General features: G+C 72.4%; 112 protein-coding genes and 1 riboswitch (2 of these 113 cut by a window edge). Of the genes, 64 read left to right on the forward strand and 48 right to left on the reverse strand.

All coding sequences use genetic code 11. From position 1 onward, the window contains the following. Both ACQP2Y_RS23690 and ACQP2Y_RS23695 read left to right on the forward strand, forming a co-directional pair. Positions 1-768 carry the 3' portion of a S66 peptidase family protein gene (locus ACQP2Y_RS23690; protein ID WP_433732043.1) on the forward strand. Its footprint begins 141 nt before the window's first position, so only the last 768 of its 909 coding nucleotides appear in the window; the start codon falls outside the window, past its left edge; its stop codon occupies positions 766-768. An 81-nt stretch (positions 769-849) separates the two neighbouring features. Further along, positions 850-1,287: a DUF6069 family protein gene (locus ACQP2Y_RS23695; RefSeq protein ID WP_433716932.1), complete on the forward strand. Its 438-nt coding sequence runs from the start codon at positions 850-852 to the stop codon at positions 1,285-1,287. Here the strand turns inward: ACQP2Y_RS23695 and ACQP2Y_RS23700 are convergent. Beyond that, complete coding sequence (locus ACQP2Y_RS23700; RefSeq protein ID WP_433716934.1) at positions 1,259-1,687, reverse strand: MarR family winged helix-turn-helix transcriptional regulator; 429 nt, start codon at positions 1,685-1,687, stop codon at positions 1,259-1,261. The two genes, ACQP2Y_RS23695 and ACQP2Y_RS23700, sit on opposite strands and share 29 nt — an antisense overlap. A gap of 68 nt (positions 1,688-1,755) precedes the next feature. On the opposite strand from ACQP2Y_RS23700, the gene ACQP2Y_RS23705 reads away from it, so the two are divergent. The 3 genes from ACQP2Y_RS23705 to ACQP2Y_RS23715 all read left to right on the forward strand — a co-directional run bounded on the left by ACQP2Y_RS23705 (position 1,756) and on the right by ACQP2Y_RS23715 (position 3,731). After that, the gene (locus ACQP2Y_RS23705) at positions 1,756-2,520 is read left to right on the forward strand and encodes an alpha/beta fold hydrolase (RefSeq protein ID WP_433716936.1); all 765 of its coding nucleotides are present in this window, start codon (positions 1,756-1,758) and stop codon (positions 2,518-2,520) included. Between the two features lie 34 nt (positions 2,521-2,554). Further along, complete coding sequence (locus tag ACQP2Y_RS23710) at positions 2,555-2,977, forward strand: nitroreductase/quinone reductase family protein (protein ID WP_433716938.1); 423 nt, start codon at positions 2,555-2,557, stop codon at positions 2,975-2,977. A gap of 175 nt (positions 2,978-3,152) precedes the next feature. Then, positions 3,153-3,731 carry an RNA polymerase sigma factor gene (locus ACQP2Y_RS23715; protein WP_360831299.1) on the forward strand — a complete coding sequence of 193 codons (579 nt, stop codon included), beginning with the start codon at positions 3,153-3,155 and terminating at the stop codon, positions 3,729-3,731. Here the strand turns inward: ACQP2Y_RS23715 and ACQP2Y_RS23720 are convergent. Beyond that, the gene (locus tag ACQP2Y_RS23720) at positions 3,728-6,454 is read right to left on the reverse strand and encodes an AAA family ATPase (protein WP_433716941.1); all 2,727 of its coding nucleotides are present in this window, start codon (positions 6,452-6,454) and stop codon (positions 3,728-3,730) included. The two genes, ACQP2Y_RS23715 and ACQP2Y_RS23720, sit on opposite strands and share 4 nt — an antisense overlap. A gap of 93 nt (positions 6,455-6,547) precedes the next feature. Between ACQP2Y_RS23720 and ACQP2Y_RS23725 the strand changes: the two genes are divergently transcribed. Both ACQP2Y_RS23725 and ACQP2Y_RS23730 read left to right on the forward strand, forming a co-directional pair. Beyond that, positions 6,548-7,153 (forward strand): hypothetical protein, encoded by a 606-nt coding sequence (locus ACQP2Y_RS23725; protein ID WP_433716943.1) that lies wholly within the window; start codon positions 6,548-6,550, stop codon positions 7,151-7,153. Next, positions 7,150-9,003 (forward strand): hypothetical protein, encoded by a 1,854-nt coding sequence (locus ACQP2Y_RS23730; protein WP_433716945.1) that lies wholly within the window; start codon positions 7,150-7,152, stop codon positions 9,001-9,003. The genes ACQP2Y_RS23725 and ACQP2Y_RS23730 overlap by 4 nt, the downstream gene beginning before the upstream one ends. A 1-nt stretch (position 9,004) precedes the next feature. Here ACQP2Y_RS23730 and ACQP2Y_RS23735 read toward each other — a convergent pair whose 3' ends face one another. After that, positions 9,005-9,295: a peptidoglycan-binding protein gene (locus ACQP2Y_RS23735; protein ID WP_433716947.1), complete on the reverse strand. Its 291-nt coding sequence runs from the start codon at positions 9,293-9,295 to the stop codon at positions 9,005-9,007. 188 nt (positions 9,296-9,483) lie between these two features. Between ACQP2Y_RS23735 and ACQP2Y_RS23740 the strand changes: the two genes are divergently transcribed. Then, a complete protein-coding gene (locus ACQP2Y_RS23740; RefSeq protein ID WP_433716949.1) occupies positions 9,484-10,281 on the forward strand; it encodes an SAM-dependent methyltransferase in 798 nt (265 codons plus the stop codon). Between the two features lie 7 nt (positions 10,282-10,288). Here the strand turns inward: ACQP2Y_RS23740 and ACQP2Y_RS23745 are convergent, their stop codons facing one another. Next, positions 10,289-10,759, reverse strand: coding sequence for a DUF732 domain-containing protein (locus ACQP2Y_RS23745; protein WP_433716951.1), 471 nt, complete (start codon positions 10,757-10,759; stop codon positions 10,289-10,291). An 80-nt stretch (positions 10,760-10,839) separates the two neighbouring features. Here ACQP2Y_RS23745 and ACQP2Y_RS23750 point away from each other — a divergent pair, with 80 nt between their 5' ends. The 5 genes from ACQP2Y_RS23750 (at position 10,840) to ACQP2Y_RS23770 (ending at position 14,235) form a co-directional block, all read left to right on the forward strand. Then, on the forward strand, positions 10,840-10,986 hold the full coding sequence (locus tag ACQP2Y_RS23750; protein ID WP_433716953.1) for a hypothetical protein: 147 nt from the start codon (positions 10,840-10,842) through the stop codon (positions 10,984-10,986). Between the two features lie 113 nt (positions 10,987-11,099). Then, positions 11,100-11,378: a hypothetical protein gene (locus tag ACQP2Y_RS23755; RefSeq protein ID WP_433716955.1), complete on the forward strand. Its 279-nt coding sequence runs from the start codon at positions 11,100-11,102 to the stop codon at positions 11,376-11,378. Between the two features lie 47 nt (positions 11,379-11,425). Then, the gene (locus ACQP2Y_RS23760) at positions 11,426-12,835 is read left to right on the forward strand and encodes a DUF4331 domain-containing protein (RefSeq protein ID WP_360827548.1); all 1,410 of its coding nucleotides are present in this window, start codon (positions 11,426-11,428) and stop codon (positions 12,833-12,835) included. 8 nt (positions 12,836-12,843) lie between these two features. Then, positions 12,844-13,173, forward strand: coding sequence for a phospholipase (locus ACQP2Y_RS23765; protein WP_433716957.1), 330 nt, complete (start codon positions 12,844-12,846; stop codon positions 13,171-13,173). Positions 13,174-13,209: 36 nt separating this feature from the next. After that, positions 13,210-14,235: an AraC family transcriptional regulator gene (locus ACQP2Y_RS23770; RefSeq protein WP_433716959.1), complete on the forward strand. Its 1,026-nt coding sequence runs from the start codon at positions 13,210-13,212 to the stop codon at positions 14,233-14,235. A 26-nt stretch (positions 14,236-14,261) separates the two neighbouring features. Here the strand turns inward: ACQP2Y_RS23770 and glgC are convergent, their stop codons facing one another. Continuing rightward, positions 14,262-15,494: a glucose-1-phosphate adenylyltransferase gene (glgC, locus tag ACQP2Y_RS23775; protein ID WP_360827557.1), complete on the reverse strand. Its 1,233-nt coding sequence runs from the start codon at positions 15,492-15,494 to the stop codon at positions 14,262-14,264. 140 nt (positions 15,495-15,634) lie between these two features. Here glgC and ACQP2Y_RS23780 point away from each other — a divergent pair, with 140 nt between their 5' ends. The 5 genes from ACQP2Y_RS23780 to glgA all read left to right on the forward strand — a co-directional run bounded on the left by ACQP2Y_RS23780 (position 15,635) and on the right by glgA (position 19,803). Next, entirely contained in the window at positions 15,635-16,162 is a 528-nt protein-coding gene (locus ACQP2Y_RS23780; RefSeq protein ID WP_433716961.1) for a SigE family RNA polymerase sigma factor, read from the forward strand. Further along, positions 16,159-17,151 (forward strand): hypothetical protein, encoded by a 993-nt coding sequence (locus tag ACQP2Y_RS23785; protein ID WP_433716963.1) that lies wholly within the window; start codon positions 16,159-16,161, stop codon positions 17,149-17,151. Before ACQP2Y_RS23780 ends, ACQP2Y_RS23785 begins: the two co-directional genes overlap by 4 nt. Positions 17,152-17,243: 92 nt before the next feature. Continuing rightward, a complete protein-coding gene (locus ACQP2Y_RS23790; RefSeq protein ID WP_433716965.1) occupies positions 17,244-17,900 on the forward strand; it encodes a DUF4142 domain-containing protein in 657 nt (218 codons plus the stop codon). Further along, positions 17,897-18,538 (forward strand): class F sortase, encoded by a 642-nt coding sequence (locus ACQP2Y_RS23795; RefSeq protein WP_433716967.1) that lies wholly within the window; start codon positions 17,897-17,899, stop codon positions 18,536-18,538. The genes ACQP2Y_RS23790 and ACQP2Y_RS23795 overlap by 4 nt, the downstream gene beginning before the upstream one ends. Positions 18,539-18,579: 41 nt before the next feature. Continuing rightward, entirely contained in the window at positions 18,580-19,803 is a 1,224-nt protein-coding gene (gene glgA, locus ACQP2Y_RS23800) for a glycogen synthase (RefSeq protein WP_433716969.1), read from the forward strand. Here glgA and ACQP2Y_RS23805 read toward each other — a convergent pair. After that, entirely contained in the window at positions 19,785-20,687 is a 903-nt protein-coding gene (locus ACQP2Y_RS23805) for an NAD(P)/FAD-dependent oxidoreductase (protein ID WP_433716971.1), read from the reverse strand. The two genes, glgA and ACQP2Y_RS23805, sit on opposite strands and share 19 nt — an antisense overlap. 32 nt (positions 20,688-20,719) lie before the next feature. Here ACQP2Y_RS23805 and ACQP2Y_RS23810 point away from each other — a divergent pair, with 32 nt between their 5' ends. Next, complete coding sequence (locus ACQP2Y_RS23810) at positions 20,720-22,348, forward strand: family 10 glycosylhydrolase (protein WP_433716973.1); 1,629 nt, start codon at positions 20,720-20,722, stop codon at positions 22,346-22,348. Here the strand turns inward: ACQP2Y_RS23810 and ACQP2Y_RS23815 are convergent. Further along, positions 22,341-23,975, reverse strand: coding sequence for an ABC-F family ATP-binding cassette domain-containing protein (locus ACQP2Y_RS23815; protein WP_433716975.1), 1,635 nt, complete (start codon positions 23,973-23,975; stop codon positions 22,341-22,343). The two genes, ACQP2Y_RS23810 and ACQP2Y_RS23815, sit on opposite strands and share 8 nt — an antisense overlap. Positions 23,976-23,998: 23 nt before the next feature. Then, the gene (locus tag ACQP2Y_RS23820) at positions 23,999-24,829 is read right to left on the reverse strand and encodes a PhzF family phenazine biosynthesis protein (RefSeq protein WP_433732045.1); all 831 of its coding nucleotides are present in this window, start codon (positions 24,827-24,829) and stop codon (positions 23,999-24,001) included. A 112-nt stretch (positions 24,830-24,941) separates the two neighbouring features. On the opposite strand from ACQP2Y_RS23820, the gene ACQP2Y_RS23825 reads away from it, so the two are divergent. The 13 genes from ACQP2Y_RS23825 to ACQP2Y_RS23885 all read left to right on the forward strand — a co-directional run bounded on the left by ACQP2Y_RS23825 (position 24,942) and on the right by ACQP2Y_RS23885 (position 37,250). Beyond that, positions 24,942-26,366, forward strand: coding sequence for a sigma 54-interacting transcriptional regulator (locus tag ACQP2Y_RS23825; protein WP_433716977.1), 1,425 nt, complete (start codon positions 24,942-24,944; stop codon positions 26,364-26,366). Positions 26,367-26,398: 32 nt separating this feature from the next. Then, a complete protein-coding gene (locus ACQP2Y_RS23830; protein WP_433716979.1) occupies positions 26,399-28,360 on the forward strand; it encodes a hypothetical protein in 1,962 nt (653 codons plus the stop codon). A 238-nt stretch (positions 28,361-28,598) separates the two neighbouring features. After that, positions 28,599-29,258, forward strand: a complete 660-nt coding sequence (locus ACQP2Y_RS23835) for a CDP-alcohol phosphatidyltransferase family protein (protein WP_433716981.1) — start codon at positions 28,599-28,601, stop codon at positions 29,256-29,258. Next, entirely contained in the window at positions 29,255-30,142 is an 888-nt protein-coding gene (locus ACQP2Y_RS23840) for a DUF881 domain-containing protein (protein ID WP_433716983.1), read from the forward strand. The genes ACQP2Y_RS23835 and ACQP2Y_RS23840 overlap by 4 nt, the downstream gene beginning before the upstream one ends. After that, entirely contained in the window at positions 30,142-30,474 is a 333-nt protein-coding gene (locus ACQP2Y_RS23845) for a small basic family protein (protein WP_360552264.1), read from the forward strand. The genes ACQP2Y_RS23840 and ACQP2Y_RS23845 overlap by 1 nt, the downstream gene beginning before the upstream one ends. Positions 30,475-30,482: 8 nt before the next feature. Further along, positions 30,483-32,522, forward strand: a complete 2,040-nt coding sequence (locus tag ACQP2Y_RS23850; RefSeq protein ID WP_433716985.1) for a DUF881 domain-containing protein — start codon at positions 30,483-30,485, stop codon at positions 32,520-32,522. A gap of 28 nt (positions 32,523-32,550) precedes the next feature. After that, positions 32,551-32,931 carry a glycine cleavage system protein GcvH gene (gene gcvH / locus ACQP2Y_RS23855; protein ID WP_360552260.1) on the forward strand — a complete coding sequence of 127 codons (381 nt, stop codon included), beginning with the start codon at positions 32,551-32,553 and terminating at the stop codon, positions 32,929-32,931. Positions 32,932-33,137: 206 nt separating this feature from the next. Continuing rightward, positions 33,138-33,590, forward strand: a complete 453-nt coding sequence (odhI, locus tag ACQP2Y_RS23860; RefSeq protein WP_023362861.1) for an oxoglutarate dehydrogenase inhibitor Odhl — start codon at positions 33,138-33,140, stop codon at positions 33,588-33,590. Positions 33,591-33,655: 65 nt separating this feature from the next. Beyond that, positions 33,656-34,336, forward strand: a complete 681-nt coding sequence (gene ftsR / locus ACQP2Y_RS23865) for a transcriptional regulator FtsR (RefSeq protein ID WP_433716988.1) — start codon at positions 33,656-33,658, stop codon at positions 34,334-34,336. A gap of 187 nt (positions 34,337-34,523) precedes the next feature. Beyond that, on the forward strand, positions 34,524-34,988 hold the full coding sequence (locus ACQP2Y_RS23870; RefSeq protein WP_433716990.1) for a bifunctional nuclease family protein: 465 nt from the start codon (positions 34,524-34,526) through the stop codon (positions 34,986-34,988). Positions 34,989-35,127: 139 nt separating this feature from the next. After that, a complete protein-coding gene (locus tag ACQP2Y_RS23875) occupies positions 35,128-35,685 on the forward strand; it encodes a MerR family transcriptional regulator (RefSeq protein ID WP_433716992.1) in 558 nt (185 codons plus the stop codon). 63 nt (positions 35,686-35,748) lie between these two features. Then, positions 35,749-36,690, forward strand: a complete 942-nt coding sequence (locus ACQP2Y_RS23880) for a hypothetical protein (protein ID WP_433716994.1) — start codon at positions 35,749-35,751, stop codon at positions 36,688-36,690. Then, positions 36,609-37,250 carry a PP2C family protein-serine/threonine phosphatase gene (locus ACQP2Y_RS23885; RefSeq protein ID WP_433716996.1) on the forward strand — a complete coding sequence of 214 codons (642 nt, stop codon included), beginning with the start codon at positions 36,609-36,611 and terminating at the stop codon, positions 37,248-37,250. The genes ACQP2Y_RS23880 and ACQP2Y_RS23885 overlap by 82 nt, the downstream gene beginning before the upstream one ends. On the opposite strand, the gene ACQP2Y_RS23890 is transcribed toward ACQP2Y_RS23885, so the two are convergent. Further along, on the reverse strand, positions 37,251-38,114 hold the full coding sequence (locus tag ACQP2Y_RS23890) for a LysR family transcriptional regulator (protein WP_433716998.1): 864 nt from the start codon (positions 38,112-38,114) through the stop codon (positions 37,251-37,253). A gap of 84 nt (positions 38,115-38,198) precedes the next feature. Between ACQP2Y_RS23890 and ACQP2Y_RS23895 the strand changes: the two genes are divergently transcribed. Both ACQP2Y_RS23895 and ACQP2Y_RS23900 read left to right on the forward strand, forming a co-directional pair. Continuing rightward, entirely contained in the window at positions 38,199-39,086 is an 888-nt protein-coding gene (locus ACQP2Y_RS23895; protein WP_433717000.1) for an EamA family transporter, read from the forward strand. A gap of 182 nt (positions 39,087-39,268) precedes the next feature. Then, positions 39,269-40,018: a DUF3152 domain-containing protein gene (locus ACQP2Y_RS23900; protein WP_433717002.1), complete on the forward strand. Its 750-nt coding sequence runs from the start codon at positions 39,269-39,271 to the stop codon at positions 40,016-40,018. A 244-nt stretch (positions 40,019-40,262) separates the two neighbouring features. On the opposite strand, the gene ACQP2Y_RS23905 is transcribed toward ACQP2Y_RS23900, so the two are convergent. Continuing rightward, a complete protein-coding gene (locus tag ACQP2Y_RS23905; RefSeq protein WP_433732047.1) occupies positions 40,263-41,006 on the reverse strand; it encodes a DUF3152 domain-containing protein in 744 nt (247 codons plus the stop codon). Between the two features lie 53 nt (positions 41,007-41,059). Beyond that, complete coding sequence (gene asnB / locus ACQP2Y_RS23910) at positions 41,060-42,988, reverse strand: asparagine synthase (glutamine-hydrolyzing) (RefSeq protein WP_433717004.1); 1,929 nt, start codon at positions 42,986-42,988, stop codon at positions 41,060-41,062. A gap of 156 nt (positions 42,989-43,144) precedes the next feature. Between asnB and ACQP2Y_RS23915 the strand changes: the two genes are divergently transcribed. Next, on the forward strand, positions 43,145-43,840 hold the full coding sequence (locus tag ACQP2Y_RS23915; protein WP_433732049.1) for a response regulator transcription factor: 696 nt from the start codon (positions 43,145-43,147) through the stop codon (positions 43,838-43,840). Continuing rightward, positions 43,837-45,630, forward strand: coding sequence for a sensor histidine kinase (locus tag ACQP2Y_RS23920; protein WP_433717006.1), 1,794 nt, complete (start codon positions 43,837-43,839; stop codon positions 45,628-45,630). Before ACQP2Y_RS23915 ends, ACQP2Y_RS23920 begins: the two co-directional genes overlap by 4 nt. On the opposite strand, the gene ACQP2Y_RS23925 is transcribed toward ACQP2Y_RS23920, so the two are convergent. After that, on the reverse strand, positions 45,608-48,106 hold the full coding sequence (locus ACQP2Y_RS23925; protein WP_433717008.1) for a DEAD/DEAH box helicase: 2,499 nt from the start codon (positions 48,104-48,106) through the stop codon (positions 45,608-45,610). The two genes, ACQP2Y_RS23920 and ACQP2Y_RS23925, sit on opposite strands and share 23 nt — an antisense overlap. A gap of 373 nt (positions 48,107-48,479) precedes the next feature. Between ACQP2Y_RS23925 and ACQP2Y_RS23930 the strand changes: the two genes are divergently transcribed. Continuing rightward, positions 48,480-49,022, forward strand: a complete 543-nt coding sequence (locus tag ACQP2Y_RS23930) for a hypothetical protein (protein WP_433717010.1) — start codon at positions 48,480-48,482, stop codon at positions 49,020-49,022. Here the strand turns inward: ACQP2Y_RS23930 and ACQP2Y_RS23935 are convergent. Next, positions 49,000-49,470, reverse strand: a complete 471-nt coding sequence (locus ACQP2Y_RS23935; RefSeq protein ID WP_433717012.1) for a DUF1203 domain-containing protein — start codon at positions 49,468-49,470, stop codon at positions 49,000-49,002. The two genes, ACQP2Y_RS23930 and ACQP2Y_RS23935, sit on opposite strands and share 23 nt — an antisense overlap. On the opposite strand from ACQP2Y_RS23935, the gene ACQP2Y_RS23940 reads away from it, so the two are divergent. Further along, positions 49,469-50,140 (forward strand): GNAT family N-acetyltransferase, encoded by a 672-nt coding sequence (locus tag ACQP2Y_RS23940; RefSeq protein WP_433717014.1) that lies wholly within the window; start codon positions 49,469-49,471, stop codon positions 50,138-50,140. The two genes, ACQP2Y_RS23935 and ACQP2Y_RS23940, sit on opposite strands and share 2 nt — an antisense overlap. On the opposite strand, the gene ACQP2Y_RS23945 is transcribed toward ACQP2Y_RS23940, so the two are convergent. Continuing rightward, positions 50,085-50,729 carry a nucleotidyl transferase AbiEii/AbiGii toxin family protein gene (locus ACQP2Y_RS23945; protein WP_433717016.1) on the reverse strand — a complete coding sequence of 215 codons (645 nt, stop codon included), beginning with the start codon at positions 50,727-50,729 and terminating at the stop codon, positions 50,085-50,087. The genes ACQP2Y_RS23940 and ACQP2Y_RS23945 overlap by 56 nt on opposite strands. Positions 50,730-50,885: 156 nt before the next feature. Between ACQP2Y_RS23945 and ACQP2Y_RS23950 the strand changes: the two genes are divergently transcribed. Further along, positions 50,886-51,815, forward strand: coding sequence for a hypothetical protein (locus ACQP2Y_RS23950; RefSeq protein WP_433717018.1), 930 nt, complete (start codon positions 50,886-50,888; stop codon positions 51,813-51,815). A gap of 27 nt (positions 51,816-51,842) precedes the next feature. On the opposite strand, the gene ACQP2Y_RS23955 is transcribed toward ACQP2Y_RS23950, so the two are convergent. From ACQP2Y_RS23955 to mgrA, 4 genes are all read right to left on the reverse strand, one after another. Next, a complete protein-coding gene (locus ACQP2Y_RS23955) occupies positions 51,843-52,190 on the reverse strand; it encodes a hypothetical protein (RefSeq protein WP_433717020.1) in 348 nt (115 codons plus the stop codon). Between the two features lie 120 nt (positions 52,191-52,310). Next, positions 52,311-53,057: a nucleotidyltransferase domain-containing protein gene (locus ACQP2Y_RS23960; protein WP_433717022.1), complete on the reverse strand. Its 747-nt coding sequence runs from the start codon at positions 53,055-53,057 to the stop codon at positions 52,311-52,313. Beyond that, positions 53,054-53,728, reverse strand: coding sequence for a nucleotidyltransferase domain-containing protein (locus tag ACQP2Y_RS23965; protein WP_433717024.1), 675 nt, complete (start codon positions 53,726-53,728; stop codon positions 53,054-53,056). Before ACQP2Y_RS23965 ends, ACQP2Y_RS23960 begins: the two co-directional genes overlap by 4 nt. After that, a complete protein-coding gene (mgrA, locus tag ACQP2Y_RS23970) occupies positions 53,725-54,684 on the reverse strand; it encodes an L-glyceraldehyde 3-phosphate reductase (RefSeq protein ID WP_433732051.1) in 960 nt (319 codons plus the stop codon). The genes ACQP2Y_RS23965 and mgrA overlap by 4 nt, the downstream gene beginning before the upstream one ends. Before the next feature lie 94 nt (positions 54,685-54,778). After that, positions 54,779-54,866: riboswitch (glycine riboswitch) on the forward strand. A 77-nt stretch (positions 54,867-54,943) separates the two neighbouring features. Here mgrA and gcvP point away from each other — a divergent pair. After that, the gene (gcvP, locus tag ACQP2Y_RS23975) at positions 54,944-57,751 is read left to right on the forward strand and encodes an aminomethyl-transferring glycine dehydrogenase (RefSeq protein WP_433717026.1); all 2,808 of its coding nucleotides are present in this window, start codon (positions 54,944-54,946) and stop codon (positions 57,749-57,751) included. Positions 57,752-57,819: 68 nt separating this feature from the next. Here gcvP and ACQP2Y_RS23980 read toward each other — a convergent pair whose 3' ends face one another. After that, the gene (locus ACQP2Y_RS23980) at positions 57,820-58,020 is read right to left on the reverse strand and encodes a DUF5999 family protein (RefSeq protein WP_212986528.1); all 201 of its coding nucleotides are present in this window, start codon (positions 58,018-58,020) and stop codon (positions 57,820-57,822) included. A gap of 121 nt (positions 58,021-58,141) precedes the next feature. On the opposite strand from ACQP2Y_RS23980, the gene ACQP2Y_RS23985 reads away from it, so the two are divergent. Genes ACQP2Y_RS23985 through ACQP2Y_RS23995 form a run of 3 tightly spaced genes read left to right on the forward strand, consistent with a single transcriptional unit; the run spans position 58,142 to position 60,592 of the window. Further along, on the forward strand, positions 58,142-59,398 hold the full coding sequence (locus tag ACQP2Y_RS23985; RefSeq protein ID WP_433717029.1) for a chorismate-binding protein: 1,257 nt from the start codon (positions 58,142-58,144) through the stop codon (positions 59,396-59,398). 31 nt (positions 59,399-59,429) lie between these two features. Then, on the forward strand, positions 59,430-59,927 hold the full coding sequence (locus tag ACQP2Y_RS23990) for a peptide deformylase (protein WP_433717031.1): 498 nt from the start codon (positions 59,430-59,432) through the stop codon (positions 59,925-59,927). Continuing rightward, positions 59,924-60,592 carry a class I SAM-dependent methyltransferase gene (locus ACQP2Y_RS23995; protein WP_433717033.1) on the forward strand — a complete coding sequence of 223 codons (669 nt, stop codon included), beginning with the start codon at positions 59,924-59,926 and terminating at the stop codon, positions 60,590-60,592. Before ACQP2Y_RS23990 ends, ACQP2Y_RS23995 begins: the two co-directional genes overlap by 4 nt. Here the strand turns inward: ACQP2Y_RS23995 and ACQP2Y_RS24000 are convergent. The 5 genes from ACQP2Y_RS24000 to ACQP2Y_RS24020 all read right to left on the reverse strand — a co-directional run bounded on the left by ACQP2Y_RS24000 (position 60,558) and on the right by ACQP2Y_RS24020 (position 66,705). Further along, a complete protein-coding gene (locus tag ACQP2Y_RS24000) occupies positions 60,558-61,016 on the reverse strand; it encodes an NUDIX hydrolase (RefSeq protein WP_433717035.1) in 459 nt (152 codons plus the stop codon). The genes ACQP2Y_RS23995 and ACQP2Y_RS24000 overlap by 35 nt on opposite strands. Position 61,017: 1 nt before the next feature. Then, the gene (locus ACQP2Y_RS24005; RefSeq protein WP_433717037.1) at positions 61,018-62,175 is read right to left on the reverse strand and encodes an alanine racemase; all 1,158 of its coding nucleotides are present in this window, start codon (positions 62,173-62,175) and stop codon (positions 61,018-61,020) included. After that, positions 62,162-63,781, reverse strand: a complete 1,620-nt coding sequence (locus tag ACQP2Y_RS24010) for an IucA/IucC family protein (protein WP_433717039.1) — start codon at positions 63,779-63,781, stop codon at positions 62,162-62,164. Before ACQP2Y_RS24010 ends, ACQP2Y_RS24005 begins: the two co-directional genes overlap by 14 nt. Next, complete coding sequence (locus tag ACQP2Y_RS24015; protein WP_433717041.1) at positions 63,778-65,358, reverse strand: IucA/IucC family protein; 1,581 nt, start codon at positions 65,356-65,358, stop codon at positions 63,778-63,780. Before ACQP2Y_RS24015 ends, ACQP2Y_RS24010 begins: the two co-directional genes overlap by 4 nt. A gap of 351 nt (positions 65,359-65,709) precedes the next feature. Continuing rightward, positions 65,710-66,705, reverse strand: coding sequence for an NAD-dependent epimerase/dehydratase family protein (locus ACQP2Y_RS24020; RefSeq protein ID WP_433717043.1), 996 nt, complete (start codon positions 66,703-66,705; stop codon positions 65,710-65,712). A gap of 72 nt (positions 66,706-66,777) precedes the next feature. On the opposite strand from ACQP2Y_RS24020, the gene ACQP2Y_RS24025 reads away from it, so the two are divergent. Then, a complete protein-coding gene (locus ACQP2Y_RS24025) occupies positions 66,778-67,200 on the forward strand; it encodes a VOC family protein (RefSeq protein WP_433717045.1) in 423 nt (140 codons plus the stop codon). 21 nt (positions 67,201-67,221) lie between these two features. Here ACQP2Y_RS24025 and ACQP2Y_RS24030 read toward each other — a convergent pair whose 3' ends face one another. The 5 genes from ACQP2Y_RS24030 to ACQP2Y_RS24050 all read right to left on the reverse strand — a co-directional run bounded on the left by ACQP2Y_RS24030 (position 67,222) and on the right by ACQP2Y_RS24050 (position 71,877). After that, positions 67,222-67,770: a 2'-5' RNA ligase family protein gene (locus ACQP2Y_RS24030; RefSeq protein ID WP_433717047.1), complete on the reverse strand. Its 549-nt coding sequence runs from the start codon at positions 67,768-67,770 to the stop codon at positions 67,222-67,224. A gap of 550 nt (positions 67,771-68,320) precedes the next feature. Then, the gene (locus tag ACQP2Y_RS24035) at positions 68,321-69,262 is read right to left on the reverse strand and encodes an NADP-dependent oxidoreductase (RefSeq protein ID WP_433717049.1); all 942 of its coding nucleotides are present in this window, start codon (positions 69,260-69,262) and stop codon (positions 68,321-68,323) included. An 84-nt stretch (positions 69,263-69,346) separates the two neighbouring features. After that, on the reverse strand, positions 69,347-69,823 hold the full coding sequence (locus tag ACQP2Y_RS24040) for a hypothetical protein (protein ID WP_433717051.1): 477 nt from the start codon (positions 69,821-69,823) through the stop codon (positions 69,347-69,349). A gap of 94 nt (positions 69,824-69,917) precedes the next feature. Beyond that, positions 69,918-70,742 (reverse strand): helix-turn-helix domain-containing protein, encoded by an 825-nt coding sequence (locus ACQP2Y_RS24045; RefSeq protein WP_433717053.1) that lies wholly within the window; start codon positions 70,740-70,742, stop codon positions 69,918-69,920. A gap of 175 nt (positions 70,743-70,917) precedes the next feature. Next, on the reverse strand, positions 70,918-71,877 hold the full coding sequence (locus ACQP2Y_RS24050) for a hypothetical protein (protein ID WP_433717055.1): 960 nt from the start codon (positions 71,875-71,877) through the stop codon (positions 70,918-70,920). 158 nt (positions 71,878-72,035) lie between these two features. Between ACQP2Y_RS24050 and ACQP2Y_RS24055 the strand changes: the two genes are divergently transcribed. The 10 genes from ACQP2Y_RS24055 (at position 72,036) to ACQP2Y_RS24100 (ending at position 81,951) form a co-directional block, all read left to right on the forward strand. Beyond that, the gene (locus tag ACQP2Y_RS24055) at positions 72,036-72,995 is read left to right on the forward strand and encodes an ABC transporter ATP-binding protein (protein ID WP_433717057.1); all 960 of its coding nucleotides are present in this window, start codon (positions 72,036-72,038) and stop codon (positions 72,993-72,995) included. Beyond that, complete coding sequence (locus tag ACQP2Y_RS24060) at positions 72,992-73,768, forward strand: ABC transporter permease (protein ID WP_433717059.1); 777 nt, start codon at positions 72,992-72,994, stop codon at positions 73,766-73,768. The genes ACQP2Y_RS24055 and ACQP2Y_RS24060 overlap by 4 nt, the downstream gene beginning before the upstream one ends. Positions 73,769-73,789: 21 nt before the next feature. Then, positions 73,790-74,914 (forward strand): sensor histidine kinase, encoded by a 1,125-nt coding sequence (locus tag ACQP2Y_RS24065; protein ID WP_433717062.1) that lies wholly within the window; start codon positions 73,790-73,792, stop codon positions 74,912-74,914. Beyond that, a complete protein-coding gene (locus ACQP2Y_RS24070; protein ID WP_360552176.1) occupies positions 74,911-75,522 on the forward strand; it encodes a response regulator transcription factor in 612 nt (203 codons plus the stop codon). The genes ACQP2Y_RS24065 and ACQP2Y_RS24070 overlap by 4 nt, the downstream gene beginning before the upstream one ends. Before the next feature lie 169 nt (positions 75,523-75,691). After that, positions 75,692-76,555, forward strand: coding sequence for a sigma-70 family RNA polymerase sigma factor (locus ACQP2Y_RS24075; protein ID WP_433717065.1), 864 nt, complete (start codon positions 75,692-75,694; stop codon positions 76,553-76,555). A 179-nt stretch (positions 76,556-76,734) separates the two neighbouring features. Then, entirely contained in the window at positions 76,735-78,324 is a 1,590-nt protein-coding gene (locus ACQP2Y_RS24080) for an ABC-F family ATP-binding cassette domain-containing protein (protein WP_433717068.1), read from the forward strand. A gap of 13 nt (positions 78,325-78,337) precedes the next feature. Continuing rightward, complete coding sequence (locus ACQP2Y_RS24085; RefSeq protein WP_433717070.1) at positions 78,338-79,309, forward strand: tyrosine-type recombinase/integrase; 972 nt, start codon at positions 78,338-78,340, stop codon at positions 79,307-79,309. 53 nt (positions 79,310-79,362) lie between these two features. Beyond that, positions 79,363-80,208, forward strand: coding sequence for an undecaprenyl-diphosphate phosphatase (locus tag ACQP2Y_RS24090; protein WP_433717072.1), 846 nt, complete (start codon positions 79,363-79,365; stop codon positions 80,206-80,208). Next, positions 80,205-81,128, forward strand: a complete 924-nt coding sequence (locus ACQP2Y_RS24095) for a DUF3626 domain-containing protein (RefSeq protein WP_433717074.1) — start codon at positions 80,205-80,207, stop codon at positions 81,126-81,128. Before ACQP2Y_RS24090 ends, ACQP2Y_RS24095 begins: the two co-directional genes overlap by 4 nt. 46 nt (positions 81,129-81,174) lie before the next feature. Next, positions 81,175-81,951, forward strand: a complete 777-nt coding sequence (locus ACQP2Y_RS24100; protein ID WP_433717076.1) for a maleylpyruvate isomerase family mycothiol-dependent enzyme — start codon at positions 81,175-81,177, stop codon at positions 81,949-81,951. 24 nt (positions 81,952-81,975) lie between these two features. Here the strand turns inward: ACQP2Y_RS24100 and ACQP2Y_RS24105 are convergent, their stop codons facing one another. The 6 genes from ACQP2Y_RS24105 to ACQP2Y_RS24130 form a co-directional block, all read right to left on the reverse strand. After that, positions 81,976-82,749, reverse strand: a complete 774-nt coding sequence (locus ACQP2Y_RS24105; protein ID WP_433717078.1) for a maleylpyruvate isomerase family mycothiol-dependent enzyme — start codon at positions 82,747-82,749, stop codon at positions 81,976-81,978. Positions 82,750-82,802: 53 nt separating this feature from the next. After that, complete coding sequence (locus ACQP2Y_RS24110) at positions 82,803-83,165, reverse strand: GntR family transcriptional regulator (protein ID WP_433717080.1); 363 nt, start codon at positions 83,163-83,165, stop codon at positions 82,803-82,805. A gap of 19 nt (positions 83,166-83,184) precedes the next feature. Continuing rightward, positions 83,185-84,552 carry an MFS transporter gene (locus ACQP2Y_RS24115; RefSeq protein WP_433717082.1) on the reverse strand — a complete coding sequence of 456 codons (1,368 nt, stop codon included), beginning with the start codon at positions 84,550-84,552 and terminating at the stop codon, positions 83,185-83,187. A gap of 86 nt (positions 84,553-84,638) precedes the next feature. Further along, on the reverse strand, positions 84,639-85,262 hold the full coding sequence (locus ACQP2Y_RS24120) for a hypothetical protein (RefSeq protein WP_433717084.1): 624 nt from the start codon (positions 85,260-85,262) through the stop codon (positions 84,639-84,641). After that, positions 85,259-87,091, reverse strand: a complete 1,833-nt coding sequence (locus tag ACQP2Y_RS24125; RefSeq protein WP_433717086.1) for a dynamin family protein — start codon at positions 87,089-87,091, stop codon at positions 85,259-85,261. The genes ACQP2Y_RS24120 and ACQP2Y_RS24125 overlap by 4 nt, the downstream gene beginning before the upstream one ends. Then, positions 87,088-88,701, reverse strand: a complete 1,614-nt coding sequence (locus ACQP2Y_RS24130; RefSeq protein WP_433717088.1) for a dynamin family protein — start codon at positions 88,699-88,701, stop codon at positions 87,088-87,090. Before ACQP2Y_RS24130 ends, ACQP2Y_RS24125 begins: the two co-directional genes overlap by 4 nt. A gap of 195 nt (positions 88,702-88,896) precedes the next feature. On the opposite strand from ACQP2Y_RS24130, the gene ACQP2Y_RS24135 reads away from it, so the two are divergent. The 3 genes from ACQP2Y_RS24135 (at position 88,897) to ACQP2Y_RS24145 (ending at position 93,314) form a co-directional block, all read left to right on the forward strand. Beyond that, positions 88,897-91,812 carry a LuxR C-terminal-related transcriptional regulator gene (locus tag ACQP2Y_RS24135; RefSeq protein WP_433717090.1) on the forward strand — a complete coding sequence of 972 codons (2,916 nt, stop codon included), beginning with the start codon at positions 88,897-88,899 and terminating at the stop codon, positions 91,810-91,812. Next, positions 91,809-92,354: a LuxR family transcriptional regulator gene (locus ACQP2Y_RS24140; RefSeq protein ID WP_433717092.1), complete on the forward strand. Its 546-nt coding sequence runs from the start codon at positions 91,809-91,811 to the stop codon at positions 92,352-92,354. Before ACQP2Y_RS24135 ends, ACQP2Y_RS24140 begins: the two co-directional genes overlap by 4 nt. A gap of 132 nt (positions 92,355-92,486) precedes the next feature. Then, positions 92,487-93,314 carry a M55 family metallopeptidase gene (locus ACQP2Y_RS24145; protein ID WP_433717095.1) on the forward strand — a complete coding sequence of 276 codons (828 nt, stop codon included), beginning with the start codon at positions 92,487-92,489 and terminating at the stop codon, positions 93,312-93,314. A gap of 75 nt (positions 93,315-93,389) precedes the next feature. Here the strand turns inward: ACQP2Y_RS24145 and ACQP2Y_RS24150 are convergent, their stop codons facing one another. Both ACQP2Y_RS24150 and ACQP2Y_RS24155 read right to left on the reverse strand, forming a co-directional pair. Next, on the reverse strand, positions 93,390-94,169 hold the full coding sequence (locus ACQP2Y_RS24150) for a lysophospholipid acyltransferase family protein (protein ID WP_433717097.1): 780 nt from the start codon (positions 94,167-94,169) through the stop codon (positions 93,390-93,392). A gap of 24 nt (positions 94,170-94,193) precedes the next feature. After that, positions 94,194-94,907 carry a hypothetical protein gene (locus ACQP2Y_RS24155; RefSeq protein ID WP_433717099.1) on the reverse strand — a complete coding sequence of 238 codons (714 nt, stop codon included), beginning with the start codon at positions 94,905-94,907 and terminating at the stop codon, positions 94,194-94,196. A 206-nt stretch (positions 94,908-95,113) separates the two neighbouring features. Here ACQP2Y_RS24155 and ACQP2Y_RS24160 point away from each other — a divergent pair, with 206 nt between their 5' ends. Both ACQP2Y_RS24160 and ACQP2Y_RS24165 read left to right on the forward strand, forming a co-directional pair. Next, entirely contained in the window at positions 95,114-95,707 is a 594-nt protein-coding gene (locus ACQP2Y_RS24160) for a permease-like cell division protein FtsX (RefSeq protein ID WP_433717101.1), read from the forward strand. Next, positions 95,704-96,225: a SigE family RNA polymerase sigma factor gene (locus ACQP2Y_RS24165; protein WP_433717103.1), complete on the forward strand. Its 522-nt coding sequence runs from the start codon at positions 95,704-95,706 to the stop codon at positions 96,223-96,225. Before ACQP2Y_RS24160 ends, ACQP2Y_RS24165 begins: the two co-directional genes overlap by 4 nt. Positions 96,226-96,248: 23 nt before the next feature. Here the strand turns inward: ACQP2Y_RS24165 and ACQP2Y_RS24170 are convergent, their stop codons facing one another. The 4 genes from ACQP2Y_RS24170 to ACQP2Y_RS24185 are packed head-to-tail and all read right to left on the reverse strand — an operon-like array spanning position 96,249 to position 100,474. Continuing rightward, positions 96,249-96,929, reverse strand: coding sequence for a VOC family protein (locus ACQP2Y_RS24170; protein WP_433717105.1), 681 nt, complete (start codon positions 96,927-96,929; stop codon positions 96,249-96,251). A 14-nt stretch (positions 96,930-96,943) separates the two neighbouring features. Next, the gene (locus ACQP2Y_RS24175; protein WP_433717107.1) at positions 96,944-99,283 is read right to left on the reverse strand and encodes an ATP-binding protein; all 2,340 of its coding nucleotides are present in this window, start codon (positions 99,281-99,283) and stop codon (positions 96,944-96,946) included. Positions 99,284-99,316: 33 nt separating this feature from the next. Continuing rightward, entirely contained in the window at positions 99,317-99,739 is a 423-nt protein-coding gene (locus tag ACQP2Y_RS24180; protein WP_433717109.1) for a MarR family winged helix-turn-helix transcriptional regulator, read from the reverse strand. A gap of 9 nt (positions 99,740-99,748) precedes the next feature. Then, positions 99,749-100,474, reverse strand: a complete 726-nt coding sequence (locus ACQP2Y_RS24185) for a phosphotransferase (RefSeq protein ID WP_433717111.1) — start codon at positions 100,472-100,474, stop codon at positions 99,749-99,751. A gap of 61 nt (positions 100,475-100,535) precedes the next feature. Between ACQP2Y_RS24185 and ACQP2Y_RS24190 the strand changes: the two genes are divergently transcribed. Genes ACQP2Y_RS24190 through ACQP2Y_RS24200 form a run of 3 tightly spaced genes read left to right on the forward strand, consistent with a single transcriptional unit; the run spans position 100,536 to position 103,808 of the window. Continuing rightward, positions 100,536-100,985, forward strand: a complete 450-nt coding sequence (locus ACQP2Y_RS24190; RefSeq protein ID WP_433717113.1) for a helix-turn-helix transcriptional regulator — start codon at positions 100,536-100,538, stop codon at positions 100,983-100,985. A 5-nt stretch (positions 100,986-100,990) separates the two neighbouring features. Next, on the forward strand, positions 100,991-101,401 hold the full coding sequence (locus ACQP2Y_RS24195) for a VOC family protein (RefSeq protein WP_433717115.1): 411 nt from the start codon (positions 100,991-100,993) through the stop codon (positions 101,399-101,401). Positions 101,402-101,450: 49 nt separating this feature from the next. Continuing rightward, positions 101,451-103,808: an ATP-binding cassette domain-containing protein gene (locus tag ACQP2Y_RS24200; RefSeq protein ID WP_433717117.1), complete on the forward strand. Its 2,358-nt coding sequence runs from the start codon at positions 101,451-101,453 to the stop codon at positions 103,806-103,808. Positions 103,809-103,833: 25 nt separating this feature from the next. Here ACQP2Y_RS24200 and ACQP2Y_RS24205 read toward each other — a convergent pair whose 3' ends face one another. Continuing rightward, positions 103,834-104,262, reverse strand: a complete 429-nt coding sequence (locus tag ACQP2Y_RS24205; protein WP_433717119.1) for a GNAT family N-acetyltransferase — start codon at positions 104,260-104,262, stop codon at positions 103,834-103,836. Positions 104,263-105,006: 744 nt separating this feature from the next. Between ACQP2Y_RS24205 and ACQP2Y_RS24210 the strand changes: the two genes are divergently transcribed. Then, a complete protein-coding gene (locus ACQP2Y_RS24210) occupies positions 105,007-105,129 on the forward strand; it encodes a hypothetical protein (RefSeq protein ID WP_433717121.1) in 123 nt (40 codons plus the stop codon). Between the two features lie 55 nt (positions 105,130-105,184). Further along, complete coding sequence (locus tag ACQP2Y_RS24215) at positions 105,185-106,141, forward strand: tyrosine-type recombinase/integrase (protein WP_433717123.1); 957 nt, start codon at positions 105,185-105,187, stop codon at positions 106,139-106,141. Here the strand turns inward: ACQP2Y_RS24215 and ACQP2Y_RS24220 are convergent. From ACQP2Y_RS24220 to ACQP2Y_RS24245, 6 genes are all read right to left on the reverse strand, one after another. Continuing rightward, positions 106,138-106,959, reverse strand: coding sequence for an alpha/beta fold hydrolase (locus tag ACQP2Y_RS24220; protein WP_433717125.1), 822 nt, complete (start codon positions 106,957-106,959; stop codon positions 106,138-106,140). The genes ACQP2Y_RS24215 and ACQP2Y_RS24220 overlap by 4 nt on opposite strands. A gap of 1 nt (position 106,960) precedes the next feature. Then, the gene (locus ACQP2Y_RS24225; RefSeq protein ID WP_433717127.1) at positions 106,961-107,380 is read right to left on the reverse strand and encodes an organic hydroperoxide resistance protein; all 420 of its coding nucleotides are present in this window, start codon (positions 107,378-107,380) and stop codon (positions 106,961-106,963) included. A 17-nt stretch (positions 107,381-107,397) separates the two neighbouring features. After that, positions 107,398-107,847 carry a MarR family winged helix-turn-helix transcriptional regulator gene (locus ACQP2Y_RS24230; protein ID WP_433717129.1) on the reverse strand — a complete coding sequence of 150 codons (450 nt, stop codon included), beginning with the start codon at positions 107,845-107,847 and terminating at the stop codon, positions 107,398-107,400. Positions 107,848-107,884: 37 nt separating this feature from the next. After that, the gene (locus ACQP2Y_RS24235) at positions 107,885-108,769 is read right to left on the reverse strand and encodes an RNA polymerase sigma-70 factor (RefSeq protein ID WP_433717131.1); all 885 of its coding nucleotides are present in this window, start codon (positions 108,767-108,769) and stop codon (positions 107,885-107,887) included. Further along, positions 108,766-109,920, reverse strand: coding sequence for an NAD(P)/FAD-dependent oxidoreductase (locus ACQP2Y_RS24240; protein ID WP_433717133.1), 1,155 nt, complete (start codon positions 109,918-109,920; stop codon positions 108,766-108,768). Before ACQP2Y_RS24240 ends, ACQP2Y_RS24235 begins: the two co-directional genes overlap by 4 nt. A gap of 82 nt (positions 109,921-110,002) precedes the next feature. Then, on the reverse strand, positions 110,003-110,193 hold the end of the coding sequence (locus ACQP2Y_RS24245) for an endonuclease/exonuclease/phosphatase family protein (RefSeq protein WP_433717135.1). It continues 601 nt past the right edge of the window; 191 of the gene's 792 nt are visible here — the last part of the coding sequence; its start codon lies beyond the right edge, outside the window; it ends in the stop codon at positions 110,003-110,005.

Genomic DNA, 110,193 nt, shown 5'->3' on the forward strand with positions numbered 1-110,193 from the left:
CTGGCCGGCACCGACGAGGCGCGCCTGGCCGACCTGAACGCGGCCTTCCGCGACCCCGGCGTCCGGGGCGTCTTCGCCGCCCGCGGCGGCTACGGCACCCAGCGCATCGTGGACGGGCTGGACCTGGCCGCCGTCCGCCGCGACCCCCGCGTCCTGGTCGGCTTCAGCGACCTGACCGCGCTGATCGGCCGGCTGTGGCGCGGCGCCCGGCTGGTCAGCTTCTACGGCCCGATGGTCAACTGGACCGACTCCCGCACCGGCCCGGTGGAGATCGAGTCGCTGCGCAAGGCGATCATGACGACCGACCCGGTGGTGCTGACCCGGGACCCGGCCGAACCGAGCGCGGCGGTGCACGTGCCGGGCACGGCGACGGGCACGCTGCTGGGCGGCAACCTGACGATCCTGCAGACCGGCTACGGCACCCGCGACTTCCCCGACCTGACCGGGGCGATCCTGATGTTCGAGGACGTCGACGAGGCGCCGTACAGCTACGACCGGATGCTGACCCAGCTGCGCCGGGCGGGCGCGCTGCGCGGGATCAGGGGCATCGCGATCGGCCAGTTCACCAACGCCCCGGTGACCGAGGGCCAGTGGACGGCGGCGCAGGCGGTCCAGGACCGGGTCGGCGACCTGGGCGTGCCGGTGCTGGGCGGGCTGCGCATCGGGCACGGCAACGGGCAGCTGACCGTGCCGCTGGGCACGAAGGCCACGATCGACACCGCGGCCGGCACTCTCCGGATCGCCCCGGGCGTGACGGCCAGATCCTGATCCCGCCGGGTCTCAGGTCGAGACCGGGCGGTCGGCTCCGACTCCAGGGTGGAAGTCGTTGCTCGACCCAGGGAGATGACCATGACCGCTGTCACCGCACCGTCTGCTGCTGCCCGTACCCTCCGTCCGGTCTGGCTGGTCAGCGTGCTGGCCGGGATCGCCGCGGCCGTCGCCACCGAGCTCTACGGCCTGGCCGCCGGCGCGGCCGGGGTGCCGATGGCCGCCGGCAGCATCGGCGCCTCGACCGCCGGGTCGATCGGGGCCGGTCTGTTCGCCTTCGGCGTGGCGGTCTCCGTCTTCTGGGGCACGATTCTGGCCGTGCTGCTCCACCGGTACGCCCGCGGCCCGGCCCGCACCTACCTGTGGACGACCATCGCCCTGACCGCGGTGTCGTTCGCCGGTCCGGCCTTCGCGGGCGCCACCGCCACCTCGACCAAGCTGATGCTGACCGGCGCCCACGTGCTCGCCGCGGTCATCGTCATCCCCGTGGTCACCCGGCGTCTGGCGGTCCGTCGGTGAGGGCGAGTTCCAGCAGCCCGCCGAGCTGATCGAGCTGTCCGGCGGTCAGCCGGCCCAGAGATCGGGCGAGCACCTCGGCAGCCCGGCGCCCGCCCTCGACCCGGATGTGCTCGCCCTTGGCGGTGATGCGATGGCGGATGGCCCGGCCGGGTCCCGGCTCGCGTTCGATGAGGCCGCGGTCGGCCATCCGGGTGGCCAGGGTGCCGAAGGCCTGGTCGGTCTGGAACGTCAGCCGGGCCAGGTCGTGCAGCGACGCGCCGGGGTTCTCGTGCAGGTGGCGCAGCGTGTCCCACTGGACGAGGGAGACGCCGAGATCGGTGAGGGCGGTGGTCATCGCGCGGTGGTGGCGGTGCTGGAGGCGTTTGACCAGCAGGCCGACCTCTTGAACGTTTCTGGCCATGGTGAGCAGCATAACAACATCCTTAACTAAGGTTGCTTATATAAGGATGCTGGCCTAGCGTCGTGGGCATGACGATCAACACTTATCCGGTGGCGTCGGCCGCCGTCACCGTGGCCGAGGCCGGCTCCGGCCGCCCGTTCCTGCTGCTGCACGGCGGGGCCGGGCCGTTCTCGTTCCTGTCGTTCGGCGAGCTGCTGGCCCGCGAGCGGCCCGCCCGGGTCCTCACGCCGACGCACCCGGGCTGGAACGGCACGCCGCGCCCCGACGACCTCACCACCGTGCGCGGGCTGGCCGAGCTCTACGCCGCCCTGCTCGACGAGCTGGATCTCACCGACGTCACCGTCGTCGGCAACTCCATCGGCGGCTGGATCGCCGCCGAGCTCGCGCTGCTGGGCAGCCCCCGGGTGAGCCGGGTCGTGATCCTCAACGGCGTCGGCCTCGCCGTGCCCGGCCACCCGGTCGCGGACTTCTTCTCGCTCACCCCGGCCGAGCTGACCCGGCTGTCCTACGCCGACCCGGACCGGTTCCGCTTCGACCCCGATTCCCTGCCGGACGCGCAGAAGGCCGTGCTGGCGGCCAACCGGCAGGCCATCGCGCTCTTCGCCGGCACCACCATGGCCGACCCGACGCTGGCGGCCCGGCTGGCCGCGGTGACCGTGCCCACCTGCGTGCTGTGGGGCGAGAGCGACGGGATCGTCGACTTCGAGTACGGCAAGGCGTACGCCGCGGCCATCCCGGGCGCCGTCCACGTGCCGTTGGCCGGCGCCGGTCACCTGCCGCAGCTGGAGACCCCGCAGCAGACGCTCGAGGCGATCTGGGACTTCGCGGTGTGAGGCAGGACCGTCCATCGACGGCTAGCCTCTGCTCATGGCTTCGTTCAACGACACCATCATCGACCGGTTCCGCGCCAACGACGGTGTGGTCGGCATGCACTGGGAGGGCAAGACCCTCGTGCTGCTGCACCACGTCGGCCGCCGGTCCGGCCAGGAGTACGTCACCCCGCTGGTCGCGGCGCCGGACGCCGACGCGTACGTGATCTGCGCGAGTCTCGGCGGCGCCCCGGAGGACCCGCAGTGGGTCGCCAACCTCGAGGCGGCCACCGGCCCCACCACGATCGAGCTCGGCGCGGCCACCATCAGCGTCGATTACGAGGTCATCCGGCCGGGCGACCCCCGCTGGGAGAGCGTGTACGGCATCTGGCGCGACTACTGGCCCGACGCCCGCGAGTACGAGAAGAAGACCGACCGCAAGTTCCCGGTCGTCCGCCTGCTGGTCCCGCCCTCCGCCTGACGTTGCGCCGCCGTGCGCGCCGCCACGGTCCCTGATGCAGTCGGATCACCGACTGGCCGGCCGGTATCAACCCCAGGGTGGGTGCCGGCCAACCCCAGGGTGGCGCCCGGATCTCAACCGGCCCGCCGCTCCCTAGCGTCATCCAGGTCCCGTTCGGACCAGGAGAGGCGCGGTCATGACGATCGACCAGTACGACGGCACCCGGGAAATCATCTACGCGGCGCAGTCCGGCGCGACCGGCGCGGCCGACAGATTCGTGCACGAGTTCGAGCGCCTGGTCTGGTGGACCGTGCGCTCGTTCCGGCTACCCGAGTCCGATGCCGAGGACGTCGTGCAGAACACCTGGCTGCGCGCGTTCGAGCATCTCGGCGAGGTCCGTGACCCGGAGCGGGTCAGCTCCTGGCTGGTGACCATCGCCCGCCGGGAGTGCCTCAAGCTCATGCGCAGCGGCAAGCGTGAGGTCCCCGGCCTGGAGCAGCAGGCCGAGCAGCGCGACGAGCGGTCCCCGCACCCGGAGAAGGCCGCCGTCGACGCCCGGATGAACGACCTGCTGTGGCAGCACGTCAACTCGTTGCCGGACTCCTCGCGCGCCCTGGTCGTGGCGCTGAGCAGCAACGACGCCCCGGCGTACGCCGATCTGGCCCGGTGCCAGGGCATCCCGATCGGCAGCATCGGGCCGACCCGGATGCGCTCGCTGCGCAAGCTGCGCACCTCGCTGGAGCGGGCCGGGCTCGGGGCGCACGCATGGCACTAGGCCTGGGCGGCGCTCGCGATGCCGGCGAGGTCGGCGCGGGAGCGGATGTGAGTCTTGCGGTAGATGTTGCTCAGGTGGTACTCGATCGTCTTCTGCGACAGGAACAGGGTGGCCGCCGCCTCATGGTTGGTGGCCCCCCTGGCCACCACCAGCGCCACCTGCAGCTCCTGCGGGGTGAGCCGGGGCAGCGCATCGGGGGACCGGCCGACCGTGGAGCCGGTGGCGCGCAGCTCGGTGCGGACCCGTTCCGCCCAGGGCTGCGCGCCGAGCCGGGTGAACGTCTCCAGCGCGTCGTGCAGGTGCCGGCGCGCATCGGCCCGCCGGCGGACCCGGCGCAGCCGCTCGCCGTAACAGAGCTGGGTGCGGGCCCGCTCGAACGGCATCACGGCACACCCTGGGGTCTGCAACGCCACCCGGAACGCCTCGTCCATCTCCTCCGGGGCGGCCAGCAGCGCCCGGCACCGGGCCGCGGCGGCCTCGGCCCACTGCCCGCCCGGGTGCGACTCCTGCTGGGCGAGCAGCTCACCGGCGGCGTCCGCCCGGCCGTCCCTGATGTACGCCTCCACGAGGTCGAACACCCACGGCACCACGGCCGGCTCGTGGATGTGCGCCACCACGGGCAGCTCCCGGACGGCCTCGAGCCGGGTGATCGCCTCGCTCGCGTCACCGTGGCTCAGCGCCAGCAGGCCCAGCTCGTGACCGGTGTAGAGGGCCATGCAGGCGACGCCGAGGCGCTCGGCCACCTCCATCGTGCGGCTGACCTGGCGCCGGCACTCGTCGTCGCGCCCCTGGACCGCGTCGAGGCGGCCGGCGAAGAACAGCCCGTACAGGTTGGCCTGGCGGGTCTCGCTGGCCAGGCGCAGGCTTTCCGCCGCGCTGACCCGCGCGTCGTGCCAGCGCCCGACCCGGAAGTGCAGCTCCGACTCGATGCCCAGCGCCTGCGGCAGCACGCCCAGGGCGCCGGCCGACCGGGCCGCGGCGACCACCCGGCCGAGCAGCTCGCCGGCCTGCTCGTAGCCCTCCAGCCAGATCCAGGTCAGCGAGGCATGGCACAGATCCTGGGCCCGGACCAGGGGATCGGCCGCCAGCAGCTCGGCGTGGCAGTCGCGCAGCAGCGCGCTCGCCTGCTCGCGCTCCCCGGCCAGGGTGAGCCCGCCGGCCAGCGCCACCGCGGCGACCAGCTGGGCCACCCCGCCGACCCGCTCGGCCAGCTCGTAACCGCGGCGGACCGCGGCCTGCAACTGCTCGACGTCACCGACCATGAAGTACGGGATGCAGGCGTCGGAATACATCAGCGCGGCCCGGGCCGGATCGATCTCCTGCACGGCTTCGGCACTGCGGACCAGGAACGGCAGCACACCGTCGGGACGCTCGCGCCACATCCGTACGTACGCGTCCATGTGCTGGATCAGGGCGCGCCGGGCGGGGTCGGTGGTCAGCGGCAGCGCGTCGTCGAGCAGCGTCAGCACCTGGTCGTTGCGCCCGGCAAGCTGCCAGCAGCGCGCCGCCCGCAGCAGCCGCCGCGCCCGTTCCGGACCGCGGCTGAGCCGGGCGGCCTGCCCGAACGCCCGCGCCGCGGCCACGTAACCGGCGCGCCGGCTGGCCCGCAGCGCGGCCTGCTCCAGCTCCGCGGCGATCTGCTCGTCCGGGGCCAGGGTGGCCGCGGCCAGATGCCAGGCCCGGGCGTCGGCCGCGGCGTCACCGGCGGCGCCGGCCAGGGCGGTGGCCAGCGCGGTGTGCGCGGCGACGCGGTCGTCGGTGGAGGCGCCGTGGTAGACCACCGAGCGCAGCAGCGGATGCCGGAACTCGATGCGCTGCTCGTCGACGGTGATCAGGTCGTGTTTCTCCGCCGGCGCGAAGTGACGCAGATGCAGCCCGCTGGCCCGGGCGGCGGCCAGCAGCGTGGCGATGTCGCCGCCGACGGCCGCCGCGGCCAGCACCAGGGCCCGGCGGGTGTCGTCGTCGAGCTCTTCCAGCCGGCCGCGCAGCGCCCGCTCGATGCGCGAGCCCGGCGCCACGAACGGCGCGGTGACCCCGTCCTCGACGATCTCCGGCCGTTCCCGGCACAGCTCGATGACACCGAGCGGGTTGCCGGCCGTCGCGGCGTGCAGCCGCTCCCCGGTGCCCGCCGGCGCGACCGTCAGCGTCACCCGGCACAGCTCGTCGACGTCCTCGACCGACAGTCCGGACAGCGCCACCTGCGGGTAGCGCAGCCCGGCGGCGTCGGCCGGATCCCGGGTCGCGAGCAGCAGGGCGATGCCGTCGGCGTGCAGCCGGCGGCCGGCGAACAGCACGGCCTCGCGCGAGGACGCGTCCAGCCACTGCAGGTCGTCCACCACGATCAGCACCGGCGAGCTCTCGGCCGCCGCGGCCAGGATGCCGACGGTGGCGGCGCACACGGTGAAGCGGTCCCCGGCCACCGGCGGGCCCAGGGCCAGGGCGCTGCGCAGGGCGGCGGCCTGCGGCGCGGGCAGCTCGTCGAGCACCCCGAGCACGGGGCGCAGCAGGTCGGCCAGGCCGGCGAACGGTATCTCCGACTCGTCCTCGTAGCCGCGCGCGGACAGCACCTGCATGCCCTCGGCCTGGCTTACGGCGTACTGGATCAGGGTCGTCTTGCCGATGCCGGGCTCGCCGGTGAGCACCAGGGCGTCACTGCGGCCCGCCCGCGCGCCTGTCAGAAGACCGTCGATCAATGCACGTTCGGCGGTCCGTCCGAGCATCATCGGCCGAGTGTATTCCCGTCGCAACCGGGCGAGGGTACCCGTACCGTGTCAGCGGGAGCCGACGCGGTTGATCTTTCGTGAAGGATCATCACCATGATCGAGACAACGGATCCACCGGGCGAGGAGTCGCGGGACGGCTCCTATCTGTCCTCGTTGGCCGGTCGCGGCACCCCGCTGACCGTGCTCACCCCGATGCCCCGGCGCTGGGTGCCGCTGCTGCGGGGCTTCCTGTTCCTGCGGCACCTGCTCGGCGCGCCCGAGGACCTCAAGCGGATGTCGTTCATCCACTTCGCGCACTGGTCGGTGCTGCCCCGCTTCCCCGGCCAGAGCCGCCGCTCCCGGTACGCGTACCTGCTGTTCCGCAGCGACTTCAACGGCGCCTGGGGCAAGTACATCGACGCCTTCTCGCTGGAGATCCCGGCCCGGATGGCGCTCATCTGGGGCTGGTCCTTCGGCTTTCCCGGGGCGCTGCCGCCGGAGCCGTTCCGGCGCTACATCCGGGCGAACGATCTCGACGTCGACCACTACTACGCCGCCTACCCGGACGCCGGGGTGACCGAGATCGCATCCGCGCTGCGCGTACGGGAGGCGTACGACCGGCATCTGGGCACCGCCGACCCGGCCGAGTTCGGCGAGGCCTGGCAGCGGTTCGTCGACGAGGTCCAGGGTGACCTCTACAGCTGGGAGGCGCAGTCATGAGCCGCACCAAGACCGGCACCCGGTCGGTGACCGTGTTCGCGCGCATCGCCGACGGTCGCGCCGCCGGGCTGCGTGAGCGGATCCGTTCCTTCGAGCGCAGCCCGTTCGCCACGGTGGCCGGCGTCCACTTCGCCCGCCTCGTCGTGCTCGAGCACGCGGTGCCCCAGCGACGGCCGGAAGGGATGAGCCGCAAGGCGCGGCTGCTCGACCTGCTCGCGCACGGCGGCCGGCCGCCGCGCCCGGACGATCTGCCGCACCCGTACCTGATGATGACCGCGACCGTCGACGGCGACCCGGCCGATTTCTTCCGGCGGCTGCGGCTGCTCGGCCCGGACGCCGACGCCGTCTGGGGCGACTGCACCGGCTATCCCGGCCACGACCGGGAGGCGCCCTTCGTCGCGTTCTTCACCGAGCGCAGTGTGCGCGCCGAGTACACGTTCTCCGGCAGCCCGGAGGGTTCGGTCGCGCAGCTCACCGACGCGCTGCGTCTGCGCCGCAAGGTGGCCGCGTTCGCCGCGACCGCGCCGGGCAACGCCGACGGCATGCTGCGCAGCCGCTTCCGGATCGCCGTCGACCTGGACGAGGACCGCGTCCCCGAGCCGGGTCCGGTGGCGCCGCTGGAGCTGCCCGACATCCAGGGCATCGTGCTGCGCGGCTTCGCCGACCACAGTGTGGCCGCTCACCTGTTCCTCCGGATCACCTCCGGGCCGCAGGCGCGGCGCTGGATGCGTACCGTCGCACCGGAGGTCACCTCGGCCGCCGAGGTGGGTGACCGGCCCGCCCAGGCCCTGCACCTGGGTATCAGCCACACCGGCCTGAAGCGCCTCGGGGTGCCCGCCGCCGAGCTGGACGACTTCCCCGAGGAGTTCCGCGAGGGCATGCACGCCCGGGAGGACGTGCTGTCGCCCGGCCGGGGCGCCGGGCCCTGGCAGGAGCCCTTCACCGAGCCGGGCGCGGTCGACGTCGTGCTGCTGCTGACCGCGACCGACTCCGCTGAGCTCGACCCGTGGCTCGACCGGCTGCGGGCCGGCATCGCCGACAGCGAAGGACTGCGGGTCGTCGGCGAGCAGCGCGGTGGGCGGCTGTCCGATCCCCGCGGCGACGGCCGTACGTTCGTCGAGCACTTCGGCTTCGCCGACGGCATCTCCCAGCCCCGGGTGGCCGGTTACGGCCGCCCCGACGCCCCCGGCGAGGTGCTGCCGCCCGGCGAGTTCGTGCTGGGCATGCCCGATGTGGACGGTGACGTGGCCGGGCGGTTCCTGCCGCCGGGTCTGAGCCGCAACGGCAGCTACCTGGTCTACCGCAAGCTGGAGCAGGACGTGCCGGCGTTCCGGGAGATGACCGGGGCCGCCGCCGCAGGGTTCGAAGGGGGAGCCGACGACGTCGCCGCCGGGCTCGTCGGGCGCCGCCGCGACGGTGAGCTGCTGGCGCCGTGCCCGGCCGCGGCCCACGTACGGCGGGCCAACCCGCGCGGGGCGTTGCCCGGGGGCAGCAAGCTCACCCGCCGGCACCTGATGCTGCGCCGGGGCATCCCGTACGGGCCGTACCTGCCGCCCGGCGCGGAGGACGACGGCGCCGAACGGGGGCTGCTCTTCCTGGCCGTGGTCGCCGATCCGGGCCGGCAGTTCGAGTTCGTGCAGACCGAGTGGATGGCCGACGGCAACGCCTTCGGGCGCGGCCGCGAGGAGGACATCTTCACCACGGCCGGCGGACCGGGCGCCCGGATCCTGCTGCAGGGCTCGCCACCGGCGTACGTCGACGTGCCGCGGCCGCTGGTGACGTGCCGGGGCGGGGAGTACTTCCTGCTGCCGGGGCTGGACGCGTTGCGGGCGCTGGGAAAGCCGGAGTGAGTCAGGCGGCTGCGGCGCGTTCGAAGCGGTGCAGCTCGCGGGCTTCCTTGGCGTAACGGGCCAGCAGGTGCACCGTACGGGGACCGGCGACGCCGTCCGCCGCCAGGCCGACCCGGGCCTGGAAGCCGCGGACGGCGGTGGTCAGGTCCTCCTCGGTGCGCCCGACGGCCAGGCCGAGGTCGGCGAACAGGCCGCGCAGGGCCGCCGGGTCCGCGGCCGGGACCTCCTCGCCCCAGCCGATCAGTCCACCGACGGCGGTGCCGACCAGACCGAGCATTCCGCGTGCCGACATGATGACCTCCTGGGTGGGTGACGGGCACTTCCCAGCATCCGCAGTCAACCTGTGCGTGGCATCGGACCAGGGGCGCGACCTGCTGTGCATCGGCTGCGACTTTCGGCTGACCCGCGCCGGGCTGTAGTTATTGCAGGAATGGTGCAAAGATGTGCGCCCACCCCCACACCGGACAGGGAGCCACCGTCATGCCGGAACCGGCCGGGGACGCCCGGATCAACACGAACGTGCCGCACTCGGCCCGGCTGTGGAACTACTGGCTCGGTGGGAAGGACAACTTCGCGTCCGACCGGGCCGCGGGGGACGAGATCGCCCGGCAGCTGCCCTCGATCATCGACCTGGCGGTGGCCGACCGGGCCTTCCTGGGCCGGATGGTGCGTCACCTCGTCGGGGAGCAGGGCGTCAGGCAGATCCTGGACATCGGCACCGGCCTGCCCACCGCGGACAACACCCACCAGGTGGCCCAGTCGATCGCGCCGGACGCCCGGATCGTCTACGTCGACAACGACCCGCTGGTGCTCGTGCACGCCCGCGCTCTGCTGACCAGCACCTCCGCGGGCGCCACCGAATACATCGAGGCCGACCTCAACGACCCGGAGGCCATCATCGCGGCGGCCGGGCGGACCCTCGACTTCTCCCGGCCGGTGGCCGTCACCCTGCTGGGCATCCTGCACTTCATCCTCGACGACGACGCGGCCCGCGCTGTGGTGGCTTGCCTCGTCGACGCCCTGCCCTCGGGCAGCTATCTGGCGATCGCGCACGGCTGCAACGACATCAACCGGGAAGCCGCGGACAGCATCGTGTCGTTCTGGAACGAGCACGGCACACCCAAGATCGTCTATCGCAGCTCGGCGGAGATCACCCGCTTCTTCGACGGCCTGGAGCTGCTCGAGCCCGGCGTCGTGTCGTGCTCGCGCTGGCGGCCCGGGCCCGGTGACCCCGACATCGACGTCAACCAGTACTGCGGAGTGGCCCGCAAGCCCTGACAGCCGGTCAGAATTCCCCGGCCCGGCGATCCTGCTCCGGGCACACGGTGCCGACCGCCAGCTTGATCAGCTGCCGGGCGCCGGCCCGATCGGTGCCGAAGGTCCGGACCTCGGTCACCACGGCGGCGGCGGCCCGGCCGGCGGCCAGCGCCGCGCACGCCTGCTGGGCGAGCGCGGCGATCTCCTCATCCCGGCGGTCCACGGCCAGGCCGGGCATCGTGCGCTGCACCACGGCGACGAACTCCGCCGGGTCGGCCCGGTCCCGCCCGACAGCCTTCGGCGTCGTCCGCGGCGTCGTCCGGGCCGGGGAGACCGCGACGGCGACCCGGCTGGCGATCACGCTCGGCGACGCCGGTACGGGCGCCTCACGGGTCGTCACCGGCACGGGTACGGTCGCCGGCTCGGCCTCCGGTTCGTCTCCGCACCCGCCCAGCGTGAGCAGCAGCACCGCCGCGACCAGCCATCGTCTCGCCATCATCCACCCCGCTCGTCCGTGTTCGTGCACGCCAGATCCTCAACGACCCAGATCCTCACGGGTCACCGTCCCAAGATCACCCCATGCAGTCGCGGAGAAACGGTGAGTGGCCGATTCCGATCGCTCCGGAAACGCTCCCGGTAAACGGCCTTTCCCCCGTTGAGCTGCGCATTCATCGATTCCGTGGCAACGGCAACCTGAAGGAAACCTTTGCTGGGAAATTGCTTTGAACCACTGCGGTGGTGGCTTCGTACTGATGGACGTCGACGACGTAAGTCCCGGGCAATAACCCCGATTCGCGCGACGGCGGGAGACCGCCGCAGCGTTTGACGAAAGGCCGAGCATGAGTCGTGTCCACTACGGCACGCGGGCGGTTAACCGCCTGTCGCGCCGTCGGGTTCTTGCCATCGCCGCCACGGTGGGAGTCGGCGCCGCCGGCGCCAGCGTGGCCGGGCTCAGCCTCGCCGGTGAGAAGGCCGGATCGAGCGACAGCGAGCCGCTGGTGATTTCCCTGCGCGACGCGAAGAAGGGCACGTTCGACGTGTTCTCCGGCGGCTCCAAGGTCACGCTGACCGACAAGGACCTCGCCGAGAAGCTGCTCAAGGCCGTCAAGCGCGCCTGAATCGCTTCCTCACCCAGCCCCCCGATTCCTGAGTAAGGAAGTCCTCCATGTCATCGCACCGTGAAGCGCCGGAGATCAGCAAGGACCCGGTCGCCGACAGCGCCGACCTGTACGCGTTCGTGAGCCCGGACCACCCGGACACCGTGACGCTGATCGCCAACTACGTGCCGTTGCAGCTGCCGGCCAGTGGCCCGAACTTCTTCGAGTTCGGCGACGACGTGCTGTACGAGATCCACGTCGACTCCAACGGTGACGGCCGCCCGGATCTGACGTACCAGTTCCGGTTCCGGACCGAACTGCGCAACGACCGGACGTTCCTGTACAACACCGGGCCGATCGAGTCGCTCGACAGCGAGAACTGGAACCGCCGGCAGTTCTACTCGGTCACCAAGGTGGACGCGCACGGCAAGCACACGGTGCTGGCCGAGAAGCTGCCCTGCCCGCCGTGCAACGTCGGCCCGCTGTCCATCCCGGACTACGACAAGCTCGCCGAGGACGCGGTGCACAAGCTGAAGACCGGCGAGAAGGTATTCGCCGGCCAGCGTGCCGACCCGTTCTTCGTCGACCTGGGCGCGATCTTCGACCTCGGCACGCTGCGGCCGTTCCAGGACAAGCACCTGGTCGGGCAGAAGCTGTTCAACTACGCCGGCAAGGCCGTCAACGCCACCGACAAGATGAACGTGCACAGCATCGCCATCCAGCTGCCGCTGCACTACGTGCGCAAGGACGGCAAGAAGAAGGTCCGCGGCCGCGACCCGGGCGCCGTCATCGGCGTCTGGACCTCGGCGAGCCGCCGCCAGGTGCAGGTCCGGCACGGCAAGAAGGACAACGACGACGTGTACGTGGGCCCGCAGGTCCAGGTGTCGCGGCTCGGCAACCCGCTGTTCAACGAGGTCATCGTGCCGATGGCGCAGAAGGATCTGTGGAACAGCCTGCCGCCGAGCGAGGACAAGCGCTTCGCCGAGTTCGTCGAGCAGCCGGAGCTCGGTGCGCTGCTGCCGGTGCTCTACCCGGGCCTGTTCGACAACCTGGCCGAGCTCAACAAGGCCAAGACCGCCCGGGCCGACCTGGTGGCGATCCTGCTCACCGGCATCCCGGACGGGCTGATCGACGACTTCCAGAACAACACCGGTGACGTGCAGGCCGACATGCTGCGGCTGAACACGGCCGTCCCGCCGACCAAGGAGGACCCGAACGCGTTCGGCATCCTCGGTGGTGACCTGGCCGGCTTCCCGAACGGGCGCCGCGTCGCCGACGACGTCGTGTCGATCTCGCTGCGGGCCATCGCCGGCGTCACCGTGCCGCTGGTGGACGAGAAGTTCAAGCCGGACGCCGCGGCCGCGCTGGTCGAGCAGGGTCTGTCGGCCAAGGACGCCAGCTCCAAGCTGCTCAAGAAGTTCCCGTACCTCGGGGTGCCGTTCGACGGCTTCAACAACCCCGAGCCGGCGGACAAGTGAGCGCGGGCGTGCACCATCACCACACCCTCGACCCGTCCGGGCAGGGCACCGTGGTCCTCAACATCGGGGCGGGCATCGGTGCGCTGGTCATCCACACCCCGGGCAGCCTGCACGGCCACGAGATCGAGGTGAGCCCGATGGGGGACGCGGCGACGCGTACCCACGCCGCGGTCCGCGCCCGGTACGTGCGCGACGGCGTGCTGTTCAGCGTCGTCATCGACAACCTGGCCGAGGGCCGCTACGTCGTCTGGCGCGACGCGGTCACCCCGTTGGCCGAGGTCGACGTGCGCAGCGGCTCGGTCACCGAGTACGAGTGGCCGGTACCCGCCAAAGTGTGACGCGCGGTGACGCCTCTGTCGGTCTAGGGTGAGCGGATGGACACGGCAGGGGCGGCCGGTCCGGAGCCCGGTACGGGCACTCCGGACGGGGACGTGGCGGTTTCCGCCAGCCTCCGGACGACCGATGTGGAACAGGCGAGCTCGTTCTGCCGGCGGATGTACTACGGTCCGCTGGAGATCAAACCGGCCGGCAGCGCGGACGAGGTGACCTTCTCCGGCGAGGTGGCGCAGATCGGGCCGATCACCATCGGCGAGATCAGCTACGGCGTCGAGATGTGCCTCGAGAGCGGCAACCTGGAGACGGCGTACCACGTGCTGGCCCCGCTGACCGGTGCGGTGCAGGTGCTGCACCGGGGGGCGGCGACCACGGCCGACCCCAGCCAGGCCGCGGTGTTCCGCCCGGTCGGGGACATCTCGCTGCGCTGGTCGGCCGACTGCCGGCTGATCAGCTTCAAGGTGGACCGGCTGGCCCTGGAACGTGAGCTCGACGCGACCCTGGACCGCAAGGTCGGCTCACCGCTGCCGCTGGGGGCGACCTTCGGCCTCGCGGGCGGGCCGGGCCGCAGCTGGCTGGCGCTGGTCCGGCTGTTGCTGGCCGAGACCCGTCAGACGGACGGTCTGAACCTGCTGCCGCAGCTGCTGCGCCGGTGGCGTGAGCTGGCGATCAGCGGGCTGGCCCAGGCGGTCGAGCACCCGTTCTCGGAGGGCCTGGCGGGTCAGCCGACCGCCCGGCGGCCCCGGACGGTGAAACGGACCCTGGACGCGATGCACGCCGAGCCGGGCCGTTCCTTCACGGCGGCCGAGCTGGCCGGCATCGCGGGCGTCGGCATCCGGGTGCTGCAGGAGTCCTTCCGCCAGCACGTCGGCGTGCCCCCGCTGACCTACCTGCGCCGGCTGCGGCTGGAGGGCGTGCACGCGGAACTCACCCGCGCCGGCCCGGGCCAGGTCAGCGTGAGCGAGGTGGCGACCCGCTGGGGCTTCACCCATCTGGGCCGCTTCGCGGGCGCCTACCGTGAGCGTTACGGCGTCTCGCCGAGCCAGACGCTGCGCGACCGCCTCTGACGCAGAGACGGTCGCGGTGGCGACTGCTACGGCTCGATGCGCTGGCCCTTGCCGATGACGACGATGCCGCTGTCGGAGACCGTGTAGCGCTTGCGGTCGCGCTCCAGGTCGACGCCGATCTGGGCGTCCTCCGGGATCAGCACGTTCTTGTCGATGATCGCGTTGCGGACCACGGCGCGCCGGCCCACCTGCACGCCCTCCATCAGCACCGAGCCCTCCACGTGCGCCCAGGAGTTCACCCGGACGTTGGGGGAGACCACCGAGCGCTCGACCAGGGAACCGGAGACGACCACACCGGGCGAGATCATCGAGTCGACGGCCCGGCCCTGCCGGTCGTCGTAGCCGTGCACGAACTTCGCCGGCGGCCAGGAGCCGTAGTTGGTGAAGATCGGCCAGTCCATGTTGTAGAGGTTGAAGACCGGCAGCGTCGCGATCAGATCCAGGTGCGCGTCGTAGAACGAGTCGAGCGTGCCCACGTCGCGCCAGTAGCCGCGGTCGCGTTCGGTGCTGCCCGGCACGTCGTTGTCGCGGAAGTCGTAGACGTTGGCCTCGCCCCGCTCCACCAGCATGGGGATGATGTTGCCGCCCATGTCGTGCTTGCTGTCCGGGTCCTGGGCGTCGGCGGTGACCGCCTCGCACAGCGCCCGGGTGGTGAAGACGTAGTTGCCCATCGACGCGTAGATCTCGTCCGGGGCGTCCGGCAGGCCCTCGACGTCGACCGGCTTCTCCCGGAAGGCCCGGATCTTCTTGCCGTCCTCACCCACGTCGATGACGCCGAACTGGTCGGACATCGACTTGGGCTGGCGGATCCCGGCGACGGTCACGGCCGCGCCCGAGGCGATGTGGTCGTCGACCATCTGCTTGGGGTCCATGCGGTAGATGTGGTCCGCGCCGAAGACGATGACGTAGTCGGGATTCTCGTCGTTGATCAGGTTGAGGCTCTGGTAGATCGCGTCCGCCGAGCCGGCGAACCAGCGCGGGCCCAGCCGCTGCTGCGCCGGCACCGGGGTCACGTAGTTGCCCAGCAGCGTCGACATCCGCCAGGTCTTGGTGATGTGCCGGTCGAGCGAGTGCGACTTGTACTGGGTCAACACCACGATCTTGAGGAACCCGCCGTTGGCGAGGTTGGACAGGACAAAATCGATCATGCGGTATATGCCGCCGAAGGGCACACCGGGCTTGGCCCGGTCCGCGGTGAGGGGCATCAGGCGCTTGCCTTCGCCACCTGCCAGAACGATCGCGAGCACCTTGACAGCCATGCCCGTGACGCTAACTTTCCCGGTGCTCCAGCGCCAGTCGAAGCGGCGATTCCCGGGATTTTACGGTTTCCGGTAAGCAGAACCGCGCCGCCACGGCGTCCTGGAGGCAGACATCACGACCGCAGCGGGGGAGCGAGGCAGTGCGCCATGGTTTCGAGGAGTACGTCAGAGCACGGGGAGACGCGTTACGCCGGTTCGCCTATCTGCTCTGCGGGGACCGGCACCTGGGTGAGGACCTCGTGCAGGAGGTGCTGATCAAGGCGTACCGGCGGTGGTCGCGGATCGAGGCGGACGATCCGGACGGCTACCTGCGTACGGCGCTGGTGCGGTCGCACGTGTCCTGGCTGCGGCGGCGCTCCAGCGGGGAACGGCCGGGCCGGCGGGAGACCGGTCCGGAGACCACCGCGGCGCCGGGGCGCTCGGTGCCCGACTTCGCCGACCAGCACGCCGCGCGTGACGACCTGTGGGCCCGGCTCGACCGGCTGACCCGCGCCCAGCGGGCCGTGCTGGTGCTGCGCTACTACGAGGACCTCGACGACCGGCAGATCGCCGAGGTGCTGCGCTGCGCCGCGTCGACCGTACGGGTGCACGCCGCCCGGGGGCTCGCGCGGCTGCGCGCCGACCTGAGCCCGGCCCCGTCCACCACCCTTTCCGGAGGTTCGCGATGATGCTCGAAGACGACCTGCGGGCGACCCTGCGCGAGCGCGCCGACGAGCCGGCGCCGGCGCCGGACCTGCTCGACGCGGTGCGCGGGGGAGTCCGGCGGGCCGACCGGCGGAGGGCGGCGGTGCTGGGGGCGGCGGCGGTGCTGGTGGCCGTGGTGGCCGTACCGGTTGCGATCGCCGGTGGCCGGTCGCCCGCGCCCGCCCCGCCGGGTCCGGCGCCGGCCGATTCGGCGGCGGCCGGTTGGCAGCGACCCCGGTTCGACCTGCCCGTCTTTCCCTTGACGCCCGGCTGGACGCCGCCGGGTGCGGGCACCGCCCGGATCGGCCGGGTGGGACCGAACGTGCTGCTCACCTACGACGACTCACCTGATCGGGCCCTGGAGCTGTCGGTGGGGCCGGAGCCGGGGGACTGGTGGGTCGAGGGCGACGACCGGCCGACCACCGTGAACGGCCGCCCGGCGCTGATCCGGACGCTGGACCCGGAGGTCTACGTCGGCGACCGTCCGGGCGACCGGTACGTGGGGGTGCGCTGGCAGTTGGCCGACGGGCGATGGGCCCAGCTCGGCAGCGGCAGCCGCAACACCGAGGCCGAGGTACTGCGGTTCGCCGGCGGCCTGCGCCCGCAGGCCATGGCGCCCACGCCGCTGCCGTTCACCGTCGCCACGGCGCCGCCGGGGCTGGTCGCGCAGGTGATCGCCAAGGACAACCTGTGCCTGGCGCCGCCACCGGCGCTCACCGACGGCGAGAGCGGCCGCGGGATCTGCCTGCAGCTGGACCCCCTCTCCGCGCGGATCGAGCCGGCGCCGGAGGACGAGCGGCTCACCGTCGGGGGGCGGCAGGCCACCCTCGAGACCTCCGATCAGGGCCCGGACGCGCTCCACGTGCGGCTCGACGCGCGGCGTCTGCTGTCGATCACCGTCGAGCAGGAGGACGTCCCTCTCACCCGTGACCAGCTGATTCGCTTCGCGGAGGGCGTCACCGTGCCCGAGTGAGACAAGTTGCGTCGATTTCCGCGTCGATTCTTCGCATAGTGGCCCGGCGGCCGGGTAGTCGCCCCGTCACCACGACGAAGGGATCGATGATCATGTTCATCCGACGTGCGGCAGCGGTGGCCGGGGTGGCCGCCCTCCTGCTCCTGCCGGCGACCGCCGCGGCGGCGGCGCCGTCCGACCAGGACACCGCGTTCCTGCGGGCCGCCCACCAGTCCAACCTGGCCGAGATCGCCACCGGCAAGCTGGCTCAGCAGAAGGCGGCCAGCGAGCAGGTGAAGGACCTCGGGGCCCGCTGGGTGGCGGACCACACCAAGCTCGACGCGACGCTGCAGGACACCGCCGAGGCGCTCGGGGTCGACCTGCCCGACGCGCCGAACGCGGAGCAGCGGGCGCTGGCACAGCGCTACCAGGCGGCATCCGGCAGCGACTTCGACGCGCTGTGGATCCCCACCCAGATGGACGCGCACATGAAGGCGATGCGTCTCGGCGAGCAGGAAATCGCCAAGGGCAGTGACGCACAGGCCAAGAAGGTGGCGCAGAGCTCCGCGCCCGTGGTCGCCGCGCATCACGGCCTGCTGGAGGACGCCGCGAGCGACCTCGGCGTGCCGAGCAGCATCGGCACGGGCACCGGTGGGCAGGCCGCCGCGTCGAACGCCCCCGCGGCGCTCGGCTTCGGCGCTCTGGGCCTGCTGCTGGTCGCGGCGGCCCTGGTGCTGCTGCGGCGTCGTTCCCCGGCCGCCACGCGATGAGCCGCCACGGCCGGCGCGCCGCGGGCTGGGCCACCCTGGTGGCCGGCCTGGGCGCGCTGGCCGTCGGCGTCGTCCTGGTGCTGCGCCCGCCCTCGGCCCCGGCCGACGCGGGCGTGCTGCCCCCGCCGGTCGTCGTGTCGGCACCGACGACGGCGACCGCCACGAGGGCGCCGGCTCCCGCCCTGTGGACGCCGACTCCCGCCCTGTGGACGCCGACGAAGGTGACCATCGACCGGCTGGACGTCGGGGCCCCGGTCGATCCGGTCGGGGTCACCCGCGACGGGGCGCTCGACGTGCCGGACGACCCGGACCGGCTCGGCTGGTGGATCGGCTCGGTGCTCCCCGGCGAGCGGCGTGGCACCGTTCTGATCGCCGGTCACGTCGACACGGCGGAGGACGGCCAGGGTGCGCTCTACCGCCTGGAGAAGCTGGCGGTCGGGTCCCGGATCGAGGTCCGCGCCGGCGACCGCAGCATCGCGTACCGGGTGACGGCCCGGCGCAGCTACGCCAAGAGCCGGCTGCCGAAGGCTTTGTTCCGCCGGGACACCAGCCCGCAACTGGCCCTGGTCACCTGTGGGGGAGCGTTCCGCGACGGCACCTACGACCACAATGTCGTCGTCTACGCCACCCCGATGTGACAACCGGGCCAGCCGGCCGGGATGAGACTATTCTGCGACACGTGACCGACTCACGTTCGACCTCCAGCGGTAGGGATCTGCGCGTCGACCTGCTCACCCGGGAGTATCCGCCGGAGGTGTACGGCGGCGCCGGGGTGCACGTGGAATACCTGGCCCGTGACCTGCGCCCGCTCACCGACGTCCGGGTGCACTGCTTCGGTGCCACCCGCGACGAGCCGGGCGTGACGGCGTACCCGGAGCCCGCCGAGCTGGCCGGGGCCAACGCCGCGCTGCGCACCATGGGTGTCGACCTGGAGATGGCCGCGGGTTGCGAAGGCACCGACATCGTGCACAGCCACACCTGGTACGCGAACTTCGCCGGCCACACCGCCAAACTGCTGTACGGCGTCCCGCACGTGGTCACCACGCACAGCCTGGAGCCGCTGCGCCCGTGGAAGGCCGAGCAGCTCGGCGGCGGTTACGCGCTCTCCTCGTTCTGCGAGCGGACCGCCATCGAGGGCGCCGACGCGATCATCGCCGTCTCCGGGGGCATGAAGCGGGACGTGCTCACCGCGTACCCGAGTGTCGACCCGGACAAGATCCGGGTGGTCTACAACGGCATCGACACCGAGCAGTACGCCCCGAACCGCGGCACCGACGTCATCGAGCGGCTCGGCATCGACCTGAACCGCCCGAGCGTGGTCTTCGTCGGCCGGATCACCCGGCAGAAGGGCCTGCCGTACCTGATGCGGGCCTGTCACGACCTGCCGCCGGAGACCCAGATCGTGCTGCTGGCCGGCGCGCCGGACACCCCGGAGATCGCCGCCGAGGTCGAGGGCCTGGCGATCCAGCTGCGCAACGCCCGGGACGCGGCCGGGGTGATCTGGGTGCAGGAGATGCTGCCCAAGCACGAGGTCGTCCAGGTGCTCACGCACGCGACGGTCTTCGTCTGCCCGTCGGTCTACGAGCCCATGGGCATCGTCAACCTGGAGGCGATGGCCTGCGAGACGGCCGTGGTCGCCACCGCCACCGGCGGCATCCCGGAGGTCGTGGCCGACGGCGAGACCGGCCTGCTGGTGCCGATCGAGCAGGTCACCGACGGCACCGGCACCCCGGTCGACCCGGAACGCTTCATCGCCGACCTGGCCGCCGCGATGACCAAGCTGATCAAGGACCCGGCCCGGGCCGCCGAGATGGGCCTGGCCGGGCGCCGCCGCGCGGTGGAGCACTTCAGCTGGTCCCGGATCGCCGTGGACACCCTGGAGGTCTACCGCTCGGTGCTCTGAGCCAGGATCGCCCGGGCCACGGCCCGTCCGGAGAGCCAGGCCGTCTGCACCCGCGGCTTGCCGAAGGCGTCACCGGCCAGCCACACCCGCCCGTCGGTGGCGAACGACGGCTTGCCTGCTCCGGGCTGGGCATAGGTCCAGCGGTGCACGTGGACCTCTGGCTGGTCGGTCAGACCCAGCACGTCGTTGACCGCCGCGGCCAGTTCCCCGGCCGCGGCGCCCGGGTCGGCCAGCCGGAGCCGGGCGAAGGCGGGCGTCGAGTGGGCCACCAGCACCGGCGCGGCGTCGCCGCGCCGGTCACCGTCGTCGAAGATCGTGGCCAGCACCGGGTGGTCGTTGACGAACGCGCCGTGCAGCTCGGGCCAGGACCGCTTCTCGTACGTGCAGACGGCCGCCAGCACCGGCTCCCACACCTGCGCCCGGGCCGCCTCCGCCACGGCCGCCGGCGGGTCCAGGCGCAGCGCCTGCGGTCCCGGCATGGCCAGCACCACGGCGTCGGCGTCGTCCGGCAGCTCACTCAGCTCACTGCTCAGCGTGACGTCCAGCCCGTCGGCCAGATCGGCGGCCAGCGAGCGCAGCCCGCCCGGCGCCGCCCAGCGCATCGGCCCGGTCGTCGGCTCGCCGGGGAACACCGCCAGCGTGTCGGTCCAGGGCCGGGCCAGTCCCCGCGCGCGCCACGACTCGGCCAGAGCGGCGAAATCCGGGTCGTCAGCCACGAAATAGGCTGCGCCAAGATCGGCGTACCGGCCGTTCAGGCGCTTGCTGGCCAGCCGTCCGCCGACGACCCGGCCGCGCTCGTGCACCCGGACGGCAGCACCGCCCGCGACCAGCTCCCTTGCACAGGCCAGCCCGGCGATTCCCGCACCCACCACGACCACGTTCATGGATCGAGGGTAGGACCAGGCACACTGGTCCGATGCGCCGTCCCCCCGTCCGGCTCGTTCTGATCGTCGCCGCCGCAATTCTGGCGGTGTCGGTCCTCGGCATCGGGCTGCTCCGGGCGGCCACCTACGACCCGCCCGGCGCCGGCAAACAGGGGCCGCCGGGCGCGGCCCAGGTGGGTCCGGCCGCCGGCACCCCGGGCCGGTGCGCGGGCGTGCCGGTCAGCGCCACCCGGGAGCTGCGCGGCATGTGGCTGACCACGGTGATGAACATCGACTGGCCCAGCCGGCCCGGTCTGAGCAAGGAGAAGGTGCAGGCCGAGTACCGCGCCTGGCTGGACCTGGCCGTGTCGATGCGGCACAACGCGATCTTCGTGCACGTCCGGCCCAGCGGCGACGCGTTCTGGGAGTCGGCGTACGCGCCCTGGTCGGAGTGGCTGACCGGCAAGCGGGACGGCCGGTCGCCCGGCTGGGACCCGATGGAGTTCATGATCAGCGAGGCGCACGCCCGCAACCTCGAGTTCCACGCCTGGTTCAACCCGTACCGCGGGACCCAGCCGGCCCCGTCCGGGCCCGGCGCCGACTTCAAGAAGCTGGCGCCGAACCATCCCCTGATCAAGCACCGCGACTGGGCGATCTCCTACCCCGACGGCAAGAACGCGCGGCTGTACTTCGACCCGGGCATCCTGGCGGCCCGCAAGTTCGTCGAGGACGCGATGCTGGAGGCCGTCCAGAAGTACGACGTGGACGGCGTGCACTTCGACGACTTCTTCTACCCGTACCCCGAGGGTGGTGGCAACGAGTTCAAGGACGACGCCAGCTTCGCCCGTCGCGCCGACAAGTCGCAGAGCCGCGGGGACTGGCGCCGGGCCAACGTCGACACCCTGGTCCGCGAGATGAACCAGCGGATCAAGCAGCTCAAGCCCTGGGTCAAGTTCGGCATCAGCCCGTTCGGCATCTGGCGCAACCAGGAGACCGACAAGACCGGCTCGGACACCCACGGGCTGCAGAGCTACGACGCCATCTACGCCGACACCCGCAAGTGGGTCCGCGAGGGCTGGGTGGACTACATCGTGCCGCAGCTGTACTGGGCGATCGGCTTCGACAAGGCCGACTACACCAAGGCCCTGCCCTGGTGGTCGGAGCTGGTCAAGGGCACCCGGGTGCAGCTCTACATCGGGCAGGGCGACTACCGCGTCGGCGAGAAGGGCCCGTGGCGCCAGCCGGACCAGATCGACCGCCAGCTCACCCTCAACGACAAGTACGGCGTGCTGGGCAGCGTGCACTTCAGCGCGAAGCAGATCCGCGAGGACCGGCTGGGCTCGGTCACCCGCTACCGCAAGAACCACTACGCCGCCCCGGCCCTGCTGCCCACGATGGCGCAGCTGCCCGCTCAGCCACCCGGCGCGCCCCGGCTCGTCGGCGCCCGCCGTACCGCCGCCGGCCCGGTGGAGCTCGACTGGCAGGCGGGCTCCGGTGCCGAGCCGGCGAGCTGGGCGCTCTACCGGGTCGACGGCGCAGCCGCGAAGCTGGTCGCCACCGGCCGCAGCGGCACCAAGGTCCAGGACCCGACCCCGCCGCCGGCCGCCGCGCGGTACTGCCTCAGCGGCCTGGACCGGTCCGGCAACGAGAGCCCGATCAGCGACCCGCGCGGCGTCAACTAGTGACTGTGCCGTCCGCGACCTGGAACGTGCGGGTGGTGTGCACCGCTTCGAGCATCCGGCGGTCGTGGGTGACCAGCAGCAGCGTGCCCGGATAGCCGGCCAGTGCGGCCTCCAGCTGCTCGATCGCGGCCAGGTCGAGATGGTTGGTCGGCTCGTCCAGCACCAGCAGGTTCACCCCGCGGGCCTGCAACAACGCCAGCGCCGCCCGGGTCCGTTCCCCGGGTGACAGAGTGTCCGCCGGGCGCAGCACGTGCGCCGCCCGCAGGCCGAACTTGGCCAGCAGCGTGCGGACCTCGGCGTCGGGCATCTCCGGCACGGCCGCGCCGAAGGCCGCCATCAGCGGCTCGTCACCGAGGAACAACCCGCGGGCCTGGTCCACCTCGCCGACGACCACGCCCGGCCCCAGCGCCGCCGAGCCGGCCTCCAGCGGCAGCCGGCCGAGCATGGCGGCGAGCAGCGTCGACTTCCCGGCCCCGTTGGCCCCGGTGATGGCCACCCGGTCGGCCCAGTCGATCTGCAGGGTCACCGGGCCCAGGACGAAGTCGCCGCGGCGCACGACGGCGTCGCGCAGGGTCGCCACGACCGCCCCGGCGCGGGGGGCGGCGGCGATCTCCATCCGCAGCTCCCACTCCTTGCGCGGCTCCTCCACGACCTCCAGCCGCTCGATCATGCGCTGGGTCTGCCGGGCCTTCGCGGCCTGCTTCTCGGTCGACTCGGCGCGCACGTTGCGGCCGATCTTGTCGTTGTCCTTGGCCTTACGGCGCGCGTTGCGCACGCCGTGCTCCATCCAGCCGCGCTGCATCTGCGCCCGCTCCTGCAGCGCGCCCTTCTTGTCGGCGAACTCGTCGTAGTCCTCGCGCGCGTGCCGCCGGGCCCGTTCGCGTTCCTCCAGGTAGGCGCCGTACCCGCCGCCGTACCGGCGGACCTGTTGCTGGGCCAGGTCCAGCTCCAGCACCGCGGTGACCGTGCGGGTGAGGAACTCGCGGTCGTGGCTGACCAGCAGCGTGCCGGCGCGCAGCGAGGTGACGAACTCCTCCAGCCGGGCCAGCCCGGCCAGGTCGAGGTCGTTGGTCGGCTCGTCGAGCAGGAACACGTCGTACCGGCTGAGCAGCAGCGACGCCATCCCGGCCCGGGCCGCCTGGCCGCCGGAGAGCGCGGTCATCGGATGCTCCAGCGCGACGCCCAGCCCCAGCTCCGCGGCGACGGCCGCGGCCCGTTCGTCCAGGTCGGCGCCGCCCAGGTCGAGCCAGCGCTCCAGCGCGGTCGCGTAGGTCTCGTCGGCGCCGGGCGCGCCCTCGGCCAGGGCCTCGGCGGCGGCGTCCATGGCGAGCTGGGCCGGCCCGACGCCGGTGCGCCGGGCCAGGAAGTCCCGCACGGTCTCGCCGGCGCGCCGCTCCCGCTCCTGCGGCAGATAGCCGACGTTCGCGGTGGGCGGGCTCAGTGACACCGCGCCGGCCTCGACCGGCAGGAGCCCGGCCAGGGTACGCAGCAGCGTGGTCTTGCCGGCCCCGTTGACGCCGACCAGCCCGATCACGTCCCCGGGGGCGACCACCAGGTCGAGGGAGCTGAACAGGGTGCGGTCGCCGTGCCCCGCGGCGAGGTCCTTGACGATCATCGTGGCGCTCATCGGGACCCGACTCTATCGGCGCGCTACCCCGGGATGGGCACCGCCGTGCCGCTGACCCGTACGCCGTCCTCGCCGGGCGTCAGCGTCACGGTGAGCCGGCCCGGGCGCCCGAGGTCGTCACCCTGCGACAGCTGCACCACCGCGTCGCCGGGCACCAGCCACTCGTCGCGCAGGTACCCGCCGAACGCGGCCGCGGCGGCGCCGGTGGCCGGGTCCTCGTAGACGCCGCCGACCGGGAACGGGTCGCGCACGTCGAACCGGTCCTCGGCCGCGCGCCACACGAGCTGCACGGTGGTCCAGCCCCTGGCCTCCATCAGCGCTTTGAGGACCGGCACGTCGTAGTCCAGCTCGGCGAGCCGCTGCCGGGTCGCGGCCGCGATCACCGGGTGGTACGCGCCGGCGTACGCGACCCGGGGCGGCAGGGCGGGGTCGAGGTCGCCCGCGTCCCAGCGCAGCGCGGCCAGCAGGGCGGACAGGTCCTCGGGGGCCAGCCCGGCCACCCGGGCGCCGACGCTGGTCAGGGTGGCCCGCCGCTGGTCGTCGACGACCACCGGCACCTCGCCGACGTTGGTGACGAACACGTAGGTGCCCGGTCCGTGCCGGTCGGCCAGCGCGACCGCCGTGCCCACGGTCGCGTGCCCGCAGAAGGGCACCTCGGCCAGCGGGCTGAAGTAGCGCACCCGGTACACCCCGGAGCCCCGGTCCTCGGTGAGGAAGGCGGTCTCCGAATAGCCGACCTCCGCCGCGATCGCCAGCATCTCGGCGTCGGACAGGGTGCCCGCCGCCAGGACCACGCCGGCCGGGTTGCCGCCCGCGGGGTCCGCGCTGAACGCGGCGTACCTGAGAATGTCGATGTCGCTCATGCCCTCAGCGTCCCGTCCTCTGGCCCGCCGCGGCCAGAGCCAATTCGGCGGGCCTGGCCGCGGTCTTGGTCACTTGTCACAGGTCCGGAGTAGCGTTTCCGAAGTGACTGAAGCTTCCACACAGCTCGTCCCCACACCTCCGACCGATCTTCCCCGCACACTGGGCGAGCTCCGCGCCTCCGGCCACGAGTTCCGCACGGTCAAAGAGGAGCTGCGCGACAACCTGCTGGACCGGCTGCGCCGCGGCGCGCCACGCTTCCCCGGCATCGTCGGCTACGACGACACCGTGCTGCCCGAGGTCGAGCGGGCGCTGCTCGCCGGCCACGACATGGTGCTGCTCGGCGAGCGGGGCCAGGGCAAGACCCGGCTCATCCGCGGGCTCGTCGACCTGCTCGACGAGTGGACGCCCTTCATCACGGGCTCCGAGCTGCGCGAACACCCGTACCAGCCGCTCGTTCCGGCCACCCGGCGGCTGGCCGCCGAGACCGGCGACCTGCTGCCGATCTCCTGGCTGCACCGCTCCGAGCGGTACGGCGAGAAGCTCGCCACCCCGGACACCAGCGTCGGCGACCTGATCGGCGACGTCGACCCGATCAAGGTGGCCGAGGGCCGGGCCCTGGGCGACCCCGACACGATTCACTTCGGCCTGGTGCCGCGGACCAACCGGGGCATCTTCGCCGTCAACGAGCTGCCCGACCTCGCCGAACGCATCCAGGTGTCGCTGCTCAACGTGCTCGAGGAGCGCGACATCCAGGTCCGCGGCTACCAGCTGCGCCTGCCGCTGGACCTGCTGCTGGTGGCCTCGGCCAACCCCGAGGACTACACCAACCGGGGCCGGATCATCACCCCGCTCAAGGACCGCTTCGGCGCCGAGATCCGCACCCACTATCCGCTCGAGATCGAGCTGGAGACGGCGCTGATCCGGCAGGAGGCGGCCCTGGCGGCAGCGGTGCCGGACCACCTCATCGACGTGCTGGCCCGCTACACCCGCGCGGTCCGCGACTCGCCGGCCGTCGACTCCCGCTCCGGCATCTCGGCCCGCTTCGCCATCGCCGCGGCCGAGACCGTCGCCGCGTCCGCGCTGCGCCGGGCCGGGCTCAAGAACGAGCGGGAGGCCGTCGCCCGGATCTGCGACACCGTCTCGGTGACCAGCACCCTGCGGGGCAAGGTCGAGTTCGAGAGCGGCGAAGAGGGACGCGAGACCGAGATCCTCGCCCACCTGCTGCGCCTGGCCACCGCCGAGACGTTCCGGGCCCGGCTGGCCGGCCTCGACCTGTCCGGCTTCACCGACCTGGTCGCCGAGGGCGCCATCATCGAGACCGGTGACCTGGTCTCGGCCGACGAGCTGCTGGGCCAGATCGGCACCGTGCCGGGCCTGGCCAAGGTCCTCGACCGGCTCGGCCTGGGTGACGCGCCCAGCCCTGGGCAGGCGGCGTCCGGCGTCGAGTTCGTCCTGGAAGGGCTGCACCTCACCCGCCGGCTGGCCAAGGAGCTGACCGACGACGGCCGCACCCTGTACGGGAGCTGACATGAGCCTCTTCCCCGAGAACGGGCCCGGCCATGGCCGGTAACCGTTTCCGGTACGGCGTGTGGCGGGACGGGCCTGACCCGCTCGCGCCGCCGTACGACGTGCGGGCGGCCGTGGACGAGGTCGGCGAGCGGGTGCTCGGCGGCGACAATCTGCGTGACGCCCTGCGTGATCTGCTGCGCCGTGGTCCCCGCGACGGCCGGGGCCTCGACGACCTGGAGGCCCGGGCCCGGCGGATGCGGCGCGAGGCGTTGCGGCGGGGCAACCTCGACGGCGCTGTCACGCGGGCTCAGCAGCTGCTCGACCAGGCCGTCGCCGCCGAACGCGACGAGCTGCGCGGGCGGGAGGGCGACGACGCCCGCTTCCAGGAGGCAGTGCTCGACAACCTGCCGCGCTCCACGGCCCAGGCTGTGCAGGAGCTGTCCGACTACGACTGGGCCAGTGACGAGGCCCGGGCGACGTACCAGCAGATCCTCGACGGTCTGCGGCGCGAGGTGGTCGAGCAGCGCTTCGCCGGCATGAAGGACGCGTTGCAGGGCCGCGACCCGGCCACCGACGCCCGGGTCGCCGAGATGGTCGGCGATCTCAACGACCTGCTCGGCAAGCACGCCCGCGGCGAGGACACCGACGACGCGTTCCAGCAGTTCATGGCCAAGCACGGCGAGTTCTTCCCGGAGAACCCCTCGACCATCGACGAGCTCGTCGACTCCCTGGCCCGCCGGGCGGCGGCGGCCGAGCGGCTGATGCGCTCGCTGAGCCCGCAGCAGCGCGAGGAGCTGGCCCAGCTCATGGACCAGGCGCTCGGCGACGGGCCGCTGCGCGGTCAGGTGGGCGAGCTGACCGACAATCTGCGCGCCCTGCGGCCGGAGCTGAACTGGAACCGCGGCGAGCGGATGCGCGGCAACGAGGACCTCGGCTACGGCGACGCCACCGCGGCGCTGGGCGAGCTGGGTGAGCTCGACGACCTGCTGGAGCAGCTCGGCCAGGAGCATCCCGGGGCGACGCTGGACGACGTCGACGTCGAGGCGGTCGAGCGCCAGCTCGGCCGCAGTGCCGCCGACGACGTGCGCCGGCTGCGCGAGCTCGAACGTGAGCTGCGCCGCCAGGGCTGGGTCACCCGCGACGAGGACGGCCTCACCCTGTCACCCAAGGCGCTGCGCCGGCTCGGCCGCACCGCGCTGGCGCAGGTCTTCTCCGACCTGTCCAGCAAGAAGCGCGGCTCGCACGACCTGCGGGACGCGGGCGCGGCCGGGGACCTGATCGGGTCGTCGCGGCGCTGGCAGTTCGGTGACGAGCAGCCGCTCGACGTGGTCCGCACCATCGGCAACGCGGTCCGCCGCCGCGCCGGCGGGGGAGTGGGCACGCTGCCGGTGCGCCTGGAGCCGGAGGACTTCGAGGTCGCCGAGACCGAGCGTCGGGCGTCGGCGGTGGTCGCTCTGTGCGTCGACCTGTCGTACTCGATGTTCGCCGACGGCCGCTGGGGCCCGATGAAGCAGACCGCGCTGGCCCTGTCGCACCTGGTCGCGACGCAGTTCCCGCAGGACTCGCTGCAGATCATCGGCTTCGGCCGGTATGCGATGAGCCTGTCGCAGGGCGAGCTGGCGGCGATCGAGCCGGACATGGTGCAGGGCACCAACCTGCAGCACGCGCTCAAACTGGCCGGCCGGCATCTGCGCCGGCACCCGGGCGCCGAGCCCGTGGTGCTGGTGGTGACCGACGGTGAGCCGACGGCCCACCTGGAGGACGACGGCCAGGCGTACTTCAACTGGCCGACGCTGCCGGAGACGGTGCAGCTGACCGTACGCGAGGTGGACCTGCTCACCCGCTACGGCGCCACGCTGAACCTCTTCATGCTGGGTGAGGACCCGGGCCTGCGCCGCTTCGTCGACGCGGTGGCCAAGCGCAGCGGTGGCCGGGTCTTCAGCCCGGACGTCTCGGAGCTGGGCCGCTACGTGGTCGACGACTACGTGCGCAGCCGCCGCGGCAAACGCTGAGAAGTGCGGGACCATCCTTCCTAGGACGGTTTAGGGGGTGTGTCCCGCACAACGGCCCGCGCACGGTCCGGCCCGGGGTGAACCGGGACAACGACGGGGCTGGTTATAGTGGCTCGCGAGTGACCGGCCCGGCGTGTCCGGCGTGCCGACCGGGGGGTCGGCAGCGGACGATCCCACCGAGGCGGCGCACGACGTCCGCGGGTGGGGTCCCGCGGCCGGCAGGGGGAGAGGGGGCGCGATGTCGCAGCAGCCTGCGCAGGTGACGCCCGGCTCCCCGGCGCCTGGACGCACCCCGCCGATCACCGCCTCCGACCGGATCTGGACGATTCCCAACGTCATCAGCTTCATCCGGCTGCTCGGCGTGCCGCTCTTCCTCTACCTGCTGCTCGGCCCCCAGCACGACGTCGCCGCGGTGATCGTGCTGACCCTGGGCGGCACCACCGACTGGGTCGACGGCTACGTGGCCCGCCGGATGAACTCGGTCAGCCGCCTCGGCGAACTGCTCGACCCGTTCGCCGACCGGCTCTACATCCTGGCCACCCTGATCGGCTTCACCGTGCGCGAGGTCGTGCCCTGGTGGCTGACCGCGGCCCTGCTGCTGCGCGAGGCCGTGCTGGCCGTCGCGCTGCTGGTGCTGCGCCGCCACGGGTACGGGCCGCCGCCGGTCCACTACGTCGGCAAGACCGGCACGTTCGTGCTGCTCGGTGCGCTCCCGCTGCTGCTGCTCGCCGAGGCCGTACCGTCGATCCACGCGGTCGTCGCGCCGATCGGCTGGGGCCTGGCCTGGTGGGCGCTCGGCCTGTACTGGGCCGCCGCCGTGCTCTACCTGGCCCAGACCCGCGCGCTGCTGCGCGCCGACCGGGCCGAACAGGCCCGGAGCGGAGCAGTCGCCGGATGACCTCGCCCGACGGCGGCGACGGCCAGCGCCGGTTCGCCCCGGACTTCCTGACCGAGCTGTTCCAGAACCCCCTCGACCCCGGCTACGCCGACGCGGCCGCCCGCAAGGCCCGCGGGGAAGGCCGCACCGGCACCCCGAAACGGATCGTCAGCGCGGTCAGCGCCCTGACCCTGGTGGGGCTCGGCTTCCTGCTGGTCGTGGCCTACCAGGAGACAACCGCCGCCGAACCGGCCCGCAGCCAGGCCCGCGACACCCTCGTCGACCAGGTGCAGAGCCGCCGCACCGACACCGCCGAACTGCAGGCCCGCGCCGACCGGCTCCGCGCCGAGGTCGCCGAGCTGCGCGAGAAACAGCTCGGCGGGGCGGCTGTGGCCCGGCTGCGTGACCTCGAGGCCGAGACCGGGCTGGCCCCCGTACGCGGCCCCGGCGCCCGGGTCACCGTCGGCGACGGCCCGATGCCGGTCGACCCGCTGACCGGTGAACGCAAGAGCGAGGCCCGGGTCCGCGACACAGACCTGCAGGTGGCGACGAACGCGCTGTGGGCCGCCGGTGCGGAAGCCGTCGCGGTGAACGGCCAGCGCCTCACCGCCACCTCCACGATCCGGCAGGCGGGCGAGGCGATCCTGGTCGACTTCCGGCCGGTGACCACGCCGTACCAGGTGATCGCGATCGGGCCGGACAACCTGGCCGGCAAGTTCGGCGACGGCCCGGCGGGACGCTTCTTCCGCGCGCTCAACACCAAGTTCGGCATCTCGTACGACGTGGCCGAGCTCAGCGACGTCACCCTGGACGCGGCCACCGAGCCGAACCTGCGGCAGGCCTCGCCGTCTGTACCGCCGTCCAGTGTCCCGACCCCGTCCAGCAAACAGTCGAAAGGCGGCTGATGATCGCCGTACTCGCCCTGATCGCCGGCGTCGTGCTCGGCATCGTGTTCCATCCGACGGTGCCGATCGCACTGCAGCCGTACCTGCCCATCGCGGTCGTGGCCGCGCTGGACGCGGTGTTCGGCGGCGTGCGCGCGAAACTCGACGGGATCTTCGACGACAAGCAGTTCGTGGTCTCCTTCATCTCGAACGTGCTGGTCGCGGGCATCATCGTCTACCTGGGCGACCAGCTGGGCGTAGGCGGCCAGCTCTCGATCGGCGTCGTGGTGGTGCTCGGCGTCCGGATCTTCGGCAACGTGGCCGCGATCCGCCGGCACCTCTTCCGGGCATAGGGGCGGCGATGACCGACGACCAGCAGCCCGACCGGCGTGATGACCGGCCCGACCGGCCCGCGACCGAGCCCGCCTCCGGCGAGCGGCCGGAGCCCGCGGCCCCGCGGCCCGGCCGGCCCGCGGGTGACCCGGTGAGCGGCGACCGACCCCCGTCCGCGACTGCGCAGGGCGACCGGTCTTCGTTCGGCGGTGCCGCGGCTGAGCGGGAGGCTGGTGAGCGGCGTGGCGCCGGCCGGCCGGCGGCTCTCGGAGATCCGGGGATGCCTGCTGCCGGTAGGCAGCCGGCGGCCGAGGCGACTGCGCCGGACGTGGAGAATGCTCCGCATCCCTACGCGACGGCGGACCCGCACGTGCCCTTGTCCGCTGACGGTCCGACGGTTCGCCTCTCCAAGGCGATGCTGCCGCCGCCCGCCGCGGACTCGGACGGGCCGCCGGAAAAGCTCGGAAGCGCGCCGGCTGACAGCGTCGCTGCGGCTGGCGACGAGAGCACTGTGGTGTCCCGGCCGGTCCGGCCCGATGACGAGGCCACGACCCTGCTGACGCCGCCGCCCGCGGCGGTCGACGACGAGCCGACGGTGCAGGTCGAGCCGAAGTCCCTGGATGCGGGCCCGGCTGACGGCGAGCCGGCGCGGAGGCGGTCGTTCGACGGCGGGTCCACCATGCGGCTGCAACCGCCGTTCTTCGCGCCGGGGACGACCAGGACGCCGCGAGCGACCCCGGTCACCGACGACGCCACGACTTCCCAGGGCAACCCGTCCTGGCCCGATTCGTCCGCCGGGCCGTCCACGGAGGACGGCGACCGGTCCCAACCCCATGCCGTCGATGAGCCGCCGGCAGATCACGATGACGCGTCGTGGGTCAACGCCGCAGGTGGGCAAGGCGATGACCAGGCCTGGACCGATCACGCCGGACCACCGCCCACCCGGCACGACGAGAGCTGGCCCGACACCGACGACGCGCTGCCGGCACCCCAGGATGGGCAATCCTGGGGTGCGGAGGCCGCCGACGGCGACGAAGGCCGCGAGCCGACCGCCGACGCCTCCCGAGACCCGGCTATGGAAACGCGGGAGCGGCGGCAGAGCTCCCCGGCCGATCCGGACCGGTGGTCGGACCGCCCGTCGTGGCCTGCTGATGACGCGTCCGGACACAACGACGCACCCGATCTCCCCGGCGGAAGCGTGTCGGCGACCAAGAGCGCCGAGCGCGACACGCCCGGGCGGTGGCAGGAAAGCATGGCCCGCGCCGCGGCAGCCGCCGACGACCAGAATTCGCCGGACGCCACGCCGGAGGACTCACCCGAACCGGTGACAGGCGCTCCCGCCGTACCGGATAAGGAGAAGCCCTCTGCCGGGCGGCGGCTGTCGTCGGCCGGCGCGCTGATCTGGTTGTTGCTCGCTCTGCTCGGCTTCACCCTGGCCGTGCAGCTACGCAGCAACGACCAGGACGCCGGCCTGGCCACCGCGCGCCAGGAGGACCTGGTCGGCATCCTCAGTGACCTCGAGGCGCGCGATCAGCGCCTGCAGCAGGAGATCAACGGCCTGGAGGAGAGTCAGCGGCAGCTGACCTCCGGGGTCGCCGGGCGGCAGGCCGCGCTCGCCGAGGCCGGGAAGCGGGCCGACGAGCTCGGGCTGCTCTCCGGCACGCTGCCCGCGCGCGGGCCCGGTTTGAAGATTTCCATCGACCCCAAGGGCCAGCCGATCAAGGCTTCCGCCATTCTGAACGCCGTGCAGGAGTTGCGCGGCGCCGGCGGTGAGGTGATGGAGATCATCGGCGACAACGGTGTCGCCGTACGGATCGTGGCCTCGTCCTATTTTGTCGATGGTGACGGCGGTCAGGTGATCGTCGACGGCAAGCAGCTCAGCGGCCCGTACACGCTGTGGGTGATCGGCGTGCCGTCGACGATGCAGACGGCGTTGCAGATCCCCGGTGGGGTGGTCGCTTCGGTGAGCCAGGCCGGCGGTAACGTGACCATGGAGCAACGCACGGCGGTCGAGGTGACCGCGGTGCGTCAGCCCACCAGCCTGCAGTACGCGCGTCCGGTCTCGTGAGCGGGCGCGCTTGTCAACGGAGGAATGCGTGATTCCTGAGGACCTGCGGTACACGGCCGAGCACGAGTGGGTGTCCGGTGACGGCACCGCGCCCGTGCGGGTGGGCATCACCCACTTCGCGCAGGACGCGCTCGGCGACATCGTCTTCGTGCAGCTGCCCGACGAGGGTACGGCTGTGCAGGCCGGCGACCAGCTCGGCGAGATCGAGTCGACGAAGAGCGTCTCGGAGATCTACGCGCCGATCGCCGGCACCGTGGTCGCCCGCAACGGCAGTCTCGCCGACGAGCCGGAGCTGATCAACGCCGAGCCGTACGCGGCCGGCTGGCTCGTGGAGATCGCCCCGGACGACCCGGCGGCGCTCGCCGGACTGCTGGACGCCGACGCCTACAAGGCGCTGACCGACAGCTGATCGCCCGCGCGTCTGGTTGCCCGCCATTTCGGCGCTGACTAGGCTCGCGGGGCACATGGAGAAATCTGCAATTCCTTTCTCATACCGATAGTCGTGCCGTCCGGACCTCCGGGCAGCGGCGGGGGGCGCTGCGCTCCGGACCCGGGTCCGGCTCGCTCACCCCGTGTCGTCGGGCGGCGACCGAAACAGATCCGTGAGGTGGTCCGATGACGCGCCCAGACGACGAGTTCCCCCCGCTCGACGTCACGTCCACGCTGAACCTCGGTGCGCTCGACGAGGTGCTCGAGGGCCCCGAGACCGACGTGGTACCGAGCCGGATGTCCGGTTCGCTGCCCCCGGGGATGGCGCTGCTGGTCGTGCGCCGCGGCCCCAACGCGGGTGCGCGGTTCCTGCTGGACCATGACGTGACCACGAGTGGCCGCCACCCCGACAGCGACATCTTCCTCGACGACGTGACGGTCTCGCGCCGGCACGCCGAGTTCCACCGCGACGGGGGCACCTTCACGGTGCGCGACGTGGGTTCGCTCAACGGCACCTACGTCAACCGTGAGCGGGTCGAGTCGGCCACCCTGAGCAACGGGGACGAGGTCCAGATCGGCAAGTTCCGGCTGGTCTTCATCGCCGGTCCCCGGCCGGAGGGCGAGGGAAGCGGGGCGTGAACCCGTCGGGGGCGGCCGCGCACGACCCCGGGTCTCGGGCCCGGGGTCAACGTGACGCTGCGCTGATGAGCATCGGGGAGGTGCTGGCCCAGCTGCGTACCGAGTTCCCGGACACCACGATCTCCAAGCTCCGGTTCCTGGAGGCGGAGGGGCTGGTGGACCCGCAGCGCACCGCCTCCGGCTACCGCAAGTACTCGTGGAACGACGTGGCGCGGCTGCGTTTCGTCCTGACCGCGCAGCGGGACCAGTACCTCCCGCTGCGCGTCATCCGCGAGCAGCTCGAGGCGCAGGAGCGCGGGGACGACACGTTGTCGCACCGGCGTCCTTCGCTGGTGGCGGTCGGCTCGGAGGCCGAGGTGCCGGCGGACGCCGCCGACACCCGGGTGTCGCGGGCCGACCTGGTCGAGCGCACCGGCATCGCCGAGCAGATGCTCACCGAGCTGGAGCAGCTGGGCCTGGTGCTGTCCCGGCCGCCGGGCTGGTACGACGGCGACGCCGTGGTGATCGTCGAGGCCGTGGTGGGCCTGGTCCGGCACGGTTTGGAGCTGCGGCACCTGCGCGCGTTCCGGACCGGGGCGGACCGCGAGGTCGGGCTCTTCGCCCAGTTGCTGACGCCGCTGATGCGCCAGCACGACCCGGCGGCGCGGGCCCGGGCCGCCGAGACGGCGCGCGAGTTGCAGGCGCTGTCCCAGCGGCTGCACGCGGCGCTGGTGCGGGCGGGCCTGCGGGACACTCTCGGACGGTGAGGCACGGGGTTGCCGGTTCGGCCGGGGTGGCCGGGGTAACCCCACAGACACGGGCATCGTGTGGCGCTCGGTCCCGAGCGTCCGTGTACCGTGCAGGATAGGCGGGAAACAGCCTGATGGTCGCGTTGCCCTGCGGGGCGGCGGTGGCCTTACGGGGCGGCACGACGAAGCGACACGGAGGCGGGCGGTGCGCGAGCTGAGCGTGGTCGGGGTTCGGGTGGAGCTGCCCAGTAACCAGCCGATCGTCCTGCTCAGGGAGGTCGACGGCGATCGGTACCTGCCGATCTGGATCGGCGCGGTGGAGGCAACTGCCATCGCGTACGAGCAGCAGGGCGTCAAGCCCGCCCGGCCGTTGACCCATGATCTGCTACGGGACATCCTCGCGGCGCTCGAGGCGCCGCTGAAGGCCGTCGAGATCACGGAACTCAAGGAGAACGTGTTCTACGCGGATCTGCTGATCGGTGACGACCTGCGGGTGTCCGCGCGGCCGAGCGACTCGATCGCCCTGGCCCTGCGGGTGGGTGCGCCGATCCGGTGCGCCGATGAGGTGCTGACCGAGGCCGGGATCGTCATCCCGGACGAGCAGGAGGACGAGGTCGAGAAGTTCCGCGAGTTCCTCGACCAGGTCCGGCCGGAGGACTTCGCGGGCTGATCCGCGCATCGACGATCACCACAGGTCCGGTCGTCCGTACGCGGCGTGTCGCAGCATTACCTCCCTGTTTCGTGGCTCGCTGGGTTATACGCTCGTGAAGTCCAGGTGAAGCGGCACCGCGCAGCGGGGAGGTAGTCGCGTGCACGAGTCAGACTCTGAAGAGGGTCCGCTTGTCGGCGAGGACGGCGATACCGGGTATCGCGGAGTGACGGCTTGTCAGGCGGTCGGCATCAGCTACCGCCAGCTCGACTACTGGGCGCGGACGACGCTCGTGGTGCCCAGCATCCGCGACGCCTCCGGCTCCGGCACGCAGCGGCTCTACTCGTTCCGTGACCTGGTCGTCCTCAAGGTGGTCAAGCGCCTGCTGGACGCGGGCGTCTCCCTGCAGAACATCCGCAAGGCGATCGAGACGCTGCGTTCGCGCGGCGTCGACGACCTGGCCGGCATCACGCTGATCTCCGACGGCACCACGGTGTACGAGTGCCGGTCGCCGGAGGAGGTCGTGGATCTGCTCCAGGGCGGTCAGGGTGTCTTCGGCATCGCCATCGGCGGGGCCTTCAAGGAGATCCAGGGCTCGCTGTCGCACCTGCCCGCTGAGCCCGCCGCCGGCCCGCAGCCGGTCGGCACCGGCGTGGACGCCGAGCCGGCTGCCGGTGACGAGCTCGCGGCCCGCCGGGCCCGCCGCCGCGCGGGCTGACCGGCCGCGATCACCAGGCCTGCCTGCCGCGGTGAGTGATCGCGGTCAAGCTACATTCTCCGAGTGACCGATCCCGTCGCTGCTGCCGGGACGCTGCGGGACGCGTACCGGCGCGTCGATTGGGCGACCACCTCCCTCGGGCCGGTCACGTCGTGGAGCCCGGCTCTGCTGGCGGCCCTGGATCTGACTCTGCACACCCGGGCGCCGGTGACGTTGTTCTGGGGTCCGGACCACGTCCTCGTCTACAACGAGGCGTACGTGCCGATGATCGGTGACAAGCACCCAGCCGCGCTGGGCGCACCGGCCGCGAAGGTCTTCGCCGAGATCTGGTCGACCATCGACCCGATGCTCGAGTCGGTGCTGGCCGGGCGGGGCGCGACGTGGGTCGAGGATCTGCGCCTGCTGATGGACCGCCGCGGGTTCCTCGAGGAGACCTACTTCACCTTCTCGTACTCGGCCGTGCACGACAGTGCCGGCCGGATCGCCGGGGCCATCGACATCGCCGCCGAGACCACCGGGCAGGTGCTCGGCGCTCGCCGGCTGGCGTTGCTGGGCCGGCTCAACGATCAGCTCGCCGACGCCGAGGACGTGGGGCAGCAGCTCGACCACGCCCTGCCCGTGCTGCGCTCGGCGCCCGATGACCTGCCCGAGGTGGACATCGTGCTGCCGGAGGCGCAGGTGCCGACGGCGGCCTGGCCCGCGCCGCTGGACCGCGACGTGGCGGTCGAGATCACCGAGCAGGACCGGATCGCCCGGATCCGGCTCACCGGGGCGGACCGGGACCGTCCCTGGCCCAGGGGCTGCACCGGGCCCGGGTCCGGCAGGCCGAGCGCCGCGCCACGGCCATGGAACGCGAGCTGGCCGAAGCCCTGCAGCGCAGTCTGCTCGCCGCGCCGGTGCAGCCCGAGCACACCGAGGTGGCGGTGCGGTACCAGCCGGCCGGCGAGGGCGCGCACATCGGCGGCGACTGGTACGACGCGTTCACCCTGCCCGACGGCCGGGTGACGGTGGTGGTCGGCGACGTCACCGGGCACGACCGGCGGGCCGCGGCGGCGATGAGCGAGATCCGCAACCTGCTCCGGGGCATCTCGTACGCGCTGCTCAAACCGCCGGCGCTGGTACTGACCGGGTTGCAGGACGCGATGCAGGGCTTCGCCGTCGACGCGTTCGCCACGGTGGTGGCGGCCCAGATCGAACGGGAGGACCACGGCACCCGCACGCTGCGCTGGTCCAACGCGGGTCATCCGCCGCCGGTGCTGGTCGCCCCGGACGGTGCCGTACGGCTGCTGGAGACCCGCCCCGAGACGCTGCTGGGCACCCGGGCCCGCACCGTGCGGACCGACCACCGGGTGCAGCTGCTGCCCGGCACCAGCGTGATCTTCTACACCGACGGCCTGATCGAGCGCCGCGGCGCCGCGCTCGACGACGGCCTGGCGGAGCTGACGCAGGTGTTGCGGGGCTGCGCCGCGATGAACGCCGAGCAGATCTGCGACCACCTGCTCGGGCACTTCATGGGCGGCACCGACGACGACGTGGTGCTCGCCGTCGTCCGGGCCCGCGACTGATCAGCTGCCGGACAGCATCCGCAGCACCAGGGCCAGCGGCGGCCAGGTCGCCCGGCCGCGCCGGGTCACGGCGTAACAGCGCAGCCGGGCCTCGACCCCGGTCAGGGCGATCAGCCGTACGCCGGGCAGCGTGGCGGTCCCCATCGGCAGCAGCCCGACCCCGAGCCCGGCGACGATCATGTCCTGCACCAGGTCGAGGCTGTCCGCGCGGTGCACGATCCGGGGTGTGAAGCCGACCAGGGACGCCATCGTGCGGACCACGTCCTCGTCGGCGGTGTTGCGGGAGTTGACGATCCAGTCGTGGCCGGCGAACCCGGCGAAGTCGGTGCCCGGGTCGTCCCGGGGCACCGCCAGACCCCACGGCATCTCCCACAGCGGCACCGACTCCAGCGCGGCGTCGAAGGCGGCCGGGGCCAGGTTGTAGTCGTAGGTCAGGGCCAGGTCCACGGCGTCCAGGGCGAGCAGCTCGAACGCCTCGAACGGCTCGTGCTCGTGGATCAGCAGACGGACCCGCGGATGGGTCGCGGCGAGCGTGGCGGCGACGGGCAGCAGCGACCGCCGTACGGCGGTGGCGAAGCCCGCGACCCGCAGCGCGCCGGCCGGCTCGGCCTGCGGGTCCAGGTCGAGCCGGGCCGCCTCGACCGCGGCCAGGATGGTGACCGCGTGCCCGGCCAGGCGCTGTCCGGCCGGGGTGAGCCGGACCCGCCGGCCGTCCGGCTCGATCAGCACGGCACCGGCCTCGCGGGCCAGCACGGCGAGCTGCTGCGACACGGTCGAGGTGGTGATGTGCAACTCGTCGGCGACCGCGCGCATCGAGCCCAGCCGCGACAGTTCCACCAATAACCGCAGGCGGCGGGTGTCCATCCCACCATTGTCAGTCAGTCCTGAACGGTATGTCCATCATCGGCACGTGGACATGAACGGTGCCTCGGGGTTGTACTGGTCGGCATGCGTTCACAAGCACGGACCGGAGCGTCGATGGCGCTCGCGTCGATGGTCCTCGTCCAGCTCGGTCTCGCCGTCTCCGTCGGTCTGCTCGACCGGATCGGCGCGGAGGGCGCGGCCTGGTTGCGGCTGGCCTGGGCCGGCGTGATCCTGCTGGTGCTCGTCCGGCCCCGGCTGCGCTCGTTCACCCGGGCCAGCCTGCTGAACACCGTCGCCCTGGGCGTGGTCACGGCCGGCGTGACCATGCTGTTCATGGCGGCCATCGCCCGGCTGCCGCTGGGCACCGCCAGCGCGCTGGAGTTCCTCGGCCCGCTCGGCGTGGCCGTGGTGCGGGGCCGGCGCGGCACCAAGCTGTGGCCGGCGCTGGCGGCGGTCGGCGTGGTGCTGCTGACCGAGCCCTGGCACGGCGGCATCGACCTCGTCGGGGTCGGCTTCGCGCTGGCCGCGGCGGTGTGCTGGGCCGCGTACATCCTGCTCACCCAGCGCGTCGGGGACGACGTGGCCGGGTTGCAGGGCCTGGCGGTGTCGATGCCGGTCGCCGCGCTGGTGGCCACCGTGGTGGCCGGCCCGGCCGTGCTGGGGGAGATGACCTGGCAGCTGCTGCTGGCCGGCTTCGGCCTGGCCATCATGCTGCCGGTGGTGCCGTTCGCGCTCGAGATGCTGGCGCTGCGCCGGCTCACGACGGCCGCTTTCGGCACGCTGATGAGCCTGGAACCGGCCCTCGCACTGCTGATCGGCCTGCTGGTGCTGGGTCAGGTGCCGGGTTGGGCGCCGGTGGCGGGCATCGCCTTCGTGGTCGCGGCCGGCATCGGCGCCGAGCGCACGGGCGCCCGCGCGGCCAAGGAGCACAGCGACGACGAGGCCCGCGAGCCTGTCCCGGCCCCGGTGTAAATCATCGCGAAGCCGCCGCCGGAGAGCGGCCTGGCCCCGTTCGCCGTGCACACCGTCCGGCACGCCCCCGCCTGAGACGAGTGACGGCCCGAAAAGGTTGACGGCCCGGTAGATCAACCTTCCGCGGCCCCCGGCAGTCCTTCCCTTCGCACAACACCTGTTGCCTGCCGAAGGGAAGTCCCATGTCGCGCGCCGGTGGCCGTACCGCGGTGCTGGTCCTGACGTTGCTGCTCGCCGGTTGCGGCCCGGTGGGGGATCCCACCGTGGCGGCGCCGGCGGCCGCACCGGTGAGCCCGTCGGCGTCGCCCGAGGTGTCCAAGGCGCCGCTGCGCACGGCACCGCGGATCCGGTATCCGGAGCGCGGCGGCGGCCGGTTCCGCACGGCCGACGCCCAGCGCCCCGAGCCGCCGCACGGCACGGTGCTGCGTTACCGGGTGCTGGTCGAGAAAGACATCTCCGGAGTGTCGACCGCCGGGTTCGCCGCCGCGGTGCAGCGGACCCTGGAGGACCCACGCGGCTGGTCGGGCGGCGGGGTCCGGCAGCTGCGCCGGGTCGGCCCCGGCGACCGGTACGACTTCACGATCTCCCTGGTCACCCCGACTACCCGGGACGAGCTGTGTCAGGACGTCCCGGACGGCTACACGTCGTGCCGCAACGGTGCACGGGTGGTCCTCAACGTGGCCCGCTGGGCGCACGGCGTGCCGCACTACGGCGCCCCGCTCGCGGTCTATCGCCAGTACATGGTCAACCACGAGGTCGGGCATCGCCTCGGGCACGGTCACGAACGCTGCCCCGGCAAGGGCGAGCCGGCCCCGGTCATGCAGCAGCAGACGCTCGGCCTGCACGGGTGCACGGCCAACGCGTGGCCGTACCGCGACGGCGAGCGGTACGCGGGCCCCTCGGGCAGCTATGACGACGAGGTGCCGTCGTAGCGTCAGGAGATCAGGTGGGTGCCGCCGGCGATGGCCGCGGCGGCGAGAGTGAGGACGAAAGCCCAGCGGCGGTGGGTCGCAGCGGCGCTGAGGCGGTGGCTGTGCATGGTTCTCCTGACAGAAGACTCTTGTGGGGTCAGGACCTAACCTACGGTGGCAAAACCGGACGATCCACGCTTTTGCCGTCGTTCTGCCGCGTCGGCCGGCACGATGATCCATCCGGTGCGCGAGGGCCGCGTTCGGCCTAACCCGGACGGCGGACCCCGCGGTCCGGCGCCGGCACCGGATCGGCGTACGCGCCGGAGCGTCCCGCATACCGCTTGCCGCCGCGGTACGGCCACGCGTTCGCCCGGCACCCGTGCAGTCCCAGGGTCTGCTGCTGCATGACCGGCGCCGGCCCACCCTTGCCCGGGCAGCGCTCGTGGCCGTGCCCCAGGCGATGCCCGACCTCGTGGTTGACCATGTACTGGCGGTAGACCGCGAGCGAGGAGCCGTAGCGCGGCACGCCCTTGACCCAGCGGGCCACGTTGAGCACGACGCGGTCACCGTTGCGGCAGGACGTGTAGCCGTCGGAGCTGCTGCCGCAGAGCCGGTCGCGGGTGCGGGGTGTGGCCAGGTAGATCGTGAAGTCGTACCGCTGACCCGGCCCGACCCGCCGCAGCCGCAGCGAGCCGCCGGCCGTCCAGCCGCGCGGATCCGCGAGGGTCCTGGTGACCGCGCCGGCGAAACCGGCGGTGGAGACGCCGGTGATGTCCTTCTCGACCAGCACCCGGTAGCGCAGCAGCGGGCCGCTGCGGCCGGCGGTCCGCGCCGATCCGCCGGCCACCCGCCAGTCGCCATGCCCACGCGCCGGGTAGCTGATCACGACGGGCTTCGCGGCCGGTGCCTTCAGCCGCGCCGGCGCGGACGGCCGAGCGGTCGCGGGCACCCCGGACGGCGCCGGCGCGCACCCGGCCGCCGGGCCGAGCGCGAGCGCCGCCGCGAGCATCCACCCCAGCCGTCCCACACCTGACCTTCGGACAGGCCGGCACGTTGCTGAGCTCACGCGGCCGCGGTCGCCGCCGGCCGGGTCATCGGCGGGGCCGGGTTCAAGGATCGTTCCACCGTGATCGCGTGCCACAGGCAGAACATCGCCACCGTCCAGACCTTGCGGGAGTTGTCGGCCACGCCGGCCCGGTGCTCGGCCAGCAGCCGCTGGGCGTAGCCGAGGTCGAGCAGGTGCCCGGTCTGCGAGCCGGCCATCAGCTCGGCGATCCAGTCGCCGATGGCGCCCTTGAGCCACAGCCGGGTCGGGGTGGGGAAGCCCAGCTTGCGGCGGTCGCGTACCGACTCGGGCACGATGCCGCGCATGGCCTCGCGCAGCGCGTACTTGGTCGTGCGGCTGCCGGCCGGGAGTTTCATCTCGGTGGGCAGTCCCGCCGCGGCCGCGTACACCGCCTGGTCCAGGAACGGCACGCGCAGCTCCAGCGAGTGTGCCATCGACATCCGGTCGGCTTTGGTCAGGATGTCGCCGGGCAGCCAGGTGTGCAGGTCCACGTACTGCATCGAGGCGACGTCGTCGACGTCGGCGGTCTCCGCGTACAGCTTGCTGGTGATGACCGTGTGCGGGTCGGCGGTGAAGCGCATCAGCTCCGCCTTCTCCGCGGGGGAGAAGATGCGGGCGTTGCCGTAGTAGCGTTCCTCGATCGGGGTGGTGCCGCGCTCCAGGAAGCTGTGGCCCTTCACGCCCTCCGGGATCACCTTCGACAGGCTGCGCAGCCCGCGCTTCATGCCGGCCGGCAGGCGCTCGATGCCGGCCAGCGACATCGGCTCGCGGTAGATCGTGTAGCCGCCGAACAGCTCGTCGGAGCCCTCCCCGGACAGCACCACTTTGACGTGCCGGGACGCCGTACGGGCCAGGAAGTAGAGCGGCACCAGCGACGGGTCCGCGACCGGGTCGTCGAGCAGCTGCACGATCCGCGGCAGCTCCCGGATGACGTCGTCCTCGGTGACCACCGTCGGGGTCAGCCGTACCCCGAGCTGGTCCGCCGTGTGCTGGGCGATCTCGATCTCCGAGTAGCCCTCCTGGGCGAAACCGGCGGTGAACGCGTGCAGGTCCGGCTTGACCTCGGCGGCCAGCGCGACGATGGCCGACGAGTCCACCCCGCTGGACAGGAACGCCCCCACCGGCACCTCGGCGTGCAGGTGCTTGCGGACGCTGTCGCGCAGCGCGTCACGGATGGCGTGGATCGCCACGTCCGGCCGTACGTGCAGCGGCCGCAGCGACGGCCGGAACCAGCGGTCCAGGCGCAGGCCGCCGCCGGGCGTCCAGGTCATCCGGTGCCCCGGCGGCAGCCGCCGCACGTGCCGGTGCAGCGTCATGGGATCCGGAACGTACTGCAAGGTCAGGTAGTGGGCCAGAGCGTCGGTGTCCAGCGCCGCCCCGGAGTCGCCGCTGAACGGCAGCAGCGCCTTGCGCTCGCTGGCCAGGAACAGCCCGTCCGAGGTCTCCAGCAGGTACAGCGGCTTGATCCCGAACGGGTCGCGGGCGGCGTGCACGGTGCCGGTCCAGTGGTCGTACGCCACGAACGCGAACATCCCCCGCAGCCGCGACAACGCCGCCGCACCCCAGTAGTGGAACGCCGCGGCCAGCACCTCGGTGTCGCCCTGGGTGGCGAACGTGGCATCGTGCTCGCGGATCAGGTCCGCCCGCAGTTCCCGGTAGTTGTAGATCTCGCCGTTGAACACCACGGTCCAGCGTCCGGCCTGCGGACCGTCGAACGGGTAGTGCGCCGGCTGCCGGCTCTCCGCCACGTCCACGATCGCCAGCCGCTGGAAGCCGAAGGCCAGGCCGTCGCCGTACTCGATCTGGGTGTCGTCGGGCCCCCGATGGTGCATCGTGGCCAGCGCCTCGGCGAAGGCGGCGGCCGACGCGGGGTCGGGGACACCGGCGTGCGCCCGGCTGCTCACGAACACGCTCAGACCACACATCGTGGCACTCCTTCGGTTGACGGTGGGTCTGCACCGTAGGAAGCCGGTTATGAAGGACCTGTGAGGAAGTGGCCGGGAATCGTGGACGCACCGGAACCGGACCGGATCTTCACCGGAATCTGACATTCACCGTGGGGGTTGACCGCCTGGGTGAGAATCGCGACCGTGACCGCCCGGATCCTGGTAGCCGACGACGACCCGAAGCACGCCCAGCTCATCCGCCTGTACCTGGAGCGTGAGGGCCACCACGTGCTCACCGTCGGCGACGGGCGGGCCGCCCTGGAGCAGGCCCGGGCCCGCCGGCCGGACCTGCTGATCCTGGACGTCATGATGCCGCTGGTCGACGGGCTCGACGTGTGCCGGATCCTGCGGGCCGAGTCGTCGTCGATCGCCATCCTGCTGGTGACCGCCCGCTCGTCGGAGAACGACATGCTGCTGGGCCTGGACATCGGCGCCGACGACTACCTGGCCAAGCCGGTCAGCCCGCGGGAACTGACCGCCCGGGTCCGGGCCCTGCTGCGCCGGATCGGCACGGCCGACGGGCAGTCCGCGACCCTGCGCGTCGGTGATCTCGAGGTGGACGCCGGCCGTTTCGAAGTCCGGGTCGGCGGGGCCACGGTGCACCTGACCGCCAAGGAGTTCGGCATCGTCGAGCTGCTGGCCCGCGAGCCCGGCCGGGTCTTCACCCGGGGGCAGATCATCGACCGGACCTTCGGCTTCGAGCAGGACGTCTCCGAGCGCACGGTCGACGCCCACGTGGTCAACCTGCGCCGCAAGATCGAGAACGACCCGGCCGAGCCCCGCTACGTGCAGACCGTGTACGGCCGCGGTTACCGGATGGCCGAGCGATGAGCTTCCGGCTGCGGATCTTCCTGCTGGTCATGGTGGTGGCCGTGACGGCGATCGGGGCGACCGCGTGGCTGACGCTGAGCCTGACCTCCCGGGCGTTCAACGAGGCCCAGGACAGCGCGGACCGGCACCGCTACGAGATCGCCGACCAGGTGGCCCGCTACGGCCTGCTGCACGGGCGGTGGCCCGGCGTGGACGCTCTCGCCGCCGATCTGTCCCGGCAGACCGGCCTGCACATCCGGCTGATCACCCTGGACCAGACGGTGCTGGTCGACACGGACAACCTCGCCGGCCGCGCCGCCGGCCCGGTCCGGCCGGGTCCCATGCTGATCGATCCGCGCCCCCAACTGGAGTCGTGGTCCGCCTACAGCGACAGCCGGCCGGCGCGGTCCGCCGCCCTGATCGCCAAGGGCGTCGCCGGCACCGCGATGCTGGCCGGCCCCCTGTTCGAGCCGCCCCCGGACGACGTGCTGGCCCGGACCCCGGTCGCGGGAACGCTCCGCCAGCTCGCCCAGTACCGGGCGGCGCTGGTCGCCGTGCGGTGCATCGCCGACGAGAAGCCCGGCACCGAGGCGGTCCTGCTGACCGACCGGGCGCCGTATCTGACCGGGCGGCAGCTCGCCGAGCACTCCGGGTGCGTGCGCAAGGCGTCGGAGCTGGTGCTGGAGAACCGCAGGCGCATCGACATCGACCTGCTGACGTATCGGCAGTGCAGCGCGCCGGAGGCGCCCGACGAGGACCGCAACTGCGCGGCGACCACCTTCAACGACCGGGCCGGGGTGTCGGCCGCGTTGCCGCTGCAGCTCTATCTCGGCGCGTCCGGCGAGACCGACGTCGGGCAGCTCGGCCGGCCCGCCGCCTTCGGCGTCGCCGGCCTGATCGTGGTGGCGCTGATCGGCACGGCCTGGATCGCCCGCCTGGTCAGCCATCCGGTACGCCGGCTCACCGAGGCCTCGCGGCTGCTCGCCGGCGGCCGGCTGAACGTGCGGGTGCCCACCTCCGGCCGCGGTGAGCTGGCCCGGCTGTCGCAGACGTTCAACGCCATGGCCGAGGCGGTGCAGCGCAGCGAGGAACGCCAGCGGCGGCTGGTGGCCGACGTCGCGCACGAGATGCGTACGCCGTTGTCGAACCTGCGCGGCTACCTCGAGGGACTCTCCGACGGGGTGGTCGAGCCCAGCCGGGAGCTGTTCGTCTCGCTCCACGAGGAGACCATGCTCCAGCGGCGCATCCTGGACGACCTGCAGGTGCTGGCCCTGGCCGAGGTCGGCGACCTGCGCTACGCCAAGGGCCCGATCGACCTCTCCGACCTGGTGCAGGTCGGCGCGACCGTGCACCGGGCGGTCGCGGCCGAGGCGGGCATCGCGCTGACCGTGGACGTGCCGGCCCCGGTGTGGGTCGAGGCGGACCCGGACCGGCTGCGCCAGGTCCTGGGCAATCTGCTGACCAACGCGGTGCGCTACACCGACACCGGCGGCCACGTCCTGGTACGCGTCCGTGAGCGCGGCGCGGAGGCCCTGCTGACCGTGCGCGACACCGGCGTCGGCATGACCCCGGAGGACCTGTTGCGCGTCTTCGACCGCTTCTGGCGGGCCGATCCGGCCCGGCAGCGAGCGACCGGCGGCACCGGGCTCGGCCTGACCATCGCCCAGCGAATCGTCCGCGACCACGACGGCTACATCGAGGTCACCAGCGAACCCGGGGCCGGCACCACCTTCACCGTGTGCCTGCCGCTGCGCCTGACCGCAGGGGCCGGCGCCGACCCGCCGTCGCTCAGTGCGGGCCCACCGCCGTGATCCGGATCGCCGCGGCGCCGAGCTCGTCGCTGGCCGCCAAGTCGACCTCGGCCTCGATGCCCCAGTCGTGGTCACCCTCGGGGTCCTCGAAGACCTGCCGCACCTTCCACACCGTCGGCGTGGTCTCGATGTGCAGCAGCGCCGGCCCGCGCGCCGAGGGCCCGGTGCCGACCACCGGATACTCGGCGTAGTAGTCCTCCAAGGCCTCGATCCAGCGATCGGTGTTCCAGCCCGACTCGGCGTCCAGCTCGCCCAGGTCCTCGGCGCGGCGCAGGGCGAACAGCTCGACCCGGCGGAACATCGCGTTGCGCACCAGCACCCGGAACGCCCGCACGTTGCGGGTGACCGCCGGCGGCTTGTCGTCCAGCGGCGACACCTCGACGATCTCGGCGCCCGGGTTGCGCAGCCGCTCCCACTCGTCGAGCAGGCTGGAGTCGACCTGGCGGACCAGCTCGCCCAGCCACTCGATCAGGTCGGTGAGCTCCTCGGTGCGGGCGTCCTCGGGCACGGTCTGGCGCAGCGCCCGGAACGCGTCCGCGAGATACCGCAGGACCAGGCCCTCGGAACGGGACAGGCCGTAGTACGAGACGTACTCGGTGAAGGTCATCGCGCGTTCGTACATGTCGCGGACGACGGCCTTGGGCTTGATCTCGTAGTCGGCGACCCACGGGTGCCCGCCCCGGTACGTCTCGTACGCGCCCTCCAGCAGCGGCAGCAGCGGCTTGGGGTAGGTGACCTCCTCGAGCAGCTCCATCCGCTGGTCGTACTCGATGCCCTCGGCCTTCATCGCGTTGACGGCCTCACCCTTGGCCTTGAACTGCTGCGCGGACAGCACCTGGCGCGGGTCCTCCAGGGTCGCCTCGATGACCGAGACCACGTCCAGCGGATACTCCGGCGACTCCCGGTCGAGCAGCTCCAGGCAGGCCAGCGCGAACGGCGACAGCGCCTGGTTGAGCGCGAAGTCGATCTGCAGGTCCTCGGTGAGGCGGTAGCGGATGCCGTCGTCGGTCTCGACCCGCTCGATGACCCCACCGGCCAGCAGCGCCCGGGCGATCGCCAGGGCCCGGCGGATGTGCCGGCGCTGCGCGGCCGGCTCCTCGTGGTTGTCGGTGAGCAGGTGCCGCATCGCCGTGAACGGGTCGCCGCCGCGGACCAGCACGTTGAGCAGCATCGCGTGCGACACCTGGAACGACGAGGTCAGCGGCTCCGGGTCGGCGGCCATCAGCCGGTCGAAGGTCGGCTGGCCCCAGCCGATGGTGCCCTCCGGCGGCTTCTTGCGGACCACCTTGCGGCGCTTCTTCGGGTCGTCGCCGGCCTTGGCCAGCATCCGTTCGTTGTCGATGACGTGCTCGGGCGCCTGCACGATGACCGTGCCGAGGGTGTCGTAGCCGGCCCGCCCGGCCCGCCCGGCGATCTGGTGGAACTCGCGGGCCTTGAGCAGCCGGGTACGGACCCCGTCGTACTTGCTCAGGCCGGTGAACAGCACGGTCCGGATGGGCACGTTGATGCCGACGCCGAGGGTGTCCGTACCGCAGATGACCTTGAGCAGGCCCGCCTGCGCGAGGGTCTCGACCAGCCGGCGGTACTTGGGCAGCATGCCGGCGTGGTGCACGCCGATGCCGTGGCGCACCAGCCGGGTCAGGGTGCGCCCGAAGCCGGCGGTGAACCGGAAACTGCCCAGGGCCGCAGCGATCGCGTCCTTCTCGGCGCGGGTGCACATGTTGATGCTCATCAGTGACTGGGCGCGTTCCAGGGCGGCGGCCTGGGTGAAGTGCACGATGTAGACCGGTGCCTGCCGGGTGGTCAGCAACTCCTCGATGGTCTCGTGCAGCGGGGTCACCGCGTACTGGAAGACCAGCGGGACCGGCCGCTCGGTGTTGCTGACCACGGCCGTGGGCCGGCCGGTGCGCCGGCTCAGGTCGTCGACGAAGCGGGTGGTGTCGCCCAGGGTCGCCGACATCAGGATGAACTGGGCCTGCGGCAGCTCGATCAGCGGCACCTGCCAGGCCCAGCCCCGGTCGGGCTCGGCGTAGAAGTGGAACTCGTCCATGACGACCTGGCCGACGTCGGCGTCGGCACCCTCGCGCAGCGCCAGGTTGGCCAGGATCTCCGCGGTGCAGCAGATGATCGGGGCGTCCGCGTTGACGCTGGCGTCGCCGGTGAGCATGCCGACGTTGTGCGCGCCGAAGGTCTTGCACAGGGCGAAGAACTTCTCGCTGACCAGCGCCTTGATCGGCGCGGTGTAGAAGGTGGTGCGCTTGTCGGCCAGGGCGGCGAAGTGCGCGCCGGTGGCGACCAGGCTCTTGCCCGAGCCGGTGGGGGTGTTGAGGATGACGTTCGCCCCGGTGGCGATCTCGATGAGCGCCTCCTCCTGGTGCGGGTAGAGCGTCAGTCCCTGCTCGCTCACCCAGCTCTGGAAGGCGTCGAAGACGGCGTCGGGTTCGGCGGTGCCGGGCAGGCGGTCGGTGAGCGTCATGATGTCCCCACCCTATCCGTCGCGCATTTCCCAGCACCGTGGCCGGGCGCGACGCGCGCCCGGCCACGGAAGGGGACCCTGCTGTGGAGTTGCGGCCGATCCGCTAGACGCCGAACGCCGAGTAGATCGGGCCGGCGACGCTGCCCGCGAGGCCGATGACGGCGGCGACGACGGCGATGGTGGAACCGATTCGAAGGCGCATTCCGGGAGCTCTCTGTTGGTCTTGGATTTTTTCAGGGCTTTCAGGAGGTGCGGTGGTGGCCTCGCACGACCGAGATTGCGCCCCGCCGGGTGCGGAACGGGACACACCGGGTTGCCGATCGGTTGCAGAATGTATCGACACCGTTCAATGCCCCTGATCTTCGGAGGTCCCGTGAAAGTCCTCGTCGTCCTCGCCGCCGCCCTCGTGGTCACCACCGGCGGCGCCCAGGCCCCGGTCGCGCCGGCCCCCTGCACTGCGCAGGTGCAGGTCAACCCCAGCTTCGAACGTGGGACGGTGGGCTGGACCGCCGGCCCCCGCATGGTGGTGCTGGGCACGCCGGAGCGCCCGGCGCACACCGGCCGGGCGTACGCGACCTTCGCCGGCCTCGACGTCACCCGTACCGACCTGCTGCGCTCCACGGTGACGATCCCGGCCGGCTGCGGCCTCGACGTGAAGTTCTTCGCCCGGGCCAGCTCCACCGAGACCAGCCGTAGCGACTACCTCAACATGGGCCTCGGCGTGTCCGGCGAGCCGCCCAAGACCCGCTTCTCGTTCGCCTTCGACATGCGGACCGACTGGCAGCAGTACGGCGCCGTGGCCTCCGTCGCGGCCACCGAGCGCACCGCGACCATCACCTTCGTCAGCAGCGAGTCCGCGGGCGGCGGCGTGACCACCTTCGACGTGGACGACATCACCGCGACGCTGCACCCATAGGCAGCACGCTGAACATGTAGCAGCCGTAGGCCACGTTGCGGCTGTGCACCAGCACCACGCCCGGCTCGGCCAGCACGGCGGTGAGCGCCGCCACCGGATCACCACCGTCGTGCTGCCGGCTGGCCGGATGGATCCGCCCGGCGCTGTCGTAGGCCCGCAGCACCTGCGGACGGCCGTACCAGTCGCCCGGATAGGGCAGGTCGTCCGCCGGCCCGCCGCAGGGTGCGGCGTGGGCGAACACCGCACCCTTCTCCAGGTACGGCGACACGGGCAGCGGCGGCTCGTAATTGAACAGCAGAAGTCCCTCACCGGCAGCCGCGTCCCGCAGGCAGCACCGCAGCGGCTCACCCCCGCCCGCACAGTGCCGTTCGGCCGCTCTCCCGGCCCGGGCCTCGTCGAGCACGGCGGGGGAGAGGGCGCTGATCCGGTACGCAATGGTCGTCGTCATGACCTCATCCTGCTGCGCCGCCCGGCCGCTGGTCTGGCGGTATTCGGACGCCCGCCTCGCGCGCACACTGGAGGCCATGGACGTCGTGCTGGCCCCGTTCACCCGGGAGTTGCTGCCCGCCGTACAGCCCTGGTTCGAACACCCGGAGGTGGTCCGGCGGCTGGGCGGCCCGCAGTGGCCGGTCCGGAACCTGGAGCTGGCCGGCACGGGCCTGGGCGAGACGTTCCGGGGCCGCCGGGTGCTGCGCGACCACTCCTGGGTGGCGTACGACTCGTCCGGGGCGGTGGTCGCGAACATCGGCGGGGAGGTGTACGACCGCTGGTGCCGGTATTCGGAGGGCCCGGACGGCGCGGTGATCGAGGCGGTGGAGCCGGGCCTGAGCATGGGCCTGGCATACGTCGTCGATCCGCGGCGGTGGGGGCAAGGCTTCGGGACGGCGGCGCTGCTGGCGGTCATGGCCGCGCCGGAGGTGGCTGACGTGGTGCTGTTCGCGGCCGGTGTCGAGCCGGACAATGCGGCCAGTGTGCGGTGCGCGGCCGCGGCGGGCATGCGCCCGGACCGCTCGGAGCCGGACCGGGAAGGCTTCGTCTACTACCTCCGCCGACGTTATCTCTTCACCGGGGCCAGGACGCAAGCCGCTCCCGCACCGCCTGGACCTGCTCCGGGGTGAGCCCGTAGACGGCGAACCGAGCGTCGTCGAGCCGGTCCAGATACCGTCCCGCGTCGGCCACCTCGTCGTCGTCCAGGCCGGGGTCCAGCGCCCGGGCCAGCTCCAGCACCCGCGCGAGCGAATACCGCTCCAGCGCGGCCGCCACGTCGATGTAGTCGCGCACCTCGCGCCGGTTGACCAGCGCCGCGACCTTGGACGCGACCAGGTCGTCCAGGTGCATGACCGGGCCCACGTCCATCACCACCGGGGCCCGGCTGCGGTCCAGCCGGGTCAGGGTCAGCCGCAGCGCGCGGGTGCCGTCGGCCACGTGGTATTCGCGCAGGTCGTCGTCCATGCCCTCGAAGAGCTCGTCGGCGACCTCACGGAACACCTGGTAGCCGGCGTCGGTGAGGGCGGCGGTGACCTGCCCGGCGGCGGCCTCGACGGCGCCGGCGGTGTCGGTGAACAGGTCGATGTCCTCGGTCGGGCGTTGCACCAGGCCGTTGACCAGCCAGGCGACACCGCCACCGAGCACGAAGCCGTGCTTCTCCCCGACGGTCAGGGCGATGGTGGCGACGTCACGGTAGAAGTCGTCGATGTTCCCGCTCACCCCGGGGAGGCTAGCGGACCGGCACGCCGGGGCCGGGCTCGGCGCGCTGCCGACGCGGGATGAGGCGACCGGCCGCGCGGTCCGTCATTTAGCGGCTTGTGCGAATGTTGGTTCACCGGCCGACCGTCGCGGCACTGCCTCCGCCACCATGCCAGCATGACGCCCATGTCCGTGTTCCGACGGGCCGCCGCATCTATCCGCGCCCTTGCGACGACCGCTCCGCTGGTCCGGCATATCGGTCGCCCTCGGACCCCTTGGACCAAGAGTGACGTCGTTGCCGTGGTGAGCGTCGTTGTCGCTGCCACGGCGATTGTCGTGCCCACGGTGCTGAGCCGGCAAAGCAACGAGGTTGCCTCGTCCGCCTTGGACCAGGCGCGCCGGGCCAACGACATCGCCGCCTCCGCGCAGGTGTTACGGCCGGGCCTCCAGATATCGGCGAAGGCTGCCTACATCACAGACGGCATCAGCGGCACGAGCACCGGCGGCGTCAGCGAGAGTGGCGCCGATCCGGAGAGCCCTGCGCCCCAGAACGACCTCCCGGGACCGAAGATCGACATCACGCTGTCCAACAGCAGCACCGGCGCATCTCTAGTAGCGGCGGCGGTGGTGGACGTCTCCGTCGCTCAGCACCTCGAACGCTGTTTCGCCATCGGCGGTTCAGTGGTCGTGTCCGCTGACTACGACGTCCGGATTCCGAACCCTCCGCCGCCAGCTCCGTTCATGGTCACCCGGGACATGAGGTTCGAGGTTGAGTCCGGGAGGCACGACAGGTTCACCTTGACGATAGGCCCCACGCCCGTGGGGGAGGGCGAGGCGCCCATGCTGGTCGTGGCCGCGGTGACATTGGTCCATGACGGCGGGTCGCGACTAGCAGCCGGGACCTTCGCGTTGGTGGACAGCGGATATGGCGCGTTCTATGCCCTGCCCGACGGCACATGGGAAGTTCCTGCCGTCGACAGCGTGACGCAGACAGAAAAGGAGTGCCTACGGCGTAACGAGGCTGCCGTACAGCAAGTCGTCCGACGGCCCGAGATCACTGTCTCGAGAGAGCTGGCCACCTTGGAGAAGGCGCTCCGCGTGTTCTGAGCCTGCCGCCTTACGTCGCGTGCGGACTCAGGCGGCCGCGGCCCGGCGCAGCATCGGGTGCCGAGCCTCCCAGGCGGCCCGCACCCCCCGAGGCAAATTGAGCTCCGCCCAGACCCGCACCAGCGTCGGCCCGTGCAGATAGCTGCGCAACTCGTCCACCCGCACAGCCTCACGCAGCACGTTCTCGTACATCCACAGCAGCATGGTCGGCTGGTCCAGGTCGAACGTGCGCACCGGATTCCACCACAGCCGCAGCGGTAGTTCGACCATTCCGTGGGCCGGGCCGGTCAGCTCGCCGAGGGTGCCTGCCACGAGCACCGGCCGGTGGGGCCGGGCGAGGTGGACCGCCGGAGCATCAGGCGCGGTGGTGGGCATGGGACCAGGGTAGACCGCCGACCCCGCCGAAGGATAACTCCTAGAGTCCTAGGATGCCTTAGGCGCAGTGCGGCACGCCGCACCAGACACAGAAACGACCGCCTGCGGCGGACGACGAAACTAAGGAAGGCGGGTACGGACGACCAGCTGGTGCAACGCCTCAACGGCATCCCGGTCGGCTTGCTCCGGCAACGTGGAAGCGTCCCGTGCGGCTTCCAACTCGCCCCGCAGCCGGGGGATGTCCCGCGCCAGATCGGCCCGGACCGCCGAGGGGAACGGCCCGTGCTCCGCCTCGCGCTTCCGGCCGATCAGCTCCGGCACGTACGCCAGGCCGGTGCCCAGCAGACCCAGATCCGTCTCCAGCTCGCCGGTCCGCATGAGGTGCACCCCGGTGAGCAGCACCCGCAGCGTGTACAGCGCCGGCTTGAGCTCGCCGGTGCGGTCGAAGAGCCGTTCCTGGGTCGCCGCGAAGCCCAGGTAGTGGTGGGCGTGATGGCGGGTGATCAGGGCCGGGGCCAGCGCCTTCAGCTCGGCGTGCACCGGGGAGGTGGTGACCACCAGCGGGGACAGCAGCTGTTCCAGTACGTAGCCGTTGCGGCCGGTGAGCAGGCGGGCGAACTTGAGCAGGTCGTGGCTGACCACGTCGAGCTCGACGCCGTCGCGCCAGCCGTCGGACTGCAGGGTCTCCGGGCCGGTGCGCAGGCCGACGACCTCGGCCGCCGGCAGCAGGTGGGCGGCGCGCAGGTCCAGGTCGGAGTCGGCCGACGCGAAGCCGTACAGGTGGGCGCCGCTCACGGTCGCGAAGATCAGGGGATAGGGCAGGTCGGCGGCGACCTGGCCGGCCCAGTTCGGCACGTCGATGGTCATGGCAGACCCCTTTCCCGTACGGCATAGAGCAGCGCGTCGACAGCAGCCCGGTCCGGCGTTTCGGGCAGGGCGGTCCGCGCGGCCGCCGCGTCCAGGTCGGCCAGCAGCTCGCCGGCCCACGCGGTCACCGATTCCCACGGCACGTCGCCGTTCTTGACGGCCAGCAGGCGTTCGCGCAGGTGTGACACGTCGACGAGCACCTCGCCGGTCCGCAGCACGTGGGCGCCGGCCAGCAGCAGCCGGATCATGTGCATGGTCTGTTTGTGGTTGGTCTCGCCGGTGCGCCGGCGCCGGGAGTCGACGCGTTTGAGCTGGTCACGGGCGTACGCGCCGTACGTGTCGGCGACGCGCCGGGACAGGAACGCCTGCCGGGTGGCCAGCAGATGTTCGCCGTCGGCGGTGACCGCGGTGATCAGGGGTGACCAGAGCACTTCGAGCACGGTCGGGTTGCCCTGCAGGGCCAGGGTGCAGAAGCGTTCGATCTCCCAGGAGAACTGTTCCTCGGCCGGGCCGTCGAGGTGGGTCGGTGGCTTGTCGAGGTGCCAGAACATCGCGGTGGGGGCGGCGTACACGCCTCGGCGGTCGTGGTCGGAGCCCGGGCCGGCGAGGCCGTACGCGCGGGAGCCGACCACGACCGCGAGGATCGTGTGTTCGGTGACGAGGGTGGTCACAGGTCCAGGCTGGTGCCGTCGATCGCCTGCAGGTCGTCGTCGCTGAGGTCGGGCTTGTCCAGGGCGGCGACGTTGGTCTCGAGCTGTTCGACGCTGCTGGCCCCGATGATCAGGCTGGTCATCCGCTGGTCGCGCAGGGCCCAGGCGAGGGCCAGCTGGGCCAGGGACTGCCCGCGCCGCTTCGCGATGTCGTTGAGGTTGTGGATGCGGCCCATGGTGGCCTTGTCCAGGTCGCTCTCGTTGAGGAAGACGCTGGTGCGCACGCGGGAGTCGTCGGGGATGCCGCCGAGGTAGCGGTCGGTGAGCAGGCCCTGCTGCAGGGGGCTGAAGGCGATGCAGCCGGCGCCGACGGCTTCGAGCGTGTCGAGCAGGTGGTCCTTCTCGATCCAGCGGTTGAGGATGGAGTAGGACGGCTGGTGGATCAGCAGGGGTGTGCCGAGTTCCTGCAGGATGGCGGCGGCGCGGGCGGTCTGTTCGGCGTTGTAGTTGCTGATGCCGACGTAGAGGGCCTTGCCGGAGCGGACGACGGCGTCGAGGGCGCCCATGGTCTCTTCCAGCGGGGTGTCCGGGTCGGGGCGATGGTGGTAGAAGATGTCGACGTAGTCGAGGCCGAGGCGGCGCAGGGACTGGTCCAGCGACGAGACCAGGTATTTGCGGGAGCCCCACTCACCGTAGGGGCCGTTCCACATGTGGTAGCCGGCCTTGGTGGAGACGACGAGTTCGTCGCGGTGGTGGCGGAAGTCGGTGGCCAGGATGCGGCCGAAGTTCTCCTCGGCGCTGCCGGGCGGCGGGCCGTAGTTGTTGGCCAGGTCGAAGTGGGTGACGCCGAGGTCGAAGGCGCGGCGGGTGATGTCGCGCTGGCGTTCGATCGGGCGGGCGTCGCCGAAGTTGTGCCACAGGCCGAGGCTGATGGCGGGCAGCTTGAGCCCGCTGCGCCCGGCGCGGCGGTAGGTCATGGTGTCGTAGCGGTCTGGCGCCGCGGAGTAGGTCACACACCACACCCTAGGGACACATGATCGAAACGTGCGCGCTGGTAGGTTCGTAGCAGCCGTACACCGCGCGGGAGAGACCATCTCGGTGGCGCCGAAGGGGCAAATCCTCCCCGGAACCTCTCAGGCAAAAGGACCGCGTAGGTAGGCGACTCTGGAGTGCCCTGTGGGTATGACAGAGGGGGAGGTTGCTGCCGTCGACCTCTTTCTCCCCGCAGGAGCCGCTATGACGTTCGCTGACCGCCACATCGGCCCGGATGCCGATGCGCAGACCCAGATGCTCAAGGCGATCGGGTATGCCTCCCTCGAAGCGCTGATGGATGCCGCCATTCCGGAGGTGATCCGCTGGCACGGGTCGCTGGAGCTGCCGGCTGCCGCTTCCGAGGAGGAGGCGATCGCGGAGCTGCGGGAGATCGCGGGCCGTAACACGGTGGCGACCTCGATGATCGGGCTCGGCTACTACGGCACGTTCACCCCGGCGGTGATCCGGCGCAACGTGCTGGAGAATCCGGCCTGGTACACGGCGTACACGCCGTACCAGCCGGAGATCAGTCAGGGCCGGCTGGAGGCGCTGCTGAACTTCCAGACGATGGTGACCGATCTGACCGGCCTGACCACGGCGAACGCGTCGATGCTGGACGAGGGCACGGCGGTGGCCGAGGCGATGACGCTGGCGCGCCGGTCGAGCAAGAGCAAGAGCCCGGTGTACGTGGTCGACGCGGACACGCTGCCGCAGACGCTGGCGATCCTGCGGACCCGGGCCGAGCCGCTGGGTATCGAGATCGTCCTGGCCGACCTGGACGCGGGTGCGGAGCTGCCGGCGGAGTTCTTCGGGCTGCACGTGCAGTATCCGGGCGCTTCGGGCGCGGTGCGCGATCACGCGGCTTTGGTCGAGGCGGCGCACGCGGTGGGTGCGCTGGTGACGGTGGCGGCGGACCTGCTGGCGCTGACGCTGCTGCGGGCGCCCGGCGAGATCGGGGCGGACATCGCGGCGGGCACGACGCAGCGTTTCGGCGTACCGCTGGGCTTCGGTGGCCCGCACGCCGGTTACCTGGCCGTGCGCGCCGGGCTGGAGCGCTCGTTGCCGGGCCGGCTGGTCGGGGTGTCGCGGGACGCGGACGGCGCACCGGCTTACCGGCTGGCGCTGCAGACGCGTGAGCAGCACATCCGGCGGGAGCGGGCGACGAGCAACATCTGCACCGCGCAGGTCCTGCTGGCGGTGATGGCGAGCATGTACGCGGTGTATCACGGTCCGGCGGGGCTGCGGGAGATCGCCCGGCGTACCCATGAGCGGGCCGGTGCGGTCGCGGCCGGGCTGGCCGCGGCCGGGGTGGAGGTCGCGCACGCCGCGTTCTTCGACACGGTGACCGCGGTGGTGCCGGGCCGGGCGGCCGAGGTGGTCGCGGCGGCCGAGGGTGCGGGGATCAATCTGCGGCTGGTGGACGCCGACCGGGTGTCGGTCGCCTGTGACGAGACGACGACGCCGGCGCACGTCGAGGCGGTGCTGGCCGCGTTCAATGCGGCGCCGGCTCCGGCTGCCGGGGCGGCGTTGCCGGCGGGTCTGGAGCGCACCACCGACTATCTGACCCACCCGGTGTTCTCGGCGCACCACTCGGAGACGGCGATGCTGCGGTACCTGCGCAAGTTGTCGGACCGCGACTACGCGCTGGACCGGGGCATGATCCCGCTGGGCTCGTGCACGATGAAGCTGAACGCGACCACCGAGATGGAGCCGGTCAGCTGGGCCGAGTTCGCCAACATCCACCCGTACGCGCCGGCGTCGCAGACGGCGGGCTACGAGGCGCTGGTGGCTCAGCTGGAGGGCTGGCTGGCCGAGGTCACCGGGTACGACGCGGTGAGCGTGCAGCCGAACGCGGGTTCGCAGGGTGAGCTGGCGGGTCTGCTGGCGATCCGGGGCTATCACCGTTCGCGGGGCGAGACCCACCGTGACGTGTGCCTGATCCCGTCGAGTGCGCACGGCACGAACGCGGCCAGCGCGGTGATGGCGGGCATGCGGGTGGTCGTGGTGGCCTGCGACGAGAACGGCAACGTGGACCTGGGTGACCTGGCGGCCAAGATCGAGAAGCACGCGGACGCGCTGGCGGCGATCATGGTGACGTATCCGTCGACCCACGGTGTCTACGAGAAGGGCATCGCGGAGTTGTGCGGCGCGGTGCACGACGCGGGCGGTCAGGTGTACGTCGATGGGGCGAACCTCAACGCGCTGGTCGGTTTCGCCAAGCCGGGCAAGTTCGGCGCGGACGTGTCGCACCTGAACCTGCACAAGACGTTCTGCATCCCGCACGGCGGCGGTGGCCCTGGGGTGGGCCCGGTCGCGGTGCGCGCGCATCTGGCGGAGTTCCTGCCGGGTGACCCGCTGGAGCCCGGTGAGCACCACGCGGTGTCGGCGGCGGCGCACGGCTCGGCCGGGATCCTGCCGATCTCGTGGGCGTACCTGCGGATGATGGGCCCGGAGGGGCTGGCCGCGGCGACCGGGGTGGCGGTGCTGGCGGCGAACTACGTGGCGGCGCGGCTGCGGGAGCACTACCCGGTGCTGTACGCCGGCAACGAGGGCCTGGTCGCGCACGAGTGCATCCTGGACCTGCGGCCGCTGACCAAGGCGACGGGTGTGTCGGTCGACGATGTGGCCAAGCGGCTCATCGACTACGGCTTCCACGCGCCGACGATGTCGTTCCCGGTGGCCGGGACGCTGATGGTGGAGCCGACCGAGAGCGAGGACCTGGCCGAGCTGGACCGGTTCTGCGACGCGATGATCGCGATCCGGGCCGAGATCGAGCGGGTGGCGGCGGGGGAGTGGCCGCGGGACGACAATCCGCTGCACAACGCCCCGCACACGGCGGCGGCGGTGACGGCGGACGAGTGGCAGCACGCGTACCCGCGGTCGCTGGCGGGTTTCCCGGCCGGGGTGGACCGGACCTCGAAGTACTGGCCGCCGGTGCGGCGCATCGACGGGGCGTACGGGGACCGGAACCTGGTCTGCTCGTGCCCCTCGCCGGAGGCGTTCGAGGACTAATGGCGGGTCCGTCGCGGGTCGGCCGGGGGTGGTGCTTCCGGTCGGCCCGCGGGCGTGTCGCAGGTCTCTCAGGCCGCCAGGGCGTGCACGGCCGGTCCGCGGTGTGGTGCGATCGTCCTGCCGTCGGGCAGCAGCTCACCGGTGTCCTCGAAAACGATGACACCGTTGCAGAGCAGGCTCCATCCCTGCTCGGGGAAGGTCGCCACGATCCGGGCCGCTTCGCGGTCGACGGCTTCGGCAGAGGGGCAGGACTTCTGGTGCTGGCACATCGGGTGTCTCCGGTAGGGGGTTGTGTCGTGCTTCACATCAACGGGGCGGAACACTACTCCCATCCGAACGAATCCGGATCTCGTGAGTGACGGCGCCCCATTGAGAGAATCCACTGTTCTGATGTTCCACGGCAGAGCCGCCGCCGACCACTTTCCGACACCCGGGCGGGGTCCTCAACCGGGTTCTCCGGCGTCCTGCCAGGGCCGTCACGGTGAGTCATACCGTTTCGAGTGGTCGGTGGGTGATGGCGGCGACCCCGCAGAGCTTGTCTCGGCGTTCCTCGAAGGCAACGGACTGCCGGTGCGAGACATCGGCCGAACGGCCACCCAATTTCACCCGACCGGCGTGGGAACCCCATGTGGCGCAACACTGTACGTGTCCGCGTCGGCCGGTTCGGTGATCATCGGCGGGCCTCCCGGAGCGCCCTCTCCGGTCCCCGGGATCCCGGATGTGGTGGCCGTCGTGCACACCCACCGCGACCCCACCGAGCCGTCACCCTCCGTCATGGGAGCGTGTGCGATCGGCTCCGGCAATTCGGGAGGTTCCGCAGCGGGTGCACGCCCGGACGAGTGGCGGCTGGGTCCGTGGCACGACAGTTGGAGCCGGGCCGAGCACGCCGCCGCGGTCACCGCCGTCCGGGCCGCGATCGGGCGTGGCGATGTCTATCAGGTCAACGTCGTGGGGCATGCCTCAGCGCCGTACACGGGTGATCCGGGGCCGGCCCTGGCCCGGGTGGCCGCTCTGCCCGGCGCGCGCTACGGCGGCGTGCTGAGCGGCGACGGCTGGGCCGTGGCGACGGCCACGCCGGAGACGCTGGTCGAGGTCCGCGGCGGCCGGGTGATCACCCGGCCGATCAAGGGCACCCGGCCGGCCACCGAGCAGGGCCACCGCGAGCTGCTCGCCTCGGCCAAGGAACGCGCCGAGCACGTGATGATCGTCGACCTGGAACGCAACGACCTGGCCCGCCTCGGTGTGGGCGCGGTCCGGGTGGACGAGCTGTTCGCGGTGCGCCGCTGGTGCGAGCTGTGGCAGGCCGAGTCGGTGGTCTCCGCCCCGATCGAGCAGCCGGTGGGCCTGCCCGAGCTGCTGCGGGCGTTGTGCCCGGGCGGCTCGGTGACCGGCGCGCCCAAGCACGCGGCGCTGCGCGAGATCGCCCGGCTGGAGCCGGTCGGCCGCGGCGTCGCCATGGGCGCGCTGGGCTGGGTCGGCACCGACCACGTCGACCTGGGCTTGAGCATCCGTACGGCGGCCGTCGACGGTGAACGGGTGCATCTGTGGGCCGGCGGCGGCATCACCATCGACAGTGACCCGTGGGCGGAGGTCGACGAGGCGGCGGCCAAGGCGGCCCCGATGCGCGCCGCGCTGGCCGGTCCCTGAGCCGCGCGCCCTCTTCGCCTAGGTTGAGGCCATGACTGTGCGACCCATCCGTTTCTACGGCGACCCGGTGCTGCGGACCCCCGCGGCCGAGGTAGTCACGTTCGACGACGACCTGCGGGCGCTGATCACCGACCTGGAGGACACCGTGCGCGAGCCCGGCCGGGCCGGGGTCGCCGCCCCGCAGATCGGTGTCGGCCTGCGCGCGTTCTCGTACAACGTCGACGGCGTGGTCGGACACCTGATCAACCCGGTGCTGTCGGAGCCCGACGGTGAGCAGGACGACGACGAGGGCTGCCTGTCGCTGCCGGGTATGGAGTATCCGACCCGGCGCGCCTGGTCGGTGACCGCCACCGGCGTCGACCAGTTCGGTGAGCCGCTGACGATCAAGGGCACCGGGCTGCTGGCCCGGGCGTTGCAGCACGAGACCGACCACCTCGACGGCCGGCTCTACATCGACACGCTGACCGGCGACGTCCGCCGCCAGGCCCTGCGTGAGCTGCGCCGCGGACCGCGGGCGGCCCGCCGATGAGCGCGCCGGACCCCACGGTGCCGGACACCACCCGCCTGGCCGCCGCGTCGCTGGCGGCCGGTGATCCCACCGGCTGGTTCGAGCAGCTGTACGCCGAAGCCGGCGCGGGCACCGCCGAGGTGCCGTGGGACGTGCCGCGGCCCAGCAAGCTGCTCGCCGAGTGGGTCCGCGACGGCTCGGTCACCGGCGCCGGCCGCCGCGCCCTGGTCGTCGGCTGCGGGCTGGGCCGCGACGCCGAGTTCCTGGCCGGGCTGGGCTTCACCACCACGGCGTTCGACATCTCCGCCACCGCCGTGCGCACGGCCCGCGAGCGGCACCCGGACTCCCGGGTCGAGTACGGCGTGGCCGATCTGCTGGACCCGCCGCCGCAGTGGCGCGGCGGCTTCGACCTGGTGTGCGAGAGCAACAACGTGCAGGCCCTGCCCCAGCCGGTCCGGGACCGGGCGATCGCCAACATGGGCCCGCTGGTCGCGCCCGGCGGCACCCTGCTGGTCCTCGCGGCCGCCGCGACCGGTACGGACACCGACGGCCCGCCGTGGCCGCTGACCCGCGCGGAGATCGACGCGTTCGCCACCCCGGGCCTGACGCCGGTTCGGGTCGACGAGATCGCTGACCCCGACGACCCGCTGATCAGGCGCTGGCGGGCGGAGTTCCGAGCCGGCTGATGACCTCGGCCAGGTCCGGCGGGTCCAGCCCGGCCAGGCCGCTGAGCTCGGCCGGGCTCAGCCAGGCGTGCCCGGCCAGGCTGAGCTGCTCGTCAGGCATGAGACCGTCGCGGGCCAGGGGCGGCCGGGCGACGTGGTAGCGGGCCAGGAAGAACTCCTCGGGCCCGCGGAAGTGCTGTCCTTTCCACCGGAAGTCCCGCAGCACGGTCACCGACGGCCCGGTCACGGCGGCCGGGTCGAGCCCGGTCTCCTCGGCCAGCTCCCGGCGGGCCGCGGCCCGGAAGTCCTCGCCGGGCTCGACGCCGCCGCCGGGCGGCTCCCACACGTCGTGGCCGTCGACCGGGTCCCGCCAGTGCAGCAGCAGGATGCGGCCGTCCGCGTCGACGCAGACGACCCGGGCGGCGCGGCGGTGGACCGGGTCCATGTCAGAGCACCTCGAATCGTGGCGGTGGGTGGCGCAGGAAGTCGTGGTGGGAGATGTCCCAGCCGTACGCGCCGGTGCGCGCGAAGACCAGCACGTCGCCGATGCGCAGCCGGTCCACGGGCTGGTCGCGGGCGAGGACGTCACGCGGGGTGCACAGCTCCCCGACGGCGTCCACGGTGACGTCGGTGACCTGCGGGCGGGGCCACTCGTAGGGCCAGTCGTCGACGGGCAGCACGGTGAACGGGTGGCTGTAGCCCCAGGCGGCGGGCAGCCGGAAGTGATGGGTGCCGCCGCGCAGCACCGCGAACCAGCGGCCGTGGGTGTGCTTGAGGTCGAGGACCTCGGCGGCGTACCAGCCGGCGTCGGCGGCCAGGATCCGGCCGGGCTCGACGATCAGTTCCACGCCGGCCGGCACCGTCAGCCCGGCCAGCCCGGCCCGCAGCTCACCGAGGTCGATGGTGGCGTCGCTGAGGTAGTCGACGCCCAGGCCGCCGCCGACGTTGACCAGCCGCAGGTCCAAGCCGTGCCGGGCGGCGGTGGCCACCGACCAGTCCAGCGCCTCGGCGACGAATCGGGCGTGGGCGGCGGCGTCCAGGTTGTTCGACACGGCGTGCAGGTGGAAGCCGATGATCCGGACCGAGGTCAGCGGCAGGGTCAGCACCCGGGCCAGTTCCTGCTCGTCGACACCGAACGGGGTGGGCGTACCCGTCATGGCGTGGCTGCCGGGCAGCGCGGCCTGCGCGCGGTTGACCCGTACCGCCGCGTCCACGACCGTCCCGGCCGCCCGGGCGGCCCGGTCCAGGCGCCGCAGCTCGTGGCCGCTCTCCACGTTGACCTGCGCGCCCGCGGCCACGGCCGCGGCCAGCTCGGCGTCGGTCTTGCCCGGCCCGCCGAAGACGATCCGGCCGGCGCCGGCCGCGACCGCCAGCTCGAGCTCACCGCCGGAGGCGACCTCCAGGCCGTCGCAGGCCGCGCCGAGGGTACGTACGACCGCCGGGTGCCCGTTGGCCTTCACCGCGTACAGCAGGGTCGTGCCCGTCGGCAGCGCGGCCCGGAGTGCGGCGGCCCGCTCCCGCAGCGCGGCCGTGTCGTAGACGTAGGCGCACACCGGCCGCGGCAGGGCCCGCAGCGCGGTGGCGACGTGCTCAGGCGCCGGCATGCAGGGGATTCTCCACCGGCAGGTACTCGTCGCCGCCCCCGGCCAGGCGCATCCGCACCAGCGCCTTGTGCGGCACGGTCGGCGCAGTGAACGCGGCGTGGTCCTGCGCCGCGAGCTCACCCGCCCCGGCGTAGGTCTCGTCGACGACGGCCCGCACGATCCGCCACGCGGCGTCCTCGTCCAGCCCGTGCGACTCACCGAGCCGGATCACCAGCTCACCCAGATGCGCCTGGAACGCCGTGTAGCCGATCTTGGCGCGCAGCACCGCGGCATCGTCCGTCCCAACCACCGAACCGGGCCACAGCGTCACGTCGTGCCCGGCGGCCGCCAGCCGGCCCGGGTGCAACCGCAACCCGGCGAAGTCCCGCACGGCGAGACGCTGCGGCACCCCGCCAGCGAACGTGGGCAGGCAGTTCTGCAGGTGCGCCTCCAGAGCCACCCCGCGCAGCGTCAGCCGCAGCAGCGGCGGCACGACCAGCCGCGTGTACGCGTCCAGGAACGCCGCCGCCGCGCCCGCGTCGTCGCGTCGTCCCGTACTCGTGGCGAACTCGGCCACCAGCGCGGCGGCGACGAACGGCAGCGCCCCACCCGGCACCGCCTGCTCGCCGGGGCGCAGCCGCCCGGTGAGACCGTCGCGCATGATCGCGGCCATGTCCCGCCCCGACCCGGCCGGTACGGCCGCCCCGGCGGTCTCGGCCATCAGCAGCAGCCGGTCCGCGGCCGGGTCGTCGGCGACGAGCCGGTGCAGCAGCACGGACACGGCCGGGCCGTTGCGGGTGCTGGCCACGCTGATGCTGCGCCGCGTCGAGGTGACCTGGATGTCCAGCGACACCTTCACGTACCGGCGGGTGCCGTCCGCGGCGACCGGCAGCAGCAGCGTCCGCAGCGCGGCCGTCGGGATCGCGTCGAGCTCGTCGTCCAGGATCCGCAGCGCCCCGCTGTCGAGCAGGTCGCGGTAGCGCGACGGCAGCACGGCGTCGCGCTGCCAGGCGTGCACCGGCTGCAACCGGTAGCCCGCCGGCGCGTGCGGCAGCTGCGGATACACCTCCCGCAGGGCGGTGCCGACGTCGTCGCCCAGGTGCAGGTCGTCGCGGACGGCGATGAACCCGAGCCGGGTGTGCCCGGCCTCCAGATCGTGGGCGAGCACGTCGCTGGTGTCCCAGCCCAGCCGGGTCCGCCCGCACGGGTGTAGGTTGTGCCCGGCGACGGCGAGCCGTTCCCCGGCGACCGCGGCGTGGTCCGGATCGGTGGCGGGCGTGTGCGCGTGCCGGGCCATGGCCACGGCCAGGTTGACCACGGCGTTGCGCAGCTCGGCGGCGAACCCGGCGGCGTTGCCCGGCAGCCGCTCCGGCAGCAGGTCGGCGGGATCATCGGCGCCCGCGGTGGAGTACTCGACGCGGTGGAAGGCGTGCATCCGGTCGCCGGGCGCGGCCGGCACGATCCCCTCCCGGACCAGCGCGCCCCGCAGCCGCCGCCCGACGACGTCGGCCGCCTCGGGCAGCGCGGCGGTGAACCCGTCACTGAGCTGCGGTGCGTGCACGGCCAGCGCCGCGCCGGTGTGGGCGGCGGTCATGGCGAGCCGCCGGGTCGCCAGGCTGCGTGTCATGCCCCCGCCATCGGATTGTCGTGGGTGGTCCAGAGGTCGTCGAGCGGGTCGTCGGCCAGCCGCATCGCCGTGGTCGCCTTGACCGGCAGCGGGTCGCTGAGCAGCCGAGCCGCGTCGCTGGTCGCGGTGCCCCGGATCGCGGCGGCGGTGGCTGCCCAGAGCCGTTCCGGGTCGGCGCCGGCGCGGGCCAGCGCGGCGATGAGCTGCCCGGCGACCGTGCCGAGAACGGCGGCGGCCAGCTTGGTGCGCAGCACGTCCGGGTCGTCGGTGGGCAGGTCACCCTCGACCGGCGGTGCCTCGACGCCATGGGCGCGCAGCCGGCGGGCGCTGACCCGGACACCACCCAGGTCCCGGTAGACGATCCGGGACGGCCGGCCGCCGTCGAGGACCAGCAGCGTGTTCTGCCCGTGGGCCTCCAGCGCGACGCCGCGATCCAGGACGGTCAGCAGCGGCGGCAGCAGCAGGTGCACGAGGTCGTGCCACCACGCGTACGGGTCGGTGGCCAGCCCGGGCAGCAGCTCCGGCAGGGCACCCAGCGGCAGCACGGTCTCGGTCGCGGTGATCCGCGGGGCCTGGCGGCGCAGATAGGCGAGGTGGCGCTGCGGCCGGCCGTCGATCAGGACCGCGCCGGCGGCGGTCTCCCGCAGGACGGTCAGGGGCAGGTCGGCGGTGAGGGTGGCGAGCAGATCGGACAGTCGCGGGCCGTTGTGGATCGCGGCCGGTGAGACGGTACGCACGGCGGAGGTCATCTGGATGTCGACGGCGGTCTTGAGATGGTCGGCGCCGGACAGGGGAGCGACGGTGCGCAGAGACATGAGGGGGCGGACCGGCTCGGTCTCGCCGGCGTCGGTCAGCCAGGGGTAGCGGGCGGTGAGGCGTTCGGCCTGCCAGGGGTGGGCGTGGAGGAGTGGTGGGGTGTCGCCGTACCAGCGGTCGGGCGGGACGGCGAGGCGGCGCAGGCGGATGACGGGGCGGTGCTCGGGGGCGTAGGCCAGGACGTCGGCGACGGTCATGCCGCCGCGGGCACGGGTGCAGGGGTGCAGGGGGTGGCCTTCGAGGACCCGCTGCTCGAGGCGGCCCAGGCCGTCGGGGTCGCCTTGGGCTCTCTTGAGGTCTTGCGAGGCGGGGGTGGGTGGGGGATCGGCGTAGGCGAGGGCCAGGTTGGCGACGCTGTTGTCGAGCTCGTGGGCGAGGCGTTCGGTGTGGGGGCCGAGGTTCAGGACGCGCAACAGGGTGGCGGGGTCGTCGTAGGCCTCGTCCGGGCGGCCTCCGTCCTGAGTGAGCCAGGCGGTGAGGCCGGGTTCGGGGGTGGCGAAGGGGAGGGTGGCTGCGGTGGGGGCAGTCAGGGTGCGGCCGTCGGCGAGTTCGACGTGGTGTGCACGGTGGGTTACGCCGGGGAGCGGTTCGTGGTGCAGGGCGTTGAGGAGGCGGGCCATGATCTCGGCTCGGGCCGCTGGGAGGGCCGCGTCGTAGGCCGCTACCAGGTCCGGGCGGTGTTTGTGCAGCTCGGTGCGCGTTCGGGTGGGGTCGGCGGTGTGCCCGTCGGGTGGTGCTGGGGTGGTCGGTGGTGTGGGCACGGGTCATATTCTCCGGCAGTCGGCTTGTGGGGGTCGGGCCGGGCCGGCCATCTAACATCCTAGGATGCCTTACAGGGTGTGCGCTCGATCGCTCGCGCACGGCTGTTCCAAACCAAAAAGGAATCAACGACTGACCCTGATTTGAATTCAGCCTTGGGGGATTCGGCGCAGGGTCGATCACGGGGTGCGGTTACTGCGCACCGGCGGCGGGGGTGGGCTCGTCGTCGCTTGTGGTGTGGCGTCCCGCTGCGGGTTCGGGCGGCTTGCGGTCAGGTCAACTGCCGCACTGTGGGGTGTTCGTCGGGGGCGTTTTCCGTAGCCACCGTGCGGGGGTTCGTGCGGGGTCGGCCTTTACTTCTTGGCCATCGCCTTGAGGAAGTCTGCTTCTTTGGCTGCGTCGAGGCCTACCGGTGTGCGGTCGGGGCGTTGTGGGGCCGTACCGCCGATTTGTTGCAGCCAGGTCCACGTGTCGACGATCGTCTCGCGCACCGGGCGGATCTTCAGGCCCATGGCCTGGGCTTTCGTTACGTCGGCGCCGTGCATGAACGCGTAGTCGTTGCCGGTGAGCCAGATGGGGAGGTCCATCCAGGGTTCGATGCCGGCGTCGAGGATTGCCTGGGGGTCGGCCCAGTGCAGGTCCGCGTGGTTGCCGGTGACCTCGTTCGCTGTTTCCAGCAGCTCGGCCATCGTGGTGTGGCCGGGTGGGCTGACCACGTTGTAGGGGCCGGCGGCGCCTTGTTCCGCGGCGTCGAGCATCCAGGTGGCCAGGTCGCGGGCGTCGATGTACTGCAGTTTCAGGTCTTTCGGACCGGGCGCGAGGGTGGGTCCGCCGCGGGCGAGGCGGTTGAGCCACCAGGGGAGGCGGCCGATGTTCTCCCGGGGGCCCAGAATCAGTCCGGCGCGGGCGTGCAGGACCGGGCCGGTGAAGTTCTGCTCCGCGGCGAGTTCGGCGCCGCGTTTGGCGGCCGAGTAGTTGCCGTCGTCGTCGGAGTCGGGGGAGGCGTCGACGAGCGGGTCGTTCTCGGTGCGTGCGGGGGTGTCGGTGTCGGCGTGCACGCTGCGGCTCGAGAGGTACGTGTAGTGGCCGGCGCGGCCGTCGAGGGCCCGGGCGGCGTCGCGGACGGCGCTGGGGCGACCGGACCAGGTGTCGACGACGAGATCCCAGGTGCCGCCGGTCAGGGCGGTCAGGCCGGCGGGGGTGAGGCGGTCGCCGGTGAGGCCGGCGGTGCCCGGTGGGGGTGGCTGGTGGCCGCGGTTGAGGACGGTGACGTTGTGCCCGCGATTCTGGGCCTCGTCGATGAGGGCGGGACCGACGAACCCTGTGCCGCCGAGCACGAGCAGCTTCATGGCGTCGACGATGCCTTTTGTCGTACCCCGAGCGGAAGATGTGATCGCTGACAGCGGAACCGGGGGTGCGAGATGGCGTTGCGGGTGGACCTGACCTTCGACTGTGCGCGGGCGGTGGAGCTGGCGCAGTTCTGGAAGCTGGCGCTGGGCTATGTGGACGAGCCGCCGCCGGCGCCGTTCCGGACCCGGGAGGAGTGGGCGGCGTCGTTCGGTCCGCCGGGTGAGGACGAGGGCGGCGGGGCGTGGCTGCACGATCCGGAGGGGATCGGTCCGCGGCTGGTGTTCCTGGAGGTGCCGGAGCCGAAGGTGGCGAAGAACAGACTGCACATCGACGTACGGGTGGGCCGGTACGGCTCGCCGGAGCAGGTGTGGGAGCGGGTCGAGGCGAAGGTGGCGCAGCTGGTGGGCGCGGGTGCGTCGGTGCTGGCGGTGGACGGCACGCATCACGTGGTGCTGGCTGATCCGGAGGGCAACGAGTTCTGCGTGGCGGGCTGAGGCGCGGTTTTGTCCGCGGGGTCAGGCGCCTTTGTCGGCGGGTGAGGCGCCGAGGGGGAAGTCGGCGACGGGGTGCCAGTTGCCGCCGGGTTCGCGGGCGCCGGCGATCAGGCGGATCGCGGTGACGGTGGTGGTGATCGGCAGGTGGCGGGTGACTGCGGCGGCGGCTGCTTCGAGGGTGGGCCGGGGGTGGTCGTGGCCGATGGTGAGGTGCGGGATCGTCTCGTCGAATGCGCCGCCGTAGGGCTGGGCCTGGGGGAATCGTGCGGCTAGGGCGGCGGTGAGGGTGATGAAGGGTCGGGCCGGGGTCGGGGCGAGCCAGACCACGGTGTCGCCGAACCAGCCGATGCGGTCCAGGGTCACCTCGAAGGGGGTTTCCGTAGCGGCGATCTGGTGGATGGCGGCCAGGGTGTCGTCGTTGATCTTGTCTGGGGGCAGGAACGGGAAGACGAGGGTGATGTGGGCGCGCACGCCCCAGGAGGCGGCGCGGTCGAGGGCGGTGCGGTGGGCGCTGACGGCTGGTTCGGCGGCGGGGACCTCGATGATGAGGGCGGTGTGGGTGGGTTCCATGGGTTGATTCTTGCGGGGCGGGCTATCGGTTTTGGGTGCTGTCCGATCGGGTCGGGAAGGTCGGTATCCCGGCACTCTGCCCTCGGCGCATGGTCCGGTCCGACCATCCGCACCTGGTTTGGTCCCACCACCCGCGCCTCTGCAGGGATACCGCCTGGCCCGGCATACCGGCCAGCCCGGCTGGAGCGGCGAACCGCCCCGCCAGCAAACCGGCCAGCCTGGCACTAGCTGGGCGAAGCGCAGAACCGGCTGGCTCGTTTGCCAGCCTGGCAAACGAGCCAGCCTGGCAAACGAGCCAAGCCCTGCCGTTCGGCCGCGGGTCGCGCGGACGCGCGTCCGGCTGACTGACCGTTTCAGGGGTTGTTGCGGGGTATCCGCGGTCAACCCGCAGCTTCTCGCCCGGCTCGCTGCCCGCCGCCCACCCGTCACGCCACCTGCCGGGCTGCCCGCCGACCACCCTCGAAGCAGCCGCCGCCGCAGTCAACCGCCACCTGACGGAGCGCCGCAGGTGGCCGGCGTGCGGGCACTTCGCCGGCCACCTGCCCTCCTTCTAGTCGAGGGTGGCGCTGGGGGCGACGAAGACGATCTTGCCGTTGATCGGGGCGGTGGCGACTTCGGCGTGTACCTGCGCCACTCCGGCCAGTGGCACCCGCCGGGTCGCTGCGAGGTGCAGCTTGCCGGCGTCGAGCAGGGTCACCAGCTGGGCGAGTTGTTCGGCGTCGGGGCGGAAGAAGAGGTTGATTCCCCGTACGCCGCGGGTCTCGTCGGACGCGGCGGGCATCCACACAGTGGTGTTGACCAGCACGCCGCCGTCCCGGATTGCGGGGGCCAGGGCGGTCATCTGTTCCGGGGCGATCGGGGCGAAGTTGAGCACGACGTCGACCGGCTCGGACAGCGGCGGGATTCCGGGGCCGTGGATCTCGTCGGCACCCGCGATCTTGGCCTGTTCGGAGCTGCGGGGGCCGGTCGTGGCGATCACGTACGCGCCGGCGTTCTTGGCCAGTTGCACCGCGTAGCCGCCGACGACGCCGCCCGCGCCGTTGATCAGGACGCGCTGGCCGGTGGTCAGTTTGGCGTGGTCGAACAGGGCCTGCCATGCGGTGAGTCCGACCAGCGGTAGTCCGGCGGCGTCCACCAGCGGGACGCTCGTGGGGGCTGCCGCGAGCATCCGGGCCGGGGCGATGGCGTACTCGGCGGCCGCGCCGGTGCTGGTCAGGGGCAGGGCGCCGATCACCCGGTCGCCGATGGCGAAGCCGGTCACGTCTGCACCGAGGGCGTCGACCGTGCCGGCGAGGTCGATGCCGGGGGTGTGTGGCAGCCGGACCGGGATGGGGCCCTGCATGACGCCGGCGCGGATGTTGCCCTCGACCGGGTTGAACGATGTCGCCGCCACCCGGATCCGGACCTCGCCGGCGCCGGGGACCGGCTGGTCCGCGTCTTCGTAGCGCAGGACCTCGGGGGTGCCGTACTCGTGGAAACGTACTGCCTTCATGACGATCCTCGTCTTTCTGTATTGATCGTGCTTCGATTTTCGAAGCGATTTCAGCGTGGGTGGCTTCGAGTTCGAAGGCCCGGGTTACTGCCGGTCGGCAGAGTTGCTCCCGGCGGCCAGAGCACGGAGCTTCGCGTGGCTGGCGGAGCCGGGGACGGCTGTGAAGACCAGCAGCGTCTGGCGCTCGGCCGGACAGATCAGCAGGTGGCGATACAGTGCCAGGCCGCCCAGGGTGATGTGCCGGTAGCGCCTCGGGCGGTGCCGTACGGGCGCACTGACCTCGACGAGGTAGCGTGCCCGCGCCGACGGGTCGTTCAGCCAGCGATCGACCAGGAAAGGCGATCCGCCGGAGCGGGTGTAATCGCCGAACAGGGCGATCGCTGGACGGGTCTGCAGCAACACCTCGCCGAACCGGGAGAACACTGTCGCGGGGTGCTCCGGTAGGTGCTCGACGACGAGTTCCAGGACCGGGCTGGCTCGGTGACGGGGCCGGCCGGGTGCCGCCTCGTCAGGGCGTTGCTGGAGGAAGTGCGCCAGTATTTCCCGATCCACGTTGCTCACCGCCTTCCCGGTTCGACCACTTGAGCGTGGCGCAGAACGGCGGGCGGGTGAATGTTCTCCTTGTCCACGGTATGGCAGACCATGGATAAGAGGTTCAGGCAGCCAGGGTGATCAGCTGCCGGAGCTTCTCCGCGCTCGGCGATCCGGGTTCGGCCATGAAGACCAGCAGTTCCTGGCCCTCGTCGGGATCCACCAGCCGCCGGCTGTACAGCTCCAGTTCGCCCAGTTCCGGGTGCCGGTAGCGTTTGAGGTCGTGGTGGTGGGTGACGTCCACCTCGTGCCGCCGCCAGACCTCGGCGAACGCGGGGCTTTCCGCCAGCAGCGCGTCGACGATCTCTCCGGCGGTGCCCGCCGGATCGGTGGTGTATGCCGCCCGCAGGTCCACGGTGAAGACCCGGCCGCGTACGTCGTGGTCCTCGGGTGGATAGATGGCCCGCTGGGCCGGGTCGGTGAACCAGCGGTAGACCAGGTAGCGCGACAGGCCGTCGAAGCGGGTGTAGTCGCCGAACAGGGCCATCGCCGCCGGGGTCTGCAGGAGCGCCTCACCGAACCGGGAGAACACGATCGCGGGCGTGTCCGGGAGCTGCTCGGCGATGGTCCTGATGGCCAGACCGACCCGGTCGTCGGGCAGGGTGCGCCGCGGAGCCGCGTGCCCGCCGAGGGCGAACAGGTGTTCCCCTTCGCTCGGGCTGAGCCGTAACGCCCGGGCGAGGGCGGCCAGCATCTGCTCGGACGGCGTCGGGCCGCGCTTCTGCTCGAGCCGGCTGTAGTAGTCGGCCGACATGCCGGCCAGCACCGCGACCTCCTCGCGCCGCAGCCCACCGGTACGACGCCGGGTGCCCCGCGGGAGCCCCACTTCTTCCGGCTGCAGTGCTTCCCGGCGGGCCCGGAGGAAGTCCGCCAGCAACGCGCGGTCCATCGCTTCGTCCTGCCTCAGTCGCTCAGGCGGCGCCGGGCGCGGGGCTGGGCGGAGCGGGGCGGAGCGGCGCGCAGGTGGTCGCGGACCTGTGGCAGGTCAGCGCTCGGGCCCGGCGTCGCTTCACTCATCCCGTGATCGTAAGCGTTCGCGGTGGCCGGGCCCATCTGCGCCCGGCTCAGCTGATGAACGCTGCCCGGAAGTCGATGGTGGCGATCATCTGACCGCGGTTGTTGATCCCGACCGGCATCTCGTTGCCGGTGAGCCCCCGGGTGGTCAGGTCGATGATCTGCCGGTTGCGCCACAGCACCGGCCGGCTGGTCCCGTCCGCGGTCTGGGCGACACCCGCGAACACGCCCTTGTCGTTGACGGCGGTGGCGTTGCCGTCCGGCCCGCCGAGCGTTCCCAGCTCCACCGGCCCCAGCGGGTACGTCACCGGCCGGGTGCGTCCCAGCTCGTCGGTCGAGTACCCGGCGATGATGCCGTTGTTGTTGATGTCGTTGGGGTAGTTGCTGCCCGGGGTGGCGATGGGCCCGAAGCCGCTGGTGGAGCCGTACTGCTGGAAGCCGAGGTAGGTGTTGTCGAACATCATCAGCACCTTGGCCTCGTTGTTGATCTTTCCGGTGGTGCGGGCGGTGTTGTTTTCCGGGCCGAGCTCGGTGACGGTGCCGTTGTGCCAGATCAGGCGGCTGGTCTGGGCGCCGGTTTCGTCGACCCGGGAGACGAGGACCTGGCCTTTGTCGTTGATGTCCCAGCCGATGCTGCGGCTCTGGCCGAGGTCGGTGATGCGGCCGCGGCGCCAGATGACGGCGCGGTATTCGCCGTCCGCGTTCAGGGCGGTGCCGGCGATGGTGCCGTTTTCGTTGATGCCGTGGGCTTCGGCGTAGTGGCCGCCGGGCAGGGTGGGGAGGTCGGTGATTCTGCCGTTCCTCCAGGAGAAGGCGTGCAGCTCGCCGTCGGCGGTGAGGCTGCGGCCGACGGCTACGCCTTTGTCGTTGAGGTCGTAGACCTCGGTGGAGAGGCCGCCGAGGGTGCCGAGGTCGGTGACGGTGTATTGCCGGGGTGCTGCGGTGGCCGGTGTGGCCAGTGCGGTGGCGGCGACGGTGGCGGTGAGCACGGCAGTGAGCAGTGTTCTCATGTTTTCCCCCCGTGGGATGACAGCGAGTTGTTCCAGTGTGGACCGGGGGTGCCGGGCGGCGGGAGAGCCGATCGTCCAGGAGTGCCCTGACAGATGTCATGGGATGGTCGTGACGGTTGCCCCCCTCGGTCGTCGCCGGCAGCGCTGAGGATCGGGGTATGACAGTTACCGCGTTGCCTGAGGCCGGGATCCGCGGGTCCGGCCAGTTCGCCGTCGATCTGGAGGCGGTGGTGAAGCGTTTCGGGGCGGTCACCGCTGTGGACGGGATCAGTTTGCGGATCCGTCCGGGGGAGGTGGTGGCCCTGCTGGGGCCCAACGGTGCGGGCAAGACCAGCACGGTGGACATGCTGCTGGGCCTGTCGGCGCCGACGGAGGGCACGGCCAGGGTGTACGGCCGCCCGCCGCGTGAGGCGGTGGCGCTGGGGCTGGTGTCGGCGGTGATGCAGACCGGTGGTCTGTTGAAGGACTACACGGTCGAGGAGACCGTACGGCTGACCGCGGTCCTGTTCGGGCGGGGCCGGGCCGAGGTGACGCGGGCGCTGGAGCGGGCCGGGATCGCGGACATCGGTCAGCGGCTGGTCGGTAAGTGCTCGGGTGGCCAGCAGCAGCGGCTGCGGTTCGCGATGGCGTTGCTGCCGGATCCGGAGCTGCTGATCCTGGACGAGCCGACGACAGGGATGGACGTCGGGGGCCGGCATGACTTCTGGACGTCGATCCGCCAGGACGCGCGCGGTGGCCGTACGGTCATTTTCGCCACGCACTATCTGGAGGAGGCCGACGCGTACGCGGACCGGGTGGTCTTCGTGCGGCGGGGCCGGGTGGTGGCCGACGGTACGGCGGCCGAGGTGAAGGCGCTGGCGTCGGGCCGTACGGTCCGGGCGACGTTGCCGGGTGCCAGCGAGGCCGACCTGCGGGCACTGCCGGGGGTCGAGTCGGTGGAGCTGCGTGGTGACACCGTTTATGTGCATGCCAGCGACACCGATCAGGTGGCGCGTTATCTGCTGGCGGAGACCGCCGCCCGGGATCTGGAGATCACGTCCCGGAATTTGGAGCAGGCGTTCCTGACCCTGACCGCCGACGAGACGACGACCGCGACGACTCTGGGGAGTGCCCGATGAGCATGCCTGTTGCCCGTAGCCTGCCGCGCTTCGGCGGGTTCAGTGTCGCGATGATCGGGCTGGAGCTGAGGCGGATGGTCCGCAACAAGCGCACGGTGATCTTCACGGTGGTGTTGCCGGCGGTGTTCTTCCTGGTGTTCGGCACGAATTCGGCGTCGCGCTCGGAGCGGGTCGGCGGCGGGAACGTGACCGGTTACATCCTGGTGAGCATGGCGGTGTACGGGGCGATGCTGGCCACGACCAGCGGCGGCGCCATGGTGTCGATCGAGCGGGCGGCGGGGTGGAGCCGGCAGTTGCGGCTGACGCCGTTGCGGCCGGGGGCGTACATCGCGGTGAAGCTGGTCCTGGCGATGATGATCGGCGCGGTGTCCGTGGGCGTGACGTTCCTGGTCGGGGCACTGTCGGGGGCGCAGTTGCCGGCGTCGGCGTGGGTGGCCTGCGGGTTGCTGGCCTGGGTGTGCGCCCTGGTGTTCGCCGCGTTCGGGCTGTTCATGGGTTATCTGCTGCCCAGTGAGAACGTGATGCAGATCCTGGGCCCGGTGCTGGCGGTGCTGTCGTTCGCCGGTGGCCTGTTCGTGCCCGTTGATCAGCTGGGGCACACCTTCGCGACGATTGCGAAGTTCACCCCGGTGTACGGGGTGGGGGAGATCGCCCGGTATCCGCTGACCCACGACGGGAACCTGTGGGCCGCGGCGGCGGGTGTGGTGGTGTGGACGGCGTTGTTCGCCGCGGGCGCGATGTGGCGGTTCCGCCGGGACACGGCGCGGGTCTGAGTGAGCGGTAGCGTCACGACCATGAGCGAGGCGGAGCGGCGGGGCCGGCGCTTCGGGTGGGTCTTCGCCGGGGTGTGGCTGTTCTACCTGAAGGAGAACCTGACGGCGCTGCTGGCCCATCCGGCGGGCTGGCAGCGCGACGTGGGGCTGGCCGCACTGGCCGGCTTCGCGGCGCTGTATCTGGCCCTGGTGGCCTGGATGAGCTCGGTGCGCCGGGGCGGGCGGCCGCTGCGGGTCGTGGTGCGGCTCTGGCTGATCCTGCTGGCGTTGCTGGCACTGGCGGCGCTGCAGGTGCCCGGTGCGGGCGTGCACGCGCTGCCCTGCCTGGTGTATGTCGCGGCGTCGGCGATGGTCGGGTTGCCGATGTGGCAGGCGCTGCCGTTCGCGGGGGTGCTGCTGGTGGTGGCCGAGGTGCTGGCGTGGCGGGTGCCGGGCTGGGACGACCAGGGTTACGGACTGGCGGTGCTGCTGGGGTCGGCGGCCAGCGGCGGGTTCCGGCTGGCGGCCGAGCGGCAGTGGCGGTTGCAGGTGGCGCAGCAGGAGCTGGCGGAGATCACCCAGCGGGAGACCGCCGAGCGGGCCGTGGCCGACGAGCGGGCCCGGATCGCCGCCGACCTGCACGACATCCTGGGGCACTCGCTGACGGTGGTGACGGTCAAGGCGGAGCTGGCGCAGCGGCTGCTGGACGTGGATCTGGGCCGGGCGCGCTCGGAGCTGCGGGAGCTGGAGGCGCTGGCCCGCGACGCGTTGTCGGACGTGCGGGCGACGGCGCTGGGGGTGCGGGGGATCTCGCTGCCGGGGGAGATCGCGGCGGCGCGGGAGGCGCTGGCGGCGGCGCACGTGCGCGCGGAGCTGCCGGGGGCCACCGACGCGGTGCCCACGCGCAACCGGGAGTTGTTCGCGTGGACGATCCGGGAGGCGGTCACCAACGTGGTGCGGCACAGCCGGGCGGGGCATTGTGCGGTGCGGCTGGCGCCGCAGAGTGTGGAGATCGTCGACGACGGGCCCGGCGACGGGGCGCCGGCCGGCGACGGTCAGGGTCTGGTCGGATTGCGGCGCCGCGCTGACGCGGCGGGGGCCACGCTGACGGTCGGTCACCGTGGCGACGGGCCGGGTTTCCGGGTACGGGTGGAGGTGCCGGCATGATCCGGTTGTTGCTGGCCGACGACCAGGCGCTGGTCCGCGGGGCGATGGCGGCCCTGCTCGACATGGAGCCGGACCTGCAGGTGGTGGCCGAGGTGGGCCGGGGTGACGAGGTCGTCGACGCGGTCCGGGGTCATGACGTGGACGTGGCGCTGCTCGATGTGGAGATGCCGGGGCTGGACGGGGTCGCGGCGGCGCGGGCGTTACGGGCGGCGGTGCCGGGCTGCCGGGTGCTGATGGTGACCACGTTCGGCCGGGCCGGGTATCTGCGGCAGGCGATGGCCGCCGGCGCCAGTGGTTTCGTGGTCAAGGACACCCCGGCGCGGCAGCTGGCCGACATGGTGCGCCGGGTGCACGAGGGGCTGCGGGTGGTGGATCCGGCCCTGGCGGCGCAGTCGTTGGCGCACGGGGACTCGCCGCTGACCGAGCGGGAGAGTGATGTGCTGCGGGCGGCCCGCGACGGCGGCACGGTGGCTGACATCGCCCGGGAGCTGCGCCTGTCGGAGGGCACGGTGCGTAATCACCTGTCGTCGGTGATCGGCAAGACCGGGGCGCGTACCCGGGCCGAAGCGGTCCGCCTGGCCGTCGACAACGGCTGGCTGCTGGCCTAGGGCCCGTCCTGCCGCAGCTCGTTGCCGCCCTCGGGCGGACTTTAGGTTTTTTCGCAGTGCAACCGTCCGGCAACCGAACGCGACCGGAGTCTGCACCCAGCGCAACGAAAAGTTCCCCCTGTCAGCCGGTGAGCCGTCACCGGGCGACACACACGAGGGGGAACACACGATGTCCGCAGCCACGACGAAGACCGTCAGCCGCGAGCTGGAGCAGCTGATCCGCGAGAACATGCCGCTGGTGGGTCACCTGGTCCGGGAGATGTTGTTCAAGGTTCCCGCGCACGTGCACCGCGACGACCTGGCCTCGGCCGGATACGCGGCGCTGGTCACGGCCGCGCAGGCGTTCGACGCGGGCCGGGGCATCCCGTTCGGGCGGTTCGCCGCCGTGCGGGTCCGCGGGGCGCTGCTGGACGAGCTGCGCAGCATGGACTGGGCGAGCCGTTCGGTGCGGGCCCGGGCCCGCCGCGCGGACGTGGCGCGGCAGGAGCTGACCGCGCAGCTGGGCCGTACGCCGAGCCCGTCGGAGCTGGCCGAGCTGCTCGGGGTGGGGGTCAGCGAGCTGGCCACGGTCGACGACGACGTGCAGCGCGCGGCGGTGCTGTCGTTGCAGGGTTTCACCGCCGGGTCGGCCGAGGACATGGTCACCGAGGACTCGATGAACCCGGAGGAGACGCTGCTGCACCGCGAGCGGATCGGCTACCTGCACGACGCGGTCGCGGTGCTGCCGGAGCGGCTGCGGTTCGTGGTCGAGGCGTCGTACCTGCAGGAGCGGCCGCTGGCCGAGGTCGCCGCGGAGCTGGGCGTCACCGAGTCGCGGGTGTCGCAGCTGCGCACCGAGGCGCTGGCCCTGCTCAAGGACGGGCTGAGCACGCACATGGACCAGCAGGGCGCCGGTCCGGCCAAGGGCGACGGTTGCGTGGCGCGGCGCCGGGCGGCGTACGCGGCGCAGATCGCGGCGCGCAGCACGATGGCGTCGCGGCTGGCCGTGACCGACGTGCAGGGCATGCACACGTCGGTCGCCTACGCCGCCTGAGAAATTTGAGTTGCGGCACCGCCGGGACCGCGTCAGAGTGGTTCCCGAGCACCTGCCGCCGAGCCCGAGGAGTCGTCACCTCCGTGTGATACCGACCCGACCCGTGCACGCGCCGCCCTTCGCTGGTCGCGCGCGGGTCGCCGTACCCCTGTCGGTATCGGTCCCTGGAGGACTCCTTGTTGAAAGCCGCTTCGATCAGCCGCGCCCACGACGGTGATCTGCTCTTCTCCGACCTCGACCTGATCGTCGGTCCCGGCGACCGCATCGGTGTCGTCGGCCCCAACGGGGCCGGCAAAACGACGCTGCTGCGCGTGCTCGCCGGCGAGCTCATCCCGACCTCCGGCAGTGTCACCCGCGCCCCCGGCACCCGGGTCGGGTACGTGCCGCAGCAGGTCGCCGACCCGCAGGGCACCGTCGGGGAGTTCCTCACCGGCGGGCTCGGTGAGCTCGCCTCCGTCACCGAACGGCTGCGGCAGCTGGAGACCGCGCTCGAGCGCGGCGCCGACGTCCTCGACGAGTACGGCCAGGTCCAGGAACGCTGGACGGCCCTCGAAGGCTGGACCGGCGAGACCCGGCTGACCGAGATCCGCCAGCGTCTCGACATCGACCACCTGCCCGCCGACCTGCGCCTGAGCGAGGTCAGCGGCGGTGAGCAGGCCCGGCTGCTGCTGGCCCGGGCCCTGCTGGACGCCCCCGGGCTGCTGCTGCTCGACGAACCCACCAACCACCTCGACGCCGAGGGCGCCGCCTGGCTCGGTGACTGGCTGCGCGACTTCCGCGGCGGGGTGCTGGCGGTCAGCCACGACCGGGCGTTCCTGGACGCCGTGGTCACCCACGTCGTCGAGCTCGACGGCATCCACGAGCAGCCCCAGGACTATCCCGGCTGCGGCTACACCGCCTACCGGCAGGAGAAGGCCCGCCGCTGGCAGCGGCTGCTGCTGGACTACGAGGCGCAGGAGAAGGACCGGATCCGCTGGGAACAGGACATCGAACGCACCAAGCAGCAGGCCCGGTTCGTCGAGACGACCGTCCGGTCCGGGGTCGAGGCGCCGCACCTGCGCCGCATCGCCAAGAAGGTGGCGCAGAAGGCCAAAGCCCGCGAGCGGCGGCTGCGCCGGCAGATGGAGTCGGCCCGGTGGATCGCCGAGCCGCGGACCCGCCCGCCGCTGACCCTGGCGTTCCCGGCCGACGAGCGCGCCGACCGCGACAGGGTGCTGGCCGTGCACGACCTGACCGTCAAGCTCGGTGACCGGACCCTGCTCGACGGCGTCGATCTGGACGTGCGGCGCGGCGACCGGATCCTGATCACCGGCCGCAACGGCGCCGGCAAGACCACCCTGCTGCGGGCGATCGCCGAGCACACCGAGGTGGAGCTGGCGGTGCTGCCGCAGACCTCCGACGGGCTGCGCACGGGCACGACGGTGCTGGACTTCTTCCGGTCCCGGGTGCCGGTGTACGCCGAGGACGCCGAACGGCTGCTGGCCGGGCACCAGTTCGGGCCCGACCAGTGGGGTGCGAGCCTGCGGAGCCTGTCCGCCGGGGAGCTGCGGCGGCTGCTGCTGGCCGTCATGGTCAACAGCCCGGCGCGGATCCTGCTGCTCGACGAGCCGACCAACTTCCTGGACTTCGACGCGCTGGAGGTCATCGAGCAGGCGCTGCGCGCGTACCGGGGGACGCTTTTGACCGTGACCCACGACCGGTACTTCGCCGGCGCCGTCGGGCACACCCGTACCTGGCATGTCGCGGACGGTCAGGTGCGTCAGAGCTGACACGATGGTCGCCATGTCGACGCTGATCCCCAGGCAGAGCGCAGGCGCGGTCACCGTCGGCGGCAGCGCCGAACAGGTCACCGAGGCGTGGCTGGCCAACCGGCGGCTGTCGGCGCACACCCGCGACGCGTACCGGCGTGACGTCGCGGCGTGGCTGGCATGGTGCGCGCAGCGCGAGGTGGAGCCGCTGCGGGCGTCGTTCCTGGACGTCAACGCGTACGCCCGGGGCCTGGAGGCGCAGTCGCTGGCGCCGGCGACGGTGGCGCGCAAACTGTCCGGGCTGTCCAGCTGGTACGACTTCCTGGTCAAGCTGCGCGCGATCGACGCGAACCCGGTCGGTGGCGCGGACCGGCCGCCGGTCTCACGGGACCACTCCGCCACTGTCGGGCTGTCACCGGAGGAGGTCGACGCGTTGCTGGGCGCGGTCGAGGCCGAGACCGGGCCGGCGGCGCTGCGGCACCGGGCGGCTGTCGCGCTGCTGGCCGACCTGGGTCTGCGCGTCGGTGAGCTGGTCGGCCTCGACGTCGCCGACGTCGGTGTCGAGCGCGGGCATCGCAGTGTGCGGTTCATCGGCAAGGGCGGCAAGCCGCGGCGGCGGGCGCTGACCCCGTACGCGGCGGCCGCGCTGGACGCCTACCTCGATCAGCGCGCCGCGGCCGAGGCCACCACCGCCGACCGGCTCGACGGGCCGCTGCTGGTCACCGCCACCGGCGCCCGCATCGACCGGCACGCCGTCTTCCGGCTGGTGCGGCGCCTGGCCCGCGACGCGGGCATCGCCGGATGGGCGCGGCTGTCGCCGCACTCGCTGCGGCACGCCTTCGCCACCACCGCCCGCGCCGAGGGGGTGCCCCTTGAAGACGTGCAGGACGCGATGGGTCACGCCGACCCCCGCACCACCCGCCGCTACGACCGCGACCGGCACAACCTCGACCGTGACCCCGCTTACACCATCGCCGCGGCGCGGGTCAGGCGCAGCGCTGGCTGAGCGACCGCCTATCCTCGACCGCGGTCAGGCAACGATCAAGGGACGAGGTCGGGTTGAACATCTTCGAAGCGGTGCTGCTGGGTGCGGTGGAGGGCTTCACCGAGTTCCTCCCGATCTCCAGCACGGGCCATCTGACCATCGTGGAGAAGCTGCTCGGCTACCAGATCGACGCGCCGGACATCACCGCGTTCACGGCGATCATCCAGTCCGGCGCGGTCATCGCCACCGTCATCTTCCTGCGCAAGGACATCGCCCGGATCATTTCCGCCTGGGTCCGGGGCGTGCTCAACAGCGAGCAGCGCGACGACCCCGACTACCGCTTCGGCTGGGCCGTGATCCTGGGCTCGATCCCGATCGGCATCGTCGGGCTGCTGTTCCAGGACACCATCGAGAGCACCCTGCGCAGCCTGTGGTTCGTCGCCGGGGCGCTGATCCTGTGGAGCGGCGTGATGGCGTTCGCCGACCACGCCGCCACCCAGGTCCGCCACGAACAGGACGTGACCTGGAAGGACACCCTGATCATCGGGGTGGTGCAGTGCCTGTCGCTGATCCCCGGCGTGTCGCGCTCCGGGGCGACGATGTCCGCCGGCCTGCTGCGTGACTTCGACCGGGTGACGGTCACCAAACTGTCGTTCTTCCTGTCGATCCCGGCGCTGCTGGCCGCGAGCGTGCTGCAGACCGTCACCGAGTACGACAACATCTCGGCCGACAACGGCGGTGTCGGCTGGCTCCCCACGATCGTCGCGACGCTGGTCAGCTTCATCGTCGGCTGGTTCGCCGTGTCGTGGCTGCTGAAGTTCATCGCCCGGCACTCGTACAGCATCTTCATCGGCTACCGGCTGGTGCTGGGCTCGCTGCTGATGGTGCTGCTGGCCACGAACGTCATCCAGCCGAAGTGAACGAACCGGCGGCCCGAGCCGTCGCGTACGTGCGCGGGCTCGGCGCCGCCGGAGCCCTGCCGGTGCCCGGCGCCCGGATCACGGTCGGTTTCCACCCGGACCGGCTGCTCGCCGACGGGCGTACCGTCGCCGAGCACCTGGCCCGCGACCGGGTGTACCGCAGCCAGTTCGAGACCGGCATCTCCAACGGCGGGCTCACCGCGTACGCCGGCGGGGACCGGGAACGCTGGGAACGGCGGATGTTCGCCGGCGCGTACCCGCCGGAGCTGGCCGGCGGCCGGCCCGTCTACGGCGGGCTCAACCTGGCCGGGCACCTCGACGGGGCGTCACCGCGGTTCGGCAGCTGCCACCTGGTGCTGCGGCCCGAGGTGAACGCGCGGGCCACGTTCAGCCACGGCGACAGCGTCACCGAACCCACGGTGGTCGGCACCGCGGACACCTTCGGCGGCATCTGGGCGGCGCTGCTCGAGCAGGTCGCCCGTACCGGATCAGCTCTGGGACTGACCGCGGACAACCCGCAGGCCTGGGTGGCCTCGCTGACCCGGCCGCGCACGAGCGCCGGCCGGGCCCTCGACGACTACGTCGAGGCGCAGATCCACGGCGGGCTCGACCTGGACGCCGACGTCGAGGCCGTCGTGGCCGACCCCAGCCTTACCGGTACGCCCACCGCCGCGCACCTGGCGCAGCTGGCCCCACTGCGTCACCACCCCGGCTTTGTCCTGCCCGCCGCGGACTTCCCCGACGACGTGCGGGGGCCGCAGGCGGCCGCGCTGGCCCGCAGCCTGGGACCGCCGCTGATCGACGCCGCCGTCATCGGGCACGCGGCCCGGCAGGCGAGGGACGCCGAGACGCTGCAACTGTGCAAGTACCTGTGGCACATCCTGGTGCTGCTCGGCCGGCCAGCTGCGCCCGCGGGGTGAGGAAATCCGCTGTCGGTTGTCGCAGGGGGGGTGGTACAAAGCCGCGGTGGAAAACACTCTTGCGTTCGCTGACCTGTTGCGGCTGATGGACGAACGATCGACCGCTTTCGGGACGGCGGTCGCCGCGGCACCCAGCCTCGACCTGCAGGTGCCGACCTGCCCCGAGTGGACACTGTTCGACCTGGTCCAGCACCTGGGCGACGGACGCCGCAGGTGGGCCGCCACCGTGGCCGCGGGGCCCGCCGACGCTCCGCCGGCGATGACGGCCCCGGAGGCGCCCCGGGAACGCGAGGCCCTGCTGGCCTGGTTCACCGCGTCGACGCAGGAACTGCTGGACGCGCTGCGGGAGGCCGGCCCGGACCGCGGTTGCTGGACGTGGTGGGGTCCGTCGCAGTCGCCGCAGACCACCGGTGCCGTCGCCCGGCACCAGCTCCAGCAGGTCGCCGTGCACACCTACGACGCCCAGGTCACCGTGGGCGCCCCGCAGCCGTTGCCGGAGGAGGTGGCCCTCGACGGCGTCGACGAGTTCGTGACCACCTGCGTCGCGAACACGGCCGCGTGGCCGCACAAGCCCGCGGTCATCGACTACCACGCCACCGAGGGCCGTTCCTGGCGGCTCTGGTTCTCCGCCGACGGCGCCCGGGCGGCCCGCCTCACCACGCCGGCGGCCGACGTGGACCCTGGGGTGGCCTATGCCTCCGCCCGGGGCACGGCCCATGAGCTGGTGATGTTCTGCTACGGCCGCATCGCGATGGACTCGCTGCAGCTCGACGGCGACCGGCAGGTCTTCGACCAGCTGATCGCCTGGGAGCCGGAGGACTAGGACGCGACGACGGACCCCCGCATCTCAGACGGACGGGTCCCAGGCGATGAGCTGCTCGAAGATGCGGCGGTCGCCACCGAGGTCCAGGGAATCCAGCGGGATGCGGCCGTAGAACATCAGTACCAGGTCACTGGCCGTGCCCCGGGCGGAGACGTCGGCCACGTCCGGGTGCTCGCCGGCAACGGGCGTGAGATGGGCTACCTGTGCTCCTTCGGGGGAGAGCCGCAGGCGCCAGGAACGGCCCTCGGTGGCGTGGTAGTCGACGACGGCGGGTTCGTGTGGCCAGGCGACCGTCGTCGCGCAGAGGGTGAACTGGCAGTCATCGAAACCGTCGACGGCGACCTCTTCCGCCAGCGGCTGCGGGGCACCGACGGTGAGCTGGGCGTCGTAGGTGTGCACCGCGATCTCGGGGACCTGTCGCCGCGCCCAGGCGCCCGAGGTCTGCGGTGACGGCGAGTCGTCCCACCACGTCCAGCAACCGCGGTCCGGGCCGGCCTCCCGCAGCGCGTCCAGCAGTTCCTGCGTCGACGCGGTGAACCAGGCCAGCAGGGCCTCGCGTTCCCGGGGCGCCTCCGGGGCCGTCATCGCCGGCGGAGCGTCGGCGGGCCCCGCGGCGACGATGGCGGCTGATTTGCGGCGGCCCGTCCCCACGTGTTGCACAAGATCGAACAGCGTCCGCCCGGGATGGGTCGGGACCTGCAGGTCGAGGCTGGGTGCCGCGGCGACCGCCGCCCGGAAGGCGGCCGACCGTTCGTCGATCAGCCGCAGATGATCAGGGAATGTCAGGGTCTTGTGCACCGCGGCTTTCTACCACTGTGCGGCGACGACCGGACAGCGGTTATCGCAGCAGCTCAGCCGGCCAGGCCCAGCGCGGCCCGGACCAGTTCCAGCGCCGCCTGCGGCGTCAGGCCCAGCGCGGTGACCTGCTCGGCGTAGCGTTGCGCGGCTTTCTGCGCCGCCGCCGGGGTCTGCGCCGCCCGGGCGGTGATCACCGTGCCGGCCCGGCCGCGGGTCTCGACCAGCCCGGCCTGCTCCAGCTCCCGGTAGGCGCGGGCGACGGTGTTCGCGGCCAGGCCCAGCTCGGTGGCGAGCTGCCGCACCGGCGGCAGCTTCGCGCCGGCCGTCAGCGCACCGGCGGCGGCCAGCTCGGCGATGCGCAACCGCACCTGCTCGTACGGCGGCACCGCCGAGTCCGCGTCGATCACGATGTCCACCGCAGCCCCCGGGTTCGGCTCAGAGCAGCCGCGGCGGCGTGTTGCCGGCCGCGACGATGGCCCGGCGCATCGGGACCATCGCCAGCAGGATGCCACCGACGATGAAGAACACCACCAGCGACACGAGCCCGATGCGGTAGCTGTTGGTCAGCTGGAACACCAGCCCGAAGGCCAGCGGCCCCAGCCAGCTGGTGCCCTTGTCGCTGATCTCGTAGAAGCCGTAGTACTCGCCCTCGCGGCCGTCGGGGATCAGCTGGCTGAACAGCGAACGGCTCAGCGCCTGGCTGCCGCCCATGACCAGGCCGATCGCGACGCCCAGCAGCATGAACGGCAGCGGCTCACCCTCGGGCAGCCAGAACGCGGCCAGGATGACCCCGAGCCAGCCGACCAGGGCGATCAGCACCGTCTTGCGGGCACCGATCCGCTCGGCGACCGCGCCCAGCAGCAGCGCCCCGCCGAACGCCAGGAACTGCACGATCAGGATCGTCACGATCAGCGCGCTCTGCGGCAGGTTCAGCTCCTCGGTGCCGAACTGGCTGGCCAGGGCGATGACCGTCTGGATGCCGTCGTTGTAGATCAGGAACGCGAGCAGGAAGAACAACGTCAACGGGTACGCCCGCAGGCTGCGGATGGTGCTGCCGAGCTGGCGGAAGCCGTCGGTGAGCACGTTCCCGCCCGCCGTACCGGCCTCGGCGCTGGGGTGCTCACGCAGCCGGCGCAGCGGCACCAGGGTGAACACCGCCCACCAGACGCCGGCCGACACGATGCACCAGCGGGCCAGGTCCAGGGTGCGCTGGTCGTCGCCTTCAATGGTGAGCCAGGTGACCACGGCCAGGTTGAGCAGCAGCAGGACCCCGCCGCCGAGGTAGCCCAGCGCCCAGCCGCGGCTGGACACCTTGTCGCGTTCGTCAGGGCCGGCCAGCCGCGGCAGGAACGAGTTGTAGACGACCACCGACGCGCCGAACGCGATGTTCGCGACGATGAACAGCAGCCCGCCCAGCAGGTACCGCTCGCCGGTCACGAACGCCATCGCGATGGTCGCGCCGGAGCCGAGGAACGCCGCGGCGGCCAGCAGCGGCTTCTTACGTTCGGCCCGGTCGGCGACCGCGCCCATCACCGGCAGCACGAACACGGTCAGCAGCACCGACAGCGACACCAGGTACGGGAAGTAGGAGCCGGCGGCGATGCTGATGCCGAACGGGTGCACCCGCGCGTCGCAGTCGTCGGCGCCCAGCGCGCACCCGGCGGCCTGCTCGGTGACGCTGGTCAGGAACGGCCCCAGGAACACCGTGATGACGGTGGTGGAGAAGGCGGACATCGCCCAGTCGTAGAAGTACCAGCCGGTACGTTCACGCCGGTTGCTCACCGGGACGGTGGAGGCGGTCATCAGGGTGGCTCCAGGCGGAAGGCGGGGGGACGGCGCGCTGATGATGCCATCTCAGCGCCGTCCTGGGTACAGCCAACTCGCGCGGGTCAGGGCTCCGGCTGCCACCACTTGGCCAGGGTGCTGGTGGCCGGGTCGTCGGAGTCGGCCAGCGCGGCCCACGGGTCGACGCCGGGCGGCAGGTCCTCGGCGGCGTACGCGGCCAGGTCCTGCGCCGGCACCGGCTCCTCGGGCACCGCCTCGACCAGCCCGGAGTGGTACAGCCCGAGACTGCCGGTGTCGATCCACGGGAACCCGTCGACCGGCTCCGGCAGCGGCCCCACGTCGACGACCGGCGGGAACATGCTGACCTGATCCAGGTCCGGCGCCGCGTCGGGATCCGCGCCGACCGGACCCATGCCGTGCCCGTCGGTCACGTCGACGACCCCGGCATCGGCGTCGTCGTCGTGGCCGGTGCCCGGCTCGTGCTGGTCGTCCCAGCCGCCGTCGGTGGCGTCGTGCGGGCCGTCGGGGTCGTGCCCGGCGTCCAGCTCGTGGGCGTCGAAGCCGGCCTGGTCGGCGTCGTCGTGACCGAACAGGTCGTCGTGGAACGGGCTGTCCGCCCCGGCGTCGTCGTGGACGCCCGGGTCGTGGAGGCCGGCGTCGTGGGCCTCGCCCGGCTCGTCGTGACCGTCGGCGTGCGAGAAATCCGGCCAGCCGTGCTCGTCGCTCATGTCGCCTCCTCATCGGCGGGTGCGGGGGTCAGGGAACGCGCCCGCGTGAGAACCTCGTCGACCTGCCTGATCCGGGTGCGGACCGCGGCCAGGTCCGCGGTCGCCTGGGTGCGCCGTTTCGCGCGGCCGGCGGCGTCCTCGGCCGCGGCGGCGTCGATGTCGGCGATGTGCGCGTCGAGCTCGCGCAGCCGCCGCTCGACCGCGTCGTCGACGGCGACGCTGAGCGCGTACTGCAGGTCGGTGAAGCGGTAGGAGATCTCGTCGGACAGCGCCGCGCGGGCCTCGCCGAGGATCTCGCGCAGCCAGGCCCGGGCCTGCTGCCGGTCGTTCTGCACCCGCCGCCGGTACAGCACGTAGCCGCCCGCGGCCAGGCCCAGGCCGAGCCCGGCGACCGGGACGAGCAGCCCACCGGCGACGGCGGAACCGACGCCGAATAGCGAAGCGCCGAAGACTGCCCCGCGGCCGGCCATGAAGGCGATCCCGCCGGCCGACAACGCGACCAGCAGGTTGTCACCGGCGCCGTCGCGCGGTGGGCTGGCCGCCAGGGCGTGCCGCAGGGTCGCGTTGAGCCGGTCCAGGACCCCGGCGAGCTCGTCGGCGTCGAACACCTGGGCCAGGATCCGCTCCCCGACCTGCCGGAACGTGGCCTGCAGGTCGTCGGACAGCTGCACCGCCACGGCCTGCAGCTCGGTGTCGAGCTGATCGGGCAGCGCGTCCAGCGCCGCGCCGCGGGCGGTGTCGATGCGGGCGCTGAAGTCGTGCTGCACGCCGGCGATGCGGGTGCGCAGCATGCCGACGACCTCGACCCGGGCCCGCTGGGTCTCGGTGCTCAGCAGCAGCGACCACTGCCGCGACTCGGTGCGTTTGCGGGCGGCCAGCGCGGAACGCTGCGCCCGTACCCGGGCCACCTGCGCCGGGTCGGCCTCGCTGGCCTGCACCCGGGCCGCCGCGGCCGCCTCCAGGCGGCCCAGCTCCCCGCGCGCGGCGCGCAGCACGTTGGCCAGTTGCAGCTGATGCCCGCGCCCGGCCAGCTCCACCAGGGCGTGCTGCAGCTCGGCGATGCGCGACGCGTCGACCAGCGCGGCCTGCTCCCCGGCGGGCACCGTGCGGGCCAGCTCGGCCAGCCGCGCCGACACCGGGAACCACGGCGCGTCGGCGAAGCGGGGTGCGCGGGCCCGCAGCAACGCCCGGTTGTCGTCGGCGATGCGCCGCCACCCCGGATAGGCGTCGACCTTGGTCAGGGCGAACACGACAGCGTCGACGCGGGCGCTGGCGGCGACGAGGAAGTCCAGCTCCGGCTGCGACAGCGGCGCGGACGCGTCGGCGACGAACAGCAGGGCGGTGGCCCGCCCGACGGCGTCCAGGGCGACGGTCGTGTGGGCCGGGTCGAGGCCGCCGACCCCCGGAGTGTCGAGCAGGCTGACGTACTGCAGCAGCGGCGCCGGATGAGTGATCTCGATGCGGCGCGGGGTCCGGGCACCGTCGGGCAGGTCCCGGCCGGTGGCCCAGGCGGCCAGCTGCGCCGGGTCGAGGTCGACCGGCTCGCCCGCGCCGGGCACGTAGGCGGCGGCGGACAACGGGCCGGGCGAGAAATGCAGGTAGGTCGCGGTCGCGACCGCGGCATCCACCGGCGACAGATCCGGTACGCCGAGCAGCGCGTTGAGCAGCGAACTCTTGCCGCGTTTGGTCTCACCGACGAGCACCACCGACGGCCGGGTCAGCTGGATGCGGCGCAGCTCGGCCAGCTCGGCCCCGGCGTCGGGGTCACCGGCGCGCACGGCGGCCAGCGCGTCGCGCACGGCGATGTCGAGCTCCTTGGCCAGGCTCACCGCGACCCCTGCGATCCGTGCCGGGCCGGCACGATCTCGGTCTGATCGGCCTGCTCAGGGCTCGCCTGGTCCCGGGCGGCCTGCTCAGGGCTCGCCTGGTCCCGGGCGGCCTGCTCGCGGACGGCCTGGGCCAGCAGGTGGAAGCCGCGGTGCGCGACCTGCGCCACCCGTGACTGCGCCGGTCCGGCGCCGGCGACCGCGTACACCCGCCACCGGTTCGCCGCCTCGACGGCCGCGGCCGCCAGCTGCGGGCCGTCGGCGTGCGGCAGCCGCAGGATCCAGCGGGCGTCGTCGGAGGTCGCCAGCCGGATCAGCTCCTGCTCCCAGGCCACCGGCAGTTGCACCGCCCCGGACGTGACCCGCTGGGCCACCTCCAGCAGCCGCAGCCGGTGGTAGGCGGGCTCGCGCAGCAACCGCTCGATCGCATCGCGCAAAGCCTCCCGGTCGCGGGGGTCGCTGGTGTGCCCGGCGACGCGTTCCAGCCGCGACAGCGCCCAGCCGGCCTTGATCGCGTCGGCCCGCCAGCGCAGCGTCTGCTCCAGAGTGTCGCGCAGCCGCGGGAAGCCGGACGCGCGGACCAGCCGGCGCACCAGCTCACCGGTGCCCAGCCGCGGGTCCGCGGCCAGCTCGGCCAGGGCGAAACCGATGCCGTACAGGTCGAGCAGGGTGAGCAGCCGGTCGCGGCGGTGCACGTCGACCGGCGCCGGGCGGCTGCGGAACAGGTCGACGGAGGCCAGCAACACCCGCAGCTCGGCGGCCGGGAGCGCGGACAGCTCCTTGAGCGCGGCGCAGTCGGCCGCGGTGAGCCGCCCGGCCTCGCCGGTCTCGGCCAGCAGGCCGACCACGGGCACCACCTCGGACACCGTACGGGCCAGCAGCAGCGCCTGCTGCTCGGCGAGGGGACCGGCGACCGGCCACGGGTCCCCGGCCCCGCCGACCAGCGTGTCGACCTTGCCGAACACCCCCAGCGCGTTGATCGGGCTGCTGGCCAGCCGTGCCGATGCCGTCCGGAACGCCTCCAGCGCCTGCACGTCGTCGGCGCGGACCGCCTGGGTGAACACGTAGACGACCGCCTCGGCCGCGGCGACCTCGGAGGCCGAGTCAGCGTCGATGTCGGCGTCGAACGGCGCGGTGCCGGCGCCGAGCTCGGCCTGCGCGCGGGCACTGACCCGGGTGTCGGTCGACGCCAGCCCGGGCGTGTCGACGACGGTCAGATCGCGCAGTTTGTCGCTGGTCAGCGAGACGTCCACATAGGCGACGCGGTCCGGACTGACCCCGAGACGCTGCGGGATCATGCCGTCGTCGGCCAGCGGCAGGCTCGAGCGGGAGCCGTCGCGCAGCACCACATCGACGCGGTCGGCGGGCCCGTACCGGAAGCGGGTGACCACCCGGGTGCACTCACCGACCGCTGTGGGGGCGACCCGGCGGCCTATCAACGCGTTGACGAGTGTCGACTTTCCGGCTTTCAACCGCCCGGCGATAGCGACGCGTAACGGCTCCGACAGCCGGTCGCGGACCTGAATGGCCTGGCCACCGGCTTCCGGGCCGACCTGGGCAACGATTTCGTCACACAGCGTCGCCACGCGGGCGGAGAGCGGTCCGACGGTCATGACTCGTCAGCTGAGCACATGGTCAGGGAGAATGTACTGACCGCGGCCGGCGTCGAAGACACAGTCGCCACCCTTCCCGTTCGCGGGCAGGGCGGGACGCCTGCCGCACCACAGACTACGGAAGCTCGGGGCGACGCAGATCCCGTGTTCGTGCCACCCGGGCACGGACGCCGGGCAGGGCAGCGGAAACGGGGGATGCGGGTGGCACAGCAGGACCTGGCCGGGCTCGCCGCCGCGCATCTGCACCGTCCCGGCCTCGTTGTGCTCACCGGCGCACCCGGAGCCGGCCGTTCCACCCTGCTGCGGCGGGTGGCGGCTGCGGCACCCGGGCCGGTGCATGCCGGGGGCGGGCTGGCGATGCTGGCCGCCGTACCGGCGCTGGCACTGTCGCGGGCGTTGAAGGCCCGCCTGCCCGCCCACGACGTGCCGCTGCTGGCCGAGGCGGTGCGCTCACGGGTCCGCGGCGGCCTGCTCGTGCTCGACGACCTGCAGTACGCCGACCCGGCCACGCTCGCTGCCCTGCCGCACCTGGCCGCGCACGTACGGGTCGTGGTCGCGCTGCGCACCCCGCACCGGCTGAGCGAGGACAGCGTCGCAGCGCTGCGCGAGACGGCCACGGCCTGGCTGGAGGTGACGCCGTTGAGCCGCGAGGCCGCGTTGGAGCTGGCCCGGCGCGCCGGCGGTCAGCTCGCCGACGCCGATCTGGCCGCGGTGGTGGACCGGGCCGGCGGGAATCCCCTCGCGATCACGGCACTGGCCCGGCAGGCGGGGGCGGGCCGTGGCACCCCGGAGACGGACATCGACCAGGTCGCGTACGCGATCGCCACCGCCCTGGCCGACCTGCCCCGTACGGCCCGCACCGCCCTGGCCGCGCTGGGCCTGCTCGGCCGGCCGGCCCCGGCGGCACTGCTCGGCCCGGGCGCCGACGAGCTGCGCGCCGCCGGGCTGGTCACCGAGGATCCGGCTGGGCTCGTGCCGGTGTCGGCGTACTTCGCGGAGACCGCGGCGGGGCTGCTCGATGCGGCCGCCAGGACGGATCTGCACCGGGCGCTGGCGGAGCTGACCCCGGATGCGGAGGCGGCGCGGCACCTGGCAGCGGCCGGTGACCATCTGGGGGCGTACCGGCGGGCTCTGACCGCGGCCGACCGGGTTGCCGGCGGTGACCGCGCCGATCTGTTGCAGTTCGCGTGTGACCTGCCCGGGGTGACCGTTGATCCGCGGGTGCGGATCGCGGCCGCGGACGCGTTGCTGGCCGCCGGCCGGCCGCATCCGGCGGCGCGGGTGCTGACCAGCACCGGGCCGCTGGGGGTGGAGGCGGACGTGCTGCGCGGGGAGGCGCTGCTGCAGGCCGGGGACCCCGTGGGGGCGCGGGCGGCGGTGCGCCCGGTGCCTGATGCCGCGCCGGGTACGGTCGTGGCCGCCAGGGACCGGATTCTGGTGCTGGCCGAGCTGGCGACCGATCCGGCGGGCGCGCTGGACATGGCGGGCAAGGTCGCCGCCCGGTATCCGGCGCCACCGCCCGGCGTGGCGGCGGCGCTGGCGGCGGTCGGCGCGGCGCATCGCCGGCCGGGGTGGGACACGGCTCTGGCGGCTGCGGTCGCCCAGAGCAGTGACCCGCTGACGGGGCGGTGGAGTGCGTGGCTGCTGGTGGAGCATCTGGCGGCGGACGGGCGGCTGGGTGAGGCGGCGGCCGCGGCCCGGGACGCGGCGGCCGGGTGTGCGGCGGATCTGGCTTACAGCTGGCAGACCCGGTTCCTGGCGGTGGCGGACTGGGCCGATGTGCTGCAAGGCACGCTCCTGGCTGCTTCGGCCGCTTCGAGTGCTGAGCCTGAGGTTTCCTGGGCGTCGTCCGCCGGGGCCGGCGCACCTGCCGGGTCATCTGCGGGCACCGGTCCGGTCCAGGTCGCCGGTGCCTTCGCCGCGCCGCAGCACGGCGTGCCGGATGGAGGCGGGGGGTCTCTGCCTGCATCGGTCGATAGCTCTCCGGGCGTTGTCTACGGCCGGGCCGCCGGCTCCGGCTCGTTCCCGGCGCCGGACGAGCGTTCGCCGGGCGGTGTTTCTGCCGGGCCTGCGGCCGGACCGGACGGGCGTTCGCTTGGCGGTGTTTCCGCCGGGCATGCGGCCGGATCGGATGCCGCTCACACTTCGGCTGCCGGAAACCCGGCCGTCTCCGGCGGCCCGGGTGAGCGCGGGTCGTCGTCGGATGTGCGGTTCGCGGCGGACCGGGCGTTGCGGCGCGCCGCTGACCTCACCGACCGGGCGCTGCCCGCCGACGCCCGCGGCTACGCCATCGCCGCCACCGCGTTGATCGAGGCGGACACCGGTCTGCTCGCCGCCGCCCGGGCCCGGCTCGCCGCACCCGACGGGCATCCCGCCACCGCATGGGTGGCGCGGGAGGCGGCCTGGCTTGACGGGCAGCCCGACCGGGCCGCCCAGCCGCCGGACGCGGCCGTCGCCGGCTTGCTGACCGGGCTGCGGCACATCACCGCCCGGTGGGCCGCGTACGACTCCGGCGCCACGGCCCGGGCTGCTTTCGCGTCCGCGTTCGAGATCGACGCGCCCGCCCCGGCGATCCCCGCCGGGCTGCCGGCCGCGGCGCGGCGCACGCTGACCGCGTGGGCGACCGGCACCGGGTTCGCCGCGGCCGCGCAGAGCTGGGCCGGGATCGCGTTGCGGGAGCAGATCCGCTGCCTGCTCGCGGCGGGCCTGCACGACACCGATCCGGAACGGGCCGTGGCCGCGCTGCTGGAGGCCGAGCACCTGGCCGACACGGCCGGGCTGGTGGTGCTGGCCGGCCGGGCCCGCCGCGGGCTGCGCCGGCACCACGTGCACCGTGACACCCGCAGCCCGCGCTCAGGTTCGCAGCTGACCCGGCGCGAGACCGACGTGTTGCGCCTGGTCGCGGCGGGTGAGCCGACCCGCCGGATCGCCGGGCAGCTGGGTATTTCGGCGGAGACCGTGGACACCCACATCCGGGCGGGTATGCGCAAGCTGGGCGCCCGGACCAGGACGGAGGCGGCCGCGCTGGCGCTGACCCAGATCGAGGCGGCCGGACCGCCGGACCGTGACCGTCGCTCCGCCGTACTGCCCGACCGTGAGGATGGCCGGTGACCCGACAGCCCGACGCTCCCCACCACGTCGTCGCCTCCGGCGCCGACGCCGAGTCCGTGGTCCGCCGCCTGGCCCGCGAGGGCTGGATCCCCCGCGAGGGTTTCGCGTTGCCGGACCCGGCGTGGGACGTCACCGGGGCGCGGCTGGTGCTGCACGGCCGGGTCGCCGACCGGGAGAACCTGCAGCTGGCGGTCCTGGCGGCGGCGCGGGGAGCGGGCATCGTCGCGGTCTGCGACGCGGACACCCCGGTGGGCCGGGCCCTGATCGACGACCTGAGCCGGCTCGGCGCGGTCCACCTGGGCCCGGGTGGGCAGCCGGCGCCGGCGGACGCGGGTGACACGGTCGCGGAGCTTGTGCCGGAGCAGCGGGCGCTGCTGGACCGGCTGGCGGCGGGCGACACGATCGCGGCGGCCGCGGCGGCGGAGTTCCTGTCGCTGCGGACGGCGAACCGGCGTATCGCGGAGGCGCGGGCCCTGTTCGGGGTGCGGACGACCCGCGAGGCCGTGCTGGCGTATCTGCGTCAGCGCCGCACCCCCGGCTGAGCGCGCACGAGCCGCGAGGCCGTGCTGGCGTACCCGCCGCCAGCGCCGCACTCCCGGCTGAGCGCGCACGAGCCGCGAGCCGTGCCAGCGCCGCACCCCGGCTGATCGGGGCGCCGCGTAGGGTGCCAGGCGATGAAAATTCTGATCTCGGCCGACCTGGAAGGCGTCTCGGGGATCGTGCATCCCAGCGAGACCAACCCGGGCGGCTACGACTACGAGCGGTCCCGGGCGCTGATGACCGCCGAGGTGAACGCGGCCGTCGCCGGGGTCCTGGAGGCCGTGCCCGGCGCTGAGGTGCTGGTCGCCGACGCGCACGGGCCGTTCCGCAACCTGCTGCCGGAGGAGCTCGACCGGCGCGCCCGCCTGGTCCGGGGAAAGCCCCGCCCACTGGGCATGCTGGCCGGGCTCGACGACGACACCGACGCGGTTCTGTTTGTCGGGTATCACGCCCGTTCCGGTGCCGGGCCGGCCGTGCTGGCCCACACGATCAGCGACGCCGTGCTGGATGTGCGCCTCGACGGGCGTTCGGTGGGTGAGATCGGCCTGAACGCGGCCCTGGCCGGCTTCCACGGCGCCCCGGTCGTGCTGATCAGCGGGGACGACGTGGCCTGTGCGGAGCTGCTCGAGCTGGTGCCGGGCGCGGCGACGGTGGCGGTCAAGCAGGCGCTGGGGCAGGCGGCGGCGATCGCCCTGCATCCGGACGAGGCCCGGGAACGGCTGCACCGGGTGGCGGCGAAGGCGATCCGCCGGCACGACCAGGTCCCGCTGCTGATCATGCCGGGTCCGCTGAAGGTCGAGGTGGACCTGTACGGGCCCTACACGGTGGACGTGGCGACGCTGATTCCCGGGGTGAGCCGGGCTCCGGGCGGCCGGACGGTCACGTTCACGGCCGAGGACGTGGCGCAGGCCTACCGGCTGGTGCAGCTGCTGACCCAGCTCGCCCAGATCAAACCGAGCTGAACGCCCCAGGCTGACCGGAACGGCCAGGCCGGAACGGCAGACCCCGGAAGCGGCCGGGCCTGAAGCGGCCGCGGGTCAGTGGGGGCGGATGCCGGCGGCGCGGTTGCGGCGGACGCGGCTCATGTCCGGTGGGCGGGTCCGGTCGATGTGCCGGGGTGTTTCCAGCTCGTCCGCGCGCAGCGGCGCCAGCGTCCGCGCGATCCCCTCCACGATCCGGTCGGTCGCCCGCATCGCCTGGGCGCCCGCCGTGCCGGTCATCCCCGACAGGTCGATCGGTTCGCCGAAGCGCACGTGCACCACCGGCCGCTGCCGGATCGTCCGCAGCAGGGAGCCGGCCAGGCCTTTCGGGGCCGCGTACGGCAGGACCCGGTGAGCGTCCCACTGCGCGACCGGGATGACCGGTGCCCCGGACAGCGCCGCCATCCTGGCCACGCCGGTCTTGCCGCGTTCGGGCCACATCCACGGGTCCAGCCCGATGCGGCCCTCCGGGTAGACCAGCACCACCGATCCGGCCTGTAACGCCTCGGCGGCGGCGGGCAGTGCCTGCGCGACCTGGGCGGTGTGCCGGTCGACGCGCAGGTGCCCGCACGCGCGCATGATCGTGCCCGCCACCGGTGCGGTGAACAGCCCGGCGGTGGCCATGAACCGCGGGGCGATCCCGGCGCGGCTGCACGCCGCCATCAGCATCAGCGGGTCGATCGGGCTGACGTGGTTGGCCGCGAGGATCAGCGGGCCGTGCCGCAGCCCGGCCGGCACCTCACCGGAGACGCGCAGCCGGCACAGCAGCGGCACGACCATCCGCGAGGTGCGCAGCAACGCCCGCCACAACCACGGCGCCCGCCAGGTGTCTTCCATCAAGGCGACATGATCGCATGCCGGTCAGCCCGCGTCGCGCAGCTCCGCCAGGCGGGCCTCGATCTCGGCCAGCTCGGCGCGCAGCCGTTCGGCCTGCTGCTCGACCTCGGCGCGTTCGGCGGACACGATGTGCTCGACCGCTTCCTGCACGCCGGGCACGTCGACCAGCTGCACGATCTTCATCGCCTCGGACGGCTTGACCACGTACGGCTTGGCCAGGGCTTTGGAGCCCTGGTTGGCGGCGATGGTCCATTCCCCGTCGGTGTAGGCCAGGGTGACCGTCAGGCTCGGCGGCGGCTTGGGTTTGGCCGTCTTGGCTGCCGCCTTGCGCGGAGCGGGAGCCGACGCGGCCGGCGCGGGCTCAGGTGCCGCAGCGGGGGCCGGGGTGGCCGCGGGCGGGGGTGTGGGCGCGGGGATGGGCTTGTCGATCACGAACTCGGGGGCCGGTCTGGTCGGCTGCGGCGGCACAGGAGCCGCCTTCTTCACCGGGCCCTTAGGGGCCACCTGCAGGTCACCGGGGGAGAACGGCAGCTCGTCGCGTCCGAAACGCACGACCACCCACTCGTCGGACTCGGCCGGGTCGGTCAGGGCCACGACCTGCCCCACCTGCCCGGCGATCTGCCCCGCGGACTCGGTGAACATCACCCGCGGCCGCCGTCCCGCGGCGAGCCCGTCGCGGATCACCTGCAGCTCGTCCGTGCTGAGCCCTCGCACACCGGTGCGTGCCGCCGTCGCCATGGTCGTCCCTTCGTCGGTCAACGTGGATTCGAACGCGTGTTTCAATGCCGTAGTTGTACCAGGCCCCACCGACAAAGCGCGCAGGCGCGCCCGGCCGGCCGATCACGAAGACCCGCAGCGGGGCCGCAGCGGGGATCATGTGACCGATCCGCACACCCAGGCAGTCATCCAGGGCAGTAGCCACCACACAGCCGGGAGCGCGCACTGTGCAGCAGAACCTGCGAGGCCTGTTCGAACGAGCCCTCGACGACGAACCCCTGCCCCCGCCGGGTGACCCGGTCGAGCAGGCGATGAGCCAGGGCCGGCGGATCCGCCGGCGCCGGGGCCTGCTCATCGGGGGTAGCGCCACCGCCGTCGTCACCGGCACCCTGATCGCCCTCACCATCGCCCTGGCTCCCGCCGCCGCGCCGCCGTCGTTCGTGTCACCGGCGGCGATGCTCATGCCGCCGGCCAGCGCCGCCTGTACGTGGCCGGTGCAGGACAACGCCGCCACCGTCGCGGTGTTCCTGCGTGACGACATCACCGTCGGGCAGATCAACACCCTCAGCGAGGCGCTCTGGAAGGACCCGGTCGTCCGCGACACGCAGTTCGAGACCCGCGAGCAGGCGTACGAGAAGTTCAAGGTGCTGTGGGCCGACAGCCCGGACTTCGTCGCCTCGGTCTCCGCCGCCAACCTGCCGCAGTCCTTCCGGGTGAACCTGGCCCAGCCGTCGGGGTACCGGGAGTTCGCCGCGCGGTTCCGCAACCGTCCCGGCGTCCAGGACCTGGTCGGCCAGTCCTGCCCGGGAACGCCGAAGTGAGCTCGCTGTGGCGCCGCGACCGCGCGGCCCGCGACGAGGAGTTCGCCACATTCGTCGCCGCCGCCACACCGCGGCTGCGGCGCACCGCGTACCTGATGTGCCGCGACTGGCATCTGGCGCAGGACCTGACCCAGCTGACCCTGGCCAAGATGTACGCCGCCTGGCCTCGGATCTGGCGCACCGCCGACCTGCAGGCCTACAGCCGCCGAGTGCTGATGAACGCCGTCTTCGACCTGCGCAGACGCCGCAGCGGCACCGAGGTCGTACTGGCCGACCTGCCGGACCGACCCGGTCAGCCGGACGGGTCCGTGACCGACCTGCACGTCACGCTGATGCAGGCCCTGGCCACCCTGCCGGTACGGGACCAGGCCATCGTGGTGCTGCGGCACTGGGAGGACCACAGCGTCGACACCGTCGCCGAGATCCTCGGGGTGTCGTCGTCGGTGGTGAAGATGCAGAGCATGCGCGCGCTGGGCCGCCTGCGCGAGTTGCTCGGCGAGGACTTCGCCCGCCAGTAGAGCCGAGCCCGGCAGTAGCGCGGTCACACCGGCCGGTCGGTGATGCAGTACGCCCGGCCGGCCGGATCCCGCAACGTCGTCCACCGCTCGTACACCGCCACCACCTCGGCGCCGAGCTCCTGATGCCACGCCACCTCCGCCGGCCGGTCCGTACAGGCCAGGTCCACGTGCATGCCCGCCACGGTCCCGCCGACGCGCTGCAGCAGCAACCGCAGCGGCATGCCGTCCGGGCGTACCAGGAAATCGAACTCCGGCAGCGACCCCGCCCGCCGCGGCCAGCCCGTCAGGGCGGCCCAGAAATCGGCCTCCGCGTCGAAGCCGGCCACCGGCACGTCCAGGCACAGCTGATCCACCAGGCTGCGCCCACCGGCCGGCCGCACCGCCTCGCCGCCCCAGGCCACCAGGCAGAACAGCAACCCGGCGGGGGAGCGCAGCACTACCAGGTCCCCGTCGTCGAGCACGACCGCCGCGCCCAGCGCGACTGCCCGGGCGGCCTGCGCCGCCACGTCCTCGACGTGCAGATCCAGGTGGGCGCGCGCCGGGCCGTCCCCGATGACCTGCACCCGCAGGTACGCGTCCCCGCCGGCCGGCACCAGCGTCGCGAACGCCCCGCCCGGCCCCCGCCGCGGCGACAACTCGGAGCCGGTCACCGCCTGCCAGAACGGCTCCGCCACCCGCGAGGGCGTGTCCAGGAACCCCGTCACCCACCGCACCCGCATCACGCCTCCCGTCCCGGCCGCCGCTGCACCGCCGGTCCCCGATGCACCGGCGCGTCCCCGCTCAACTGCTCACCGCGGACCAGGTCGGCGTCCGCCTCCTGCTCACGGCCCAGGGCCCGCAGCACCGCCGACCGGTGCAGCAGCACCTGACCGAGGCGCACCCGCAGCCCGAGGCGCTCATACTCCGCCATCGCCGTGCCGTACTCCCGCAACGCCGCCGGGTGCTGCCCGCGCATGTCGGCGATGTCACCCAACGCCGCGTGGGCGCTGCCGATGCCGTGCCCGCTGCGCAGCCGCTCGAAGATCGCCAGCATCGCCCGGAAGTCCCGCTCGGCGTGGTCGTACGCCCCGTGCCGCACGTACAGCCAGCCCCGTTCCTGCAGGCAGTAGCCGCGCAGCATCTCGTCACCGATGCGCTCGGCGACCCCCATCGCCTCCGCCACCAGTTCCCGGCCCCGGTCGGTCTGCCCGCCGAGCTCCGAGGCCAGGCCCAGACCCAGCAGCGCCCAGCCGCGTTCCGGCGACTCCCGCTCCGGCAGCAGCTCCACGGCCCGGCTCAGCACCGGCACACTCAGCTCTGGACGCAGGAACGTGTTGTACAGGGTGCCCAGCGACAGCCGTACCTCGATCTCGTCGGCGACCGCACCGAGGCCGATCAGCAGCTCCAGCGCCCGCAGCAGCGCCGCCTGGGCCTCGGCGAAACGGTCCTGCGCCCGCCACGCGTCCCCGACACGCCACAACGCAAGCGCGATCTCCCGCACGTCGCTGCCGAGCAGCTCGGCCGCCTCCAGCGCCTGCTGCGCCGCCGGCAGCTCAAGCCGGACCAGACCCGCCATCCCGTACGAGTGCGACACCCACCGCAACGCCCGGATCCGGAACGGCTCATCGCCCAGCGCCTGGGCCACCGGCACCGCCGACAACCACAACCGCAGCCGGTACGAGTGCTCGGCCTCCCCGGTCACCAGCGGATGCACCGCCTCGATCAACGCCCGGGCCGGCGCGGCCAGCCCCGCCCCGACCGCCGCGTGCACCGCAGCCAGCACGTTCTCCCGCTCAGCGGCCAGCCACTGACCCGAACGGGCCCGCGCGGTCAGCCACCGCAGGTGCCGGTGCAGGCAGTCCACGCCCTCCTCGCCGTCGTCGGCGAGTTCCCGCGCGCACAGCCGCACCAGGTCGTGCATCCGGTAGCGGTCCGGCGCCGGCGACTCCACCAGGAACGCGTCCACGAGCCGTTCCAGCGCCTCGGCCACCACGTGCTCGTCCAGCGCGCACCGGGCCGCCGCGGCGGCCAGCCCCACCGACGTACCCGGATAGCCGCCCACCCGCCGGAACACCAGCCGCTCACCCGGGCCCAGCTCGTCGTAGACCGCCCGCAGCGTCGAACGCACCGCCCGGTCCGCCAGCCGCATCTCGTCCAGGCGCCGGCCCTCGTCGGCGAGCCGGTCCGCCAGCGCCGACGCCGACCACTGCGCACGCATCCGCAGCCGGCCACCGACGATCCGCAACGCCAGCGGCAACCCGCCGCACGCCTCCACCAGCCGCCGAGCACCCTCCGGATCCGCCGACACCCGCCCCGGACCGGCCGCGGTCGCCAGCAGCTCCAGCGCCGCCGCCGGCGTCAACGCCCCGATCGTCAGCACCGAAGCGCCCAGCAGATCCGACAGCAGCCGCCGGCTCGTCACGATCGCCACGCTGTGCGCCCCACCGGGCAGCAGATACCGCACCTGGGCGGCGTCACGGGCGTCGTCGAGCAGCACCAGCACCCGCCGGTCGGCCACCACCGACCGGAACCGCGCCGCCAGCTCCACCACCTCACCGCGCAGCTCGTCGTCCGGACGCCCCAGCGCCCGCAGGAACCGCACCAGCACAGCCTCCGGCGGCACCGGATCCGCCGACGCACCCCGCAACGCGGCGAACAGCTGACCGTCGGGATAACTGTCACGGGCATCGTGAGCGGCCCGCAACGCCAGCGCCGACTTACCCGTACCCGGAGCGGCCGCGATCACCACCAGCTGCGAGCCGCCCTCGACCGCCGCCCGTACCGCCGCCAGCTCCTCACCCCGCCCGACCAGCGCCGGAGCCGCCGGCAACTCAGCCGGAGTGTGGGGGAGCGCCGCCAAGGCTCGGCCCGGCTGCGGCTCGGCCAGCCGCTGCTGCCACCACCCCAGCGCGACACCCACCACAGCCAGCAGACCCACCAAAGGCCAGGCCATCCACGTGTACGGCCGCAGCGCCCCCGGCAGCACCCCGCCCGTGGCCACGTTCACGGCCACCGCCAGCAACACGGAGAACAGCCCCGACGTCACGACCAGCAACGGCACAACCCGATGCCGCATCATGCCCGGAAACATACATGCCCGTCACTTTTCTCCTCAGAGCGCGGCACGCACCTTGCCCAGCGTGTCCGCGAACCGGGCCAGCGCCGCCGGCGACAGCACCCCACCCAGCAGCTCCGCCAGCGCCCGCTCGAACACCACATCGGCCGCCGCCAGCGCCGCCGCCCCCGAAGGCGTCAACGCGATCAACGACGAGCGCCGGTCCTGCGGGTTCGGCCGGCGCACACAATGACCGGCCGCCTCGACCCGGTCCACCACCTTGCTCGCCGCGCCCACGGTGATCTGCAACTGCGCCGACACGTCCAGCACCCGGCACCCCGGCGTCGCCGCCACCACCCGCATCGGCATGAACTGCCCCAGCGGCAGCGCGCACTCCCGGCTCAGCCGCGCGTCCACGGCGTTCCACACCGCGATCTCCAAACCCACCAGATCGTCGAAGAGCCGCCGGAGATCCGTCACCGCCACACCCTAACGCTGCCCCGGGAGCACCTTCCCCAGCTCGGCGGCGTGCGCCGCGGTCCACGCGTACGCGGCCCGGACCGCCTCGACCACCCCGGCGTCGCGCAACCGCAGCATCGCCGGCACCCCCGCCGCGGCCCCCGACTCGATGCCCCGCCAGCAGCGGTCCTGCCACCACAACACCGTCTGGACCAGCAACGGCAGGTCACCCCAGCCGTACGCGTCCGCGACGACCCGTACCCGCCGCGCCGCGTCCCCGACCGCCACCGCCGGCCCCAACGGCACGAACTGCCAGCACACATGGGCCACGTCCTGCACCCGCGAGCCGGGCCCGGCGATGTCCCAGTCGATGAACGCCACCGGCCGCCCACCCCGGAACACCGTGTTCTTCGGCGACAGATCGTGATGACAGACGACCTCCTGGTCGCCGGCCAGCGCCGAACCCGCGGTCAGATCGTGGAACTCGCGCACCAGGACGGCCACCGCCGCCAGCGCGTCCTCATCGACCGGGGGAGCGGCGTCACCCCACGGCACCTCACCGGCCACAAAACTCAGCACCTGCCGACCTTGATCATCGACACCGAGGAACCGCGGCGCGCCCGCCCAGCCCCGCTCGGCGAACAACTCCAGCAGACCCCGGACAAAATCGGCATCCGCCGGGGGAGCCTTACGCACCGTCGCCCCCACCCGGACCGCCCCACCGACGAACCCACCCGGCAACGACACCTCCGCCATGACCCCATCCTCACCCCGGACGGGCTACGCAACCACGGCACGGCATGGCACGATTTCGCGTGTGACCAGCCGACCCGCCGCAGCACAGCACCTCAGCGACCTCGCCCGGCTGCGCCGCGTCCGCGACCGCATCGACCGCGACTACGCCCAGCCCCTCGACGTCGAAGCCCTCGCCCGCGGCGCCAACATGTCTGCCGGGCACCTCAGCCGCGCCTTCAAACTCGCCTACGGCGAATCGCCGTACTCGTACCTGATGACCCGGCGCATCGAACGCGCCATGGCCATGCTGCGCCGCGGCGACCTCAGCGTCACCGACGTCTGCTTCGCCGTCGGCTGCTCCTCCCTGGGCACCTTCAGCACCCGCTTCACCGAACTCGTCGGCGTGCCACCCAGCGTCTACCGGCGCGAGGTCGCCGGCACCACCGCCGGGATGCCGTCCTGCGTCACCCGGCAGGTCACCAGACCGATCAGGAATCGAGAAGCCGCGGACCCGGCACCCCACCTAGCCTGATCAGCATGGACATCGTCATCCACAGCAGCTACCTGCCGCACAACGACCCCGACGCCGCCCTGGCGTTCTACCGCGACACCCTCGGCTTCGAGGTCCGCAACGACGTCGGCTACAACGGGATGCGCTGGATCACCGTCGGCCCCCCGGAACAACCCGGCACCTCCATCGTCCTGCACCCCCCGGCCGTCGACCCCGGCACCACCGACGACGAACGCCGCACCATCACCGAGATGATGGCCAAAGGCACCTACGGCGGCATCAACCTCGCCACCAAGGACCTCGACGCCACCTTCGAACGCCTCCAGGCCGGCGACGCCGACATCGTCCAGGAACCCACCGAACAGCCGTACGGGATCCGCGACTGCGCCCTGCGCGACCCCGCCGGCAACATGATCCGCATCCAGCAACTGCGCTGACCACACCCGGTCACCCCACCCTGGCCGCCCCGCACAGATGGAGTCCCGCATGAGCCCGCAGAACACCACACGGCACGACCTGATCCGCGTGCGGGGCGCCCGGGTGAACAACCTCAAAGACGTCAGCATCGAAATTCCCAAACGCGAACTCACCGTCTTCACCGGCGTCTCCGGCTCCGGCAAGAGCTCCCTGGTCTTCGGCACCATCGCCGCCGAGTCCCAGCGCCTCATCAACGAGACCTACAGCGCCTTCCTGCAGGGCTTCATGCCGACCCTGGCCCGCCCCGACGTCGACGTCCTCGAAGGCCTCACCACCGCCATCATCGTCAACCAGGAACGCATCGGCGCCGACCCCCGCTCCACCGTCGGCACCGCCACCGACGCCAACGCCATGCTGCGCATCCTCTTCAGCCGCCTCGGCCAACCCCACATCGGCTCACCCCAGGCGTTCTCCTTCAACGTCGCCTCCATCAGCGGCGCCGGCGCCGTCACCATGGAACGCGCCGGACAGACCGTCAAAGAACGCCGCACCTTCAGCATCACCGGCGGCATGTGCCCCCGCTGCGAAGGCCGCGGCTCGGTCACCGACTTCGACCTGTCCGCCCTCTACGACGACACCAAATCCCTCAACGAAGGCGCCATCGCCGTACCCGGCTACAGCATGGACGGCTGGTCCGGCCGCATCTACCGCGGCTGCGGCTTCTTCGACCCGGACAAACCGATCCGCCGGTACACCAAGAAGGAACTGCAGGACCTGCTCTACAAGGAACCGACCAAGGTCAAGATCGAAGGGATCAACCTCACCTTCACCGGGCTCATCCCGTCGATCCAGAAGTCGATGCTGAGCAAAGACGTCGAAGCCATGCAACCCCACGTCCGCGCCTTCGTCGAACGGGTGGTGACCTTCACCGCCTGCCCCGAATGCGACGGCACCCGGCTGAGCGAAGCGGCCCGATCCTCCAAGATCAAAGGCATCAGCATCGCCGACGCCTGCGCCATGCAGATCAGCGACCTCGCCACCTGGGTCGGCGACCTCACCGAACCCTCCGTCGCACCCCTGCTCACCTCCCTGCACCACACCCTCACCTCCTTCGTCGAGATCGGCCTCGGCTACCTCTCCCTCAACCGCCCCTCCGGCACCCTCTCCGGCGGCGAGGCCCAACGCGTCAAAATGATCCGCCACCTCGGCTCCGCCCTCACCGATGTCACCTACGTCTTCGACGAACCCACCATCGGCCTGCACCCCCACGACATCCAGCGCATGAACAACCTGCTCCTACGCCTGCGCGACAAGGGCAACACCGTCCTGGTCGTCGAACACAAACCCGAGACCATCGTCATCGCCGACCACGTCGTCGACCTCGGCCCCGGAGCCGGCACCGCCGGCGGCACCATCTGCTACGAAGGCACCGTCGACGGCCTGCGCACCAGCGGCACCAGCACCGGCCAGCACCTCGAAGACCGCGCCACCCTCAAGAAAACAGTCCGCACACCCACCGGCACCCTCGAAATCCGCGGCGCCACCGCCAACAACCTCCGTGACGTCGACGTCGACATCCCCCTGGGCGTCCTCTGCGTCGTCACCGGCGTCGCCGGCTCCGGCAAAAGCTCCCTGATCCACGGCTCCATCCCACCCGGCGCCGGCGTCATCTCCGTCGACCAGGGCGCCATCCGCGGCTCCCGCCGCAGCAACCCCGCCACCTACACCGGCATGCTCGAACCCATCCGCAAAGCCTTCGCCAAAGCCAACGGCGTCAAACCCGCCCTGTTCAGCGCCAACTCCGAAGGCGCCTGCCCCACCTGCAACGGCAACGGCGTCATCTACACCGACCTCGCCATGATGGCCGGCGTCGCCACCCCCTGCGAAGAATGCGAAGGCAAACGCTTCCAGGCCGCCGTCCTCGAATACCACCTCGGCGGCCGCGACATCAGCCAGGTCCTGACCATGTCAGTAACCGAAGCCGAAGACTTCTTCAGCGCGGGGGAGGCCCGCATCCCCGCCGCCCACGCCATCCTGCAACGCCTCACCGACGTGGGCCTCGGCTACCTCAGCGTCGGCCAGCCCCTGACCACCCTGTCCGGCGGTGAAAGACAACGCCTCAAGCTCGCCACCCACATGGGCGGCACCGGCGGCACCTACGTCCTGGACGAGCCGACGACCGGCCTGCACCTCGCCGACGTCGAACAACTCCTCGCGCTGCTCGACCGCCTCGTCGACTCCGGCAAATCGGTCATCGTGATCGAGCACCACCAGGCGGTCATGGCCCACGCCGACTGGATCATCGACCTCGGACCCGGAGCAGGCCACGACGGCGGCCAGATCGTCTACGAAGGCACCCCGGCCGACCTGGTGGCAGCGCAATCGACACTGACCGGCGAACACCTCGCCGCCTACGTCGGAAGCTGACCCGAGCGCCGGCCCAGGGGAGTAGTCAGGGTCGGACAGTCCTGCGCATGAGGCGGGACTGCCCGACCTCATCGGTGAAACCCCACCGACGGTAGAAAGCGACCAGATCCGGCTGACAGACCAGCTCGACGCTCCTGACGCCGCTGACCCACGGATGGGCCAGCACCGCGTCCATGATCATGACGCCGATGCCGACGCCTCGAACATCGGGAGCCGCGACAACATCAAGGATCAGCGCCAGCTGCGTGCGGTCGGTCAGCACCCGGGCGAAACCGACCAGCCGTCTCGATGAACGGTCCGTCACGCTCACCACGACATCCGAGCCGGCGAGTAGGTCGCGGGTCTCGGTCTCGGAGCGCCCGGCCGCCCACCACGCCGAAGCGAACAACTCCAGCAGCTGTGGCACCGGAATGGTCTCGACGTCGTGGGAGACCTCGAACGCGGAAGCGGTCACGGCCTTACCGTTCCAGATCTCGTCGGCAGCCGCCGCCCGAAAGTGACTGGGACGCCAGCGCCCGGGTCATCGAAGCGCCCGACGGCCGTGGACGGGCCGTGGCAGGGAGCACGGGCTTCTTGATGGAGGCGGAGAAACCGGCAGCCGGACGCCGTCTCGACGCGGTCGCGATCAGTGTGCCGGTCGCCTGGACGTGGCGAACCAGGCCGTCTGAAAACGACTCTGGAGTCCGCTGACCTGTTGCGGCGGATGGACGAACGATCGACAGGGCAGGCGGTCGGCGTTGTCGCCGCCGAGACTCCGATGCCTGCAGGCGGTCCATCGACCGGATTCTCTTGTGATCGTCTGGTCGATAATTGACATTATGTCAACCTGAGCGCGGGAGAGGGGTCGGAGAGCCGGAAACGGCGGCTGGCCACGAAGCGAAACCCCAGGAGAACCCGTCTGGTGGAACCGGCCGCTGAACCAGCATCCCGGCAAGCACCAGGAGGCCGTCAGCACTGCCCCCGGCCTCAAGATCGCCGGCGGCACAAGATGGGACGGGATCGGCCGCGGAAATCCGGCGTTCCCGGCGGAAGATCATCGGCAGGAAAGGCGGACACGGATGACCCAGCACCGCGTCGGGGTCAGCGTCGCCAGGAACGGTCGAGCGAAACCGAGCGCTCACGGCGTACCGGAAAGGCTCCCGCCGGCGGACCGCCCAGCGGACGCAGGCGATCTCACCCCGGGCGTAGCGTCACCGCCATGAGTAGGCCGTGGACGTGCCGGCTCGGCTGGCACAAATGGACCAGGCACTCCACCGAGGACGGCCAGCCGTTCCTGCCGTGCAGCCGCTGCGACAAGCCGCCCAGCGCCGGACTCGGCTGAAACCCACCCTGAGTCGAGCCCCCATCAAGACGGTATTTCCTGCATAATATTCCTTATGCAGGACGAACAAGACATCAAGGTAGAAACTCTCATAGAAGACTTCCTCGGCGCAAGAGCCGTGCGGAAGCCGTCCGAGCACACCCTGATGGCCTACCGCCGGGATCTCACCACCGTCCTGCGGCTCATCGGCGATGACGTCACTCTGCGTGACCTCTCCCCCAAGTCTCTGCGAGCTGCCTTCGCCACCTTCGCCGCCGGGCGGGCCCCCGCCTCGGTCTACCGGTGCTGGTCCAGCTGGAACTCGTTCTTCGGCTTCCTGGTCGTGGACGGCGTCGTCGCCGGTAACCCGATGCCTGCCGTCGGCAAGCCCCGCATGGCGGTCCCCTCCCCCAAGCCGCTGCGTGGTGAGGACACCCCGGAGCAGCTTCTGCAGGCGGTCAACCAGCCTGACGAACGCCAGCGCGACCCATGGCCGGAGCGCGACGTCATGGTCCTGGCCCTCGCGCTGTGCGCCGGGCTGCGGTTGTCGGAGCTGCTGGCGTTGAGGGCCGGTTCGGTGCTGGGGCGTCCGGGTGAGCGGCGCGTCGAGGTCGCCGGCAAGGGTGGCCGGCCGCGGACGGTGCCGATCGAGCCCGAGCTGGATGCCGTTGTCGAGCGGTATCTGGACAGCCGGCGGTTGCGGTTCGGGCGGTTGCGGCCTGGTGATCCGCTGCTGCTGGATCGTAAGGGTGCGCCGTTGAAGCGGGGTGGGTTGCAGTATCTGGTGGAGTCTTGTTACCGGCGGGCGGGGATCACGGATCGGGTTCCTCGGGGTGCGCAGTTGCATGCGTTGCGGCATACGTTCGCGACGCGGCTGGCGGAGGACGGGGCGAATGCTTCGGAGATCATGCGGTTGCTGGGGCATGCGTCGTTGACGACGTCGCAGGGTTATATCGAGGTGACGGCGGCGCAGCAGCGCGCGGCGGTGCGGGCGAACCGCACCAACCGCGCGCTGGGTGAGCTGGCCGGTTAGCTGTTCAGGAAGCTGAGCAGGGCTTCGTTGAACTCGGCGGGGTGGCTGGCGTTGATGCCGTGCGGGCCGTCCTTGATGACGACGAGCCGGCTGCCCGCGATGGCTTCGTGGGTGCGTTTGCCGCTGTGTTCGAAGGGCACGATGGCGTCACTGTCGCCGTGGATGACCAGGGTGGGTACGTCGATCTTGGCGAGGTCGCCGCGGAAGTCGGTGAGGCCGAAGGCGGCGATGCAGTCGAGGGTGCCCTTGGGTGAGGCGATGTGGGCGAGTTCCTGGGCGTAGCGGACCTGGGAGTCGCTGACTTTCAGGGTGGTGCCGGCGGTGAAGAAGCCGGTGGCGAAGCCGTCGACGAAGGCGATGCGGTCGGTGGTGACGCCTTGCTGGAAGCTTTTGAGGGTGGCGTCGTCGAGGGCGCCGTCGGGGTTGTCGTCGCTCTTGTAGAGGTACGGCGGGACGGCGCCGGCGAAGACGGCTTTGGCGATCCGGTCGCTGCCGTAGGTGCCGAGGTAGCGGGCTACTTCGCCGCCGCCCATGGAGAAGCCGACGAGGGTGACGTCGCGCAGGTCGAGGTGGCGCAGCAGGGCGTCGAGGTCGGCGGCGAAGGTGTCGTAGTCGTAGCCGTCCCAGGGTTGGCTGCTCTGGCCGAAGCCGCGGCGGTCGTAGGTGATGACGCGGTGGCCGTCGGCGATCAGGGCCGGGATTTGGGCTTCCCAGCTGCGGCTGGACAGGGGCCAGCCGTGGATGAGGACGACGGGGTTGCCGGTGCCGAGGCCCTGGTAGTGCAGGTCGACGCCTTCGGCTGCGGTGAAGTGGGTCATGTCAGGCCACCGTCAGGGTGACGTCGACGTTGCCGCGGGTGGCGTTGCTGTACGGGCAGACCTGGTGGGCGGCGTCGAGCAGGCCGCGGGCGGTGGTCTCGTCGAGGCCGGGGAGTTCGGCTTCGATGGCGACGGTGAGGCCGTAGCCGCCCTGGCCGTTGGGGCCGATGCCGACGTCGACGGTGATGGCGGTGTCGGTGAGGGTGATCTTCTGCTTGCCGGCGACGAGTTTGAGGGCGCTGTGGAAGCAGGCGGCGTAGCCGGCGGCGAAGAGCTGTTCGGGGTTGGTGAGGTGGCCGCCGGGTCCGCCCATCTCCTTGGGGACGGCGAGGTCGAGGTCGAGGACGCCGTCGCTGGAACGGGTGTGTCCCCCGCGTCCGTCGCCGGTGGCGGTGGCCGAGGCGGTGTAGACAGCGCTCATGGTGGGGCTCTCCTTGCCTAGATGGTGCTGGTGGCGGCTGCTGTGTCGCGGATGCGGCTGAGCAGGTGGTGCAGGTGGGTGAATTCCTCGATGGTGAGGTCGAGGGCGCAGGCGAGGCGTTCGGGGATGTCCGCGGCTCGTTGTTCGAGGGCGGCGCCGGCTGCGGTGGTGCTGATCCAGACGGTGCGTTCGTCGTCGGTGCCGCGTGCGCGCTGGATGAGGCCTTGGTGTTCGAGGCGTTTGAGCAGGGGCGAGAGGGTGCCGCTGTCGAGGTGCAGGGCGGTGCCGAGGTCGCGCACGGTGAGGCGGCCGCGGTGCCAGATGACGCGTAGGGCGATGTATTGGGGGTAGGTGAGCCCGAGGGCGTCGAGGGCGGGGCGGTAGAGGCCGGTCATGGCGCGGGAGGCGGCGTGGAGTTCGAAGCAGATCATCTGCTCGAGTCCGGTGGTGGTGTCGGTGCCTGCCATGCGATGAACGGTAGTACGCGATTTAGTTGTGCACAACCTAGGTGTGGGTGAGCGTCGTCTCAGCGGTCATCCGGGTGAGCTTCTGCGGGTTGCGCACGTAGTAGAGCCCGGCGATGCGGGTGTCCTCGACGCGGATCGCCATGATCCCGTCGAGCTCGCCGTCGAGGCGGATGATCAGTGCGGGGCTGCCGTTGACCTCGGTCGGCTCGCAGGTGAGCAGGCCCTGGACCTTGCCGAGGCCGCCGGTGGCGAAGCGGACCACCTTGCCGGCGCCGACGACCGGGCGCATGGCGGCCTGCTTGACTCCCCCGCCGTCGCTGACCAGCACGACGTCCGGGGCGAGGACGTCGAGCAGGCTCTGCAGGTCGCGGGTCTCCAGGGCGTGCTGGAACGCCGCCAGCGCCGCGCGGCTGCTGGCGACGGAGACCGTCTGGCGGGGGCGGCGTTCGTCGACGTGGCGGCGGGCGCGGTGGGCGATCTGGCGTACGGCGGCGGGGCTCTTGCCGACCGCGGCGGCGATCTCGTCGTAGCTGACGTCGAAGGCCTCGCGCAGGACGAACACGGCGCGTTCGGTCGGTGAGAGGGTTTCCAGGATGAGCATCAGGGCCATCGACACGCTCTCGGCGAGTTCGACGTCGTCGGCCACGTCCGGGGCGGTGAGCAGCGGTTCGGGCAGCCAGGGCCCGACGTAGGCCTCCTTGCGGCGTTTCAGGGTGCGCAGCCGGTTGAGGGCCTGGCGGGTGGTGATGCGGACCAGGTAGGCGCGCTGGTCGTGGACCTGGGTGAGATCGACGTCGACCCAGCGCAGCCAGGTCTCCTGGAGCACGTCCTCGGCGTCGGCGGCGGAGCCGAGCATCTCGTAGGCGACGGTGAACAGCAGGTTGCGGTGGGCGACGAAGGTCTCGGTGGCGTGTTCGCTCATCGCTGCGCGAGCATCTCTGCGCGCTGGTTGTTCTTGGCCCACCAGGCGCTTGCACCCGGGTGGCGGGCCTCGTAGGTCAGTTGCCAGATGATGCTGCGGCAGACGAGTTCCTTGAGCTTCGCGCCGGGCCGGCCGCCGAGGTGCAGCCGGGTGGCGGTGTCGCTGCGGCGGGAGAACTGGAAGATCCCGGCCCGCCGGCCGAGGCTGATGCACTGGCCGGCGAAGCCGACCTCGACGGGCGCGGGCCGGTCGCCGGCGATCCGGCTGAGCACGGTACGGGCGGCCTGCGGGCCCAGCTGCATGGCGGCCTGGCAGCTCATCCGGTACGGCAGGCCGGAGGGTGCCGCGGAGTCCCCGGCGGCGACGATGCGGTCGTCGTCGACGCTGGTGAGGGTCTCGTCGGTGCGCAGCCGGCCGAGGGCGTCGGTGCTCAGGCCGCTGCGAGCGGCGAGGTCGGGCACGCCGAAACCGGCGGTCCAGATCGTCACCGTGCTGGGCAGCGTCCGGCCGTCGCGCAGGTGAACCGCGTCGCGGGTCACGGCCGTCACGGTCGCGCCGGGACCGGCCAGGACGGTGACGCCGAGGGCGGTCAGGCGCCGGGTGACGGATCGGCGGCCTCGGGGATGCAGGTACGGGCCGAGCACGTCACCGCAGACCAGGGTCACGGCGTGGCCGGTCTCGGCGAGTTCGGCGGCGGTCTCGATGCCGGTGGGTCCGGCGCCGACCACCGTCACCGGGGCGCTGCTGGGTGCGGCGTCGATGAGCGGCCGCAGGCGTTGCGCGTCTTCCAGGGCGGCGATGGGGTGGGCGTGTTCGACTGCCCCGGGCACGCGCGGGTCGGCGCTGCCGCTGCCCAGCGCGTAGACGAGGTAGTCGTAGCCGAGGGTGTCGCCGTCGGTCAGGGCGACGCGGCGGGCGCCCGCGTCGAGGTGGGTGACGGTGTCGACCAGGAGCCGGACGCCGGGGGCGAGGATCTGCCGGTAGTCGACGATCGCGTCGTGGGTGCCGCCGACGAGCTGGTGCAGGCGGATCCGTTCGACGAAGACCGGGCGCGGGTTGATCAGGGTCACGTGGACGTCGTCGCGCTGGGTGAGGCGGTTGGCCGCCATGACCCCGGCGTAGCCGCCGCCGATCACGAGGACTTCGGTCATGCTGGTTCCTCCGGTTCTGGACAGGTTCTGCCCTCAAGACACCGGCGACGCGATCGTTGTGACAGGGAGGAGCCGGCGGGGCTCAGTCGGCCGGTGGCGGATCCAGGTGCACGACCAGGGGCCGGTGGTCGGAGACGCCCACGGCGGGGGTGCGGACCTGCAGCACGGGGCCGAGCAGGCCGGCGCCGCGCGGGTCGGCCAGGATGTGGTCGAGCTGCGCACGCGGGGCCGGGCTGGGGTAGGTGGCCTTGCGGGCCAGGGAGCGCCAGCCGG

The sequence above is a fragment of the Actinoplanes sp. CA-051413 genome (genome assembly GCF_050955795.1).
GTDB lineage: Bacteria > Actinomycetota > Actinomycetes > Mycobacteriales > Micromonosporaceae > Actinoplanes.

Coding starts and splice junctions, on each gene's coding strand:
- ACQP2Y_RS23695 (WP_433716932.1), top strand. CDS start 850: ATGACCGCTGTCACCGCACCGTCTGCTGCTGCCCGTACCCTCCGTCCG.
- ACQP2Y_RS23700 (WP_433716934.1), bottom strand. CDS start 1,687: ATGGCCAGAAACGTTCAAGAGGTCGGCCTGCTGGTCAAACGCCTCCAG.
- ACQP2Y_RS23705 (WP_433716936.1), top strand. CDS start 1,756: ATGACGATCAACACTTATCCGGTGGCGTCGGCCGCCGTCACCGTGGCC.
- ACQP2Y_RS23710 (WP_433716938.1), top strand. CDS start 2,555: ATGGCTTCGTTCAACGACACCATCATCGACCGGTTCCGCGCCAACGAC.
- ACQP2Y_RS23715 (WP_360831299.1), top strand. CDS start 3,153: ATGACGATCGACCAGTACGACGGCACCCGGGAAATCATCTACGCGGCG.
- ACQP2Y_RS23720 (WP_433716941.1), bottom strand. CDS start 6,454: ATGATGCTCGGACGGACCGCCGAACGTGCATTGATCGACGGTCTTCTG.
- ACQP2Y_RS23725 (WP_433716943.1), top strand. CDS start 6,548: ATGATCGAGACAACGGATCCACCGGGCGAGGAGTCGCGGGACGGCTCC.
- ACQP2Y_RS23730 (WP_433716945.1), top strand. CDS start 7,150: ATGAGCCGCACCAAGACCGGCACCCGGTCGGTGACCGTGTTCGCGCGC.
- ACQP2Y_RS23735 (WP_433716947.1), bottom strand. CDS start 9,295: ATGTCGGCACGCGGAATGCTCGGTCTGGTCGGCACCGCCGTCGGTGGA.
- ACQP2Y_RS23740 (WP_433716949.1), top strand. CDS start 9,484: ATGCCGGAACCGGCCGGGGACGCCCGGATCAACACGAACGTGCCGCAC.
- ACQP2Y_RS23745 (WP_433716951.1), bottom strand. CDS start 10,759: ATGATGGCGAGACGATGGCTGGTCGCGGCGGTGCTGCTGCTCACGCTG.
- ACQP2Y_RS23750 (WP_433716953.1), top strand. CDS start 10,840: ATGCAGTCGCGGAGAAACGGTGAGTGGCCGATTCCGATCGCTCCGGAA.
- ACQP2Y_RS23755 (WP_433716955.1), top strand. CDS start 11,100: ATGAGTCGTGTCCACTACGGCACGCGGGCGGTTAACCGCCTGTCGCGC.
- ACQP2Y_RS23760 (WP_360827548.1), top strand. CDS start 11,426: ATGTCATCGCACCGTGAAGCGCCGGAGATCAGCAAGGACCCGGTCGCC.
- ACQP2Y_RS23770 (WP_433716959.1), top strand. CDS start 13,210: ATGGACACGGCAGGGGCGGCCGGTCCGGAGCCCGGTACGGGCACTCCG.
- glgC (WP_360827557.1), bottom strand. CDS start 15,494: ATGGCTGTCAAGGTGCTCGCGATCGTTCTGGCAGGTGGCGAAGGCAAG.
- ACQP2Y_RS23785 (WP_433716963.1), top strand. CDS start 16,159: ATGATGCTCGAAGACGACCTGCGGGCGACCCTGCGCGAGCGCGCCGAC.
- ACQP2Y_RS23790 (WP_433716965.1), top strand. CDS start 17,244: ATGTTCATCCGACGTGCGGCAGCGGTGGCCGGGGTGGCCGCCCTCCTG.
- ACQP2Y_RS23795 (WP_433716967.1), top strand. CDS start 17,897: ATGAGCCGCCACGGCCGGCGCGCCGCGGGCTGGGCCACCCTGGTGGCC.
- ACQP2Y_RS23805 (WP_433716971.1), bottom strand. CDS start 20,687: ATGAACGTGGTCGTGGTGGGTGCGGGAATCGCCGGGCTGGCCTGTGCA.
- ACQP2Y_RS23810 (WP_433716973.1), top strand. CDS start 20,720: ATGCGCCGTCCCCCCGTCCGGCTCGTTCTGATCGTCGCCGCCGCAATT.
- ACQP2Y_RS23815 (WP_433716975.1), bottom strand. CDS start 23,975: ATGAGCGCCACGATGATCGTCAAGGACCTCGCCGCGGGGCACGGCGAC.
- ACQP2Y_RS23830 (WP_433716979.1), top strand. CDS start 26,399: ATGGCCGGTAACCGTTTCCGGTACGGCGTGTGGCGGGACGGGCCTGAC.
- ACQP2Y_RS23835 (WP_433716981.1), top strand. CDS start 28,599: ATGTCGCAGCAGCCTGCGCAGGTGACGCCCGGCTCCCCGGCGCCTGGA.
- ACQP2Y_RS23840 (WP_433716983.1), top strand. CDS start 29,255: ATGACCTCGCCCGACGGCGGCGACGGCCAGCGCCGGTTCGCCCCGGAC.
- ACQP2Y_RS23845 (WP_360552264.1), top strand. CDS start 30,142: ATGATCGCCGTACTCGCCCTGATCGCCGGCGTCGTGCTCGGCATCGTG.
- ACQP2Y_RS23850 (WP_433716985.1), top strand. CDS start 30,483: ATGACCGACGACCAGCAGCCCGACCGGCGTGATGACCGGCCCGACCGG.
- odhI (WP_023362861.1), top strand. CDS start 33,138: ATGACGCGCCCAGACGACGAGTTCCCCCCGCTCGACGTCACGTCCACG.
- ftsR (WP_433716988.1), top strand. CDS start 33,656: ATGAGCATCGGGGAGGTGCTGGCCCAGCTGCGTACCGAGTTCCCGGAC.
- ACQP2Y_RS23890 (WP_433716998.1), bottom strand. CDS start 38,114: ATGGACACCCGCCGCCTGCGGTTATTGGTGGAACTGTCGCGGCTGGGC.
- ACQP2Y_RS23895 (WP_433717000.1), top strand. CDS start 38,199: ATGCGTTCACAAGCACGGACCGGAGCGTCGATGGCGCTCGCGTCGATG.
- ACQP2Y_RS23900 (WP_433717002.1), top strand. CDS start 39,269: ATGTCGCGCGCCGGTGGCCGTACCGCGGTGCTGGTCCTGACGTTGCTG.
- ACQP2Y_RS23905 (WP_433732047.1), bottom strand. CDS start 41,006: ATGCTCGCGGCGGCGCTCGCGCTCGGCCCGGCGGCCGGGTGCGCGCCG.
- asnB (WP_433717004.1), bottom strand. CDS start 42,988: ATGTGTGGTCTGAGCGTGTTCGTGAGCAGCCGGGCGCACGCCGGTGTC.
- ACQP2Y_RS23920 (WP_433717006.1), top strand. CDS start 43,837: ATGAGCTTCCGGCTGCGGATCTTCCTGCTGGTCATGGTGGTGGCCGTG.
- ACQP2Y_RS23925 (WP_433717008.1), bottom strand. CDS start 48,106: ATGACGCTCACCGACCGCCTGCCCGGCACCGCCGAACCCGACGCCGTC.
- ACQP2Y_RS23940 (WP_433717014.1), top strand. CDS start 49,469: ATGACCTCATCCTGCTGCGCCGCCCGGCCGCTGGTCTGGCGGTATTCG.
- ACQP2Y_RS23935 (WP_433717012.1), bottom strand. CDS start 49,470: ATGACGACGACCATTGCGTACCGGATCAGCGCCCTCTCCCCCGCCGTG.
- ACQP2Y_RS23950 (WP_433717018.1), top strand. CDS start 50,886: ATGACGCCCATGTCCGTGTTCCGACGGGCCGCCGCATCTATCCGCGCC.
- ACQP2Y_RS23955 (WP_433717020.1), bottom strand. CDS start 52,190: ATGCCCACCACCGCGCCTGATGCTCCGGCGGTCCACCTCGCCCGGCCC.
- ACQP2Y_RS23960 (WP_433717022.1), bottom strand. CDS start 53,057: ATGACCATCGACGTGCCGAACTGGGCCGGCCAGGTCGCCGCCGACCTG.
- mgrA (WP_433732051.1), bottom strand. CDS start 54,684: ATGACCTACCGCCGCGCCGGGCGCAGCGGGCTCAAGCTGCCCGCCATC.
- gcvP (WP_433717026.1), top strand. CDS start 54,944: ATGACGTTCGCTGACCGCCACATCGGCCCGGATGCCGATGCGCAGACC.
- ACQP2Y_RS23980 (WP_212986528.1), bottom strand. CDS start 58,020: ATGTGCCAGCACCAGAAGTCCTGCCCCTCTGCCGAAGCCGTCGACCGC.
- ACQP2Y_RS23985 (WP_433717029.1), top strand. CDS start 58,142: ATGTTCCACGGCAGAGCCGCCGCCGACCACTTTCCGACACCCGGGCGG.
- ACQP2Y_RS23990 (WP_433717031.1), top strand. CDS start 59,430: ATGACTGTGCGACCCATCCGTTTCTACGGCGACCCGGTGCTGCGGACC.
- ACQP2Y_RS23995 (WP_433717033.1), top strand. CDS start 59,924: ATGAGCGCGCCGGACCCCACGGTGCCGGACACCACCCGCCTGGCCGCC.
- ACQP2Y_RS24000 (WP_433717035.1), bottom strand. CDS start 61,016: ATGGACCCGGTCCACCGCCGCGCCGCCCGGGTCGTCTGCGTCGACGCG.
- ACQP2Y_RS24005 (WP_433717037.1), bottom strand. CDS start 62,175: ATGCCGGCGCCTGAGCACGTCGCCACCGCGCTGCGGGCCCTGCCGCGG.
- ACQP2Y_RS24010 (WP_433717039.1), bottom strand. CDS start 63,781: ATGACACGCAGCCTGGCGACCCGGCGGCTCGCCATGACCGCCGCCCAC.
- ACQP2Y_RS24020 (WP_433717043.1), bottom strand. CDS start 66,705: ATGAAGCTGCTCGTGCTCGGCGGCACAGGGTTCGTCGGTCCCGCCCTC.
- ACQP2Y_RS24025 (WP_433717045.1), top strand. CDS start 66,778: ATGGCGTTGCGGGTGGACCTGACCTTCGACTGTGCGCGGGCGGTGGAG.
- ACQP2Y_RS24030 (WP_433717047.1), bottom strand. CDS start 67,770: ATGGAACCCACCCACACCGCCCTCATCATCGAGGTCCCCGCCGCCGAA.
- ACQP2Y_RS24035 (WP_433717049.1), bottom strand. CDS start 69,262: ATGAAGGCAGTACGTTTCCACGAGTACGGCACCCCCGAGGTCCTGCGC.
- ACQP2Y_RS24045 (WP_433717053.1), bottom strand. CDS start 70,742: ATGGACCGCGCGTTGCTGGCGGACTTCCTCCGGGCCCGCCGGGAAGCA.
- ACQP2Y_RS24050 (WP_433717055.1), bottom strand. CDS start 71,877: ATGAGAACACTGCTCACTGCCGTGCTCACCGCCACCGTCGCCGCCACC.
- ACQP2Y_RS24055 (WP_433717057.1), top strand. CDS start 72,036: ATGACAGTTACCGCGTTGCCTGAGGCCGGGATCCGCGGGTCCGGCCAG.
- ACQP2Y_RS24060 (WP_433717059.1), top strand. CDS start 72,992: ATGAGCATGCCTGTTGCCCGTAGCCTGCCGCGCTTCGGCGGGTTCAGT.
- ACQP2Y_RS24065 (WP_433717062.1), top strand. CDS start 73,790: ATGAGCGAGGCGGAGCGGCGGGGCCGGCGCTTCGGGTGGGTCTTCGCC.
- ACQP2Y_RS24070 (WP_360552176.1), top strand. CDS start 74,911: ATGATCCGGTTGTTGCTGGCCGACGACCAGGCGCTGGTCCGCGGGGCG.
- ACQP2Y_RS24075 (WP_433717065.1), top strand. CDS start 75,692: ATGTCCGCAGCCACGACGAAGACCGTCAGCCGCGAGCTGGAGCAGCTG.
- ACQP2Y_RS24085 (WP_433717070.1), top strand. CDS start 78,338: ATGTCGACGCTGATCCCCAGGCAGAGCGCAGGCGCGGTCACCGTCGGC.
- ACQP2Y_RS24115 (WP_433717082.1), bottom strand. CDS start 84,552: ATGACCGCCTCCACCGTCCCGGTGAGCAACCGGCGTGAACGTACCGGC.
- ACQP2Y_RS24120 (WP_433717084.1), bottom strand. CDS start 85,262: ATGAGCGACGAGCACGGCTGGCCGGATTTCTCGCACGCCGACGGTCAC.
- ACQP2Y_RS24130 (WP_433717088.1), bottom strand. CDS start 88,701: ATGACCGTCGGACCGCTCTCCGCCCGCGTGGCGACGCTGTGTGACGAA.
- ACQP2Y_RS24135 (WP_433717090.1), top strand. CDS start 88,897: ATGCGGGTGGCACAGCAGGACCTGGCCGGGCTCGCCGCCGCGCATCTG.
- ACQP2Y_RS24145 (WP_433717095.1), top strand. CDS start 92,487: ATGAAAATTCTGATCTCGGCCGACCTGGAAGGCGTCTCGGGGATCGTG.
- ACQP2Y_RS24150 (WP_433717097.1), bottom strand. CDS start 94,169: ATGGAAGACACCTGGCGGGCGCCGTGGTTGTGGCGGGCGTTGCTGCGC.
- ACQP2Y_RS24155 (WP_433717099.1), bottom strand. CDS start 94,907: ATGGCGACGGCGGCACGCACCGGTGTGCGAGGGCTCAGCACGGACGAG.
- ACQP2Y_RS24175 (WP_433717107.1), bottom strand. CDS start 99,283: ATGATGCGGCATCGGGTTGTGCCGTTGCTGGTCGTGACGTCGGGGCTG.
- ACQP2Y_RS24185 (WP_433717111.1), bottom strand. CDS start 100,474: ATGGCGGAGGTGTCGTTGCCGGGTGGGTTCGTCGGTGGGGCGGTCCGG.
- ACQP2Y_RS24195 (WP_433717115.1), top strand. CDS start 100,991: ATGGACATCGTCATCCACAGCAGCTACCTGCCGCACAACGACCCCGAC.
- ACQP2Y_RS24200 (WP_433717117.1), top strand. CDS start 101,451: ATGAGCCCGCAGAACACCACACGGCACGACCTGATCCGCGTGCGGGGC.
- ACQP2Y_RS24210 (WP_433717121.1), top strand. CDS start 105,007: ATGAGTAGGCCGTGGACGTGCCGGCTCGGCTGGCACAAATGGACCAGG.
- ACQP2Y_RS24215 (WP_433717123.1), top strand. CDS start 105,185: ATGCAGGACGAACAAGACATCAAGGTAGAAACTCTCATAGAAGACTTC.
- ACQP2Y_RS24220 (WP_433717125.1), bottom strand. CDS start 106,959: ATGACCCACTTCACCGCAGCCGAAGGCGTCGACCTGCACTACCAGGGC.
- ACQP2Y_RS24225 (WP_433717127.1), bottom strand. CDS start 107,380: ATGAGCGCTGTCTACACCGCCTCGGCCACCGCCACCGGCGACGGACGC.
- ACQP2Y_RS24230 (WP_433717129.1), bottom strand. CDS start 107,847: ATGGCAGGCACCGACACCACCACCGGACTCGAGCAGATGATCTGCTTC.
- ACQP2Y_RS24235 (WP_433717131.1), bottom strand. CDS start 108,769: ATGAGCGAACACGCCACCGAGACCTTCGTCGCCCACCGCAACCTGCTG.
- ACQP2Y_RS24240 (WP_433717133.1), bottom strand. CDS start 109,920: ATGACCGAAGTCCTCGTGATCGGCGGCGGCTACGCCGGGGTCATGGCG.